This is a genomic window from Mesorhizobium sp. GW821-FHT07A06, from assembly GCF_059419085.1.
This window is the reverse complement of record NZ_JBWKRC010000019.1, coordinates 1-98,906: the sequence shown is the minus strand read 5'-3', so window position 1 is coordinate 98,906 and position 98,906 is coordinate 1. Positions and strand designations below refer to the sequence as shown.

Annotated in this window: 105 protein-coding genes and 2 pseudogenes; 59 read left to right on the top strand and 48 right to left on the bottom strand. The window is 61.5% G+C overall.

Annotated elements, in window-relative coordinates; all coding sequences use genetic code 11:
* Positions 1–138, top strand: a pseudogene (locus AC07SZ_RS34525) (IS630 family transposase); the annotation flags it as partial.
* Between the two features lie 6 nt (positions 139–144).
* Here the strand turns inward: AC07SZ_RS34525 and AC07SZ_RS34520 are convergent.
* From AC07SZ_RS34520 to AC07SZ_RS34510, 3 genes are all read right to left on the bottom strand, one after another.
* A complete protein-coding gene (locus tag AC07SZ_RS34520; RefSeq protein WP_065005360.1) occupies positions 145–1,107 on the bottom strand; it encodes a LysR family transcriptional regulator in 963 nt (320 codons plus the stop codon).
* A 77-nt stretch (positions 1,108–1,184) separates the two neighbouring features.
* Entirely contained in the window at positions 1,185–2,018 is an 834-nt protein-coding gene (locus AC07SZ_RS34515) for a class I fructose-bisphosphate aldolase (RefSeq protein ID WP_162258917.1), read from the bottom strand.
* Positions 2,019–2,051: 33 nt separating this feature from the next.
* The gene (locus tag AC07SZ_RS34510) at positions 2,052–2,837 is read right to left on the bottom strand and encodes a DeoR/GlpR family DNA-binding transcription regulator (RefSeq protein ID WP_056570769.1); all 786 of its coding nucleotides are present in this window, start codon (positions 2,835–2,837) and stop codon (positions 2,052–2,054) included.
* Positions 2,838–3,207: 370 nt separating this feature from the next.
* Here AC07SZ_RS34510 and AC07SZ_RS34505 point away from each other — a divergent pair, with 370 nt between their 5' ends.
* From AC07SZ_RS34505 to AC07SZ_RS34455, 11 genes are all read left to right on the top strand, one after another.
* Positions 3,208–4,617, top strand: coding sequence for an ABC transporter substrate-binding protein (locus AC07SZ_RS34505; protein ID WP_056570767.1), 1,410 nt, complete (start codon positions 3,208–3,210; stop codon positions 4,615–4,617).
* Positions 4,618–4,718: 101 nt separating this feature from the next.
* Positions 4,719–5,591, top strand: a complete 873-nt coding sequence (locus AC07SZ_RS34500) for a carbohydrate ABC transporter permease (RefSeq protein WP_081294842.1) — start codon at positions 4,719–4,721, stop codon at positions 5,589–5,591.
* Between the two features lie 3 nt (positions 5,592–5,594).
* Positions 5,595–6,545, top strand: a complete 951-nt coding sequence (locus AC07SZ_RS34495) for a carbohydrate ABC transporter permease (RefSeq protein ID WP_056570763.1) — start codon at positions 5,595–5,597, stop codon at positions 6,543–6,545.
* The gene (locus AC07SZ_RS34490; protein WP_140774302.1) at positions 6,545–7,633 is read left to right on the top strand and encodes an ABC transporter ATP-binding protein; all 1,089 of its coding nucleotides are present in this window, start codon (positions 6,545–6,547) and stop codon (positions 7,631–7,633) included. Before AC07SZ_RS34495 ends, AC07SZ_RS34490 begins: the two co-directional genes overlap by 1 nt.
* The gene (locus AC07SZ_RS34485) at positions 7,630–8,736 is read left to right on the top strand and encodes an ABC transporter ATP-binding protein (RefSeq protein WP_494917763.1); all 1,107 of its coding nucleotides are present in this window, start codon (positions 7,630–7,632) and stop codon (positions 8,734–8,736) included. Before AC07SZ_RS34490 ends, AC07SZ_RS34485 begins: the two co-directional genes overlap by 4 nt.
* Positions 8,736–8,939 (top strand): hypothetical protein, encoded by a 204-nt coding sequence (locus AC07SZ_RS34480; protein ID WP_056570758.1) that lies wholly within the window; start codon positions 8,736–8,738, stop codon positions 8,937–8,939. Before AC07SZ_RS34485 ends, AC07SZ_RS34480 begins: the two co-directional genes overlap by 1 nt.
* A gap of 43 nt (positions 8,940–8,982) precedes the next feature.
* On the top strand, positions 8,983–9,936 hold the full coding sequence (locus AC07SZ_RS34475) for a dihydroxyacetone kinase subunit DhaK (RefSeq protein WP_056570756.1): 954 nt from the start codon (positions 8,983–8,985) through the stop codon (positions 9,934–9,936).
* Between the two features lie 5 nt (positions 9,937–9,941).
* Positions 9,942–10,577: a dihydroxyacetone kinase subunit DhaL gene (gene dhaL / locus AC07SZ_RS34470; protein WP_056570754.1), complete on the top strand. Its 636-nt coding sequence runs from the start codon at positions 9,942–9,944 to the stop codon at positions 10,575–10,577.
* Positions 10,578–10,607: 30 nt separating this feature from the next.
* On the top strand, positions 10,608–11,495 hold the full coding sequence (gene lsrF, locus AC07SZ_RS34465) for a 3-hydroxy-5-phosphonooxypentane-2,4-dione thiolase (RefSeq protein ID WP_140774305.1): 888 nt from the start codon (positions 10,608–10,610) through the stop codon (positions 11,493–11,495).
* A gap of 2 nt (positions 11,496–11,497) precedes the next feature.
* Entirely contained in the window at positions 11,498–12,292 is a 795-nt protein-coding gene (locus AC07SZ_RS34460; protein WP_494917762.1) for an SDR family oxidoreductase, read from the top strand.
* A gap of 122 nt (positions 12,293–12,414) precedes the next feature.
* Positions 12,415–13,032 (top strand): hypothetical protein, encoded by a 618-nt coding sequence (locus AC07SZ_RS34455; RefSeq protein WP_494917761.1) that lies wholly within the window; start codon positions 12,415–12,417, stop codon positions 13,030–13,032.
* Positions 13,033–13,073: 41 nt separating this feature from the next.
* Here the strand turns inward: AC07SZ_RS34455 and AC07SZ_RS34450 are convergent, their stop codons facing one another.
* Positions 13,074–14,072: a D-cysteine desulfhydrase family protein gene (locus AC07SZ_RS34450; protein ID WP_494917760.1), complete on the bottom strand. Its 999-nt coding sequence runs from the start codon at positions 14,070–14,072 to the stop codon at positions 13,074–13,076.
* Between the two features lie 281 nt (positions 14,073–14,353).
* Here AC07SZ_RS34450 and AC07SZ_RS34445 point away from each other — a divergent pair, with 281 nt between their 5' ends.
* The 6 genes from AC07SZ_RS34445 to AC07SZ_RS34420 all read left to right on the top strand — a co-directional run bounded on the left by AC07SZ_RS34445 (position 14,354) and on the right by AC07SZ_RS34420 (position 20,614).
* Positions 14,354–15,022 carry a helix-turn-helix domain-containing protein gene (locus AC07SZ_RS34445; RefSeq protein ID WP_081294893.1) on the top strand — a complete coding sequence of 223 codons (669 nt, stop codon included), beginning with the start codon at positions 14,354–14,356 and terminating at the stop codon, positions 15,020–15,022.
* Between the two features lie 127 nt (positions 15,023–15,149).
* On the top strand, positions 15,150–16,697 hold the full coding sequence (locus AC07SZ_RS34440) for an ABC transporter substrate-binding protein (protein WP_056570742.1): 1,548 nt from the start codon (positions 15,150–15,152) through the stop codon (positions 16,695–16,697).
* A gap of 17 nt (positions 16,698–16,714) precedes the next feature.
* Positions 16,715–17,731: an ABC transporter permease gene (locus AC07SZ_RS34435; protein ID WP_494917759.1), complete on the top strand. Its 1,017-nt coding sequence runs from the start codon at positions 16,715–16,717 to the stop codon at positions 17,729–17,731.
* Entirely contained in the window at positions 17,731–18,615 is an 885-nt protein-coding gene (gene ddpC / locus AC07SZ_RS34430; protein ID WP_056570738.1) for a D,D-dipeptide ABC transporter permease, read from the top strand. The genes AC07SZ_RS34435 and ddpC overlap by 1 nt, the downstream gene beginning before the upstream one ends.
* Positions 18,612–19,607: an ABC transporter ATP-binding protein gene (locus tag AC07SZ_RS34425; protein WP_172372581.1), complete on the top strand. Its 996-nt coding sequence runs from the start codon at positions 18,612–18,614 to the stop codon at positions 19,605–19,607. The genes ddpC and AC07SZ_RS34425 overlap by 4 nt, the downstream gene beginning before the upstream one ends.
* Positions 19,604–20,614: an ABC transporter ATP-binding protein gene (locus tag AC07SZ_RS34420; protein ID WP_494917758.1), complete on the top strand. Its 1,011-nt coding sequence runs from the start codon at positions 19,604–19,606 to the stop codon at positions 20,612–20,614. The genes AC07SZ_RS34425 and AC07SZ_RS34420 overlap by 4 nt, the downstream gene beginning before the upstream one ends.
* Here the strand turns inward: AC07SZ_RS34420 and AC07SZ_RS34415 are convergent.
* On the bottom strand, positions 20,611–22,080 hold the full coding sequence (locus tag AC07SZ_RS34415; RefSeq protein WP_494917757.1) for a M81 family metallopeptidase: 1,470 nt from the start codon (positions 22,078–22,080) through the stop codon (positions 20,611–20,613). The two genes, AC07SZ_RS34420 and AC07SZ_RS34415, sit on opposite strands and share 4 nt — an antisense overlap.
* A gap of 151 nt (positions 22,081–22,231) precedes the next feature.
* On the opposite strand from AC07SZ_RS34415, the gene AC07SZ_RS34410 reads away from it, so the two are divergent.
* Positions 22,232–23,491, top strand: coding sequence for an amino acid deaminase (locus AC07SZ_RS34410; protein ID WP_494917756.1), 1,260 nt, complete (start codon positions 22,232–22,234; stop codon positions 23,489–23,491).
* A 239-nt stretch (positions 23,492–23,730) separates the two neighbouring features.
* Here AC07SZ_RS34410 and AC07SZ_RS34405 read toward each other — a convergent pair whose 3' ends face one another.
* The 5 genes from AC07SZ_RS34405 to AC07SZ_RS34385 all read right to left on the bottom strand — a co-directional run bounded on the left by AC07SZ_RS34405 (position 23,731) and on the right by AC07SZ_RS34385 (position 30,146).
* Positions 23,731–24,528 carry a M55 family metallopeptidase gene (locus AC07SZ_RS34405; RefSeq protein WP_494917755.1) on the bottom strand — a complete coding sequence of 266 codons (798 nt, stop codon included), beginning with the start codon at positions 24,526–24,528 and terminating at the stop codon, positions 23,731–23,733.
* A gap of 111 nt (positions 24,529–24,639) precedes the next feature.
* Entirely contained in the window at positions 24,640–26,310 is a 1,671-nt protein-coding gene (locus tag AC07SZ_RS34400) for a serine hydrolase domain-containing protein (protein ID WP_494917754.1), read from the bottom strand.
* A 19-nt stretch (positions 26,311–26,329) separates the two neighbouring features.
* Positions 26,330–27,202, bottom strand: a complete 873-nt coding sequence (locus AC07SZ_RS34395) for an ABC transporter permease (protein ID WP_494917753.1) — start codon at positions 27,200–27,202, stop codon at positions 26,330–26,332.
* Complete coding sequence (locus AC07SZ_RS34390) at positions 27,199–28,206, bottom strand: ABC transporter permease (protein ID WP_245303348.1); 1,008 nt, start codon at positions 28,204–28,206, stop codon at positions 27,199–27,201. The genes AC07SZ_RS34395 and AC07SZ_RS34390 overlap by 4 nt, the downstream gene beginning before the upstream one ends.
* Before the next feature lie 101 nt (positions 28,207–28,307).
* The gene (locus AC07SZ_RS34385; protein WP_494917752.1) at positions 28,308–30,146 is read right to left on the bottom strand and encodes an ABC transporter substrate-binding protein; all 1,839 of its coding nucleotides are present in this window, start codon (positions 30,144–30,146) and stop codon (positions 28,308–28,310) included.
* A gap of 207 nt (positions 30,147–30,353) precedes the next feature.
* On the opposite strand from AC07SZ_RS34385, the gene AC07SZ_RS34380 reads away from it, so the two are divergent.
* The 3 genes from AC07SZ_RS34380 (at position 30,354) to AC07SZ_RS34370 (ending at position 33,436) form a co-directional block, all read left to right on the top strand.
* On the top strand, positions 30,354–31,319 hold the full coding sequence (locus AC07SZ_RS34380; protein ID WP_244494055.1) for a LysR substrate-binding domain-containing protein: 966 nt from the start codon (positions 30,354–30,356) through the stop codon (positions 31,317–31,319).
* Between the two features lie 240 nt (positions 31,320–31,559).
* Positions 31,560–32,486: an ABC transporter ATP-binding protein gene (locus tag AC07SZ_RS34375; protein ID WP_494917751.1), complete on the top strand. Its 927-nt coding sequence runs from the start codon at positions 31,560–31,562 to the stop codon at positions 32,484–32,486.
* Positions 32,483–33,436 carry an ABC transporter ATP-binding protein gene (locus tag AC07SZ_RS34370; RefSeq protein ID WP_494917750.1) on the top strand — a complete coding sequence of 318 codons (954 nt, stop codon included), beginning with the start codon at positions 32,483–32,485 and terminating at the stop codon, positions 33,434–33,436. Before AC07SZ_RS34375 ends, AC07SZ_RS34370 begins: the two co-directional genes overlap by 4 nt.
* 324 nt (positions 33,437–33,760) lie before the next feature.
* Here the strand turns inward: AC07SZ_RS34370 and AC07SZ_RS34365 are convergent, their stop codons facing one another.
* The 5 genes from AC07SZ_RS34365 to AC07SZ_RS34345 form a co-directional block, all read right to left on the bottom strand.
* Entirely contained in the window at positions 33,761–34,006 is a 246-nt protein-coding gene (locus AC07SZ_RS34365; RefSeq protein WP_494917749.1) for a Rid family hydrolase, read from the bottom strand.
* A 56-nt stretch (positions 34,007–34,062) separates the two neighbouring features.
* Positions 34,063–35,700, bottom strand: coding sequence for an ABC transporter ATP-binding protein (locus tag AC07SZ_RS34360; protein WP_494917748.1), 1,638 nt, complete (start codon positions 35,698–35,700; stop codon positions 34,063–34,065).
* A gap of 7 nt (positions 35,701–35,707) precedes the next feature.
* On the bottom strand, positions 35,708–36,607 hold the full coding sequence (locus AC07SZ_RS34355; RefSeq protein ID WP_494917747.1) for an ABC transporter permease: 900 nt from the start codon (positions 36,605–36,607) through the stop codon (positions 35,708–35,710).
* Entirely contained in the window at positions 36,604–37,587 is a 984-nt protein-coding gene (locus AC07SZ_RS34350; protein ID WP_494917746.1) for an ABC transporter permease, read from the bottom strand. Before AC07SZ_RS34350 ends, AC07SZ_RS34355 begins: the two co-directional genes overlap by 4 nt.
* 75 nt (positions 37,588–37,662) lie before the next feature.
* Positions 37,663–39,243: an ABC transporter substrate-binding protein gene (locus AC07SZ_RS34345; protein WP_056570721.1), complete on the bottom strand. Its 1,581-nt coding sequence runs from the start codon at positions 39,241–39,243 to the stop codon at positions 37,663–37,665.
* Positions 39,244–39,433: 190 nt separating this feature from the next.
* Between AC07SZ_RS34345 and AC07SZ_RS34340 the strand changes: the two genes are divergently transcribed.
* The 5 genes from AC07SZ_RS34340 to AC07SZ_RS34320 are packed head-to-tail and all read left to right on the top strand — an operon-like array spanning position 39,434 to position 46,150.
* Positions 39,434–40,081, top strand: coding sequence for a TetR family transcriptional regulator C-terminal domain-containing protein (locus AC07SZ_RS34340; RefSeq protein ID WP_162258916.1), 648 nt, complete (start codon positions 39,434–39,436; stop codon positions 40,079–40,081).
* A gap of 54 nt (positions 40,082–40,135) precedes the next feature.
* A complete protein-coding gene (locus AC07SZ_RS34335) occupies positions 40,136–41,536 on the top strand; it encodes an aminotransferase (RefSeq protein ID WP_494917745.1) in 1,401 nt (466 codons plus the stop codon).
* Between the two features lie 56 nt (positions 41,537–41,592).
* On the top strand, positions 41,593–43,653 hold the full coding sequence (locus AC07SZ_RS34330; RefSeq protein WP_056572020.1) for an NADH:flavin oxidoreductase: 2,061 nt from the start codon (positions 41,593–41,595) through the stop codon (positions 43,651–43,653).
* Positions 43,650–45,194 (top strand): FAD-dependent oxidoreductase, encoded by a 1,545-nt coding sequence (locus tag AC07SZ_RS34325; protein ID WP_056570715.1) that lies wholly within the window; start codon positions 43,650–43,652, stop codon positions 45,192–45,194. The genes AC07SZ_RS34330 and AC07SZ_RS34325 overlap by 4 nt, the downstream gene beginning before the upstream one ends.
* Positions 45,185–46,150, top strand: coding sequence for an ornithine cyclodeaminase family protein (locus tag AC07SZ_RS34320; protein ID WP_056570713.1), 966 nt, complete (start codon positions 45,185–45,187; stop codon positions 46,148–46,150). Before AC07SZ_RS34325 ends, AC07SZ_RS34320 begins: the two co-directional genes overlap by 10 nt.
* A 56-nt stretch (positions 46,151–46,206) precedes the next feature.
* On the opposite strand, the gene AC07SZ_RS34315 is transcribed toward AC07SZ_RS34320, so the two are convergent.
* From AC07SZ_RS34315 to AC07SZ_RS34285, 7 genes are all read right to left on the bottom strand, one after another.
* A complete protein-coding gene (locus AC07SZ_RS34315; RefSeq protein WP_056570711.1) occupies positions 46,207–46,506 on the bottom strand; it encodes a DUF982 domain-containing protein in 300 nt (99 codons plus the stop codon).
* 143 nt (positions 46,507–46,649) lie between these two features.
* On the bottom strand, positions 46,650–47,159 hold the full coding sequence (locus tag AC07SZ_RS34310) for an Hsp20/alpha crystallin family protein (RefSeq protein WP_056570709.1): 510 nt from the start codon (positions 47,157–47,159) through the stop codon (positions 46,650–46,652).
* An 89-nt stretch (positions 47,160–47,248) separates the two neighbouring features.
* Positions 47,249–47,716, bottom strand: a complete 468-nt coding sequence (locus AC07SZ_RS34305) for an Hsp20 family protein (RefSeq protein WP_056570707.1) — start codon at positions 47,714–47,716, stop codon at positions 47,249–47,251.
* Positions 47,717–48,154: 438 nt separating this feature from the next.
* A complete protein-coding gene (locus AC07SZ_RS34300; protein WP_056570703.1) occupies positions 48,155–48,376 on the bottom strand; it encodes a hypothetical protein in 222 nt (73 codons plus the stop codon).
* A 139-nt stretch (positions 48,377–48,515) separates the two neighbouring features.
* Positions 48,516–48,830, bottom strand: coding sequence for a DUF982 domain-containing protein (locus AC07SZ_RS34295; protein WP_172372569.1), 315 nt, complete (start codon positions 48,828–48,830; stop codon positions 48,516–48,518).
* A gap of 278 nt (positions 48,831–49,108) precedes the next feature.
* On the bottom strand, positions 49,109–49,378 hold the full coding sequence (locus AC07SZ_RS34290; RefSeq protein WP_172372567.1) for an usg protein: 270 nt from the start codon (positions 49,376–49,378) through the stop codon (positions 49,109–49,111).
* Between the two features lie 34 nt (positions 49,379–49,412).
* Complete coding sequence (locus tag AC07SZ_RS34285) at positions 49,413–49,760, bottom strand: hypothetical protein (protein WP_172372565.1); 348 nt, start codon at positions 49,758–49,760, stop codon at positions 49,413–49,415.
* A 336-nt stretch (positions 49,761–50,096) separates the two neighbouring features.
* On the opposite strand from AC07SZ_RS34285, the gene AC07SZ_RS34280 reads away from it, so the two are divergent.
* From AC07SZ_RS34280 to AC07SZ_RS34260, 5 genes are all read left to right on the top strand, one after another.
* Positions 50,097–50,411 (top strand): co-chaperone GroES, encoded by a 315-nt coding sequence (locus tag AC07SZ_RS34280; protein WP_056572016.1) that lies wholly within the window; start codon positions 50,097–50,099, stop codon positions 50,409–50,411.
* A 57-nt stretch (positions 50,412–50,468) separates the two neighbouring features.
* The gene (gene groL / locus AC07SZ_RS34275; protein ID WP_172372563.1) at positions 50,469–52,097 is read left to right on the top strand and encodes a chaperonin GroEL; all 1,629 of its coding nucleotides are present in this window, start codon (positions 50,469–50,471) and stop codon (positions 52,095–52,097) included.
* 57 nt (positions 52,098–52,154) lie between these two features.
* The gene (locus AC07SZ_RS34270; protein WP_056572014.1) at positions 52,155–52,385 is read left to right on the top strand and encodes a hypothetical protein; all 231 of its coding nucleotides are present in this window, start codon (positions 52,155–52,157) and stop codon (positions 52,383–52,385) included.
* Positions 52,386–52,471: 86 nt separating this feature from the next.
* Positions 52,472–52,792: a DUF982 domain-containing protein gene (locus tag AC07SZ_RS34265; RefSeq protein ID WP_056572012.1), complete on the top strand. Its 321-nt coding sequence runs from the start codon at positions 52,472–52,474 to the stop codon at positions 52,790–52,792.
* Positions 52,793–52,817: 25 nt separating this feature from the next.
* Positions 52,818–53,066, top strand: coding sequence for a DUF982 domain-containing protein (locus AC07SZ_RS34260; protein ID WP_172372561.1), 249 nt, complete (start codon positions 52,818–52,820; stop codon positions 53,064–53,066).
* A 172-nt stretch (positions 53,067–53,238) separates the two neighbouring features.
* On the opposite strand, the gene AC07SZ_RS34255 is transcribed toward AC07SZ_RS34260, so the two are convergent.
* The 4 genes from AC07SZ_RS34255 to AC07SZ_RS34240 form a co-directional block, all read right to left on the bottom strand.
* Complete coding sequence (locus AC07SZ_RS34255) at positions 53,239–53,871, bottom strand: class I SAM-dependent methyltransferase (protein WP_172372559.1); 633 nt, start codon at positions 53,869–53,871, stop codon at positions 53,239–53,241.
* A 171-nt stretch (positions 53,872–54,042) separates the two neighbouring features.
* Positions 54,043–54,645: an NADPH-dependent F420 reductase gene (locus AC07SZ_RS34250; protein WP_494917766.1), complete on the bottom strand. Its 603-nt coding sequence runs from the start codon at positions 54,643–54,645 to the stop codon at positions 54,043–54,045.
* Between the two features lie 31 nt (positions 54,646–54,676).
* The gene (locus AC07SZ_RS34245; RefSeq protein WP_056570691.1) at positions 54,677–55,429 is read right to left on the bottom strand and encodes an SDR family NAD(P)-dependent oxidoreductase; all 753 of its coding nucleotides are present in this window, start codon (positions 55,427–55,429) and stop codon (positions 54,677–54,679) included.
* Positions 55,430–55,497: 68 nt separating this feature from the next.
* On the bottom strand, positions 55,498–56,232 hold the full coding sequence (locus tag AC07SZ_RS34240; RefSeq protein ID WP_056572010.1) for an SDR family NAD(P)-dependent oxidoreductase: 735 nt from the start codon (positions 56,230–56,232) through the stop codon (positions 55,498–55,500).
* Between the two features lie 226 nt (positions 56,233–56,458).
* On the opposite strand from AC07SZ_RS34240, the gene AC07SZ_RS34235 reads away from it, so the two are divergent.
* The gene (locus AC07SZ_RS34235; RefSeq protein WP_056570689.1) at positions 56,459–57,355 is read left to right on the top strand and encodes a LysR family transcriptional regulator; all 897 of its coding nucleotides are present in this window, start codon (positions 56,459–56,461) and stop codon (positions 57,353–57,355) included.
* Between the two features lie 450 nt (positions 57,356–57,805).
* Here AC07SZ_RS34235 and AC07SZ_RS34230 read toward each other — a convergent pair whose 3' ends face one another.
* From AC07SZ_RS34230 to AC07SZ_RS34210, 5 genes are all read right to left on the bottom strand, one after another.
* Positions 57,806–58,204 carry a hypothetical protein gene (locus AC07SZ_RS34230; RefSeq protein ID WP_155772523.1) on the bottom strand — a complete coding sequence of 133 codons (399 nt, stop codon included), beginning with the start codon at positions 58,202–58,204 and terminating at the stop codon, positions 57,806–57,808.
* 269 nt (positions 58,205–58,473) lie between these two features.
* Positions 58,474–58,836: a DUF302 domain-containing protein gene (locus tag AC07SZ_RS34225; protein WP_155772522.1), complete on the bottom strand. Its 363-nt coding sequence runs from the start codon at positions 58,834–58,836 to the stop codon at positions 58,474–58,476.
* A 150-nt stretch (positions 58,837–58,986) separates the two neighbouring features.
* Positions 58,987–60,057, bottom strand: coding sequence for an HD domain-containing phosphohydrolase (locus tag AC07SZ_RS34220; RefSeq protein ID WP_056570682.1), 1,071 nt, complete (start codon positions 60,055–60,057; stop codon positions 58,987–58,989).
* A 3-nt stretch (positions 60,058–60,060) separates the two neighbouring features.
* Positions 60,061–62,250: an ATP-binding protein gene (locus tag AC07SZ_RS34215; RefSeq protein ID WP_056570680.1), complete on the bottom strand. Its 2,190-nt coding sequence runs from the start codon at positions 62,248–62,250 to the stop codon at positions 60,061–60,063.
* Positions 62,247–62,750, bottom strand: a complete 504-nt coding sequence (locus tag AC07SZ_RS34210) for a putative pterin-binding protein (protein ID WP_056570677.1) — start codon at positions 62,748–62,750, stop codon at positions 62,247–62,249. The genes AC07SZ_RS34215 and AC07SZ_RS34210 overlap by 4 nt, the downstream gene beginning before the upstream one ends.
* 304 nt (positions 62,751–63,054) lie before the next feature.
* Here AC07SZ_RS34210 and AC07SZ_RS34205 point away from each other — a divergent pair, with 304 nt between their 5' ends.
* Positions 63,055–63,486 carry a potassium channel family protein gene (locus AC07SZ_RS34205; RefSeq protein WP_056570675.1) on the top strand — a complete coding sequence of 144 codons (432 nt, stop codon included), beginning with the start codon at positions 63,055–63,057 and terminating at the stop codon, positions 63,484–63,486.
* Between the two features lie 12 nt (positions 63,487–63,498).
* On the opposite strand, the gene hemN is transcribed toward AC07SZ_RS34205, so the two are convergent.
* Positions 63,499–64,848: an oxygen-independent coproporphyrinogen III oxidase gene (hemN, locus tag AC07SZ_RS34200; protein WP_494917744.1), complete on the bottom strand. Its 1,350-nt coding sequence runs from the start codon at positions 64,846–64,848 to the stop codon at positions 63,499–63,501.
* A gap of 169 nt (positions 64,849–65,017) precedes the next feature.
* Here hemN and AC07SZ_RS34195 point away from each other — a divergent pair, with 169 nt between their 5' ends.
* On the top strand, positions 65,018–65,746 hold the full coding sequence (locus tag AC07SZ_RS34195) for a Crp/Fnr family transcriptional regulator (RefSeq protein WP_056572008.1): 729 nt from the start codon (positions 65,018–65,020) through the stop codon (positions 65,744–65,746).
* 2 nt (positions 65,747–65,748) lie between these two features.
* Here the strand turns inward: AC07SZ_RS34195 and AC07SZ_RS34190 are convergent, their stop codons facing one another.
* Positions 65,749–66,159, bottom strand: a complete 411-nt coding sequence (locus AC07SZ_RS34190) for a hemerythrin domain-containing protein (RefSeq protein ID WP_056572006.1) — start codon at positions 66,157–66,159, stop codon at positions 65,749–65,751.
* 252 nt (positions 66,160–66,411) lie between these two features.
* On the opposite strand from AC07SZ_RS34190, the gene ccoN reads away from it, so the two are divergent.
* The 11 genes from ccoN (at position 66,412) to AC07SZ_RS34135 (ending at position 76,728) form a co-directional block, all read left to right on the top strand.
* The gene (gene ccoN, locus AC07SZ_RS34185) at positions 66,412–68,022 is read left to right on the top strand and encodes a cytochrome-c oxidase, cbb3-type subunit I (RefSeq protein ID WP_056570671.1); all 1,611 of its coding nucleotides are present in this window, start codon (positions 66,412–66,414) and stop codon (positions 68,020–68,022) included.
* Between the two features lie 11 nt (positions 68,023–68,033).
* Positions 68,034–68,765 carry a cytochrome-c oxidase, cbb3-type subunit II gene (ccoO, locus tag AC07SZ_RS34180; RefSeq protein WP_494917743.1) on the top strand — a complete coding sequence of 244 codons (732 nt, stop codon included), beginning with the start codon at positions 68,034–68,036 and terminating at the stop codon, positions 68,763–68,765.
* A gap of 12 nt (positions 68,766–68,777) precedes the next feature.
* Positions 68,778–68,927: a CcoQ/FixQ family Cbb3-type cytochrome c oxidase assembly chaperone gene (locus AC07SZ_RS34175; protein WP_056570667.1), complete on the top strand. Its 150-nt coding sequence runs from the start codon at positions 68,778–68,780 to the stop codon at positions 68,925–68,927.
* Positions 68,928–68,929: 2 nt separating this feature from the next.
* Entirely contained in the window at positions 68,930–69,793 is an 864-nt protein-coding gene (gene ccoP, locus AC07SZ_RS34170; RefSeq protein ID WP_172372549.1) for a cytochrome-c oxidase, cbb3-type subunit III, read from the top strand.
* A 215-nt stretch (positions 69,794–70,008) separates the two neighbouring features.
* Complete coding sequence (ccoG, locus tag AC07SZ_RS34165; protein WP_494917742.1) at positions 70,009–71,568, top strand: cytochrome c oxidase accessory protein CcoG; 1,560 nt, start codon at positions 70,009–70,011, stop codon at positions 71,566–71,568.
* Complete coding sequence (locus tag AC07SZ_RS34160) at positions 71,565–72,062, top strand: FixH family protein (RefSeq protein ID WP_494917741.1); 498 nt, start codon at positions 71,565–71,567, stop codon at positions 72,060–72,062. The genes ccoG and AC07SZ_RS34160 overlap by 4 nt, the downstream gene beginning before the upstream one ends.
* Positions 72,059–74,347, top strand: a complete 2,289-nt coding sequence (locus AC07SZ_RS34155) for a cation-translocating P-type ATPase (RefSeq protein WP_494917740.1) — start codon at positions 72,059–72,061, stop codon at positions 74,345–74,347. Before AC07SZ_RS34160 ends, AC07SZ_RS34155 begins: the two co-directional genes overlap by 4 nt.
* Positions 74,344–74,499: a cbb3-type cytochrome oxidase assembly protein CcoS gene (gene ccoS, locus AC07SZ_RS34150; RefSeq protein ID WP_056570657.1), complete on the top strand. Its 156-nt coding sequence runs from the start codon at positions 74,344–74,346 to the stop codon at positions 74,497–74,499. The genes AC07SZ_RS34155 and ccoS overlap by 4 nt, the downstream gene beginning before the upstream one ends.
* On the top strand, positions 74,489–74,656 hold the full coding sequence (locus AC07SZ_RS34145) for a hypothetical protein (RefSeq protein WP_494917739.1): 168 nt from the start codon (positions 74,489–74,491) through the stop codon (positions 74,654–74,656). The genes ccoS and AC07SZ_RS34145 overlap by 11 nt, the downstream gene beginning before the upstream one ends.
* A 42-nt stretch (positions 74,657–74,698) precedes the next feature.
* Positions 74,699–75,805: a copper-containing nitrite reductase gene (gene nirK / locus AC07SZ_RS34140; protein ID WP_494917738.1), complete on the top strand. Its 1,107-nt coding sequence runs from the start codon at positions 74,699–74,701 to the stop codon at positions 75,803–75,805.
* 53 nt (positions 75,806–75,858) lie between these two features.
* Entirely contained in the window at positions 75,859–76,728 is an 870-nt protein-coding gene (locus AC07SZ_RS34135) for an SUMF1/EgtB/PvdO family nonheme iron enzyme (RefSeq protein ID WP_494917737.1), read from the top strand.
* Between the two features lie 55 nt (positions 76,729–76,783).
* Here AC07SZ_RS34135 and AC07SZ_RS34130 read toward each other — a convergent pair whose 3' ends face one another.
* Positions 76,784–77,959: an NnrS family protein gene (locus AC07SZ_RS34130; RefSeq protein ID WP_494917736.1), complete on the bottom strand. Its 1,176-nt coding sequence runs from the start codon at positions 77,957–77,959 to the stop codon at positions 76,784–76,786.
* A gap of 97 nt (positions 77,960–78,056) precedes the next feature.
* Positions 78,057–78,494 carry a pseudoazurin gene (locus tag AC07SZ_RS34125; protein ID WP_056570649.1) on the bottom strand — a complete coding sequence of 146 codons (438 nt, stop codon included), beginning with the start codon at positions 78,492–78,494 and terminating at the stop codon, positions 78,057–78,059.
* Between the two features lie 146 nt (positions 78,495–78,640).
* On the opposite strand from AC07SZ_RS34125, the gene AC07SZ_RS34120 reads away from it, so the two are divergent.
* The gene (locus tag AC07SZ_RS34120; RefSeq protein ID WP_494917735.1) at positions 78,641–79,342 is read left to right on the top strand and encodes a Crp/Fnr family transcriptional regulator; all 702 of its coding nucleotides are present in this window, start codon (positions 78,641–78,643) and stop codon (positions 79,340–79,342) included.
* Positions 79,343–79,345: 3 nt separating this feature from the next.
* On the opposite strand, the gene AC07SZ_RS34115 is transcribed toward AC07SZ_RS34120, so the two are convergent.
* Together AC07SZ_RS34115 and AC07SZ_RS34110 are read right to left on the bottom strand one after the other, a co-directional pair.
* Positions 79,346–79,561, bottom strand: a complete 216-nt coding sequence (locus AC07SZ_RS34115) for a DUF1858 domain-containing protein (protein WP_056570645.1) — start codon at positions 79,559–79,561, stop codon at positions 79,346–79,348.
* 110 nt (positions 79,562–79,671) lie between these two features.
* Positions 79,672–80,062 (bottom strand): annotated as a pseudogene (locus tag AC07SZ_RS34110) (VIT1/CCC1 transporter family protein); the annotation flags it as partial.
* A 750-nt stretch (positions 80,063–80,812) separates the two neighbouring features.
* Here AC07SZ_RS34110 and AC07SZ_RS34105 point away from each other — a divergent pair.
* From AC07SZ_RS34105 to AC07SZ_RS34095, 3 genes are read left to right on the top strand one after another with little or no spacing between them, the layout of a single operon-like run.
* A complete protein-coding gene (locus AC07SZ_RS34105) occupies positions 80,813–81,115 on the top strand; it encodes an FMN-binding protein (RefSeq protein ID WP_244494052.1) in 303 nt (100 codons plus the stop codon).
* Positions 81,116–81,140: 25 nt separating this feature from the next.
* Positions 81,141–81,863 carry an FAD:protein FMN transferase gene (locus AC07SZ_RS34100; protein ID WP_494917734.1) on the top strand — a complete coding sequence of 241 codons (723 nt, stop codon included), beginning with the start codon at positions 81,141–81,143 and terminating at the stop codon, positions 81,861–81,863.
* Positions 81,860–83,371, top strand: a complete 1,512-nt coding sequence (locus AC07SZ_RS34095) for an RnfABCDGE type electron transport complex subunit D (protein WP_494917733.1) — start codon at positions 81,860–81,862, stop codon at positions 83,369–83,371. The genes AC07SZ_RS34100 and AC07SZ_RS34095 overlap by 4 nt, the downstream gene beginning before the upstream one ends.
* 7 nt (positions 83,372–83,378) lie before the next feature.
* Here the strand turns inward: AC07SZ_RS34095 and AC07SZ_RS34090 are convergent, their stop codons facing one another.
* The 3 genes from AC07SZ_RS34090 to AC07SZ_RS34080 are packed head-to-tail and all read right to left on the bottom strand — an operon-like array spanning position 83,379 to position 85,656.
* The gene (locus AC07SZ_RS34090) at positions 83,379–84,722 is read right to left on the bottom strand and encodes a sensor histidine kinase (protein ID WP_494917732.1); all 1,344 of its coding nucleotides are present in this window, start codon (positions 84,720–84,722) and stop codon (positions 83,379–83,381) included.
* Positions 84,722–85,387, bottom strand: a complete 666-nt coding sequence (locus tag AC07SZ_RS34085) for a response regulator transcription factor (RefSeq protein WP_494917731.1) — start codon at positions 85,385–85,387, stop codon at positions 84,722–84,724. Before AC07SZ_RS34085 ends, AC07SZ_RS34090 begins: the two co-directional genes overlap by 1 nt.
* Positions 85,387–85,656 (bottom strand): PepSY domain-containing protein, encoded by a 270-nt coding sequence (locus AC07SZ_RS34080; protein WP_494917730.1) that lies wholly within the window; start codon positions 85,654–85,656, stop codon positions 85,387–85,389. The genes AC07SZ_RS34085 and AC07SZ_RS34080 overlap by 1 nt, the downstream gene beginning before the upstream one ends.
* Before the next feature lie 184 nt (positions 85,657–85,840).
* Here AC07SZ_RS34080 and AC07SZ_RS34075 point away from each other — a divergent pair, with 184 nt between their 5' ends.
* From AC07SZ_RS34075 to AC07SZ_RS34065, 3 genes are all read left to right on the top strand, one after another.
* Positions 85,841–86,074 carry a hypothetical protein gene (locus AC07SZ_RS34075; protein ID WP_494917729.1) on the top strand — a complete coding sequence of 78 codons (234 nt, stop codon included), beginning with the start codon at positions 85,841–85,843 and terminating at the stop codon, positions 86,072–86,074.
* A gap of 120 nt (positions 86,075–86,194) precedes the next feature.
* Positions 86,195–86,662 carry a DUF2231 domain-containing protein gene (locus AC07SZ_RS34070; RefSeq protein ID WP_244494049.1) on the top strand — a complete coding sequence of 156 codons (468 nt, stop codon included), beginning with the start codon at positions 86,195–86,197 and terminating at the stop codon, positions 86,660–86,662.
* A 131-nt stretch (positions 86,663–86,793) separates the two neighbouring features.
* On the top strand, positions 86,794–87,492 hold the full coding sequence (locus tag AC07SZ_RS34065) for a CBS domain-containing protein (RefSeq protein ID WP_056570625.1): 699 nt from the start codon (positions 86,794–86,796) through the stop codon (positions 87,490–87,492).
* Between the two features lie 101 nt (positions 87,493–87,593).
* Here the strand turns inward: AC07SZ_RS34065 and AC07SZ_RS34060 are convergent, their stop codons facing one another.
* The 5 genes from AC07SZ_RS34060 to AC07SZ_RS34040 form a co-directional block, all read right to left on the bottom strand.
* A complete protein-coding gene (locus tag AC07SZ_RS34060) occupies positions 87,594–88,142 on the bottom strand; it encodes a hypothetical protein (protein ID WP_494917728.1) in 549 nt (182 codons plus the stop codon).
* A gap of 109 nt (positions 88,143–88,251) precedes the next feature.
* Positions 88,252–88,521 (bottom strand): DUF6455 family protein, encoded by a 270-nt coding sequence (locus AC07SZ_RS34055; protein WP_494917727.1) that lies wholly within the window; start codon positions 88,519–88,521, stop codon positions 88,252–88,254.
* An 87-nt stretch (positions 88,522–88,608) separates the two neighbouring features.
* Positions 88,609–89,064, bottom strand: coding sequence for an NUDIX hydrolase (locus AC07SZ_RS34050; RefSeq protein WP_494917765.1), 456 nt, complete (start codon positions 89,062–89,064; stop codon positions 88,609–88,611).
* A gap of 28 nt (positions 89,065–89,092) precedes the next feature.
* Positions 89,093–91,720 carry a magnesium-translocating P-type ATPase gene (mgtA, locus tag AC07SZ_RS34045; RefSeq protein WP_494917726.1) on the bottom strand — a complete coding sequence of 876 codons (2,628 nt, stop codon included), beginning with the start codon at positions 91,718–91,720 and terminating at the stop codon, positions 89,093–89,095.
* Positions 91,720–92,529, bottom strand: a complete 810-nt coding sequence (locus AC07SZ_RS34040) for a universal stress protein (protein ID WP_056572002.1) — start codon at positions 92,527–92,529, stop codon at positions 91,720–91,722. The genes mgtA and AC07SZ_RS34040 overlap by 1 nt, the downstream gene beginning before the upstream one ends.
* 200 nt (positions 92,530–92,729) lie before the next feature.
* Between AC07SZ_RS34040 and AC07SZ_RS34035 the strand changes: the two genes are divergently transcribed.
* Positions 92,730–94,286, top strand: coding sequence for a PAS domain S-box protein (locus AC07SZ_RS34035; RefSeq protein ID WP_056570618.1), 1,557 nt, complete (start codon positions 92,730–92,732; stop codon positions 94,284–94,286).
* Positions 94,273–94,887, top strand: coding sequence for a response regulator FixJ (gene fixJ / locus AC07SZ_RS34030; RefSeq protein WP_056570616.1), 615 nt, complete (start codon positions 94,273–94,275; stop codon positions 94,885–94,887). Before AC07SZ_RS34035 ends, fixJ begins: the two co-directional genes overlap by 14 nt.
* On the opposite strand, the gene AC07SZ_RS34025 is transcribed toward fixJ, so the two are convergent.
* Positions 94,884–95,156 (bottom strand): hypothetical protein, encoded by a 273-nt coding sequence (locus tag AC07SZ_RS34025; RefSeq protein WP_320412011.1) that lies wholly within the window; start codon positions 95,154–95,156, stop codon positions 94,884–94,886. The two genes, fixJ and AC07SZ_RS34025, sit on opposite strands and share 4 nt — an antisense overlap.
* 318 nt (positions 95,157–95,474) lie before the next feature.
* Here AC07SZ_RS34025 and AC07SZ_RS34020 point away from each other — a divergent pair, with 318 nt between their 5' ends.
* Both AC07SZ_RS34020 and AC07SZ_RS34015 read left to right on the top strand, forming a co-directional pair.
* Positions 95,475–95,768, top strand: coding sequence for a lipoyl domain-containing protein (locus AC07SZ_RS34020; RefSeq protein ID WP_494917725.1), 294 nt, complete (start codon positions 95,475–95,477; stop codon positions 95,766–95,768).
* Between the two features lie 60 nt (positions 95,769–95,828).
* Positions 95,829–96,215 (top strand): hypothetical protein, encoded by a 387-nt coding sequence (locus AC07SZ_RS34015; RefSeq protein ID WP_056570614.1) that lies wholly within the window; start codon positions 95,829–95,831, stop codon positions 96,213–96,215.
* Between the two features lie 106 nt (positions 96,216–96,321).
* Here the strand turns inward: AC07SZ_RS34015 and AC07SZ_RS34010 are convergent, their stop codons facing one another.
* Positions 96,322–96,612, bottom strand: coding sequence for a c-type cytochrome (locus AC07SZ_RS34010; protein WP_494917764.1), 291 nt, complete (start codon positions 96,610–96,612; stop codon positions 96,322–96,324).
* Positions 96,613–96,685: 73 nt separating this feature from the next.
* Positions 96,686–97,069 (bottom strand): phasin family protein, encoded by a 384-nt coding sequence (locus tag AC07SZ_RS34005; protein ID WP_494917724.1) that lies wholly within the window; start codon positions 97,067–97,069, stop codon positions 96,686–96,688.
* A 201-nt stretch (positions 97,070–97,270) separates the two neighbouring features.
* On the opposite strand from AC07SZ_RS34005, the gene AC07SZ_RS34000 reads away from it, so the two are divergent.
* Positions 97,271–98,095, top strand: coding sequence for a universal stress protein (locus AC07SZ_RS34000; protein WP_494917723.1), 825 nt, complete (start codon positions 97,271–97,273; stop codon positions 98,093–98,095).
* A 137-nt stretch (positions 98,096–98,232) separates the two neighbouring features.
* Positions 98,233–98,906, top strand: a 674-nt coding sequence (gene hemA / locus AC07SZ_RS33995; protein ID WP_494917722.1) for a 5-aminolevulinate synthase, incomplete at its 3' end; no start/stop codon positions are given.

Below are 98,906 nucleotides of genomic sequence, written 5' to 3'. Positions count from 1 at the left end.
AAACATTGGATGCGCCAAGCTCAGAAACGTACCGTCGAGGACACCTGGCGCCACATCGGCCACCTCGTCGAAACCATTGAGGCAGCCGAATGCAGGAACTACTTCGAAAACGCAGGCTACGCTTCCGTCAAAACGTGAAAGGCTCTAGCCAAAGAGGTTGGGGCGCTGATTTTCGTCGGACAGTTCGGCGCTCCAGATCTGGTCCTTGACCAGCTGGCGAAGGATTTCCCACGATAGCTGCCCGACGGCGCGGGGAGCGGTTTGCAAGGGGCGTTCCGTCGAGTAAGCCAGATACACTTTCCGGGTAATCGGAGGGTTCTTGAAACTCCATGCCCGGCATAGTCCGGCCTGGGCCTCCGCGTTGATCGCCATCCTCGGCAAGATCCCGTAACCGATTCCGCGCGTCACCAATCTCTTGATCTGGGTGTAGGAGTCGATTTCGATCGCCGGGTTGATGACGGCCTGGACCGACGTCGCCACGGCATCGATCAGTTCCCGCAGGCCGTGCCCGGGGCCTGGCACGACAAGCGGCAATCCGGCGACGTCGCGAAGCTCCACGGAGGAGCCCTCAAAAGCGTCCGACCCGGGCATCGACGGGCTGGCAAAGAGACAGATCTCCTCGGACAACCCATGGTGTACCGCGAGTCCCCGGGGATCCGACGTCGCGTAGATCATCGCAAGGTCGACTTCCCCGCGTTTCAACCATTCCAGAATGTAGCCGCTCATCGCCTCCACAACGCGGATGCGAACCTCGGGGAAGCGCTCGCGGGCGGCCTCGATCAGCGGCGCCGCGAGCAGTTCGCTGACTGTACCCGGCAATCCGAAGCGCACCTCGCCACGGGGGGCGATGGCGGCGCCCCTGACGCTGTCGGTGATTTCAGCAAATTCGGCAAGAATGCGCTTGGCGTGCACCATGAGCCGCGCGCCGGCCTCCGTCGCGCTGACCCCATGCGGCCCGCGATGCAGGAGAGAGAGGCCAAGCTCCTCTTCCATGTGCCGGACATGCTGGCTCAACGCCGGCTGCGCCACGTGCAGCTGCGTCGCGGCCTTGGAAAACGAGCCACTCTCCACGACCTGGGAAAAATATCTAAGCTGACGAAGGTCCAAACCGGCTCCCTGGGCTTGATGCAGGGCCACCGTATAACATTTTGTTATTGAGGCAACGGCGAAAACCGGCCTTCCGTCTATCCCGCCCCCAACGGCATCGCGCAAGGATCGCCCTGGAGTTCCGAGCGATCATGAACCACGTCCGCCAATCTCGCCAGAGTTGCCGCGACATCAGCCTGCTGGAACACGTTGCGTCCGAACATCAGGCCGGTCGCGCCGGCGCTGATCGTGTCCTTTGCGAACTGCAGCGTACCCGCCAGGGTGGCCAAGGCGGGGCCGCCCGCGACAGCGATGGGCGCCAGCGATTGCCTGGCAATGTCGGCGAAGCGCTCTGGTTCGCACCAGTCGGTCTTGATCATGTCGGCGCCGAGCTCGCCGGCCATGCGGCAGTTCATCGCCACCACGGCCGGGTCGTTGGCGCGCGCGAAGCCGCCCTTTGCCGCCATCGCCTCGATGACGTGCACGACACCCCATTTCCGGCATTCGGAAGCGACGATGCCCGCGGTTTCAAACGATTTCGTTTCCTCCTCCGGACGGTTGTTGCAGGTGAAGAGGTAGGTGATCACCGCTTCGGCGCCCATTTGCACGGCTTCCTCCACCGTCGCGACGAGACGACTGTGCGTGTCCGCATACCCTGTCGGCGTCCCGTGGCGCCACATGGTCGTCTGGTCGAGGCGCAGGATTACGGCGGGCCCGCCTGCCAGGCGGTGGCCGTGGCGCAAGAGCATGCCGGGATTGACGATGACCGCGTCGACCCCTGCCTCCACCACGATGTCGATCAAAGGCGCGGGATCCGCGATGCCGGCGATCGGTCCGACCTGCATGCCGTGGTCGAGCGGAACACAGAGCATTCGCCCCGAATTCTTGTTGAGCAACCGGGCAAGCCGGCGTGCCTTACCGATTTCAGACATTTCTTTCATTCCTTCGGGTGGGACGCGGCCCGGTCAGACAAGCTCCAGCCTGACGCCCGCTTCCTTCATGTTCTGCACGATGTCGCGGTCGACCGATTGCGAAACCAGGACCACATCGAATGCCGTGAGTTCGGCCACGTAATTGAGAGCCGAGAAGTGGAATTTGCTCTCGTCGACAAGAAGGATTTTCTTGCGCGCGATCTCCATCATGGCCTGCTTGGAGCGCACGACCTGTTCGTCCTGCGTATAGAGGGACATGCCCTGGATGGTGGTCGTCGACATCAACGCCACATCGACATGGTAGGAGCGGATCGCCCTTTCGCAGGCTATGCCGAAAAAGCCGTTGTAGACGCGGTGGTATTTGCCGCCCAGTCCGATCAGTTCGACGTCCTGCTTGTCGCGCAGCCGCTCCATCACGGGCAGCGCATTGGTGATGACGGTTATCGGCGTCACCTGCTCGATGAAGTCGCAGACATGGAAGGTCGTCGAACTGTCGTCCCAGACGATGGCGTTGCCGGGTTCGATATGGGCGGCCGCGGCGCGCGCCAGCCGGCGCTTCTCCTCCACGTGCTGACGCGCCCGGTAAAGGTAGCTGCTCTCGAACAGCATCGACTTCTCTACCGAGACGGCGCCACGAATACGCCGCACCAGCCCCTGGTCATGCAGATCGTTGAGATCGCGGTGGATGGTCATCAGCGATACGTCGAGCTGGACGGCCAGGTCCTTGATCTGCGCCGTTCCGCTTTCCATCAGAATGCGGATGATTTCCGAACGGCGATGGTCCGCCTTCGACAAATGTTGCGCCTCTTCGGATTCCAAGCTGCTTGTCCTTCCGGCGATTTGCCCCTCGCCTGTTTTAACATCATCGGCAAACCGCGCCAGAGAAAAATGTTAAGATATCAAAATTTCGATGCTGCACTGCGCCGCGAGAAAACATCCGGATTCCGCAGTCTCGGCGCGAAGCATCTCAAAATTATGAGTTTAATGGCTTTTTTGCAGTGCAGCACGGCACCAGAATGGGCGTGTTAGCAAATGTTTCGTGTAAGCCGCGCGAAGACACTTAACATCAAAAAGTGCTGTTTGTAACTTTTCTATTGATATTTATAACGCCGATGCATAGGCTTCGGATAGGGGTAGGAGAAGGTCGGGTCCGACCATTGCCCCCTTGAACTGACAAGTGGAGGAGAACATGAACATGGCCATGCGCACGCGTCTGTTGACGTCAGCCGCAGCGCTTGCAGCCGCGCTCGCTGCAACCGCGGGTTCTGCCCGCGCCACCGATCTGACTTTCGTCTGGCACGCAGGCACTTGCGCCGACGCGCTGACCACCATCGCCAAGGACTATCCGGACAAATCGGTAAGGATCGTGCCCGCGCTTGTCCCCTATGGCCCGCAGTGGCACGACAAGATCGCGTCCGAATTCGCCATCCAGGGCGACGCTTTCGACTTCGCAATGTGGGACAGCCAGTCCACCGCCGAGTTCGCCCAGCATGCCGTCAAGCTCAATGACATCTTCGAAAAGTCGACCTACCTGAAGGCCGACATCTTCCCGGCGGCTTCGCTCTCGCGTTATGGCGAGTATCCGGATGGCTCCGGGCAGTTCTTCGGCCTGCCGGCCAACCAGGATGCCTATGGCCTGACCTACCGCAAGGACCTGTTCGAGGATCCCAAGGAGAAGGAAGCCTTCAAGGCCAAGTACGGCAGGGACCTGGTGGTGCCGCAGACCTATCAGGACGCCAAGCAGGTGGCCGAGTTCTTCACGCGTCCCGACCAGGGGCTCTATGGCTGGGGCCAGATGGGCGGCCGCGACTATGACTTCGCGACCACGGCATCCAACTCCTTCCTCTGGTCGTTCGGCGGCGAGCTCTACAATCCGGAAACGATGGAAGTGAAGGGCTATCTCGACTCGCCGGCTTCGGTGGATGGGGTGCAGGCCTATGTCGATATGTTCAAATATGGTCCGCCCGGATCGACCAACTGGGGCTTCGACGAGGTCAACACCGCGATCCAGCAAGGCCAGGTCGCCATGGCGATGCAGTGGTTCTATTTCAACGGGTCCAATGTCGATCCCAAGGTCAGCAAATTCGCCGACAAGATCGCATTTGGGGTTCTGCCGGGCGCGGTCGGCCGCGACAAGAAGTTCCGTCGCCAGTTCTCGGTCGGCGGTCAGGGCATGGGTATCAACAAGTACTCCAAGAAACTGCCCGAGCTGACCAAGTTCATGGAATGGTATTTTCAGCCCGAGCAGCAGAAGCGCTATGCCGCCGTCTGCCAGACCGGCCTGAAGCAGGTGCTGGAAAGCCCGGATTGGCAGGGGTTGAATTCCTACAACCGCCAGTTCTCCACCGCGCTGCAATATCTGAACGACTATTGGCACCTGCCTGAATATCCGGTGCTGCTCGACGAGCTGCAGCAGGAGATCTCAAACGCCGCCACCGGCGCCAAGACGGTGCAGCAGGCGCTTTCGGACGCCGCGGAAAAGAACGAGCGCACGCTCCAACGCGCCGGATACGAAATCAAGCGTGGCGACAAGACCCCGGAAGTGCCGGACGAGGTCATATCGCCGGTTGGCGTCGACGCGGTCGTTCCCGTCGAATAACGCCTTGACCCGAAGGGCACGCGGAGCGTCTTCCGCGTGCCCTTTCTCATCCCGTCCCAGGCAACAGAGCCCGCACCGCGCCGGCTCGAAGACAGGTCGTCATGACGCACTCCAAGACATCGACGATGGACCTTGCCGGCAGATGGCTGGTGCTGGGATTGCTCGCCATCTACACGGTCTACAATGTCGGCCCGATCTTCTGGCTGCTTTTGTCCTCGTTCAAGAGCCGCATGGATTTCTTCACCATGCCGCCGAAACTCTTCTTCACGCCGGACTTCAGCGGCTACCAGGCGGTCTTCGGCATCGGTGCGGCCAAGGACAGCGCTTCGGCGGTCGGGGTCCTCGACTCGTTGATCAACAGCATCATCGTCTCTGTCGCCGGCACGTCGCTCGCCGTCTTCTTCGGGACGCTGGCCGGCTATGTCTGCTCGCGCTTCAATTTCATCGGCAAGGGCGACTTCATGTTCTTCGTCCTGTCGACCCGCATGCTGCCGCCTGTAGCCGTTCTCGTCTTCTATCATCTGATGTTCGCGCGGCTCGGGCTCGCCGACACGCGCATCGGCCTCGTCCTCGTCTCGATCTTCGCCAATGTCGGTCTGGCCACCTGGATCATGAAGGGTTTCTTCGACGGCGTGCCGAAGGAAGTCGAGCAGATCGCCATCGTCAACGGTTACACGCGCATGTACGCATTCCTCAAACTGGTGCTGCCAATGGTGAAGGGCGGCATCGCCGCCACCGCCGGCTTCTGCTTCATTTTCGCCTGGAACGAGTTCGCCTTCGCATCCATCCTGACGACCACCCAGGCCAAGACCCTGCCCGTCAAGATTTCGGCCGCTTCCGGCGCAACCGGCATCGAGTGGACGCAGATATGCGCGGCCGGCGTCGTCCTCATCATTCCCGTGCTGATCTTCTTCTATCTCATCCGCAAACATCTGCTGATGGGAATGACCTTCGGCGTGCTGGGAAGGAGGTAGACCATGACTGCCACCAACACGCCTCTTGCACCCGAAGCGCAGGCCGCCGCTCACGCGGCGCGGCAGACGCAACTGCGCAAGCGCTCCTCTGGCCGCATGATGATCTTCGGCTTCCTGTCGCCGACGCTGGCGATCCTGATATTCATGGTCGCCTATCCGATCTTCTCGCTGATCTATTATTCGTTCTTCAATTTCTCGGCCTTGCGCCAGGGCACGATGAAGCCGGTCGGCTTCAACAACTACAAGTTCCTGCTTTCGGATCCCGATCTCTGGGACCGCTTCATATTCACCGGCAAGTTCGTGTTCATCTGCGTCACGCTGCAGATGCTGATCGGCATTTTCGTCGGCTACCAGATGCAGAAGAATTTCCGTGGCCGCGACGTCATCTTCACCATGCTGATGATGCCGATGATGCTGTCCCCGGTCGTGGTTGGCTTCCTGTGGCGCTACATGCTGAATTCGGAGTGGGGCGTCATCAATTTCCTGGTGTCGTCGGTCGGCTTCAGCAAGGTCGACTGGCTCGGCCAGACCAGCCCGGCGCTCTGGGCGGCGGCGGCCGCCGACACCTGGATGTGGACGCCCTTCATCGTGCTTCTGGCGACCGCCGCCTTCCGCGGCATTCCCGAGACCATTTACGAGGCGGCCGAGGTGGACGGCGCCAGCCCCGCCTATCGTTTCTTCCGCATCACGCTGCCGATGTCGGCGCCTGTGCTGTTCATCGCGCTGATCCTGCGCCTGATCGACAGCTTCAAGCAGTACGACCTTTTCGTCGCGCTGACAGGCGGCGGTCCGGGGTCGAGCACGGAGACGGTATCCTTCTCGGTGGCCAAGACGGCATTCAGCTATTTCTACACCGGGGAAGCGTCGGCGCTCGCGGTCATTCTTCTGGTCATCATTATCGGTCTGTCGATGATCCTTGTCCGGCACCTGACCAAGATGGGCGAGAAATACTGATGGCCGAGATCACTCTCAGGAACCTGAGCATCCAGTTCGGCGCCTTCAAGGCGGTGGACGACGTCAGCCTGACCGTGAAGAACGGCGAGTTCGTCGTCTATCTCGGGCCCTCGGGCTGCGGCAAGACGACGACCCTGCGCTGCATCGCGGGCCTGGTGAAGGCAACCAGCGGCGACGTGCTGTTCGACGGTGCCGCCGTCAACGATCTGAGCGCCAGCGAGCGCAACATCGCCATGGTGTTCCAGTTCGTTTCGCTCTACCCGCATCTCAGTATCAAGGAAAACATCGTCTTTCCGCTGAAGGCGCGTGGCGTCGCTAGGGCCGAGATCGCGCGCAAGCTTGACTGGGTCACCGACATCTTCAAGCTCGGCGACGAGCTTGCCCGCTATCCCGGCGCGCTGCCACCCGGCGCAAGGCAGAAGGTGGCGCTGGCGCGTGCCGTCATCCGCGATCCGGCCGTCCTGCTGCTCGACGAGCCGCTATCGGCGATCGACGAGCAGTTTCGTGAGGAAATGCGCTGGGAGCTCGGGCACCTGCAGCGCCAGCTCGGCGTCACCACGATCTATGTCACGCACGACCAGCGCGAGGCCATGTCGCTCGCCGACCGCATCGTGCTCATGAACAACAGCCGCATCGTCCAGGTCTCGAATCCTGACCGCATGTTCTTCGAACCGGTCGACATCTTCGCCGGCCAGTTCATCGGCTCGCCGTCGATGAACCTCATCGACCTCGCGCCCGTCGAGGGCGGCCTGCGGCTGGGCGACAGCGACGTCACGCTGACTGCGGCGCGCGACCGGCTTCCCGACTGGGCCCTGTCGTCGAAGCGGCCGTTGAAGCTCGGCGTGCGCCCGCTAAACGTGCACCTGACCGACGATCCGGCCGCCGGCGTCGCGATCGCGGTGGACGATGTCTTTTCCATCGGCCGCGAACGCTTCTTCTCGTTCCGCATCGGCGACACGATACACCAGGGTGTCGACAAGCGCCGGTCGCCATCGGGCTCCGTGATGCGCGTGCATTTCGATCCGGATGGCCTGCTGTTTTTCGATGCCGCCACCGGCCGGCGTGTCGACGCGGAGGTCGCGGCGTGACCCCCAGGCCAATGCTCCAACTGAAGGGACTGAAGAAGTCCTATCGCGGAAAGACGGCGCTTCGCGGCCTTGACCTCACCGTCAATGACAACGAGATATTCGCGCTCCTCGGACCGACCGGCGCCGGCAAGAGCTCGACGCTGCTCGCCTCCGCCGGCCTGATCGATCTCGATGCCGGGCGCGTCGACCTTGCCGGGCGCGATGTGACCGAGTCCGACCCGGGCAGCCGCGACATCGCCATCGTGTTCGAGGGCTTCAACCTTCTGCCGGTGCTCGACGTCAAGGACAACATTGCCTTTGCGTTGCGCTCGCCGGCGTTTCGCGAATCCGAAGGCGAGATCAGCCTTCGCGTCGGCCGCACCGCGGAACTGCTGCGCATTTCTCATCTGCTCGATCGCGACGTGGACACGCTGTCGGGCGGCGAACGTCAACGTGTCGCCATCGCCCGCGCGCTGGTACGCCGCCCGGTGATGTTCCTGCTCGATGAGCCGCTGTCGGCGCTCGATCTAAAATTGCGCGAGGGCCTGCGCGCGGAACTGCGCCAGATCCACCGCCAGCATCGCTCGACGATGCTCTACGCCACGCACGACTATCATGGCGCCATCGCCATAGCCGACCGGATCGGCATCATCGACGGCGGTGTCATCCAGCAGGCGGGCACGATAGAGGACATATACCGGCTCCCGGCCAATGTCGTCGTCGGCCGATTGGTCGGCAGTCCTTCGATGGCCTTCTTCGAGGCCGGCATCGAGGACGGCCATGTCATCGTCAAGGGTGCGCGGCAGCGCATCCCGATCGGCGAGTTCGGCACGGTCGCCAGCGGCAGCGGCAAGGTACTGCTGGGTGTCTGGCCGGAGGACATCGAGGTCGGCTCCGCCGATGCCGCCGGCGCCAGCACGGGCACGATCTATGCCGTGGACAATCGCGGCTTCGAGCGCGCCATCCAGGTCGACACATCAGGAGGTTCGTTCCGCAAGGTCGTTCCGCTGTCGATGCGCTTCACGCAGGGCGATGTCTGTTCATTCCGCATTCCGGAAGGCCGCGGCTTCCTGTTCGACGCAGCCGGCGGACGCCGCATCTCGCAGGCGGAGGGTGCCCGCTGATGGGTCCGTTGTTCAGCAAGAAATGGTTTTATCGCCTGGCGAGCGTGCTGATCCTTGGCGGTTTCGCCATGCTCTGCCAGCCCTTCACGCACAGGCTTTTCGTCATCGGTTTCCCGGTGCTGCTTGCCGGGGTTGTGCTTTTCATGATCCTGGATCACGTGCCCGACGGGCGGCCGGAAACCGAGGAGGAAGACCGTGGCTAATCCGAAGAAAATCCTTAACGACGTCAAGCGCGTCGTACCAGAAATGATCGAGGGGCTGGCGCTTGCCAATGACGGCCGTGTCTACAAGCTCGACGGCAAGCCGGCGCTGATCCGCAAGGACATCCCGGACGGCAAGGTGGCGCTGCTAATCGGCGGAGGCTCGGGCCACGAGCCGCTTTTCCATGGCTTCGTCGGCAAGAACATGGGTGACGGCGCCGCCTGCGGCAACGTCTTTGCCGCGCCCTCGCCCGATGTGATCGCGGCCGCGGCCAAGGCGGTGCATCGCGGCAAGGGCGTCCTGTTTCTCTACGGCAACTATGCCGGCGACAACATGAATTTCGACATGGCCGTGGAACTGCTCGAGGACGACGGCATCGAGGTCCGCACCGTGCGGGTCTGCGACGATGTCGCTGCCGCGCCGCCCGAACGGATGCACGACCGCCGCGGCATCGCGGGCGACATCTACATGATCAAGGTCGCGGGCGGCGCAGCCAGCGAGCTTGACACGCTCGACGAGGTCGAACGCGTCGCGCGCAAGGCACAGGGTTGGGTGCGCAGCATGGGCGTGGCGGTCTCCGCGGGATCGATCCCGGAGACCGGCAAGCTGACCTTCGAACTCGGGGACGACGAGATCGAAGTCGGCATGGGAGCCCATGGCGAAGCCGGCATCGCGCGCCAGAAGCTGAAATCGGCCGATGCGATCGCCGACGAGCTCATGGACAAGATCCTCGCCGACCTGCCGTTCGCCAGGGGCGACGAGGTTGCCTTGATGATCAACAATCTCGGCGCCACCACCATGATGGAGATGCTGATCGTCAACCGGCGCATCCGTGCGATCCTGGAGCGCGAAGGCATCTCGGTCCACCGCACCGATGTCGGCACATGGCTGACCGTGCAGGAAATGGCCGGTTTCTCGGTGACGCTGATGAAGCTCGACGACGAGTTGAAACACTATCTCGACATGCCGGCGGAATCGCTCGGCTATTCAAGGATGTAACGGCGATGATCGAAACGCTCGATGCCAACGCTGCGCGCGAGATGATGCGCTCCGTCGCGCAATCCCTGATCGACCAGACCGACGTGCTGACCGAGGCCGATCTGACCATCGGCGATGGCGACCATGGCGTCGGCATGCGCCGCGGCTTCGAGGCCGCGCTCGAAGCGCTCGACGCCGGCGCCGCGGAAAGTGCCGAAGCCGCCTACAAGGCGGTCGGCACCGCCATCCTGTCCAATACCGGCGGTGCGGCGGGTGCTGTGTTCGGCACGCTGTTTCGCGCCGGCTCCAAGGCCTTCGCGGCATCCGAGGTCATCGACGACGCCTCGTTCGCGATGGCGCTGGAAGAGGGCCTTGCGGCGGTGCTGAAGCGTGGCGGCGTGACCGAGGGCCAGAAGACCATGGTCGACGCGCTCGCCCCGGCCGCGCGGGCCGCGCGCGCCGCCGTTGGCAAGGGCCTCGCCGCCGCGACGGCGGCCGCCACACAGGGCGCGCTGGATGGGGTCGAGGCCAGCAAGGCAATGATAGCGACGACGGGAAAGGCGCGCTCGGTTGGCGAGCGCAGCATTGGCTACCCGGATCCGGGCGCGATCTCGGTTTCGCTCATTCTGAAGGCAATGCAGGACTTCACGGCCAGGGCTTGACCCTGCCGGTTAGGCGAAAAGGACTTCGACATGGCTGATCTCGACGACATCAAGGACGGCAAGGACTGGGGCCGGGACCGTCCCGCCGACACCAGCCGCTTCTACCTCAAGGGAGCGGCGCATCACGACTGGGGCATGAAGGCGAGGCTGTCGCGCATCTTCAATCCCGACAGTGGCAGGACAGTCATGCTCGCCTTCGACCATGGCTATTTCCAGGGTCCGACGACGGGCCTTGAGCGGATGGACCTGACGATCGCGCCGCTTGCCCAACACGCCGATGTGCTGATGTGCACGCGCGGCGGCCTGCGCGCCACGATACAGCCGGAAGTCAACAAGCCCGTGGTGCTGCGTTGCTCGGGTGGCAACTCGATTCTGACGGAACTTTCCAACGAACTGGTGGCGGTCGACATCGACGATGCGATCCGCCTCGGCGCGGTGGCCATGGCCGCCCAGGTCTATGTTGGTGCTGAATACGAGCACAAATCCATTTCCAATGTCGTCAAACTCATCGACACCGGCACGCGCTATGGCATTCCCACGATGGCGGTTACCGGCGTCGGCAAGGACATGGTGCGCGATGCCCGCTATTTCGGCCTGGCAACGCGCATCGCGGCTGAGCTCGGAGCCCAGTTCGTGAAATCCTACTATGTCGACGAGGGCTTCGAGCGCATCGTGCTTGGCTGTCCGGTGCCGATCGTGATTGCCGGCGGCAAGAAGCTGCCGGAGCGCGAGGCGCTTCAGATGGCGTGGCTGGCGATCGACCAGGGCGCGGCCGGTGTGGACATGGGCCGCAACGTCTTCCAGTCGTCGAACCCCGTCGCCATGCTCAAGGCGCTCGCCGCCATCGTTCATCGCGGCGAGAAGGCGGACAAGGCCTATGCCATGTTCCGCGATCTGGAAACGGCAGAGGCAGCTTGACGATGACCCTCGACGAGGCATCACGCGACGTGGCCCTCAAGCCGATGCAGGGCAAGGTCGTGGCTGTAACCGGCGCGGCCAGCGGGATAGGGCGCGAGATTGCGCGCGTCTTTGCCCAGGCGGGTGCCGCTGTCGCGACGCTGGACATCAATGATGCCGCACTCGGGTCGCTCGCCGCCGAATATGGCTGCCGGCCATACCGGTGCGACGTGACGGATGCGGCGTCGGTGAAGCGCGTGCTCGAACTGGCGGCGGATGAGCTGGGCGGCCTTGATATCCTCGTCTCCAACGCCGGCTCGGCCCAGCAAGGCGCGATCGGCGACCTGCCGATGGAGGAGTTGCGGCGAAGCTTCGAATTGAACTTCTTCGGCCACCAGAACGCCTGCCAGGCGGCGATACGGATCTTTCGACGCCAAGGCAGGGGCGGCGCGATCCTGTTCAACATTTCCAACCAGTCCGTCAATCCGGGAAAGGATTTCGGTCCGTACGGCATACCCAAGGCCGCGACGCTGGCCTTGATGAAGCAATATGCGGTCGACCATGGCCGCGAGGGGATCCGCGCCAATGGCATCAATGCGGGGCGTATCCGCTCCGGCCTGATGACCGATCAGATGATCGTTGAGCGTGCCAGCGCGCGCGGGATGACCCCGCACGAATACATGGCCGGCAATCTGCTTGGAGTAGAGGTAACGGCAAGCGACATTGCCAACGCATTCCTGCATCTGGCTCAGATGGACAAGGTCAACGCGGCCGTCCTCACTGTCGACGGCGGCGTAATGGCGACATCGCTGCGATAGCTCAAAGCTTCGAACAGCGAGGCGCATTGCCAAGGTCGGAGGCTCGCGCCTTTCGCAACGCCACGTGCAACGCGGAGCTATCGCTCAATTGCTCGCCAGCCAGATCCAGTCGAACTACGACGATGAGCGACGATAGAGGGATTGGCACGACAAGGCGCGGAGGCGGCGCTGCTTTCCAACGGACCGATAGTCGGCGGCCTGCTGGCAGTTGCAGCGGTGTTGACGGGCTTGCTGGCGTGGCGGATCCCCATGATGTTTTCCTGTGTGAAAGGCTGAAGGGAGGGATTGCCGATTGCACGAACGCGTCCATAGTCGCGGGGATGGGGGCGCAGTACGTTGATCTCGTTTTGCTTGAGCAGTCGCTGGCCGATACCGGGGGGTTGAATCGCCCGTTCTCCGATCGTGTGGGCGACATTGCGCAGAAGACCGCCGGCTCCGTGTTGTTCGACGTTCGCGTCGACGGCGATCCTGGCATTCAACGGATCGCGGCAATCGGCTACGGGGCGGAGGGCGTCGTCGCGGTCGTCATGGATAGGGACGGAGGACTTGCTTCAGCGCCAGTCGACGGAGGCAGCTACGCTCTGATCGCGGAGCTGAGCGCCTGGTGCGCGTTGCCGATGGCCGAGCAGATAAGCGCCAGCTACCTCGAGGCGGCGACCAAGCTGCTTGCCGAGCTTGCCAAGGCTGGCCGCATCGACCGTGACGGGCCGGCCTCCGTCGGTGGCAGCGAGACGTCTTGAAATGCCGTCACCGCCGGGCGAGGCAACGAACTCCCGGCCGGTCATGGGCTCAGCACATCTTCGTAGGCAAACAGGCCGGGTACGCCACCCGTATGAACGAAGACCACGTTCTGACCGGCACGGAAGCGTCCCGTTCTAACGAGATCGATCAGGCCGGCCATGGCCTTGCCGGTGTAGACCGGATCGAGGAGCAACGCCTCCAGCCTTGCGCACAGGTCGATGGCTTCGCGCATGGCTTCGGTCGGCAGCCCATAGCCTGGTCCCACATACCCGTCGAGAACGTCCACCTGCTCTCGCTTTATCACGACGGAAGCTCCGAGCTTGGTGACCGTCTCGCCGCACAATTCGTGCACGCGCGCTTCGATCACATCGCTCGGTTCGGCCGAGCTGATGCCGACCACGGGCGTCTGATGCCCCAGGACGGCGAGGCCAACGAGAAGGCCGGCTTGCGTGGCACCGCTTCCGGTACAGTGGACGATCGCGTCGACCGTCAAGCTGCTGTCGCTGCCTTGTCGAACAAGCTCCTCGGCGCAGCCGACATAGCCAAGCGCTCCGGTCGCGGTCGAGCCGCCGATGGGCATGACATAAGGCCTTCCGCCGCGCTCACGGATGTCCTCGGCAAGACGTTCAAGTTCGATCGCGGGGATTGTATCACCGGAGACGAAGTGCAGTTCGGCCCCGAACATCCGGTCGAGCAGAACATTTCCGGTGCGGTCGTAGCCCGGCGTGTTGCGCGCGACGTTGCGCGACAAAACCAGTTCGCAGCGCAATCCGTGCCGCGCCGCCACCGCCGCTGTCTGACGGCAATGGTTTGACTGTACGCCGCCGGCCGTCACCAGTGTGTCGCCACCAGAAGCCATGGCCTCGGCAACGAGAAATTCGAGCTTGCGCGTCTTGTTGCCGCCGAGCGCCATACCCGTGCAGTCGTCGCGCTTGACGAAGAGGTTGGGTCCGCCAAGGTGGCGCGACAGCGCGGTCATCGGCTCAAGCGGCGTGGGCGTGTGACAGAAGCGTGATCGAGGGATCGTATCCGGCAACATGGGCGCCTCAACAGTCATTCAGGTTGGTCGTGGTGCATGAAGCGGGCCGGCGACAATGGGCTTCGGCTTCAAGCACGGTCACCTGTCGACCGGGCGCAAGAAAGAATGCCGCCGTCGATCATAAGAAAGTGCTGCATGGCCTCCCTCGCGCAAGTGCCGGCAGCCAAGCAGAATATTTCCGATCGGTCAAACATCTTTCCTATGATAAAGGCCGCGTCGCTTGCGAGTCGACTTTGTTCGGTCTCAACCCTAGACTGCGGCCAATGCAAAAAAGGTCAGCCATGAGCGATTCGAAGCCAAGTCTGGGAGAATGCCTCAAACTGCTGCGCCGGGAGCGGGGCTGGACACTGACGCAGGTCGCCCAGATGTCGGGGCTCGCCATCTCCACCCTGTCGAAGGTCGAGAACAACCAGATGTCGCTGACCTATGACAAGCTGCTGCAGCTTGCCCAAGGGCTCAAGGTCGACATAACCGAGCTTTTCGGCGTGAGAAAGGCCAGCGTCTCTCCCATCGCGCACGGCGCGCGTGCCGTCTCCCGGCTTGAGGACGGACGGATCGTCGAGACGCCCAACTACGTCTATCGCTTTCTATGCACGGAGCTGTCGCGCAAGGAAATGATTCCCATGCTGGGGGCAGTCACCCAGCAAAGCATAGAAACGTTCGGCGAGCTCATCCGTCATCCCGGCCAGGAGTTCACCTATGTTCTCGAGGGCGAAGTCGAGTTGCACACCGACGTCTACGAAACGCTGAGGCTGAAGACAGGAGAGTCGGTCTACTTCGAAAGCACAATGGGCCACGCCTATGTCAGCGTCGGCGACACGCCGGCCCGCATCCTGTGCGTGTGCACGTCGGCATCCGGCCAGTCGGAGCAGACCCTCATCAGCGGCGCCAGGGGCGTGCGCCCTCATGACGAGCGCGAGACTGTCGACGCGGAAATGACACTTGGCTAATTAGAAAAATCTCTTTCCTATCAGAAAAATCGGCTTGCCATCCGAAATGCGGGTGTTAGCGTGTGCGAAAGGCATCCCTCGGTGATCCCGTGAGAGATGCAAAACACAAGCTCGAGGGGAGCGCATCATGTTGTTACGTCGCCTGCCGACTTTTGCGGCATTTGCCGCTTTGACAGCCTTGACTTTCGCGGGACCGAGCTGGGCCACCGACAAGGATGTCCTGGTTATCGACAAGGCCGAGGATCCGCCCACGGCCGACCCCGGCGTCGAGGTCTCCAACAACGGCTATACGCTGATCTTTCCGGCCTACGAGCGTCTGGTGAAATATGACGGCGCCAAGACCGAGGTCATTCCGGAGCTTGCCGAGAGCTGGACCACGGCGCCCGACAACCTCAGCTGGACATTCAAGCTGGCGTCGGGACACATGTTCGACGATGGTTCGCCGGTCGATGCCGCCGCGGTCAAATATTCATTCGACCGCGTGAAGAAGCTGGCGGCTGGCCCTGGCGACATGTTCCCGACCGTCAAGGACGTCGTCATTGTCGACCCGCGGACCGTGAAGTTCGAATTATCGGCGCCATTCGCACCGTTCCTGTCGGCGCTCGCCACGTCGGCCGGGTCGATCATCAATCCGAAGGCGCAAGAGCACGCGGTCAACGGCGACGACGCGAAAGCCTGGCTCGCCGAGCACACCGCCGGCAGCGGCGCTTTCAAGATCTCGGCCTGGGAGCGCAACCAGCAGATCACGCTCGATCCCAATCCCCACTATGCCGGCAAGAAGCCGGCTTTCAAGCAGGTCATATTCAAGATCGTACGCGAGATGTCGTCGCGTCGCCTGCAACTGGAGAACGGAGACGCCGACCTGATCGACCAGGTTCCGGTCGACCAGGCCGAGGCCATGAAATCGAGCGCGGGGGTGGTCATCGAGAGCAATCCCAGCCTCTATGTCATCTATCTCTATCTGAACAACAAGAAGGCCCCCTTCGACAATCCGAAGGTCCGTCAGGCCATATCCTATGCGGCCGACTACAAGGGGCTGGTCGATGGCGTCATGCAGGGCCAGGCCGAACAGATGCGCGGGGCTGTCCCGGACGGCATGTGGGGCCATGACCCGCAGGGCATGCAGTACAGCTACGATCTGGAGAAGGCCAAGCAATTGCTTGCCGACGCCGGTGTTTCCAATCTGCACATCAGCTTCACCTATTCGCAGGCTGACTCCGCCTGGGAGCCGGTTGGACTTGCGCTGCAGGCTTCGCTCGCCGAAATCGGCGTCACGATGGACATGAAGAATGTCGCCGACACGACAAAGCGCGAGCTGGTCGCCAAGGGCGACTACGACATAGCGACCGGCGCCTGGACGCCCGATTTCGCCGATCCGTTCATGTTCATGAACATCTGGTTCGACCCGACCAAGATGGGCGCGCCGGGCAACCGGGCCTTCTATGAAAACCCGAAAGTGACCGATTTGATCACCCAGGCGCTCGCGACCGTCGACCAGAAGAAGCGTGAGCAGCTCTATATCGATGCGCAGAAAATCACCAACGAGGATGCGCCATACGTCCTTCTGTTCCAGAAGAACGACATCTTCGCCATGCGATCCTCGGTGAAAGGGTACGTTTACAATCCGATGCTGATCCAGGTCTACAACATCGCCGATATGTCCAAGTCCGAATAGAAATCGGCGCCGAAGGTATGTCGCTAATTTCAACGATCCTTCGGCGTCTCGTGCTGCTGGTGTTCGTCGTGGCTGGTGTCGCGATCATCACCTTCACGATTTCGCATTTGATCCCCGGCGATCCGGCGCAGCTGATCGCCGGGGACAAGGCTTCAGCCCAGACATTGGCGCATGTGCGCCAGGAGCTTGGCTTGGACAAACCCGTTACCCAGCAGTTTGTCATCTACGTCAAGCAACTCCTGTCGGGCGATCTCGGCCAGTCCTTGCGGACGCGGCGCCCGGTGGCCGGCGATATTGCCCTGTTCCTGCCCGCCACGCTTGAGCTCGGCATCGCCGCGCTGGTGATGGCGATCATGATTGGCGTGCCGCTCGGCGTGCTTTCGGCGATCTACAAGGACGGACCGGTCGACCAGGCAGCGCGTGTCGTGTCGGTCGCCGGCATTTCAATGCCGGTATTCTGGTTCGGGCTGGCGCTCATCCTCCTGTTCTATGTCAAGATACCGATCCTGCCGGGCAGCGGCCGCATCACGCTTGGCATCGCCGCGCCGCCGCGCATCACCGGCTTCTTCCTGGTCGACTCGCTTGTCGCCGGCGACCTGAAAGCCTTCTGGTCGTCGCTCTATCACCTCGTCCTGCCGGCCTTTGTCCTCGCCTTCGCCAATCTCGGCATCATCACGCGCCAGATCCGGGCCTCGATGCTGGACGTCCTGCAGGAGGATTATGTCCGCACCGCGCGCGCGAATGGTTTGTCGCGATCGGCGGTCATCCTGCGGCACGCCTTGCCCAATGCCCTGATCCCGTCGGTGACGCTGCTTGGCCTCGCCTTCGGCGACCTGCTCTACGGCGCGGTGCTGACCGAAACGATCTTCGCGTGGCCAGGCATGGGGAGTTATGTGGTGTCATCGATCCAGACCCTGGATTTTCCCGCGATCATGGGCTTCACCATTGTCGCTTCGCTGGGGTACGTGCTGATCAATCTCGCGGTCGATCTGACCTATATGGTGCTCGACCCACAGATCAGGGAACTCGGCTGATGGCGGCGGATGGCATCGCCACCTCGCCCCGGCCGGCATCGCGGCTTCGCATGGGACGGTTGTGGTATCGCGTGAAGGGAAGCCCCCTCACCCTGGTCGGCGCCGCGATCGCGCTGCTGGTCCTGTTTGTGATCATGGCCGCGCCCCTGCTGGCGCCCTACCCACCCGACAAGATCTCGCTTTCAGCAAGGCTTGCGGCGCCCAGCCTGCAGCACCTCTTCGGCACCGATGAGGTTGGGCGCGATCTGTTTTCGCGGGTGCTCTTCGGCGCGCGCGCGTCCTGCGGCATCGCCTTTGCCATCGTCATCATCTCGACCGTCATCGGCTCGATCATCGGCTGCCTGTCCGGCGTTGTCGGCGGCATCGTCGATACCGCGATCATGCGGCTGATGGATGTCTTCCTGGCGCTGCCGGCACTCATCCTCGCCATGGCGCTGGCCGCCGCGTTGGGACCGAGCCTGTTCAACGCCATGCTGGCCGTCGCCGTGGTGCGGGTGCCCGCCTATGTGCGGCTGGCGCGTGGGCAGACGCTGTCGCTGCGCAACCGCACCTATGTGAAGGCATCGCGCAGCTTCGGGGCTTCGCCTGCCTATATGCTGCGCTGGCACATACTGCCCAACGCCCTGTCACCCATCATCGTTCAGGCCACACTGGATCTCGGCGGCACCATCCTGACGGCGGCGGCCTTGAGCTTCATCGGCCTCGGCGCCCAGCCGCCGACCTCTGAATGGGGCTCCATGGTGTCGAGCGGGCGCAATTATTTCCTCGACCAGTGGTGGTATGTCACCTTTCCCGGCCTGGCCATTCTGATCAGCGCGATGGGTTTCAACCTGCTGGGTGACGGATTGCGCGACATGCTCGATCCGAGGCTGGGTGGCCGATGACCGAACCGTCCGGCGATGTCCTGCTCGAAATCACCGATCTTTCGCTCGAGTTCCGCACCTATCGCGGGCCGATCAAGGCGCTGAACGGGGTCAGCCTCAATGTCCGTGCCGGCGAGATCGTCGGCATCGTGGGGGAATCCGGGTGCGGCAAATCGGTGACCATGATGGCGGCTACGCGGCTTTTGCCCAAGGGGAGCGCGCACATTACCGGAGGCGGCATCCGTCTGTTCGGCAGCGATCCGATGAAGCTCAGCGAGCGCGAACTCCAGCATGTGCGCGGGCGGCAGGTGTCGACCATCTTCCAGGAACCGATGAACGCCCTCAACCCGACCCGACGGATCGGCGAGCAGATCGTCGAGGTCATCCGCCGCCACCAGCGTCTCGACAACGCCGCAGCGACGAGCAAGGCCTCGGGCCTGCTGCGCGACATGCTGATCAGCGAGCCGGAGCGGATCATGCAGGCCTATCCGTTCGAGCTTTCCGGAGGCATGCGGCAGCGCGTGCTGATTGCCATGGCCTTTTCCTGCGAACCCAGGCTCATCATCGCCGACGAGCCGACGACGGCACTCGATGTGACTGTGCAGGCGCTGATCCTGGGCCTCATCAAGCACAAGGCGATGAGCACGGGAACGGCCGTCGTTTTCATATCGCATGACATGGCCGTGGTGTCGCAGCTTTGCGACCGGCTCTACGTGCTTTATGCGGGACGGGTCGCGGAAGCCGGAACGACCGCGTCGGTGCTGGCGGCGCCAGCCCATCCCTACACGCGCGCCTTGATACGCTGTCTGCCGGGGCTGGCACCACCCAAGCAGCCGCTGGAACAGATCCCCGGTACCTTGCCCGACCTGCTTGACCCGCCTGCCGGCTGCCTCTTTCGGGCCCGCTGCCGCGAGGCGGATGATCGTTGCGGCTCGGTGCCGCCGCTGGCTGCCATGGAGCCTACCCGCCGTGCCGCCTGCTGGCGCCGTATCGAGGAGACGCAAGCCGCGTGACCGAGCTTCCCCTCCTTTCCGTCGAAGACCTGGAAGTCCGCTACCGCGTCACCTCGGGCTGGTTCGGTGGCGCCGACGTCCATGCCGTCAACGGCGTGTCGTTCAGCGTCGCCGAAGGCGAGACGATCGGCATTGTCGGGGAATCCGGCTGCGGAAAAACCACGCTTGGACAGGCGATCCTCGGCCTGACCGGCATTTCCGCCGGTGCGATCAAACTCAGGGGAACTGAACGGGACCGCGCACGGCGCACCCAGTTGCAGATCATCTTCCAGGACCCCCAATCGTCGCTCGATCCGCGGCTTCCGGTCTGGCGCCTGATCACCGAACCTCTGCACATTCGCGGCGGCTACACCCGCAAGCAACTGATCGAGCGCGCAACCGAACTGGCCGTCTCGGTCGGCTTGCGGCCGGAGCATGTCGATCGCTATCCGCACGAATTCTCGGGCGGCCAGCGCCAGCGCATCGCGATTGCCAGGGCGCTCGCCGTCGAACCGGCGCTGCTGGTCCTCGATGAGCCGACCTCGGCGCTGGACGTGTCGGTGCAGGCGCAGATCGTCAACCTGCTGCTGTCGCTGCAGGCGGAGCGCAAACTATCCTATGTGCTCATCTCGCATGACGTGTCGCTGGTGCGCCACGTGGCCGATCGTGTCGCCGTCATGTATCTCGGCCAGATCGTCGAAGAAGGCCCGACACTCGACGTGCTTGACGCTCCCAGGCATCCCTATACCAGGACGCTCCTCGATGCCGTTCCGAGTTTCGATCGTCCACTGAACTCGATCGCGCCGCGCGCCGGCGAATTGCCGAGCAACCGGACGCTGCCGACCGGCTGCTTCTTCCGGGAGCGCTGCCCTTCCGCGACGGCCGGCTGCGAACTGCCGCAGGTTCTGGTACCCGCCGACGGATCGCGCACAGTCCGCTGTCATCTGGTCACGCGCGCAAACGACACCGCGTTGCCACGCACGGCGCCGCGGCCGGTGTTTTCCTCCCCTAATGATGCGATTGCTTAAGCCGCGTCGGCCGCGAATGGGTTTTCCACTTTCGGCCAATAGGGCGTCTTGAGCTTTGTGTAGGGGATCGCGGCGAAGTTGGGCTGCGTCGCACCGGGCGGGGCGCAGAACAGGATGCGCTTGGCGATCGGCGCGAAACCGGCCTGGAAATGGTAATTGGATTTGACGATGACGATGCGTCGCTCGCTTGGATTAAGGCCGAGCGCGGTCATGCAGTCGGGATGGAAGACCTGCGTGCGTACCGTGTTGATGATCAGGTCGATGCCGCCGTCGGTGGTGACCCACGCCGCATCCCCGAGCGGCCACGGCATGGTGCCGAACAGCTGCGTCAGTTCGCGGCCGAGGCCTTTTACTGTAACGCGCAGGTCGACAGGCATACCCGAGAACACGCCGCACTTGCCGCCGACCCGCAGGTTTATGGTACCGCCGATCCCGGCCTCGACGCAGAAGCGATAGGCGATCGGGTCCCAGTACATGGCGCTGGCCACGTTCCCGATGCCGCGCTCGATCAGCCGGCGCAGGATGTAGGTGGAGTCCCCCGGTGCGCCGCCGCCGGCATTGTCCGAAACATCCGCTATGACGACCGGCCCATGCGGCTCGGCGAGCGCCATGTCGAGCGCCTCGTCGATGCCCAGGAATTTCGGGATCAGGTCGTTGCGCAATGCGAAAAGCTGCTTGCCGAACCTTTCGGCGGTCCGCTCGGCAAGCGGCTTGTCATCGTCGGTGACCACCAGCATGCGGGCTCCGACATCCTCGACGTCGCCATGCGGAAAGCCATGCCCAAGCGAGACTGACAATATGCCAGGCTCGGCTTCGGCGGCAGTCATGCCATCAACGAAGCCGCGCATCGGCTGCTCCTGCACGCGGAAGGTGCTGATCATGCGGCAGTCGTAAAGCGCCATCACCGGCCTGACCTTGCCCTCCACCGTGTCGACGATAATGCGGTAGAGCTCGCCGGCACGGTCCATGATGTCGGTGTGCGGATATTCCTTGTAGGCGACGATAGCGGTGGCGTTGTCGACCATCTTCTGGGTTGTGTGGCAGTGCAGATCGAGCTCCGCCCCGATCGGGATGTCGGGACCGACGACAGCTCTGACATGCGCGAGAAGATCACCCTCGGTATCGTCATAGCCTTCCGCGACGAAAGCGCCATGCAGCGCCAGAAGCACGCAGTCCACCGGCATGGCGGCCTTGAGCTCGTCGAGGATCTCGTCGCGGAACTGCTCGTAGACATTGCGGATGGTTATGCCTCCGGGCTCGGCGCAAACGCACAGGCTTTCCACGATCTCGTGGCCGTCGGCTTCGCCGCGCTGACGCCACACGAACAGCTGGCAGGACGGCTCGTTCAATGCCTTCGAGGTGGCGTCGCCCCGCGCGATGCCCATTTCCTCGAAACTGTGGTAGCCGGTCGGGATAGGCGCGAACGTGTTGGTCTCGGTGTCCATGCCCGCTATGAAAATGCGCATTCTTTCGCCCTCAACTCGTCTTTCGTTTAAGAAAAATCTTTTCTCATCATCAAACTATTATATAATTTCCGCAAGCACCTGGACCATGTAAGAGCTGCGCCAAGCCGCATTCACGCGGCCTCTGGCGGGTGGCACAGAATCGGAAATTCACATGCATCTTCACCCGCTCGACGACCTGGTGCTGGACGAAACCACCAAGGCCATTCCGCCTGGCGTCGCGGTCCGTCTTCATGATGTCGGCTCGATGGGCTGGAACCTCCTGCGCGGCGATGTTCCGCTGCCGGCGGCGGTCATCAGGGAGTCCGCGCTCGACCACAATTCGCGTTGGATGCAGCGTTTCCTCGCGAAGCGCAACGCGGTCATCGCGCCACATGTCAAGACGACGATGTGCCCTCAGATCATGCAGAGGCAATTGCGCGACGGCGCCTGGGGCGTGACCGTCGCCACATTGCACCAGATGAAAGTTTGCCGTCGGTTCGGCATCGATCGCATCGTGCTCGCCAACCAGCTTGTCGGACGGCTGGAACTGGACGCTCTGGTCGCCGAATTGAACGCTTCGGCCGGCCTCGACTTCTACATGCTGATCGACAGCCTTGATGCCGTGCGCCTGGCGAGCGAGGCGGTCGGACGCGCCGGACCGGGCTCGCGGCCGATCCAGGTTTTGGTCGAGCGCGGCTATCCGGGCGGCCGGGCCGGTTGCCGCAACAACGACACGGCGCTCGAGGTCGCGCGTGCCGCGCATGCGGCGCCGCAACTGCGGCTCTGCGGCGTCGAGGCTTTCGAGGGACTGATCAAGCCGAAGGACGGTGGTCCGGCACGGGCAGTTGCGGATTTCGTCGACGAGATCGGCGCGCTCTACGAAGCATGCGCCGGCGAAAACCTGTTCGAGCGCGCGCCACCGATCGTGACGGCCGGCGGTTCGTCGTTCTACGACATCGTGCTCGATCGCCTGTCCGGCAGCGGCGCGCAGGTGATGACGCGCAGCGGCTGCTATGTCAGCCATGACAGCGGCATCTACCAGGCCGAGCAGAAGCGCATCCTCGCCGCGACCGGCGAGAATGAAGGCCTGGTCAACGCGCTGGAAGTATGGACCCATGTCCAGTCCTGTCCTGAACCGGGGCTGGCCATCCTGACCGCCGGCAAGCGGGATTTCGGAACCGACTCCGGACTGCCGGTGCCGCTGCTCATTTCGCGCGATGGCGGTTCGCCCGAAACGCTGGCGGGCTGCGAGATCTTCGCCAGCAACGACCAGCACGCCTACATGCGCGTTGCGGCGACGGTTTCGGTAAAAGTCGGCGATCGCATCGGACTGGGCGTGTCGCATCCCTGCACAACCTTCGACAAATGGCAGATACTCTTCCTGGTCGACGACGCCTATGAGATCGTCGGCGCGCTCAAGACCTATTTCTGACCGGAAGCCAGCGTTGGCACCGCGATCATCGCGCCGTCGAAACGACTTCACCCTACTCCGACGACATGTCGCGACAGCCCGTCGACCATCGAACGGGCCGCGCCGGAAACAAGTCGATCACACACTGGCGGGCTAGGGCGCTTCGCCGTTTCACAGAAACGGCGAAACACTCTAGCTCTTTGTTTTTGAGGCAATTCCGGACGGAAAACCGCTCATACTTTTCCTGGAATTGCTCTAACTCATACGACAAACCGTATCGCGCGCTGGATGTCGAAGAAATTGTCTGCCTCGAAGCGAAGCGTGCGCGCGGCGGGATGTTCGATGCCCGGATACCAGCTTCCCCTGTAGGCCTCGATAGGCGTGGTGTATTCGACGATGAGCTCGAACCGGTCGGCCAGCTTCGGCAGGCATTTCGACAGATCGCGCGAAAGCGAGGCCTCCACGGTCTCGCGTATGGCCTTGACCGAGCCTTGAGGCGAGAGGGAAGACGTCGCCGGCCCGAAACCTTCGCTGGTTGCAACGGTTGCGATCTCTGGCACCAGTGCCTTCGCCTCGCCGCACATGCCGGCATCGCCAGACAGAAAGACCGAAGGCACGCCGTAACGGGCGGCGCAGTGTGCGTTCAGCGTGTATTCGGATGCCACCTCCCCGTTGATCAGCATCCTGGACACGGTGCCGGTCAACGTATGTGCCAGCGGATTCGTGTCAGTGCCGGCCTTGTTGTGGTAGCCGGTATAGAGAGCGGCATCGAAGGTGTCATCGATGCCGAACATCATCGCATCCGGATGGCCGCTCCAGCCGCGCACGATGCGGACATAGGCTGGAAGCTTGGACAGGATGAGGTTGCGCGCCGTCGAATGGGCGTCCTTGACGACGACTTCGGTCGCGCCCGCGGCCTTGGCGCCTTCGCAGGCTGCGACCAGTTCGTCGGTCATGTATTCCCGGAATTCGGCATAGTCGGGATTGCCCTTGCGCGCCTCGTCCCAGTTGGTGATGCCCGCCGTGCCTTCGATGTCGGCGCTGATAAAGACTTTCATGTGCTTGCCTTTCGATTTCAGAGAAGGTCACCGCGCACGCGCCTTCAATGGCGTCCGGGCTCGTGCGGTGGAGGTGGCCCGCGCGGCGATGGCTGCCCGGACCGGGCGTCTTCAGGCTGCCATTTCGGCCCGCCGTCGCTCCAGGAACATGGGGCCGACGCGAATGCCGCAGCGTCCATTGTCGTCGACGGCGTCCAGCTCGAGAATCTCCTCCTCGTAGAGCAGACCGTGCATGCGGAACCGGCCGGCATCCACCGGCTCGCAGGTATGGGTGCAGAAATACTCGATCAGGCATTTCAGCTGGCCGTGGCTGTAGGTCAGATAGGTGATGTTGAAATCCGGCCCGTACTCGCCCAGGTGCGGCGCGATCTCCGGCGGCACCTTCTCGACAGGCAGACTGTCGACACGCGACCAGTTCGCCCCTTTCCAGGTCAGCTGGTTGGCCTTGGAGAAGGAGAGGTTCATATGCGCGTAGTCGGCGCCGCGACCGTAGATGCGTCCGTCGATGACGAAGTCGTTGCCCGAGACCGGGCGGATCTGCAGCGGCACGCCCTCCCCCATCAGATAGAGCTTGCCATCCTTGTTCTTCACCTCGACGACCTCGCCGCCCACCTCATGACGATAGAGCCCGGGCAGGCTTGCGAACTGGTCTTCGGTGATGGGCGGCGGGGTCTGGCCGCGAAGCGGCATGCGTCCCATGCCGCTGTCGGCAAGGGCGATGCGCAGGCCATCGCCCGCGAGCCGTGAGGCAATCTGGTTGGCGAAATCAAGCGTGGCGAAGATCAGGACGCCGAAGCCGGCCCTCGGCAGCAGCATCATCTGCGACGCATAGCCATAGACCGCGCCGCCATGGCCGACGGAGGTCCACCCGTCCATGTCGCCGACGCCGAAGCACAGCCCATACCCGTTGAGGTCCTTGTTGTGACCTTCGGGGCGTTTGCCGATCGGGGTCCACATCTTGCGCAGCGACGCCGGGCTGACGATGGAATCGCCGTTGGGCGCGAAGCCGCCCCGCAGCAGGCACCGCGTATAGTTGGCCATGTCGGAAGTGGTGGAGAAGATGTTGCCGGCGGGCGATCCGCCCAGATTGAACACCGGCGCGGGGCTGTCCCCGTCCAGCGTCCACATGTCGGCCGGCGCCAGCCTTTCACGGATGCCGGGAGCCATGCCCGACGACGTGTCGTTCATGCCCAGCGGCTTCAGGATGTTCTCGGTGATGTAGTCGGAGTAGCTCTTTCGCGTCACCCGCTCGATCACCATGCCGACCACGGCAATGCCGGCATTGGAATAATGCATGATGCCGGCGCTGGGATCCTGCTTCAACGTGGATGTGGCGAGTTCGGCGACAGTGTCGGCCAGCGGCGGCTTGTGTGAATCCAGATAGTGTCCGCTCTTGGGTTCGCGCACGATCCCGGCGGTGTGGCTCATGAGCTTGCCCAGGCTGACATGCGAGCCGTGAGGTCCGCTTTCACGTCCGGCGAACGGATTGACCGGGTGAAAACCGGGCAGATACTCCGAGACATCGACATCGAGGTCGACCAGTCCCTTCTCCACGAGTTGCATGATGGCAACCGATGTGAAGGTCTTCGTGATCGAGCCGATGCGGAAACAGGTGTCATCCTTCATGTCGAAGTGGCGATCGTGCCGCTGTATGTGGCCGTGCGTCATGAGACCGTCCCGGTCGACCAGGGCATAGGAGATCGACGGGATGGCCTTGTCCTCCACCTCGTGGCGGATAAGGTCTTCAAGAAGCTCGATGGCGTGGGGGGATAGCGAAGACACGGGCGGATACTCCCTGATTTCAGTTTGTATGGCGGGGATCGAGAATGTCGCGCAGGGCGTCGCCGACGAGGTTCCATGCCAGCACGAACAGGAAGATCGCGGCTCCGGGGAAGGCGAGCGTGTACCAGTACTGGAACGGATTGCCGGGCTGGCCGACGATCCAGTTGCGCGCATAGGCGATGAACTGCCCCCAGTCGGCGTAGCCTTCCTCCGTGCCCACTCCGAGGAAGCTCAGGGCGGACGCGGTCAGCACCATCGAACCCGTGGCCATGGTAGCCAGAACCAGCACGGGGAAGAACGCGTTGGGCAGGATGTGGAACACGATCAGCCTGAAGTCGCCGGCGCCGTAGCTTCTCGCCGCATTCACGAAATCCATCTCGCGGATCCGCAGGATTTCACTGCGCACCACGCGCGCATAACCCATCCATCCGAAAGTCGTCAGCGCGACGGTTATCGGCCCGAGCCCCTTGCCGAGCAGGGCGGTCAGCACCATGGCGGCGATGAGGAAGGGAACCGCCATGAAGACGTCGACGATACGCATCAGCACTTCGTCCACGATGCCGCCGTAAAAGGCCGCGAGCGATCCGATGATCGTGCCGATCAGCACCGAGATGGCGACGACGCCGAGGCCGATCTTGAATGCCGTGCGTGTGCCCCAGATCACGGCGTAGTAGATGTCGTACTGGCCTTCGGTCGTTCCGAAGATCGCCTCGGGCGACGGTGGTTGCGGCGTTGCCAGGAAGCCCGCTCTCGGCGTGTCGTATACCGACATCTGGAATTCCTGCGGCGGTGCGAGCACCGGCGCGAAAATCGCTATCAGCACGAATGCCAGCAACAGCAGTACCCCGATCAACGAGATCGGATTACGCTTCAGATAGCCAAACGCTCTCATCGCGTCTTTACCCTCGGATCGAGCAGCGGATAGATCATGTCGACGGCCAGGTTCAGCACCACGAGGACGACCGCGAAGTAGAGCCCGAAGCCCAGCACGGCCGGAAAATCCAGGTTGGCGGCCGTCTTGGCCGCGAACTGGCCGAGGCCCGCATAGTCGAAGATGGTTTCGGTGATGACGACGCCACCCATCATGGCGGCGAGTTCCATTCCGGCGATCGTCGTGACCGGGAGCAGCGCGTTGCGCCTGGCATGGTGCAGCTCCACCACGCGCCGGGGCATGCCCTTTGCGCGTGCCGTGCGGACATAGTCCTGGCGCAGCGTTTCCAGCATCGACGTGCGCATGACACGCGTCATGTTGGCAAGATTGACGTAGGTCAGCGTGATGACGGGGGCAGCGAGATGCCTGAGCGAATCCCAGAAAATTGGCAGATTGCCGTTGAGCAGCGCGTCGATCGTGTTCGCGCCGGTGTAGCGGGTGAAGCCGGGCGCGGTGACGGCAGCCTGGGCCCACTGGCTGAGACGCCCGGGCGGGAACCAGTCGAGCGCGGAGTAGAAGATCAGCAGCATCAGCAGTCCGAAGACATAGACCGGGAATGACCAGCCCAGGATGGTGAAGATGCGGATCACATGGTCCGGCCAACGGTTGAGATGGATGCCGGCCCGCGAGCCCAGGTAGATGGCGAGCAGAAAGCCGGGAATGAACGCCAGCAGGACCAGTTCCAGCGTCGCCGGCAGCAGGGAAGCCAGCGCGTGGGCAACAGGCTGGCGCGCGGTCTCGGACCAGCCCAGATTGCCGGTCAGGATGTTGCCGATCCAGCGCCCGTATTGAATGTAGAAAGGATCGTTCAGCCCATACTGCTCGATCATCCTGCGAATGCTGTCCTGGCCGCCCTTGAGGAAGTCCGGGGACGGCGCGTACGCCGCCAGGCGCTGTGTCGGCGACAGCGACATCTGCAGCGCGAAAAGCATCAGCGACAGGGCGAAGAGAACGACGGGCAACATCAGGAGCCGCCGCAAAGCGTAGTTCAGCACATCAGCATCCGCACCATGAGGAATAGCCGTTTCGCCGGGCGACGATGGCGCCCGGCGAAACCCGAAGCTCTCTAGTCGGCCTTCTTGGTGACGGGATAAAAATCCCAGGCGCCGTAGAGGATCATGTTGTGCACATAGCCGTCGATGTTGCTGCGGGTGACGATGTACCCGAAGTCCTCCCAGAGGAACTGCGTGGTGGCATAGTCGTAGGACATTTCCTGCAGCTTGGCATAGATCGGCTCACGCACGGCGGGATCGCTCGAGGCCCAGGCCTGGTCGAGAAGCGGCTTGAACTTCTCCGTCATCAGGTCACGGTAGCCCTGGCCGAGCATGCCGCCGACAAGACCGGTCGGGGACAGATAGTAGGTCGCCGCACCCAGCGGACCACCCGGGTCGGAATAGTCCGGTCCCCAGCCCATGTAGGTGAGCGGCGAGGCGGGTTTTTCACGATTGTTGAGCTTGTCCGAAATGGAGGCCCAGGGCAGCGACTGGATCTTCATCTTGAACTTCGGGTTGATCCGCTGCAGTCCCTGCTGGAGCGCGGAAAGCGCGGCCGTGCCTTGCGGCGTTCCTTCCTGCACATAGGCGGTGAAGGTGAAGCCGGTGTCCCACAGCTTGCCGCCGAAGGCCTTCTTGAAGTGCTCCGCGGCCTTTTTCGGATCGTAGCTGTAGATTGGCGAGTCCGCGCGGTAGCCCATGATGCCGCGAACGGTCGGACCGCGCGCCTGCACGGTCTTGCCGAGCAGCGCCTGCTTTATCAGCGCATCGTAATTTTGGGCGTAGTTGAAGCCCTGACGAACATCGATGTCGGAGAAGAAGTCCGGCGGGATGCCGTTGCCGTCCAGCTTGCCGCTGCCGATGGCGGGGTTGTCGGTATCATCCAGCGGCCATGCGAAATAGAGGCCGCGGCTGAACACCTTGGGCAGGCCGTCGACGACCTTGACACCGTCCGTCTTGCTGAGCTCGTCCAGGAACTCGACTGGCGTCGTCACGAAGTCGGCATCGCCGGAGAGCAGCTGCAGGCGACGCGTGGTCCATTCCGGAACCGTGCGCATGACCACCCGCTCGAGCGAGGCCTTGCCCATGAAGTAATTGTCGAAACGCTTCAGCGTGATGCGGCGATCGGTGCGATCCCATTCGTCGAGCATGAACGGGCCGGTCCCGTTTTCCTGGGCGAACAGCGGATCGTCACCGAGTTCGGGACGGTAGTACTTCTTCCAGGTATTCCCGTCGCCATCCCATCCCCCGACGGAGGCGACCCATTCCTTGTCGACGATCGAGGCACCGAACGGCAGCGCCAGGACGCCAAGCGTGGCGGGGAAGGACTTCGGCAGCTTCAGCGTGACATTGTCGCCCTCGACGGTGATCTGCGACGCGAGTTCGTCATATACCTTGCGTAGCGCTTCGGGGCTGGCATCCTTGATGTCCGACACCTTGCCTTCGGCTTCGACCCATTTGGCGACGTCGGTGTACTTGCTCGCCGTCACCACCTCGGTGATGGCGTTGGACATCCAAGACTGGCCCATCAGGATGGCGCGCAGCAGCGAGTAACGCACGTCCTCGGCCGTGATCTCGCCATAGCCGGGCTCGATCTTGGCCTTCTGCTCGTCGCTCAGCCCGTCATAGTACTGCCAGGTGATCTTGCCGTCGTCGCCCTTGATGCCGACCTTGTGGGCGTGGACGCCCTTCCGGATCGGGAAGGTGTAGCTGACCGAACCGTCCGCGTTCTGCTTGATCAGGCCGTTTTCGAGGCTCGGCACTTCCGAGGACAATGAGGGCACGAATTCGGAAATCTGGGAGCCGTTGTAATTCAACAGGCGGCTGTAGACGTTGAGCACGCCGTAGGAGCTCGGCGTGTTTGCAATGTAGGCCGGATCAAAGGACTGAACATCGTCGGTCCAAAGAAACACAAACGTTCCGGGATTCTTGGTTTCTGCCACGGCGGGCGACGCAAAAGCGCCTATGCCCATGCAGAACGCTAATGCCAAGGCATGTTTCATTTTCATGAGTATGTTCCCACAATTGACTCGAGGTCTTTTTATCGTTGCGTGCGAAAGCTAGGAGGAGGCTTGCGCCACTGTCCAATGCGTAGATAGGATCAGTTATGCGAATAATGCATGAGGTCGACCGTGGAGCTGGCTTGGTTTGAAGACTTCCTCGAGATCGCCGCGACGCGGAATTTCTCGACCGCCGCGGCGTCCCGGAATATCTCGCAGCCGGCCTTCAGCCGTCGCATCAAGGCCCTGGAGGCTTGGGTCGGCGCCGAACTTATCGACCGCAGTACATATCCGGTGCACCTCACCAGCGCGGGCAACATTTTCGTTCCGCGCTGCCAGGAAATGCTTCGCGACATGTACCGCCTGCGGACCGACTGCCGCAACGCCGCCGGCGCCAGCTCACGGCTTCTCACTTTCGCCGCGCTTCATACGCTGGCCATCTATTTCTTTCCCAGGTGGATCAGCCAGCCCGAACTGCCGAATGCGCCGGTCCGCAGCAGCATGCACACTGGCGACTTCCTGGAATGCGTCGAGCACCTGTCGTCCGGCAAATGCGATTTCGCCATCACCTACGATCACCCCGACGGACCGCCGGTCCTTGAGGGCGGACCGTTCGAATCGCTGCAAATCGGCAGGGATCGCCTCGTTCTGGTGTCTGGAGTCGACCAGACGGGAGCGCCGCTCTTCGATGTCGATGTGCCGGAGGGCACCAGGATTCCCTACCTCGCCTATTCCTGGAGCGACGGCTATCTCGGCAAGCTGATCTCGCTCATCCAGTCGCGCTGGCGGCGTCCTCTCAATCTCAGCATCGTCTACCAGTCCTCGCTTGCCGAAGGCCTGAAGCAGATGGCGATCGCCGGGCAAGGCGTGGCCTGGCTGCCGCAGATCTGTGTTCAGAAATCGATAGCCCAAGGTGAGCTCATCCAGATTGGCGGACAACAGTTGTCCCTGGAGATCGAAATCAGGATTTTCCGCCGCGTGGGCGCGCGCAGCCGGGACGGCGAAGCGCTGTGGAAATATCTCTCGCGAACCGCGGAGCAGGCGCACGGACGCAACCTGGTTGATCCGACACTGACCATGCGCTGAGCGGACCGAAGGCCCATTCGCGCGCTTCATGCGAAATCCGACAGGGCGATGCAGAGATTGCATAACTTCGGTGGAGCGACCGGGAAGCCCGACAATCGTGGGGCGGATGCCGCCTGGCGAGGCATTCCGGGGCATTCCACGGCACGGCCTGCGGGCGATCTGGCGATGGGGCCTATTGACAGCTCACATGCTCACTGCGTTCGATGCCTGTTGTCGCGACCATTGCGCCTGGAGTGCCTTTTGACCGTCAAGTCCGCCGCCACCGCGAGCCTTCCCGACGACGTGATCCTGTCGGTCGAGAACCTTGAAGTCTGCTTCGGGTCGACGGCGACAAAAGCGGTGCGGGCTGTTCAGGGCGTATCGTTCCAGATCAAGCGCGGCGAGACAGTGGCATTGGTGGGCGAGTCGGGTTCTGGCAAATCGGTCACGGCCATGACCGTAATGCGCCTGACGGAATATGACGGCGCCAGGATCACGGGCGGCCGCATCCTGATGAGGCTCAAGGACGGCGGCGTGGCCGACCTGGCAAAGCTTTCCGAAAAGCGCATGGAGGGGCTGCGCGGCTTTGAGTTCTCGATCGTGTTCCAGGACCCGATGTCGAGCCTCAATCCGGTGTTCACCGTCGGCGACCAGATTGCGGAGGTGGTCACCAGACACCAGGGCAAGTCGCCGCGCGAGGCGCGCGACATCGCCCTGAATGTGCTCAAGCTCGTGCGCGTGCCCGACGCCGCCCTCAGGCTCGACCAATACCCGCATCAACTGTCCGGCGGCATGCGCCAGCGCGTCATGATCGCCATTGCCTTGGCCTGCCGCCCCTCCTTGATGATCCTCGATGAGCCGACCACCGCGCTCGACGTCACCATCCAGGCGCAGATTCTGGATCTTGTCCGGGCACTGCAGCGCGATATCGGCATGTCCGTTCTTTTCATCACCCATGACATGGGCGTGGTCGCGGAGATCGCCGATCGCGTCTGTGTCATGCTGAAGGGCGAGATCGTGGAGTCAGGCTCGGTGCACCAGATTCTGGTGGACCCCCGACACCGCTATACACGCGCGCTGATCTCGGCGGTGCCGAGGCTGGGCAGCATGGCCGACAAGGATGGGCCCGAGAAATTCCCGCTCGTCATATACAATGCCGAAGTCTCGCGGCCGGAGGTCTCGGCATGAGCGTCGCACCGCTCGCAACGGACAGAAAGCCCCTGGTCGAAGTCCGCGAGCTTGTTACGCGTTTCGACCTGAGGGGCGGTATCTTCGGCGGCGTCGCCGGCCGGGTTCATGCGGTGGAGGGCGTTTCCTTCGATATTTTCCCAGGTGAGACCCTGGCGTTGGTGGGGGAGTCGGGCTGCGGCAAGTCGACCGTGGCGCGCAGCATCATGCAATTGGACAAGCCCTTGTCCGGCGCCATTCGCTATGACGGCAAGGAGATGATCGGCGCAGGACGGGCAACCCTCGCGGGCTTCCGGCGCGAGGTGCAGATGGTTTTCCAGGATCCGTTCTCCTCGCTCAATCCGCGGATGACGGTCGGGCAGGCCCTGACCGACCCGATGCGCGTCCACCGCGTCGCGCGCGGCAGTGCGCTGCGGAAACGGGCGGCGGACCTGCTGGCAAAAGTGCATCTGCCGCCGGAATATCTCGAACGCTACCCTCACGCCTTCTCGGGCGGTCAGCGGCAGCGCATCTGCATCGCCAGGGCTCTGGCGCTCGATCCCCGCCTCCTCATCGCGGATGAAGCGGTCGCCTCGCTCGACGTCACGATCCAAGCCCAGGTCATCAACCTGTTGATGGACCTGCAGCGCGACATGGGCATCGCCATTCTGTTCATCAGCCATGACATGGCCGTGGTCGAGCGCATCGCGCATCGCGTTGCCGTCATGTACCTGGGCGAGATCGTGGAGATCGGCGACCGCCGATCGGTCTTCGGCAATCCTCAACACCCTTATACGCGCAAGCTGCTTTCGGCGGTTCCCGTAGCGGATCCGGCGCGACGAACGGTTGGGCGCGAACCGATGTCGGATGAGATCCCCAGCGCGGTACGCGGCGTTGATTTTGTTCCGGTCCGCCTGCCGATGAATGCCGTTTCGCCTACCCATTTCGTGCGCGAGACATCACCGGCCTGATCGGACCATCATCCGGTCGAATGCACCGGGGAAATGTGCTTGCATCTCATTGTCCCATTCGACGCCACCGGCGGCGTTTGAATCCCGCGCGGATCGGGTGATGATAGAGATCCAGGTCGACGATCTCCTGGTAGGTCAAACCTGCGGCAAGGTGGAGCGCGCGCGGCGACAGCTCTAGAAACCGGAGCTGATCCCTGACTTGACCGAAGAGCGCCCTTGTCGGCTCGCCGCGGTAAACTGTATCTCAACGCGGATATCGGGCAGCGCGAAGCTTGCTCCGACGGAGGCCCGCGCCGGCGGTTCGGCGCCGTCGAGCCAGTCGACTCAGGCCTTGTTCATCGCGTCGAAGTCGCCGGCGTCCTTCAGCCATATCTGCGCGAACAGCAGTTGCGATCGATCGGAACCGACCCTGCCCAGAAGGGCGTCGGCCTTCTTCAGTATCTGTCGCGTTTGGCCGGCTGTATCGGCTTGCCTGTCATCGGCGGTGAGGCCCGAGAGATGGATCGTCCCATTGTGAACGACGATCAGGCTGAGCCGCTCGTTCTTCTCGTGTCTTTCAATTTTCGTCATCGTGCGCCGGCGTCACGCTGGCGATAAGTAGGATGCGTCGCAGCATTGCATCGAAATCAGTTGGTGATGCGGTCCCGAGCCCGACCACTGCGATCAGCGGCCAGGATATTGTCCAGCCAGCGCGGATCCATCTGCGGGACGGCGGACAACAGCGCTTTCGTGTAGGGATGATCCGTCGCCTCCATGACGCCTCTCCTGGGTCCCTGTTGCACGATCTTCCCCCGCTGCATCACCACAACCTCATCGGCTATCGCGTTCACCGTGGCGATGTCGTGCGTGATGAAGATATAGGACTTGCCGAGCTCCTTCTGCAGCCGAAGCAACAGTTTGAGGATCTGCTCCTGGACGAGCTGGTCGAGCGCTGATGTGATCTCGTCGCAGATGAACACATCCGGATCGGCCGCGATCGCCCGGGCGATGGAGACGCGCTGCTTCTGCCCGCCCGACAGCTCCGAAGGGAAACTGGTGAGGCATCTTTGCGGCAACTCGACCGTTTCCAGCAACTGGGTCACCCGGCGCGCGCATTGCTGCCCCTTCTGGCCGGTATGCAGTGTGACCAGGCGGCCGACGATGTCCATGACGGTTTGGCGCGGATTGAGGGCGTTGTCGGCCGATTGGTAGATCATCTGGATGCGCCGCAGCTGGTCGACGTCGCGATTGCGGAAGGAGAGAGCGAGCTTCTGGCCGTTCAGCTCGACCGACCCGCCCGCAGCCGGCAGCAGCCCTGCTATGACACGGGCAAGAGTCGACTTTCCCGATCCGGATTCGCCAACGATGGCCAGCGTACGGCCTTTGGGCAAAACCAGGCTGACGTCGTCAAGGACCTTGGCCTGCCCGTAGCGGGCCACGATATGCTCGACCCGGAGGATCGCGGATGTCGGTGGGACCGCTTCCTTTTCCAGAGAGCGCACGGCCCACAAGGAACGAGTGTATTCCTGCTGGGGCCTTTCCAGCATCAGTCCGGTTTGCTGCTCCTCGACCAGTTCACCATAGCGCAGGACCATGATGCGCTGCGCCATTTGCGCGACAACGGCCAGGTCGTGGGTAATGTAAAGCGCGGCCGTGTTGTGATCGCTGACAATTCGGCGAATGGAAGCCAGCACCTCGACCTGCGTGGTCACGTCGAGCGCTGTCGTCGGCTCGTCGAACACGATCAGATCGGGCTTGCACATCATTGCCATTGCGGTCATCGCGCGCTGCAATTGTCCGCCGGACAGCTGATGCGGGAAGCGATCACCAATCGTATTCGGATCAGGCAGTTGCATCTCGGCAAAGAGTGAGCAAGCCCGAGCCTCCGCCTCCTTGCGTGAGGTCACGCCGTCGCGCATTGCGCTTTCAACGGCTTGATCCATCAATGTGTGCGCGGGATTGAAGGAAGCCGAGGCGCTTTGCGCGACATAGGAGATCCGCGTGCCGCGCAGCTTGCGCCGATCATCCTCGCCCAAAGCCAGCATGTCACGTCCGCCGAAGAGAACCTCTCCCGAGGCTATGCGACATCCGGAGCGGGTGAAGCCGAGCGCGGCCAGCCCGAGCGTGGATTTGCCCGCCCCCGACTCCCCGATGATGCCGAGAACCTCCCCACGCCGCAGGGAGAGGCTGATGCCTTTGACGATCGGTTGCCAGACGCCGTCGGTGTCGGCCTCAACCCAAAGGTCCCGGATGTCCAGGATCGTATCGGAAGACCCTTGCGGCAATGACGGTTCAACTATCATTGCGCAGTCCGCTCGTGACATCCAGAAACCAGTCTATGACGAAATTGATGCTCACGGTCAGGATCGCGATCGACGCGGCCGGGAGCAGAGGGGTGACGTTGCCGTAGCTTATGAAGGTCGCGCTTTCGCGCACCATCGTTCCCCAATCCGCGGAAGGCGGCTGAATGCCAAGACCAAGGAAGGAAAGAGCCGAGATGGTCAGAAACACGAAGCAGAAGCGCAATCCGAATTCTGCCAGGAGCGTGGGAAGCACGTTGGGAAGGATTTCCTTGGTGACGATCCACCACGTGCTTTCCGCGCGCAGATAGGCCGCCTCGATATATTCCATCACCACGACGTTGCGGGCGAGCAAGCGGGACAAGCGGAAAATCTGAGTGGCGTTGAGCATGGCTATGATCAACACGATGCTGGTGATGGACGATCCGAACAAAGCCAGCAATATGAGCGCGAAGATCAGTTGCGGGATCGCCATCAGCGTATCGGCAACGACCGACAGGATGCTGTCGCACCACGGCGACGAGATGGCTGAGAAAATGCCAAGCCCAGCCCCCACGACAAAAGCGAGCGACGTCGTGATGAAGGCGATGCCGACGGAATTTCGCGCTCCGTAGATCAGCCGGCTCAGCACATCCCGGCCCATCTGATCGGTACCGAGCAGATGGATGATGCTCCATGGAGCGAAAGGTTCACTGGAAACCACGTCGGCCTCGCCGAAAGGCGCCAGCAGGGGCGCGAACACCGCCATTGCGATATAGATCGCAATCACGACCAGTCCGATACGGGCCGAAAGAGGCGCCGTCCGGAAGCCGTTGCGGAACGATAGGCGGGACCGGCGATACCGGATCGGCGACGAGTCGGCACCGCTCTGCCGGTTGGCTTGGAAGGTCATCGTGGATGGGCCAGTCTGGGGTTCGTGGCGATCGCGACTATGTCGGCCAGCAGATTCAAAAGGACATAGGCCGTGGCGAAGATCAGGGCACAGGCCTGCACGACCGGAATATCGCGCGAGCGCACGGCGTCCACCATCGCCTGGCCGATGCCCGGATAAACGAACACGACTTCCACCACGACCACGCCGACAATCAGATATGCCAGGTTGAACGCCACGACAGCCGCGATGGGCGCCCATGCATTGGGCAGCGCATGACGAAGAACGATGTCACGGGTAGCGACGCCCTTCAACTTCGCCATTTCCACATACGGTGCGGAAAGAAGGTTTATGATCGCGGCCCGGGTCATCCGCATCATGTGGGCGATAATTCCCAGACTGAGAGTGGCGATTGGCAAGGCCAGACGTAGCGCAATCTCGTATGCCGTCATGTTCGGCGTTATGCGCGCCAGCGAATAGAAGATCGGCAGCTTCACCGCGAAGAGAAGCATGAGCACATAGGCGACGAAAAACTCGGGAAACGATATTCCGATCAGCGTGATCGTGTTGAGCAGGTGATCCAGCCAGCTGTTGCGGCGGATCGCGGCGATCATGCCGAGCGCCAAGGCGATCGGGACACAGGCGATCGCGGTTATGGCCGCCAGGAAAAGCGTATTCTTCAGACGCGGTCCGACAATGCTGACGACCGTGCGCGGCGTTCCGGCGCCCGAGGAGAACGACATCCCCAGATCTCCGGTGAGGGCCTTCCCGATCCAGCTCACATAGCGTTCCGGCAGTGGGCGATCCAAGCCGAGCGATTTCTGGAAATTGGCCACCGTCTCCGGCGTCGCCGAGCGGCCCAAGGCGACCTTGGCAAAGTCACCGGGCAGAACCGCGATCGCCGCGAAAATAATCAGGGAGACGAGAAACAGAGTGAAGAACCCCGATCCGATCCTGATAAACGCCGTTCTTGCCAAAGGTGGTAGGTTCAGCCGTTGCAACAATCGAATCTTTCGAAAAGCGGCTGGCGACCAGGCGCCAGCCATCCGGTCAGGTGAGAAGCGTCGGCCTCCCGGTCACGCCAGCCACCAACGCTCCGCCATCCGGAAATTGTCGCATTGGAGCATATTGCCGATCTTGCCGTGGGTGATCTTCTTGGACAGCGCGTCCATGAAAAGCGCATATGCGATGACAAGAGCCCCACCGTCGTCGTGCAGGATCTGTTGCATCTCGCTATACATCGCCTGGCGCTTGGTCTTGTCCGACTCCGCCCTCGCCTGAACGAGGAGTTCGTCGAAGCGTCCGTTGCTCCAGGCTGTATCGTTCCAGGGCGCGCCGGTCGCGTAGGTTGTCGTGAACAGGGAATCCAGCGTCGGCTTGCCCAGCCAGTCGACACCCACGAAGGGCTTGTGCTGCCAGACATTATCCCAATAGCCATCGTCAGGCTCGCGGATGACATTGATATCGATCCCGGCCTTGGCGGCATGCTCCTTGAACAGCAGCGCGGCATCGATCGCGTTCGGGAAAGCGGTTTCGGCGACGGAAAGGTCCACCGACAATGTGGTCAGCCCCGCCTTCGCCAGATATTCCTTGGCCTTGGCGACATCGTATTCATGGATCGGCTCCGGATTGACCGCGAACACGATCTGAGGAGCGGCCGGATTGTCGTTCGCGACCTTGGCATTGCCAAGGAAGGCCTTGTTGATGACGTCGTTGCGATCAATGGCGTGCTTCAACGCCTGACGCACGTCCGGATTGTCGAATGGCGCGGTCTTGGTGTTCATGCTGAAGCTGAAGTGCCGAAGGCCGCTCACCTTTGTGATCTCGATATCCGTATTCTGCTCGAGCATCTTGAGCGTCTTTATGTCGACATCGACCATGTAGTCGATCTCGCCGGTCAGCAAGGCATTGGTGCGAGCCGCCACGTCGATGATGTTGACGAATTCGATCGCGTCAAAGTAAGGCTGACCGGGCTTGTGATAGGCAGGATTACGCTTCATGCGGACCGAAATGCCCGGCTGGTTGTCGTCGATCATGTACGGGCCGGTCGCGACGCCCTTCTCCCACGCGACTCCGCCTTCGGGCTTTGCGGGCAAGATCACCAGATGGACGTCGGCCGTTAGGTAGGGAAAGTCCGCGTTTCCGCCGCTCAACGTGAACACGACCTTCCGGTCGCCATCGGCCTTGATGTCCACGATTGAATCGACAAGCGCCTTCACCGCCGACGACGAAGACGGCCCCATGTGATGGCGGTAGGACTGGATGACATCATTGGGGGTGACCGGCGTGCCGTCGTGGAATTTCAGGCCAGGCCTGAGCGTGTAGGTCCAGACCTTGAGATTGTCCGAAGGGGCAAAGCTCTCCGCGAGGTCAGGTACGGCGGCGCCCTCCACATCCAGTTCCGTCAACGCATTGCAAAGCGTGCCGCCGAAAATCACTTGCGTATAGGAGTTCTGCCACGTCGCCGGATCGTAGGAATCGGTCTGCGTTCCGTCGTTGATGGCGAACTTCACCGAGCCGCCCTGCTTCGGCTCGGCGCGAGCCATGGAAGTCTGACCCACGAGCGACGCGCTCAAGGCCAGCATGCCAACGGCGCCCATGAACTGGCGACGGGTCGCCATGATTCCGGCGAGGCTCGGATCCTGCTTGTCCTGCATGTTCTTTCCCCTTTGTTTTTAGTTCTTTCAACGCCGCGCCTGCTCGATCGAGAACAGGCCGCGCCTCCTTCATTAGGCCGGCAATATCGATTCCGAAATCTGATTGGTCAATAAAAATATGATCGATCAATCAAAAAATTGTCCCGAAAATGCCATTGACGACAATCACATAAAGTTCATAGCATTGCTGATGAGCCTAAAAAAAACCGAGATATCGAACCATAGCGCCCAGCGCCGCAAGCAGCTGCTGGAGGCGGCGTGCGCGGTGATAGCCAGGCGCGGCCTGTCCGGGATCACGGTGAACGACATCGCCAGCGAAGCCGGATGCAGCTATGGCGTCATCGCCTTTCACTTCAAGACGAAGGAGCGCCTGCTGCTTGCGGCCCTCAACCTCGTGGCCAGCAATTATGAGGCGGTCTGGTCCGAGGCGATGGCGGCCGCCCCAAGCTCTCCCGCCGAGCGACTGCGCATTCTACTTGAGGTCGATTTCGATCCGAGGATAGCCAGGGCAGCCGACCTCGCGGTCTGGATGGCCTTCTGGGACGAAGCCCCGCGCGTCACGGCCTACAAGAGGCGTTGCAGCGAACTGAAACGCCGGTCCCTGCAGTCGATAACCGATCTGGTCCGCGAGCTTGCCACGCTTCGGTCGCTCGACATCGATGTCGATGCGGTATCCCAGGGTCTCTATGCCATCACTGACGGCTGCTGGATATTCGGGCACGTCACCGGCCAGAATGGCCCGCAAGACCGCAAACGCTACAGGCAGATCTGCCTGACCTTCCTGTCGGCATTCTTCCCAGACGATTTCAGCCCGGCACCATCCGTTTCGCCCCGCTGACACGACGGCATGCCCGCGGACACCAAGACAACAAGCCAAGACAAGAGACAACACATGTATTCAGAGACCGGATCCCAGTGGAACGTCGCGGAACTCGAAGATGCGGCCCACCGCCATCTCATCAGCCCGGCCGAGGAGCTGGCCAAGCTCGGCACCTCCGGCGGCCGCACCCTGTTCACGTCGGCAGATGGCATCTACATCACCGACAGTCGCGGCCGCAGGATGATCGACGGCCCCGCCGGGATGTGGTGCACGCAGGTCGGCTACAACTGCAAGCCCATCGCCGATGCGATCGCCGCGCAGGCGCTGCGCATCTGCTACAACTCGCCCTGGTATTCGCTGAACGGCCCATCGGCGGGGCTGGCAAGGCGTATCGCCGAATTCGCCCCGGGCGATCTCAACCATGTGTTCTTTACCACCGGCGGCTCATCGGCGGTGGATTCGGCGCTTCGCTTCATGCAGTTCTTCAACAACGTGCTGGGGCGTCCCAGCAAGAAGACGATCATCTGCCGCATCGACGGCTACCACGGAAGCACGCATCTTACCGCGGCCTGTTCGGGGCGGGCTGGCAACCGTCCCAATTTCGACCTGGAGATGGATAACGTCACCTTCATCTCGGCGCCAAACCGCTATCGTCATCCGCAGGGCGGCGACGAAGCCGCTTTCCTCGAATTCCTCGTGGCCGAGTTCGAAGAGCGGATCGAGAGCCTGGGGCCGCAGAATATCGGCGCCTTCCTGGCGGAGCCGGTTCTGGCCTCGGGCGGCGTCATCGTGCCGCCCAAGGGATATCATCGCCGCTTCCTCGAGATCTGCCGCAAGCACGACATCCTCTACATCTCCGACGAGGTCGTCACCGGCTTCGGCCGCTGCGGCGAATGGTTCGCGTCCGAACCCGCCTTCGATATCGTCCCCGACATCATTACCTTCGCCAAGGGGGTAACCTCCGGCTACGTGCCGCTTGGCGGCTTCGTCATCTCGGACGCGGTCCTGGGACGTATATCCGGCGAGAACGCGAAGGGGAGCGCTTACACCAACGGTTACACCTATAGCGGCCATCCAGTGAGTTGCGCGGCGGCGCTTGCCAACATCGAGGTGATCGAGCAAGGCGGGCTACTCGCGCATGTCCGCGAAGTCGCGCCCTATTTCCAGGAGCAGTTGCGCAAGCTCGGCGAGATTCCTCTTGTCGGCGACGTACGCGGCATCGGTCTGCTGGGTTGCGTGGAATGCGCCACCGATCCGCATTCGCAGGCGGCGACCGACTTCGACAAGGCCGTGGCGGCACGCATCGACCGCCTATGCTACGAGAACGGTCTGATCGTTCGGCCTATCGGCAGCATGTGCGTGCTTTCGCCGGCGCTGATCATCAAGAAGGAAGAGATCGACACCATGATCTCGATCCTGCGCGACAGCATCGAAAAAGTGCAGGCGGAGATCCGCGCGGAAGGCAGGTTCTGAACCACGCCTTTTTCCACTCTTCCGCTCCAGCGCAAGTGCAAGCCATGGACCCGGCAATGCCCCAACCAGATTCGTCGTCCGCCTCGACGGCACGCAGCAAGGATCCCCTGCTGCAGCCGCTGACCATCAAAAAGCTGGTGCTGCGCAATCGCGTCATGAGCACCAGTCACGCCTCTTTCATGGAGGAAGGCGGATTCCCGCTGGAGCGCTACCAGCGCTATCACGAGGAAAAGGCCAGGGGTGGGCTGGCCCTGACGATGTTCGGCGGTTCCTCGATGGTGGATGTGGATTCGAACTGGGGCGGCGGCCAGATCAACATCGCCACCGACGAGATCATCCCGCACCTGCAGCAGTTCTCGCGGCGCATCCATGCACAGGGGGCGGCCCTGATGTGCCAGATATCGCATCTGGGTCGCCGCGCCGACGCCACGACCAGCAATTGGCTGCCAGCGATCGCCCCTTCCCGATCGAGGGAGACACAGCATCGCGCGTTTTCCCGAGAGATGGACGAACATGACATAGCGCGCGTGGTCAAGGCCTATGGCGATGCGGCCGCGCGCTGCGTCGAAGGCGGTCTGGACGGTGTCGAGACACTGACCGGTGGCCACCTGATCGGCCAGTTCTTTTCTCCACGTACCAATTTCCGCACCGATCGCTTTGGCGGCTCGGTGGAGAACCGCGTTCGCTTCGGCCTGATGGTGCACGAAGAAATCCGCAAGCGAGTCCGGGACGAAACCGTCGTCAGCATGCGCTTCGTCATCGACGAGGCGAGCGAGGATGGCTTGAATTTCGAGGACTGCCTTGAAATCGCGCGGATTTTCGAGCGCGAAGGGCTTATCGACGTATTCAACTGCATATTCGGCAGGATGGATACCGTCATCGCGCTGGCCGAGCAGAACATGCCGGGCATGTCGCAGCCTCTGTCACCCTTCCTCTCACGGGTCGGGATGTTCCGGCAGCATACCAAGCTTCCGGTCTTCCATGCCGCCCGCATTACAGATCTCGCCACGGCGCGCCACGCCATACGCGACGGGCTTCTCGACATGGTCGCCATGACACGCGCCCACATGGCCGATCCGCAGATCGTCAACAAGCTGATGCGCGGCGAGGAGGAACGCATTCGCCCGTGCGTCGGCGCGTCCTACTGCATGCACAAGAAGGTGAATTGCATCCACAATCCGGCTTCTGGTCGCGAGACGATCCTGCCGCAGATTATCGAGCCAGCCAGCCACATCCGCAAGGTGGTGGTCATCGGCGGCGGTCCCGCCGGCCTCGAGGCCGCACGTGTGTGCGCCGAGCGCGGCCATCGCGTGGTGCTCTTCGAGGCATCGAGCAGGCCCGGCGGGCAGGTTCTCCTCGCCTGCCGCGCGACCTGGCGCAAGGATCTGATCGGCATCATCGACTGGCGGGTGTCCGAACTGGAGCGTCTCGGCGTGGACGTTCGCTGCGACGTCTACGCCGGTGACGCCGATGTGCTGGCCGAGGAGCCGGACAGCGTCATCGTTGCCACCGGCGGCTTGCCGGACCTCGACTGGCTGCCGGGCGCGCAACATTGCGAGACCATCTGGGATGTCCTGAGCGCCAGCACGCAGCAAGGCGGCGACGTGCTGCTCTATGACGGGACAGGCAGGCATGAAGGCATATCGACCGCGCTGCACCTGGCCGAGCAGGGAGCATCCGTCCATCTCGTCACCATAGACGACAGCCTCGGGCAGGAGATCGAATATTCCTCTCGCGCTGTCTACCGCAAGCAATTCCGCCAGCGCGGCATAAAGGTGACCGTTGACCACCATCTGGTCAGGGTCGAACGCAACGGCTCCAACCAGCTGAACGCCGTGTTCAGGCATGAACTGACCGGACAGGAACTCGAAATTTCGGCTCCCCGCATCATTGTCGAGCGTGGCACCATGCCTCTCGACGAGGTCTTCAATTCGCTGCGCGATCTTTCCCGCAACAAGGGGGTGACGTCGCTGGCGGCGCTCCTTGACCCGACGGCTGTGCCACAGGAAGCCCGTGCCAGCGGAGGATTTGAGCTGCACCGCATTGGCGATGCCGTTGCCAGCAGGAACATCCACGCCTCCATATACGAGGCCTTCCGCCTTTCTCTCGCCCTATGAACCAGAGGGCCTCATTTCAGGTCGCCGTCATCGGCGGCGGCATCACCGGCGCCAGCGCCGCCAACCATCTGGCCGCCGCTGGTTTTAGCACCGTGCTGCTCGAACGCGGCGACTTTGCCTCCGGCACGTCGAGCCGCTCCAGCCGCCTGCAGCATTGCGGCTTGACCTATTTCTCTCCCGGCCGGTCGATCTGGAACTTCCTGCTCAAGCCCCGCATGGCCATCGAACATCTGGAACTGGCAAGGCGCGCCATGCGCGACCGATCGCGTTTCGTCCGGGCGACGCCGGAACGGGTGCGCCCCGTCCGCTTCTACACGCCGCTCTATCGCAACGACGGCATCCCAGCGTGGAAGGCCCGGCTGGGTTTCCGACTGTTGGAGCTGCTCGATCCCGGCGGCGTGCCGCTCGATTTCGAGGTGCTCGGTTCCGAGGAGGCGGCGTCCGAGCCTGCGCTTCGCCACCTGCGTGGCAGGCAGGATCTGGTCGGCGCGGTCAAGTTCACCGAATACCAGTTCGACTGGCCCGAGCGCATTTGCGTCGATACAGTCATGAATGCCCGCGATTGCGGCGCGCAGGTGCGCAACTATGCCGAAGTGACCGGCATCAGGCAGGCCACGGATGGCAGATGGCATCTTGCTGTTGCCGACAGGCGCGGCCGGGCCGAGGATGGCAATGTCTTGTCGACGATAGCCGCCGACTGCATCGTCAACGCGACCGGCGCCTGGGTGGATGAAACGGCTTCCCGGTGCGGCCTTTCGGTCCCTCACGTCAATCAGGGACTGAAGGGAACAAACATCGTCACGCGGCTGCCGGACGAATTCCGCGGTCTGGCGCTTGAGACGGTCCTGCCAGACGGCAATCCGTTCTATGTCATCCCATGGGGCGATCTGCATTATTTCGGACCGCGCGACGAGCCGTGCGACCCCACGCCCGATGGCTTTCGCGCGGACGAGTCGACCATACTTGCCCTGCTGCAGGATTTCAGGTCGATCTTTCCTTCCATCCCCATCGCGCGCGAAGATGTGCTCTATAGCTGGGCCGGGGTACGGCCGAGGACGGCGCGTCCGGGCCATCCGGATGGTTGCGAGGCGGTTCTGCTCCACGATCTGTCAAGGCCCGGCGGATCCGCCTACTATACTTATACTGGCGGCTTGCTGATGACACACAGGAATGCCGGCGCCAGCATCGCCGAAGCGGTGTCGAAACGAATCCGGCCTGAGTATCCCAGCCGTCCCGTTTCCTACGCTGCCCGGATCGCCAAGCCTTCCTCAACCGGTCATTCCACATCGAGCCACGCAGCAATTGACATCGAGCAGTTGCGGCTCGCTGCCCGCGAGGAACTGGTTTTCCATCTCGACGACCTGCTGTTTCGTCGTCTTGGCCTTGGATGGTCAGAGCGGCTCGGCCTGGATATCGCTCGGCAGGCGGCCGAGGCGATCGCCGATATCATGGGCTGGTCGCCCGCCGAGGTCGCGCAGGAAGTCGAGCGATACAACAATCTCGTTGCGCGGGAATTCGGGATGGCGAAGCCATGCATCTGATCGACGGCCCGACCGTGCATGAACTGCTCGATTACCGCGGCCTGGTCGACGCGTTGCGCCTCGCGCACCAGGCTCCGATGCCAGAGGTTCAAGAGGTCGTGCTCAGCGAGCCCGGAGGCGACAATGCGCGCAATCTGATCGTGTTGCCGGCCTGGCAGCGAGACAGGCTCCTGGGGGCAAAACTGGTCACGGTCTTTCCCGAGAACCCGTCGCGCATCGAACCGTTGCCGGCCAATCAGGGAATTTACGCAGCCTTCGATGCACAAACCGGAACACCGGTAATGGTGGCGGACGGCACCGCCCTGACGTTGAGGAAGACGGCCGCCGATTCCGCCCTTGGCGCGGATCTTCTGGCGAGGGCGGATGCTCGCAATTTACTGATGATCGGCGCTGGTGCCCTAGCGCCTCACGTCATCAGTGCGATGCTCGCTGTCCGCCCATCCATCAGCATCGTCCGCATCTGGAACAGGACGCCAGCGCGGGCGATAGAGATCGCCGATGCAATGGCCCGGGAAGGACTTCCCGTGGAAGTGGCGGAGCGGCTTGACGACGCTCTTTGCGAGGCCGACATCGTTTCAAGCGCGACGATGGCGCAGTCCCCGTTGATCCACGGGCATCTGCTTCGCCCCGGTTGCCATGTCAGCCTGATTGGCGGCTGGAACCCCCAGATGCGGGAAGCAGATGATCGGACGATCGAGCGTGCGAGGCTGTTCACCGACAGCCGTTCTCAATGCAGCTCGTGCGGCGACTTCCTGCAGCCGGTGGAGAGCGGTGTCATGCTATGGGACGATATCGAAGCCGACCTTTTTGAATTGTGTGGTGGCTCCGACCCGCGCCGTATTCTGCCGGAAGACATAACGCTCTACAAGAACTGCGGCGGTGGCCACCTTGACCTGTTTGTCGCTCAGGAATTGATGCGGAAAATTCAGCAACGCACAAGCCAGTCTAACCGCTAACCGTGTGGATCGAGGGCGGCGCTGATCGAGCCTCGTGGAGAGTCCTGAACTGAAAGTCAGGGACTGCGTCCAGAAACGGAGAGCTTTTGATCAGCCCCGGCCAATGGCGGAAAATCGGATTTGGCCAGCACCCCAGCTGTCTCGGCAAAGCTGACAAATGCCTGTCGCGCCTGTTCGGTTGGCATCTGCCCGGCGATCGCGGCGTTGCAGCCTCTCACCGCGCAGCTGTATATCGGTCCCCGACGGGCCTTCGGCCATTGATTCAGGAATACGAGCGCCTCCCGCACCGTGTTGATGTCGTGTACCACATTACTGGTCTTAACCTGCACGGGAGCAAGGAAAGCCAGACTGGTCATTTGTTACCTCCTGTGAATTGCAAAGGGTTGATTCCAGCATCCCATGATGCGGCTCTTTCGTCTGTGACTGCCGGACGTCATTTGACGTTCCTCGCCATCCGCGAGGACCGGGGCCCATCGAGCCCCGGCCTCCTTCGCGACCGTCATTTGTTGCCGTTGATTGCAATGCGCCTGGCGTTTGCCTGCGCCTTTTTGGTCTTCGGCAGTGTCACGGTGAGCACACCGTTCTTGAACGTCGCCGCCACCTTGTCCTCTTCAACCTCACGGCCGAGACTGAAGCGCCGCTCAAAACGCCCGTAGTGGCGTTCGCTGAACTGGCGGTCCTTGTCCTCGCTCTCCGCCTTCTTCTCGCCGCGAAGCGTCAGAACACCGTCATCCAGCATGACCTCGACGTCGTTTTCATCGAGGCCGGGGATTTCGGCCGTCACCCGGATTTCCTGGTCGGTTTCCGAGAACTCCACGCTTGGCCAGGTGCCGTTGAGAGGGGCCACGCGGCCCAGCAACGAAGGCGTGTCAAAACCGCGGAACACCTCGTCGAACAGACGGTTGACATTGCGATGCAACGACAGGAACGGATCCATGTCGTCACCGCGATAGATGCTCGGTGCCTGGCTGCCGCCACGGCTCCAGGGAATCAAGTCACGTACGCTCATTTTTCCTTCTCCTTTTCGTGTTTTTGGGCCGCGCCCAGAACCCCACCCACGACAGGACGGGGTGTCTGCCGCGGGCCGACCGCCGAAGATCAGGCCGCCGCGCTTTCAATGCGCTTGGTCGCCGCCTTCTTGTCGGTCTCGACGTTGATCGCGATGCGGCGCGGCTTCATTTCCTCGGGAATTTCTTTCTTGAGGTCGACAATCAGCAGACCGTTTTCGAGCTTTGCCCCGACAATGGTCACATGATCGGCCAGCTCGAAGCGGCGCGCGAACGGCCTCAACGCCAGGCCATGATGGAGGTATTGAACCTCGTCGTTCTCTGTCTTGACGCCCTCGATAACCAGCATATTTGGCTGATGCGTGATCGTAAGCTGGTCTTCACCGAAACCGGCGACCGCGAGGACTATGCGATAGGTGTCTTCGCCGAGCTTGGCGATATCGTAAGGCGGCCAGTTGTCCGCGTTCTGTGACGGGCTGGCGTTTTCGAGCAGGTTGAAGACGCGGTCAAAGCCGATGCTCGACCGATAGAAGGGGGAAAAGTCCAGGTTCGTTCTCATAACTACATCCTCCTTGGAGCAACATAGATACGAGGGAACGCCAAGAAGCGTGGCGCTCCCTGACACATCGGCCCCTTTCGCGGCGACCGACAGTGATGAGTTGGGAATCGATTTCGGCTGCGTCAAGTGCGCCAAGGCATTTTCGCGACCGCCTTCGAATGGCTGGTGGCAAGCGCTCCATTGAGAGAGGCTTGGGCTTGGGCCGTTGCTGATGAGGCGCTGATGAGCCAGGGATGGCCATTGCCGGGAACACGGATAGCAGCGCTAATCGACCTGATCGAGCCCGACGAAGACGACCTGACAGATCACGCCCAGGCGCATTCAGGCGCGGACAATTGATCCGGGATGCCCTCATTCCTGCAAGACTGCGAGGACGACGACTGGCCGATAGTGTGGCCGCCCAGGAGTAACCAGGGCGGCCTGCACGAGCCTGTCAGTTCATTTGCAAGCGGCCAGTTCCTTCAATGCCTTTTCGGCATTGGCCTTGCTCGCATAGGTCTTGTTGCCAGCATCGGTCAGTTTCGTACCGTCCGGTTTTTTGGTCACCACCTCACACTTCTTGGTCGTGGCATCCTTGGCCACCCAGTACTCCGTGGCCGCAAATGCAGGGATGCTGAAAATGGCGACAAGTGCACTGGCGATTGCGATTTTGCGGATCATGCTAACCTCCATACAATGTCAGCCCCGAAAAGGGGCGCATTGCCTTTGATCGCCAACGATTTTGGCGCCATTTTGACATCAGGCCCCCTGTGACGCGTCGATCGATGCGGCGGCGGTACGATTGCCGCCGCAAGCGAAATCAACCGTCAATTTCTGCAGAATGGTCCGGACCGCTGATCTTGGGTCCTGTCATCCACGGCGGCGCCACGGGAACATCCTCGATGACACCGACCCTGCGTGCCCAGGTCGTAAATGTCTTGTGCGCCGCATCGACCGACTTTCGACCATCATATGCGGAGTAGCAAGCGTCACTCGCCGCTGCGTGAAGCAGCCCGCGCCTTTCGATCGGCCATTCCTCAAGAAACTCTATCGCATCCATGACACAATCGATCCTTCGGAGAGCGAAGCCATCATCTCGTACGAAGATCGCCTGCTTGAACATTCCATCTTCCATGGTGACCTCCTTGAACCCGTGTGGCACCTGATCCTGCCTCACCCCTGTGTGGCGAGGATGTCAGTTCCGGCAAATCGACGAGCTTGAGTGAATGCCATGGCAAACGGGACGGATTCCGACTCGACATCCACCAAGCCGCGCTCGACACAGAAAAAGATTGGAGAAGCCTCTCTTCGGTTCAAGGGGTGTTGGCAACCGGCCAGCAAGAACCTTCTTCAATCGGGTGCCATGGCGACTAAAGGGCCGTCCCGCTTAGCCAAGTCGCATCGGTTTCAGTACTATTGAAAGGTCAAAATGCCGTCCAGGGCCTGCCATTCGGAAGGCCGGATCAGGCGGTGATGGGCGACGCGCACGGAATGGAGCGCGCCTTCCAGTTCCCGCTCCCAGTAATCCAGAAACCCTTTGAGGGTCGGGAATTCCGGTGCGAGATCGTATTCCTGCCAAACATAGAGCTGCAACAGGCTTGGATGATCGGGGAGATGGTAGTGGATCTCCGCGGTTGTGAGACCGTAGCCCTCCATCTGCAGCCGGAATTCCCTGCTGACCATGTTTCTCTCCTTCTTAGCTGCTTCTTAGCTGCGTTCAGCCATCAAGGCTTTGCGGGCGTCCTTGATCCCGCCATTCCTTGAAGTCACTGGCAACTTCAGCGCGAATGTCGTCCAGTCGGCGAAGTGCATCCATGACGGCGTCGAACGTCACCGGTCTCGAAGCACCCGGTGGTTTTCGCAGCGCAGGCACGGAGTCGACTGCGCAGGCATCCGACGCCCATGAGGCAAGAATGGCGCGCTTTTCCTGAGTGTCGAGCGTGCGGTCGCCCACCACCTCATCGGGATGACTGAAGTGGCGCGCCGGAAACAGCAGGCGGTCAAGCGAAGGATCAGAAGTTTCAGGGGCGATCGAGGGGATATTTTTCGACAAGGTTTGTTCCATCGACAGTCTCCGCTTCCTAACATCTCCTTGGCATCGTTGTGGGCCGTACCCCCTTCGGGACTCCAGCCGCCAAAAAATTTCGTGGAGTTCGGGGCGAATTTCAAGACCTGAAAATCTCGCGCCTTGGCGAAAATAGCTGCATGAATTCATGTCCCTAGCACTCGTGAATGCAGAGTGCCAAAATTTTTCCAGCGACCTCTTGAAACTCGAAAATACCAAAACTAGCTCGATATGCGCGCGATGCCTGAGAAAGGGTCGCGGCGCCCCGCACCGGCCGATATTGCCGGTCCGGTGTGGAGGAACCTCAAAAATCTGTTTGTCCCGAAGGAGAACGATATGACGTTCCGTCCATTGCATGACCGTATCCTGGTCCGCCGCATCGAAGCCGATGAGAAGACGGCCGGCGGCATCATCATCCCCGACACCGCCAAGGAGAAGCCGCAGGAGGGCGAGGTGATTGCCGTCGGCCCAGGCGCCCGCGACGACAGCGGCAAGCTCACGCCTCTCGGCGTCGCCATCGGCGACCGCATCCTGTTCGGCAAATGGTCCGGCACGGAGATCAAGCTCAATGGCGAGGATCTGCTCATCATGAAGGAAAGCGACGTGATGGGCGTGATCGAGCAAAGCGCCCAAGTGAGGAAGGCCGCGTGACGGCTTCCCCAAAATCCAAACAGTCAACGAATGCTGCCCAGACAAAGGAGTGATCCAATGGCTGCCAAGGAAGTGAAATTCCATGCCGACGCCCGCGAGCGCATGCTGCGCGGCGTCAACATCCTCGCCGACGCGGTGAAGGTGACCCTCGGCCCCAAGGGCCGCAACGTCGTCATCGACAAGTCGTTCGGCGCCCCGCGCATCACCAAGGACGGCGTCACCGTCGCCAAGGAAATCGAGCTTGAGGACAAGTTCGAGAACATGGGCGCGCAGATGGTCCGTGAGGTCGCCTCGAAGACCAACGACATCGCCGGCGACGGCACCACGACCGCAACGGTGCTGGCCCAGGCCATCGTCAAGGAAGGTGCGAAGGCCGTCGCCTCGGGGATGAACCCGATGGACCTGAAGCGCGGTATCGACAAGGCGGTCGACGCCGTCGTCGGCGAGCTCAAGGCCAATGCCCGTAAGGTGACGAAGAACGACGAGATCGCCCAGGTCGGCACCATATCGGCCAATGGCGACGCCGAGATCGGCCGCTTCCTCGCCGAAGCGATGGAGAAGGTCGGCAATGAGGGCGTCATCACGGTTGAGGAAGCCAAGACCGCCGAGACCGAACTCGAAGTTGTCGAAGGCATGCAGTTCGATCGCGGCTATCTCTCGCCTTACTTCATCACCAATCAGGACAAGATGCGCGTCGAGCTTGAAGATCCCTATGTGCTGATCCACGAAAAGAAGCTGTCAAATCTGCAGGCGCTGCTTCCGGTGCTGGAGGCCGTCGTTCAGTCGTCCAAGCCGCTGCTGATCATCGCCGAGGATGTCGAGGGCGAGGCTCTGGCCACGCTCGTCGTCAACAAGCTGCGCGGTGGCCTTAAGGTCGCCGCCGTCAAGGCGCCGGGTTTCGGCGACCGCCGCAAGGCCATGCTGGAGGATATTGCCATCCTCACCGGCGGCACCGCGATCTCGGAAGATCTCGGCATCAAGCTTGAGAATGTCACGCTCAACATGCTGGGCCGTGCCAAGAAGGTGGTGATCGAGAAGGAGAACACCACCATCGTCGACGGCGCCGGTTCGAAAAGCGAGATCCAGGGCCGCGTCAGCCAGATCAAGGCACAAATCGAGGAGACTACCTCCGACTACGACAAGGAAAAGCTGCAGGAGCGGCTGGCCAAGCTCGCCGGCGGTGTCGCCGTCATTCGTGTCGGGGGCTCGACCGAGGTCGAGGTCAAGGAGCGCAAGGACCGCGTCGACGATGCCATGCATGCGACGCGCGCCGCGGTCGAGGAAGGCGTATTGCCAGGCGGTGGCGTGGCGCTTCTGCGGGCGGCCAGGGCACTGGACAGCGTGCAGCCCGAGAATGAGGACCAGAAGCACGGTATCGAGATCGTGCGCCGCGCGATCGAGGCGCCCGTGCGCCAGATCGCCGAGAACGCCGGCGCGGAAGGCTCGATCATCGTCGGCAAGCTGCGCGAGAAGCCGGAATTCGGCTGGGGCTGGAACGCACAGACCAACGCGTTCGGCGACCTCTACAACGAGGGGGTCATCGATCCGGTGAAGGTAGTGCGGACCGCGCTCCAGGACGCGGCATCGGTTGCCGGCCTGCTGGTGACAACGGAAGCGATGGTTGCCGAGAAACCAAGGAAGGAACCCGCCGTTCCGGCAATGCCGGCTGGTGGCATGGATTTCTGACGCTAACGGCAGTGTCCGCGCCCGGTGGGCGCGGACACCCTGACAAAAGGTAGAGCCATGAACGTGATGAACTTTAACGTAATCCCCCCGCCGTCGCGTGCGGCCACCGATCTGAACTACGAAGCAGACCTCAAGGTTGCGCTTGACCCGATACTGGTCGAGTTGCTCGACAGAGCGGAGGCCGCGGGTTGGGATCGGCGCAAGGCAGCATACACGGTGATGTTTCTGGCCGCGCGGAATCTTACCGACAGCAAGGGCCCGCCTGGAAACGGGAGTTCGGCAAGCTGAGGCGCGGCGCACGCGATCCATCGCGCACGCGCCGAGGGAAAGGGCTTCCGATCGATTGAGCTAACCACGTGAAAACGGAGGAAAACATGGAACATGATCGATTTCAGCATCCCGTAAGGGTGCTCGTGGGTCTTGGGTTTCCGACCGACATTCAAAGCGTAAAAGACGCCTTCGTCCTGCTGGATGAATGGCCGCCCTCGAAGCGAGGCCCTGCTCATGGCGTCGCGCTCAATGCCTGTCGGGCAGCCCTCGCCGGTGAGGTGGATGCCGAGACCGCTCGCGGCACTTTTGTCGCCTTCGCCCGCCGCATGGATTTGCTTGTACAGGCCGAAGGCGACATCGTCGCGGCCAAGGCAGTTGGCGCTTTCGGGGCTGCTTCGAAAGGCCCCTACAACAAGTCGATGTAATCGGTCCGCGGGGGCGGAGAAAGCCATGAGGGATATTCGATTTCCCGAACCAGTGAGACTGCGCGTGAGACCCTCGAGGGAACGGGTGGTTGCCAGCAGTTGGGAGGCACTTGAGTGCCTCCATGACCAGTGGCCAGAATGGGCGAGAGGACCAAGCTATCGAGCTGCCTGCCGCACTTGCCGCGACTCCTTGGACGGATGGCGGGCTCCGCAACAAGCAAGAAGGGCATTTTTGAAAGCGGCCCGTCGTGCAGGTCTGGTCCGGGCCCCATAGCGAGCTCTGTGCCGAGGCAAGTCTTTACCTTGCAGACGACGCGATCTGAACGATCGCATGCCTCCGTCGGACCGGCAAAGGAGCGTCTAGATCGGGGGCCGACAGCGGTCGATCCTGTTGCAACCAGCTGCTGCGGTAAGAGCCGACCTCATCATTGGCGAGTGGGCCAGTATCAGATCTTCAAGAATCGATAGGCGAAGCGATCGGTCTGGCCTTTGATGGAGGGATCGAACACCTTGGTCGAGTGCGGATCGTCCTTGTTCGCGAGCATGGTGCTTTGCGCGTCCAGCACGAAGCCGGCCGCCTCCACCTCCTCGAGGACGGACGCAGGGTCGATCCGATGCAGCGCCTGAGTGTCGCTCGTGCCCGCCCCTGCGGTGGCGGCGTGGTCTACGATGACGTAGGACCCACCGGGCTTCAGCCGCTCGTGGACGGCTCGATTGAAGTCGGCCGCGGTCGCGCCCCTGGCCTGGATCAGCGCGGTGTAGAGATCGTGGTAGAACAGGTGCAGCCACAGGACATCCGCTGGCTGCGTGACCTCCGGCATCGCCACGAGGTCAGCCGAGACGGCTTCGACGTTCTCTCGGCCCGGCTCCTTCGCAAGCGTCCGCATGCGGCCGACCGGATCGTTCTTGAAGTGAGCGACCTCAGCCGGGACGAAGCTGTAGACTCGCCCCTTGGGTCCGACGATGTCGGAGAAGAGGCGCGTCCAGTCTCCGTCGCCTGGGTACACGTCAATCACGGTGGAGCCCGCATCGATGCGTGCGAAGCGGATCAATTCGGATAGCTTGGACTGGTCGTACATAGGAATCTCCCTTACGGCTTGGCATTCGACGAGCGGGCGGCGTGCGAGGCGACAATCCAAGAGAGCCCAGTCTCCTTGCGGTCTGGGTGGTCTTCTCGATGCTCATGGGAATTTCTCCATCGCGCTCGATTCGATCCGTGTATCCCGACGCTGCCGGTTGGCATGTCGTGTTCATCCGTCGAACTTGACCAAGTCCTTGAAGATCAGATGCCCCCAGCTATTTCCGCGCGCCTGGACCAGCAGCCCACCTTCCGACAGCCCGCCAAGTTTGATTGGCGAGAAAGCGAGCTTTTCCGCGAGCACACCAATCTCCGCTGCGGCAGCGTCATCGTCGCTCGCCAGGAACACGACTCTTTTGCCACCATGCGCGGCCGGATCCTGGTCAAGGACGGCAGCGACCAGATGGTTGAAGCCCTTGACCAGTTTTGCGCCTGAGAATGCCTGTGCAACGAACTTGGAAGAAGGCTGTCCCCCCAGTTTTTCAGGAGGCACGCCGTAGGCATTGGTCACATCGACGATGGTCTTTCCCTGCCAGGTGGCGAGCGCCTTGGCGACATCCGGGTGCGCTTCGAAACGGACCGCCAAAAAGATGATGTCCGCCTTGACCGCTTCCGCCAGTGTTTTGGGAATGATCGTGGGTCCGATCGCGGCCGCATCGGCTGCAAAGCTTTTCGGGTCGCGCGTGGTTGCCACGAACACTTCGATGCCTTTGCGGGCAAACGCCTTGGCCAGGGCCTTGCCGATATTGCCGAAGCCGATAATTGCGTAGCTCATAATGCTTCTCCGATCCTGTGTTAACGCCGGGTCAGACCTGTGCCCAGCCACCATCGACGGCGAGATCTATACCGGTGATGTAGGAGCTTTGATCGGAGGCGAGGAACGTGAGCGCAGCCGCGATTTCCTCTGGCTTGCCCCTGCGACCCATTGGGATTTGTGCAGCAAACTGGGCGACCGCCTCCTCGGCTTGCTCAGCGGTAAGGCCGGTCGTTGTCGCCAAGGCGGGAGTCTCGATCGCGCCAGGGCTCATAGTATTGACGCGGATGTTTCGGTCCTTCAACTCCATGGTCCAGGACCGCGAGAAGCTGCGAACAGCCGCCTTGCTTGCTGCGTAGGCGCTGAACGCTGGTAGCCCCATCACATTCGAGACCGAAGAGTTCAGAATGATCGATCCGCCGTCTTTGAAGAGGGGAAGGGCCTTCTGCACCGTAAAGAACAACCCCTTCACGTTCACATCGAAGGTCTGGTCAAAATGAGCCTCAGTGGCTGCCGCGAGCGGCGCGATTGTCCCTGCGCCCGCGTTCGCGAAGAGAATGTCGATGTGACCATGTTTCTCTTTCACAGTGGCGTAGAGCCGGTCCAGATCTTCCAAGCGCGAAACATCGCCCACGACCGTGGTCACGTTTCTCCCGATAAGGGCTGCGGCCTCTTGTAAGACTTTCTCGCGTCGCCCAAAGATCACGATCTGGGCACCTTCTTCCACGAAACGCTTGGCCGTCGCCAAGCCAATCCCGCTGCTTCCGCCTGTGATGACAGCAACCTTGCCTTCGAGTTTTTTCATGATCTTTCACCTTTGGTTGTATGTTTTTGGGTTTCGTAAAGTTTGAGAAGCGTGGCCCCGCATGGGGGTCAGAGTTGCGCCAGACCGCCGTCGACGGCGACCTCGCTGGCGGTCATGAAGCTGCTGTCCGACGATGCGAGAAAGGCGGCCACGGCCCCGATCTCCGCCGGATCGGCCATGCGCTGGAGCGGAGTCATCGCGCCATAGGCCTTCTGGCCTTCCTCGCCCAACGCCTCCTTCGCGAGTTCGGTCGCCGTCGCTCCGGGCGACAGCACGTTTACCCGGATGCCGGTGCCCTTCAGGTCTTCCGCCCAGGTCCGTGCGAGGTTGCGCACTGCCGCCTTGCTCGCGCTGTAGGCGGTGAATCCCGGAGCGCCCGTTGTGCCGGCGCTCGATCCGGTCAGGATGATTGAGCCGCCTTGCCCCATCAGCGGCAACGCCTTCTGGACCGTGAAGATCGTGCCCTTCACATTGGTGTCGAAGGTTTCATCAATGTGCTGGGCGGTAATCTTGCCGAGGGGAAACGGGCTTCCCGCCCCGGCATTGGCGAAGACGATGTCAAGCGTTCCGCGCTCGGCCTTCACCGCCGCGTAGAGCCGGTCAAGGTCGGCCTCATTCGAGACCGAGCCTTTCACTGGGCGGGCATTGTGTCCGAGCTCCGCCACGGCGGCGTCGAGCGCTTCCTGCCGGCGGCCGAAGATGAAGACGAAGGCGCCCTCCTCGATGAAGCGCTTTGCCGCGGCGCGGCCGATGCCGGTCGCGCCGCCGGTGATGACGGCGGTCTTGCCATTCAGTCTGTTCATGTCATGCATCCTTCGTTTCGCCGTCTCGTGTCTTGGCTGTACGGAAAGTCCCGCGAGAGCCCCAAGATGGGTTCGCCGAAGTCGGGCGGTGAGTGCGCAATCGCGCACATCGGTGGTGCGAAAACGATCCGGCTAAATGATTGAACGCCGCGACGACCGCGCGAACTATGGCTGATCGTGTTAGAATGGCCTTTGCAAACCGCACTGCCTGGCGCAGGAATGCACCATGATCGACTGGGATGATGTTCGCTACTTTCTTGCCGCCGCGCGTGGAGGCTCGGTGCGGGCTGCCGCCGCGCACCTCGGTGTCAACCATGCGACGGTTCTGCGACGCATCGCCCAGTTCGAGGAACGCCTCGGGGCGCGGATGTTCGAAAAGCTGCCTTCGGGCTACCGCCTGACGGCTGCGGGCGAGGAGGTCCTCGAGCTTGCGAACCAGATGGAAGCGTCGTCGCACCAACTGGAGACGCGGGTCTTCGGGCGCGACCAGAGCGTGCGCGGGCTTCTGCGGGTGACGCTGGCACCGACCCTCGCGACACACCTGCTCATGCCGGACCTCGCCGATTTCGCGCGTCTGCATCCGGACATAGAGATGGAAATCCTGTCTTCCGGCGAGCTGGCAAATCTGACCAATCGAGAGGCCGACGTGGCGATCCGCGTCGTCTACGACCGCAAAACCCTGCCGCTCAATCTTCACGGCCTGAAGGGACCGGAGCTGTTCGGCGGCGTCTACATGTCCCGGGATCTACTGGCCGCGTGGCGTGCGGGCGCGCCTGATCCCATCCGGTGGATCGTCATAAGCATTCATGGAATCCCGGATTGGGCCAGCGAGGGTGAGGTTCGCACCACGGGGGCTCCATTCAGGACCACGGACGGCGAGGCGCAGATCGTCGCTGTACGGCAGGGGCTTGGGATCACGACACTGCCGTGCTTCGTCGGAGATGCCAACCCTCTGCTGGTGAGAGTGCCAGGCACCGACCTGCACATGTACGGAACGCTCTGGCTTCTCACACAGGGGGAGACGCGCAAGACGAAGCGCGTGCGGCTCTTCACGGAGTTCGTATCCCGCAGGCTCGCCGCATACGCGCCGCTTCTCGCGGGGCTATCCATATCGCGTGACTGATGCCCGGCAGGTCGCCGACGACGCATCCCGCGGATAAGAATGACTGCCCACGGTAACGTTATGAACCTGTCAATGAGGACGTGGTGTCGGTGGTGCGGCCTCAATCAACGCTCAACGCGATGTCCCACGCACCATGTCTCCATGAACAGGTCGTTGTCCCACCGGTAGAAGCCAACGCGGAAATCACAGTCGCATGTGAATGCCTTGCATCGGGTCGAAGGCGGGCTCGAGGCGCCAAGAAATGACCGAATGGCGGCTTTCAGGAAACTAAGCGCGGGAACATAGCGTATCTGAATTGGGCCACTTCAAAGCGAGGATAGCCATAACCAATTGATATTGAACAGTTATGGTGGGCCCGGAGGATGTAGCAAAATTGTTGATTTCATTGGATTTTTCGTAGGCCAGAATCGGAATTCTTCCCATATCCGCATGGTCCCGCGTCAATGGGTGTCAGTCGCCACCGAGAATTGACCCGGCACGAGCCCTCTGCGCCATACCGACAAGGGTTTGCGAGTGAGCGTGGAGGTCGCGGGCAGCCTGAGGGTATGCAATTTCGTCACCGCTAAAAACGACCATGAACTGCGCAGCGAACTCGGGGATGGTTTTGGCCGGAGTTGCGAGCATGGTTTCCACGATGTCGGCCATGTCGGCGTAAAGCCGATCCAGATCGTTGTCGCAAATGTCAAAGCAGATCGATTCCCTTAGCGCCTCCCAACGACGAAAGCCCGCCAGGATCGGGCTTTCGTTCAAGTTTGCAGCAGAAGGCCATTCCACCGCGGGCGCGCCAATGGTTGGAATGGAGACGACGGTACCGAGCACAGCGCGTCTGGTTGTTGGGTGGAAAGTCATATCGAAGTCTCCACGGTCGAACTGGTTCCTACGGCCGGCAAGCCGAAGCTGCATTGCTCTAGATCAAAATCATTGGCAAACGGGCCGAAACCGAAGGTAAGTTCATCCGCGTCCTCAAGGGAACGACACCAACTTATGGAACGCAAACGGCCCGTCGCCCGATTTGATTGGGATCGGAGAGCGACGGGCCGGATTGCCTGAGAATGCACCCGGGAACTGGCGGGACGAGGCGCTTATCGGCAGTTAGGTACGCCGATCGCAAATGCAGCTCAAAGACTGTGGATCGCCCTCGAAAGCGCAACACGGACATTCATCGCTGAAGGATCCGAAGCTGCCACTGAGGGCAACGGATCTACCGCAAGGACCTTGACCGCGTTGTCACCATTTTCTGTCAGCAGCACGTTGCACCAGACAGCGGTAGCTACTCCATTTCTAGCCTTGAATATGACATCGGGATTGGACACACCAAGCACCCGAAAGCCGCCCGTTCTGGAGCCGTCCCGGGCACGTTTCTGACTCCTCATTCCAACGGACTGAACCACTTTGAAACCGTGACTGGCCAATTTTTCGCTGACATAAGGGACGGCTTTGGCAAGCGACATGCGTATCATCTTGCTGATGCCGTTGGACATAAGTTGGTGCGCTCCCGTGCCCGTTTGGCCGATTTCGCACGCAAGCGACTGGTTCAGCATTGATCTGGCGCAATCGTCAGACCTCTCCTGCCGGAGTGAGACGCAAGGAGACTAAGCGTTGACAAGCGCCTGAGCGTATAAGCTTTGGGCTCAAGCCACGTAACGCCTCTCGGCCGGATCGTCAGGATATGCCGCCTTCACGTCAAGGAACTCCTCGGATGCGGCCTGCAGCGCCCGGACGCATTCCGGGTCGAACTGAGTTCCGGATTGCTCCTTGATATAGGCAAACGCACGATCGATAGGCCAAGCCTCCTTGTAGGTCCGGTCAGAGGTAAGGGCATCGAAAACATCGGCCACGGCGGCAATGCGTCCGACCAGCGGAATGGACTCGCCACTCAATCCGTTTGGATATCCTGTGCCGTCCCAACGCTCGTGATGGGTTTCAGCAATTTTCGCGGCGAGTTGAAGCAGTGCGCATGTCGATCCTGCAAGGATAGCGCCACCGATCCGCGCGTGCTCGTTCATTCGCAGTTTTTCAGCGGCACTGAGCTGTTCCTGCTTGAGCAGGATGGAATCGGAAATGCCGACCTTGCCGATGTCGTGCATCGGCGCCGCAAGCAGGATGTCGCGGCATTGGTCGGCGGAGAAGCCGAGATGCCGGGCCAGGACCGAACTGTAGTGCGCCATCCTGATCGTATGCATTGCGGTTTCCCGGTCTTTGTAACCGGCGGCGAGCGTCAGGCGCCGGATGATCTCTTCCTCGCGCTCGCGCAACTCCTGCGTGGCCTTGTCCACTTCAACCTTCAGCCACTCCGCTCGATGAACGAGGTCTCTTTGCGCTTCACACAACCGGGCCAGGTTTCTCATACGAGCCTTGAACTCCACCGGCTCGACGGGCTTGTGTAGAAATTCGATGGCGCCGGCATGAATGGCGTCGATGCGCGTGCCGGCATCACCATCGGCCGTCACCATGACGAATGGCGTATCGGCAAACCGCCGGTCGCGCCGAATGCACTTGATGAGTTCGATGCCATTCATACCTGGCATCTGGAAGTCGACGATGCCGAGATCGAAGGTAATCGCGGGTAGGTCGCGCAACGCGTCAGCCGGCGTCGGATAGCTAATGGCCACACAATTTGGGATTTGCCCGACCAGCATCTGCATCAGCATCCGGTTTGTCCGGTTGTCCTCGACAATCAATATCTTGGTGGCTTCGTCCATGGCTTACGCCGCCCTTCTCTCGCTGTCCGCGATACGCACCATTTCTCGCTCGATATCATTGGTCAATTCGAGGTCGAGTGGGTATTGGCGTCCCGCCTCAGCCATCGCCGCAAGGGACGTCAGGCCGATGTTGGCGGCGGCGCCCTTCAGCGAATGGAGAGTCCGGTCGGCGAGCGTCCGGTCGCTGGTCGACATTGCGCGATGCAGATCGGACAGCAGGGCGGCGGAGTCCTCCAAGAACGAATCCAGCAGGCGATGGAACGCGTCCTTTCCAAGGAGTTCGATCAGTTCCTTGGCTCGCAGATCTGCGGGAATGGCGCCGTCCTGGGGGTCTCCACCGCGTGGACGGATCGAGAGGGATTCCGTTTTGTCGGCGGATTCAGCAAGTCCGTCCAGCAAATGCTCGAGCCTTGCCATCGTGACCGGCTTGGCCTCAAACCCGTTCATGCCGGCATCGATGCAACGCCGGCGGTCTACATCGGACGCATTCGCGGTCATGGCTATGATAGGGACGCGGTTGCCCGCCGCCCTGATGGCCCGGGTGGCTTCGATGCCATCCATGATGGGCATCTGCATGTCCATCAGGATCAGGCTGAAGCTGCCTTCGGATGCAAGCCGCACCCCGTCACGGCCATCCGCGGCGAAGGTGACACGTTGCCCCAACAGTTCGAGGAATTGCTGTGCCACCTCGCGGTTTATCGGATTGTCCTCAACCACCAGGATGTCAAACGATGGCAGCACAACAGCCTGTGTTTTCGGGACAACCGGTGGATCGCTGCGCTGAGCCGGCACCTCGAACCAGAAGCAGGATCCGACCCCCGCGGCGCTGTCGACACCGATCGTGCCGCCGAGCCCCTCGACCACCTTCTTGCAGATGGCGAGGCCGAGGCCGGTGCCGCCGAAGCGCCGGCTGATCGTGCCATCGACCTGGCTGAAGGGCATGAACAGGCGATGGCGTGATTCCAGCGGAATGCCAATGCCCGTATCCGACACCTGGAAGCGCAACCATGTCCCGTCTCCGCTCTCGGCCACGCTGAGCCGTATCAGCCCATTCTCGGTGAATTTGACGGCGTTGCTCAACAGGTTGAGCAGCACGCGCCGCAGGCGCGTCGGGTCACCGACATACCATCCTGACTGGGCCATGCAGTCATTCGATATCTCTATACGGTCGCGCTGCTCCGCCGCCCTGCCCTCCATGACGTTGGCTACGTCCCGCAGCATTGCAGGGACATCGAAGGGAACCGTCTCGGCAGCGAGGTCGCCGTGCTCGATCTTGGCGAAGTCGAGTATCTCGTTGATGACTTCCAGCAACGCCTCGCCCGAAGTGTTGATGATGCGGACGCTCTCGCGGTCTCGAGCGGCAAGTTGAGAACGGGACAGCAGTTCAGACATGCCAAGGATGGCGTTCAGCGGCGTGCGAATTTCATGCCCGATAGTGGCCATGAATTCTGATTTGGCGCGGTTGCCGATCTCTGCCGCGCGATAGGCAGTCGACAGTTCGTGGGCCGTGGTCTCGAGTTGTCGGCTTGTCAACTGGACGATACGCAGTTGCCGCATGAGGTTGAGGATCAAGAGGGCAATCGAGCAGCCAAGCGCCATGACGACGGTCGCGGAAAGCTGCTGCAGCCGCATGACCTCGTCGCGTGCGTCGGCGCGTGCGGCCGAAACCGAGGCGTTGGTGTAGCTGAGCAGCGACTCGGTGATTTTCAGCAGACCGCCAAGCGTTTCCGAGGCGCTGACCAGAGTGGTAGGATCAACCATCTCGTCAGCGGCGATGCGGTCGAAGACCGGCTCAAGGCCAACGACGATGTCGCGCACTTGGCTGCGCACGCCGCGAAAGGTCTCACTGGCTTCAAAGAACGAAGCATATTTGGCGTTGTCCAGGATCGAGAGCCGCGAATAGAGGATGTCATAGCGCAGGGTGAGCGCCCGGACCTCATCGGCGCCGACGCTGCTCTTGCCAGCCAGCTTCTCCGTCGCCTGCGCGAGTGTTCGGCTTTCACGGTCGAGCTGGTAGACGGCCCATAAGGCGTCTTCACGAATGCCATCCTGCAATGTGTTCTGCCTGGCCGCCAGGTGAGCGAAGGCACCCGCCAGCGCAACCATGAGCCCGACCGAGACCACGATCAGATAGCGGGTCGCCTTGCCCGCCGTGCGAACCGCCTCGCGGCTCTCGATCAGTTCGGGCTTCAATCGACGACCTCGATTTCCTTGATCTGCCAAACCGAGCGCGAGAAGTATTTCTCGTTGTAAAGTTCGTGGTTCTTGTCGAATGGATAGATCATGAAGAGTGGTCCCTTGTCGCGAACCGACATCGACTTGCCGTTCATCTTCAGGGCAAGAATGGTCTCGTAGTCGGTGGCATCCGCCATCGGCACGTCGGCCGAATAGTCGTTGAGGGCCTTGATCCTCAGTATTTTGCCGTGAGCACCAACGGCTTGGAGAACCGATTGCAGGTAGGGCCCGTCGAACTCGGTGGCGCCGTCCGTCCAGGGGGTGTCCATGATCGCCTGCCGGCCGGCGAGCGCCTGTAGCATCGCCAGGTCGAAGGTCGCCGTATTTGCTGCGTTGGTGTTTTGTATATCGCCGGTAATCGTAAGAATGACCGCGCCCTTCGGCGCCTCCAGGGACGCACACATCGCACTGGACACCGACAGGGCGCCAAGCAGCGCAGCCGCAATCAGGAATTTCATCGAATGGTCTTTCTGTAGCCGGCGCTGGTCGCGGCGGCAGGCACGGGGATGCGACTGTGGCGTCGCTATTGTGCAAGGAAATCGCAACCGCCGGCCTCAAACCGGCACGGACGGGCGGCATCATGCCTTCGCCTTGTGGCGATCGTCCGAGGTAACTGCTTGGTCTTACCGATGACAGATTTCAATTTGGTAAAAGCTATTTGAGGGATTGTGCATATTGTCAAATTGTTGCCACCAGCCGTGCAAACCTGTCTGGATTGATTTCGCGCAACGCAAGCCGCGGTCGCGACGCTAAGCTTCGGGCATGCTCGCGAACCTTCTTGTCGGCACAATCGCCATTAGTCTGACGGTCCTTGTTCACACCTTTGGTCTCATCGCAGTCACCCATGCGATGACCCATATGGTTGCGCATTTCCGGATGCATGGCCGCCGTAGCCGCATTGTCGCAATGATCAGCGTGGTAATGGGCCTCTTCGCCGTCATGACCGCCGAGGTCTGGCTCTGGGCAGGCCTATACAGGTTGCTGGAGATTTTCGACGACTTCGAAACCGCGCTCTACTTCTCGACCATTACGTTTTCGACGGTCGGCTATGGGGATGTCGTGCCCGCCCATGCATGGCGCGTCCTGGCAGCGCTCGAAGGCGTGAACGGATTCCTGCTCATCGGATGGTCGACTGCTTACCTGATCGCGGCCGGCACCCGTATCGGCCCATTCAAGGCCGGGGAACATTTCTGACCATCTAGACACTCAGACCGCCACAGAATGCCTGGCCTTGCCGGTCTCGAGATATTTGTCGAATTTCGCCGCGACGCTTCTCACAAAGGGGCGGTTTTCCGCCGGCACGACGAAGCTGTCACTATCAAGTTCCAGCAAGCCCTCGGGGTCACGAAGCGCGGTGGAGCTCGCCGTGAGCAGAAGTCTTTGGCCTGCTTCGCCAAAGCGCTCCACCAATTCGATCGCCGAGAAGGCGAAGTCGCACATCAACTTCTCGATGATCCAGCCGCGAACGCGGTCGTCTTCGGTAAGCGCGATACCCCGGACAGCCGCCAGCCCACCGTCCGAGACCATGCGTCCATATTCCGCGGTCGACGGCATGTTTTGGGTATGGCCTTGGCGAAATTGACTGATGGACGATGGGCCGAGACCGACCAGTGTTTCACAGCGATCCTCGGTGTAGCCTTGGAAATTGCGGCGCAAGCAGCCGGTTCGGGCCGCCACGGCCAATGAATCGTTGGGCTTGGCGAAATGGTCGAAGCCTACGGCTTCATATCCGGCGTTCAGCATAAGACAAGCGGCCAGTTGCGACTGGGCAAACCGCTCTGCCGAGCCCGGCAACCATGCCTCGTCGATCATCGTCTGATGTTTCTTGAACCACGGCACATGCGCGTATCCAAACAATGCCATCCGATCCGGTTCCAGGGTCAACGCCTGCGCGACCGTAGAGGAGACGCTCTCCCTGGTTTGATGTGGCAAGCCATAGAGCAGGTCCAGATTGACGGATCTGACGCCCCGCGCGCGAACCCCGTCCACAACCGCCTTGGTCTGTAGAAAGCTCTGCTCGCGGTTGATCGCCTTTTGCACCTTCGGGTCAAAATCCTGCACGCCGAGACTCGCCCGGGTCATGCCGATCTCGGCAAGAGCGTCGAGGCGCGCATCATCCATATCGTTGGGATCGATCTCGACGCTGATCCTGGCATCCGGGAGAAATTCGAAGTTCTTGCGCAAAACCGCTCCCAGCGCGACCAGATCCTCCGGCTTGAGCATGGTTGGCGAGCCGCCGCCAAAATGCACGGCGCGGACATGACCCCTGCCGCCGACGAGACCGGCGACCGTTGCGATCTCGGCATGCAGCGAACGAAGATAGATGGCCACCGGTTGGTAATGGCGTGTCTGCTTGGTATGGCAGGCGCAGAACCAGCAGAGCCTGTCGCAATAGGGGATATGCAGATAGAGCGAAATCTCGTCACCGCTTCCAATCGCTTCCAGCCAGCCCCGCTGGATGGCGGCATCCACGCCCGGGTGAAAATGCGGAGCGGTCGGGTAACTTGTGTAGCGCGGGACGTTCTCACCCAATCTGGCGGCCAGTTCCGATTTCATTTTACCTTCCATCATCCCGGCAAGCTTGAATCTTGCAGGAATGAGTTCTGGCTAATGGCCCTTGCGGCCGCCTTGATTTCGGTCAATGCCGCTGTGCGTAAACTGGGGCAGGGATTTCTGGTCGCCGATACGATCTTGCCCGCAGTCAAGGATTCCTTGGACAATCATGATGACAATGCGCCAGGACATCCACAGCTCCGGCATCCCCGTGCTTTGCCAATCCTGCGAAGCGCGGCATCGCGGCGTCTGCGGTGCGCTCGACGCGGAGCAGCTCGCTGGGCTTGCCAAGACGTCGTCCAGGCACAACGTCGAGCCAGGCGTGGAACTGATAGGCGACGCCGAAACTGTCGACAACTATTCGAATTTGCTTTCCGGCGTGGTGAAACTCACCAAGAGCCTTTCAGACGGGCGCCAGCAGATTGTCGGCCTCCAGTTCGCCCCTGATTTTCTGGGGCGGCCTTTCAAGGCGGAAAGCGCAATCAACGCCGAAGCCGCCACTGCCGTTTCCGTGTGTTCGTTTCCCAAGGCCGCCATCGAACGGATAATGAAGGAATCACCGGAACTGGAGCATCGTCTGCTCAAGCAGACCCTGAACGAACTCGACGAAGCTCGCGACTGGATGGTGACTCTCGGGCGCAAGAGTGCTTCGGAAAAGGTGGCGAGCTTTCTCCTGATGATCGCCAGGAACATCGACCCTGCGCTTGACCCGTCCGCCCAGTCCACAAGTTTCGACCTGCCGCTGATCCGCGCCGACATCGCTGATTTCCTTGGTCTGACGATCGAGACTGTGAGCCGCCAGCTGACCAGGCTGCGATCGGATGGCGTGATTCGGATCGAGAACAACAGGGAAGTCACCGTCGACAACTTGACCCGGTTGCAGCGACGCTCCGGCGTCTAGGATCAATCGACTATCCCGATCATCGGCAAGACGTGCTCACGTTCAAAGGCGATATGCCGCCGCATACTTTCAAAGAAGCCGCGCAACATGAAGCCGATTGCCTCGGCATTCTCGACCGTTTCGCCATGGCCGATCGCCAGCAGGATTTCGGTCACCTCGCCGGCAAAGCATTCGTCCTCGACATGTTCGGCGCGCAATCGCCGGATTGAAGCAAGGCTGGCGTCGCTATCAGCCGCGGCAGCCTCGTAGACCGGAAAGATGATTGCCTCCTCGTATCGATGCGTGTTCCGCAACAGCGGAACGATCGCATTTGCGGTAGCCAGACATGCGAGGCAATCGACCCTGGGCAGGGTGTCTGCGATCCTCTCAAGGGCTTCGCAGAGCCGCAGCTTTTCCAGATGCGCACGTTTCATCACCGCCGCCGGAACTGCCTCCCTGCCGGATCGAGCTGCCCGTATCGAATTTTCGCGGCTCGTTTCGAACAGCAACGATTCCAGCTCCTTCTCCCAGTTCAACGGCAGCCTCCAGATCGTTTGCGCGACCGAAGCTGCCCAATCCAAAAGCAAGTGGCTTTGACATGGATCAAGGCGGCGAAGGGGCGCCTGCTGAATTGCTGTTGCTGCGGATTGACGTCCGCGCATCGGAGTCGACGTCGGGGACATGTCATGAAGTTCGGCACGCACATCTTTGTTTTGGGCCTGTTCGCCTTTGCGGCTTTTGTGGCTGCCGGCTTCGGGGTGGACGAGCCCTTTCGCCAGCATATGTGGGTGCTGCTCATCGTGCTGCTGGGTTTCACCGCCATTCTTCTACGCAACACGAGTTTCGCGCCGGCAGTCGCGGTCGATCCGTCAGCCTACATGGATGGTCCCATCCGCTACGGGGCCATCGCCACCATATTCTGGGGTGTCGTCGGCATGCTGGTCGGCGTCGTCATCGCGCTACAGCTTGCATATCCCGATCTCAACATACAGCCTTGGTTCAACTTCGGCCGCTTGCGGCCGGTGCATACGTCGGGCGTCGTCTTTGCCTTCGGCGGCAACGCGCTGCTGTGCACATCATTGTATGTCGTGCAACGCACCTGCCGCGCCCGCCTCTTCGGTGGCGATCTCGCCTGGTTCGTGTTCTGGGGTTACCAGCTCTTTATCGTGATGGCGGCGACTGGCTATCTGCTCGGCATCACCGAGAGCCGCGAATACGCCGAACCTGAATGGTATGTCGACATCTGGCTGACCATCGTCTGGGTCGCCTATCTCATCCTGTTCCTCGGCACGATCCTGAAACGCAAGGAACCGCACATCTACGTCGCCAACTGGTTCTATTTGTCCTTCATCATCACTGTCGCGATGCTGCATGTGGTCAACAACCTGTCGATGCCGGCCTCATTCCTCGGCTCGAAGAGCTATTCTGCCTTCTCCGGCGTCCAGGACGCCCTGATACAATGGTGGTACGGCCACAACGCGGTCGGCTTCTTCCTCACCGCCGGCTTCCTCGGCATGATGTATTACTTCGTACCCAAGCAGGCGAACCGGCCGGTCTACTCCTACCGCCTCTCCATCATTCACTTCTGGGCGCTGATCTTCCTCTACATCTGGGCAGGCCCGCATCACCTCCACTACACCGCCCTGCCAGACTGGGCGCAAACGCTTGGCATGGTGTTCTCGATCATGCTGTGGATGCCATCATGGGGCGGCATGATCAATGGCTTGATGACGCTGTCCGGTGCCTGGGACAAGCTGCGCACCGATCCGATCATCCGCATGATGGTGATGGCCATCGCCTTCTACGGCATGTCGACCTTCGAAGGGCCGATGATGTCGATCAAGACGGTGAATTCGCTGTCGCACTATACCGACTGGACCATTGGCCACGTGCACTCCGGTGCGCTCGGCTGGGTCGGCATGATCTCGTTCGGCGCAATTTACTTCATGGTGCCGAAGCTGTGGAACCGTGAACGGCTCTATTCACTAAGGCTCGTCACCTGGCACTTCTGGCTCGCGACGCTCGGCATCGTCGTCTACGCCGCCGTCATGTGGGTGTCGGGCATCATGCAGGGCCTGATGTGGCGCGAGTACGACGAGCAGGGCTTCCTGGTCTACTCCTTCGCCGAAACCGTCGCCGCCATGCACCCCTATTATGTGATGCGCGCTATCGGCGGGGCGATGTACCTCTCGGGTACCCTGATCATGGCCTGGAACATCGCCATGACGATCCTCGGCCACCAGCGCGAGGAGCAACCGATGCCGGGCTCCGTTCCCGCCCCTCAGCCTGCCGAATAAGGAGCCAGAAAATGGGCTTGATGGACAGACACGCGATCGTCGAGAAGAACGCCACGCTTCTTCTCGTTGGTTCCCTTCTGGTGGTGACGGTCGGCGGCATCGTCGAGATCGCACCACTCTTCTATCTCGACAACACGATCGAGAAGGTCGAAGGCATGCGGCCTTACTCGCCGCTCGAACTCGCCGGCCGCAACATCTATGTGCGCGAGGGCTGCTACCTCTGCCATAGCCAGATGATCAGGCCGTTCCGCGACGAGGTCGAGCGCTACGGCCACTACAGCCTGGCTGCTGAGTCGATGTATGATCATCCCTTCCAGTGGGGATCGAAGCGTACCGGACCCGATCTCGCCCGGGTCGGTGACCGCTATTCGAATGCATGGCACGTCGCGCATCTTTCCGATCCACGTTCCGTGGTGCCGGAATCGATCATGCCGAGCTATGCGTTCCTGAAGGACGTGCCCATCGAAGTGAAGGATTTCTCAACGCATCTGGTCGCCAACCGGCGTGTCGGTGTCCCCTACGACGACGACATGATCGCGCACGCCAACGCCGATCTGATGGCGCAGGCCGATCCGAACGCCGATACCTCCGGCCTTGAGAAACGCTATCCAAAAGCCAAGATCGGCGACTTCGACGGCAACCCGCAGCAGGTCACCGAAATGGATGCCCTTGTCGCCTACCTGCAGATGCTGGGCACTCTGGTCGATTTCAAGAACTACGACGAAGCCGCCGGCTACCGCTGAGGAGTTTTATCCATGGATTACAATTTAATGCGGGAGTTTGCTGACAGCTGGGGCCTGGTCGCGATGGCGCTTTTCTTTGTTGGGGCAATTGTCTTCGCCCTGCGCCCCGGTAGCCGCAAGCTGGCAGAAGAAGCTGCCCGGATTCCCCTTGAGGACGAGTGATCATGAGCGACGAGCACATCGATGAAATCTCCGGCGTCTCGACCACCGGCCACGAATGGGACGGCATCCGGGAACTGAACAACCCGCTACCTCGCTGGTGGGTGATCACATTTTACGTCACCATTGTCTGGGCCATCGGTTACACCATCGCCTATCCGGCATGGCCGCTGCTGCACTCGGCGACAACGGGGGTGCTCGGCTATTCTAGCCGCAATGAAGTCAAGAACGAACTGGCCGCGGCAGAAGTCGCGAAAGGCAAATATCTCTCGGCGGTAGAGTCCAAGAGCGTCTCGGAGATTGCGGCAGACGATGCGCTGCGCGAATTCGCCGTCGCCGCCGGCGGCGCCGCCTTCAAGGTCAACTGCACACAGTGCCACGGCTCTGGTGCTCAGGGCTCCAAGGGCTTTCCCAACCTCAACGATGATGATTGGCTGTGGGGCGGCAAGGCGGAGCAGATCCAGCAGACGATCACGCACGGCATCCGCTTCGTATCCGACCCGGACACGCGGCTGTCTGAAATGCCGGCCTTCGGCGACATCATAACCGCCGACCAGATCGCACAGGTCAGCGCCTATGTCGCCAGCCTGTCCGGAAAGGTCGTGGATGCAAGCCTCGTCGCGCCGGGCTCCAAGGTCTTTGCCGAGAATTGCGTGGCCTGTCACGGAGACAACGCAAAAGGCAACAAGGAACTCGGCGCCCCTGATCTGACCGACGCGATCTGGCTTTACGGCTCCGGAGAGACGGCAATCGCCGACCAGGTTCGCGCACCGAAGCAGGGCGTGATGCCGGCCTGGGGCGCGCGCCTGGGCGAAACCAAGGTCAAGGAACTGGCGGTTTACGTGCATTCGCTTGGCGGTGGAGAATAGCAACGGGGGTCTATTCTCTGGCCCTCTCCGTGCAAGCGACGAGGCCCGGCCATGCCGGGCCTCGATCTGTTAGCGGCATGCGGCGATTGACCTGCATCAACGCGGCTCAACCCTATCGGTGGCAAAGTCCGGCAAACGCTGCATTTCGCGCGCTTGTCTGAAACCGATCAGGCCAACTGCCTGCGAAATCACAAGCTGCGCGACGGGAGACAACAGTGCTGGACAATACGCAGGTAGAACGGCTCGAAGCCGAGGCCGTCAACTCCGCCAAAGTGCGCCAGCCAATGTATGCCGCGCGCAAGAAAATCTTCCCGAAGCGGGCATCGGGCAGCTTTCGCCAGTTCAAATGGATCGTGATGGCGGTAACGCTCGGCATTTATTATCTGACGCCGTGGTTGCGATGGGATCGAGGCCCATTTGCCCCTGATCAGGCGGTGCTGCTCGATGTCGCCAACCGGCGCTTCTACTTCTTCTTCATCGAGATCTGGCCGCAGGAATTCTATTATGTGGCCGGCCTCCTGGTCATGGCCGGCGTCGGTCTTTTCCTGATCACGTCGACTGTCGGACGCGCCTGGTGCGGCTATAGCTGCCCGCAGACCGTATGGGTCGATCTGTTTCTGGTCGTCGAGCGGGCCATCGAGGGTGACCGCAACGCGCGTATGAAACTCGACGCCGGACCCTGGAGCCCCCGCAAGCTCGTGCTGCGTGTATCAAAGCACGCCATCTGGCTGGTCATAGGCGCGGCGACCGGTGGCGCATGGATCTTCTATTTCGCCGATGCGCCGACGTTGGTCGGCGAACTCTTCACCGGCACCGCGGCGCCAATCGCCTACATCACCATCGCCGTGCTGACGGCGACGACCTATACGTTCGGCGGGCTGATGCGCGAGCAGGTCTGCACCTATATGTGCCCATGGCCGCGTATCCAGGCAGCCATGCTCGATGAAAATTCTCTCACCGTCACCTACAATGACTGGCGCGGCGAACCGCGTTCGCGTCACGCCAAGAAGGTTCTGGCAGCAGGGGAATCCGTCGGCGATTGCGTCGACTGCAATGCCTGCGTGGCGGTCTGCCCGATGGGGATCGACATCCGCGACGGACAACAGCTTGAATGCATCACCTGCGGGCTTTGCATCGACGCCTGCGACGGCGTCATGGAAAAGCTGGGCAGGGAGCATGGACTGATCTCCTACGCGACGCTCTCCGACTACAACGCCAACATGATGCTGGCGACCGCCGGCGGCTCCAGTTCAGTCCAACCGTCGCTGGTCAGGACCGCTGATGGCCTGTTCTCCGACAAGGTGGCTCACTTCCATGTCCGCAAGATCTTTCGGCCCCGCACCTATGTCTACATGGGTATGTGGTCGCTGATCGGCCTGGGCGTGGTCTATTCGCTGCTGACGCGTGACCGGCTCGAGGTGAACGTGCTGCATGACCGAAATCCGCAATTCGTCACGCTGTCCGACGGTTCGATCCGCAACGGCTACACCGTCAAGCTGCTCAACATGATCCCTGAGCCACGAACGATCGTCGTCACGATGCAAGGCTTGCAAGGGGCCGAAATGAGCGTGGTCGGCGACGACCTAAAGGCAAGCCGCTCCTTCGCCATTCCGGTCGAGCCCGATCGCCTGAAAATGCTGAAGGTCTTCGTGCGGCAGCCAGCGGACCAGATCCAGGGCACAGCGCAGACCTTCACGTTCCGGGTCGAGGACAAGGCGAGCTTCGAATCGGACGAATACACGGCCACCTTCAACGCACCGGAGATCGCCAGATGACTGCCAAGGCGCAAAGGCCCCGCGAATTCACCGGCAGGCACATGCTGGCCATCATCCTTGCCTTTTTCGGTGTGGTCATCGCGGTCAACCTGACCATGGCGACACTCGCCAACACAAGCTGGACCGGCCTTGTCGTTGAGAACACCTACGTGGCCAGCCAGCAATTCAACAAAAAGGCCGAGGAAGGGCGCGCGCAGGCAGCCCTTGGCTGGAGCGGGAACCTGACCATCGCATGGGGTGAGGTTCGCTATAGCCTGACCGATGCGGCCGGCAAGCCGGTTACCCTGCGTGGCGTCAAGGTGTTGTTTCGTCATCCGGCCTACGAGAAAGAGGACAAGGCTATCACGCTCGCCCCCGCCACGGGCCAGGAATTCGCCGCCCAGCATACGCCGAAGGACGGCGTCTGGATCGTCGAGGTGGACGCCGATGCAGGTCTCGCGACGCCCTATCGCGAGGTCCGCAGGATCATGATTTCCCATGGAGCGCTGAAATGAGCTGTTGTGCGCCGGGCGCCGAAATGGCGCTGGACCTGGGCAGCTCCACATCGGTTCTGCCATCCGGCCAGGAGATCAGGCTGGCGAGCCGGCCGCTTGGCGACAACCTTCGCCAGACCGATCTTTCGGTGCCGAGTGTTCATTGCGGGGCCTGCATCCAGACGATCGAGACGGTGCTGGGAAAACTGGACAATGTCGAAGGCGCGCGCGTCAACCTGTCGACAAAGCGCGTCGCGATCCGGTGGCGTGGGGATCAAGTGCCACTCTTCGTCGACGCGCTTGGCAGGCTGGGCTACGAGGCGCATTTGTTCGCCCCTGAGGTGGATGAGAAGGATAAGACGCTTGCGGAGCTGATCCGCGCCGTCGCTGTTGCCGGCTTTGCGGCTGGCAACATCATGCTGCTTTCTGTCTCGGTCTGGTCCGGCGCGGATGGCGCGACGCGCGACCTGTTTCACTGGGTCTCGGCGCTGATCGCCATTCCCGCACTGGCCTTCGCCGGCGGCATCTTCTTCCGCTCAGCCTGGAACGCATTGCGCCATGGCCGCATGAACATGGACGTGCCGATCGCGGTCGGGGTGTCGCTTGCTTATGCCATGAGCCTCTATGAAACGATCAATCATGGCGAACAAGCCTATTTCGACGCATCGGTGTCGTTGCTGTTCTTCCTGTTGATCGGCCGCACGCTGGATCACGTGATGCGGGAGCGTGCCCGCACCGCGGTGAAAAGCCTGTCGCAGCTGGCCGCGCGTGGCGCCATGGTGCTGCGCGCAGACGGCGCACGGGACTATTTGCCGGTTGGCGAGATCGAACCAGGGATGCAGCTGCTGATAGCAGCCGGTGAAAGAATCCCGGTTGACGGCAAGATCATCCAGGGAGCGTCGGATCTCGACTGTTCGCTGGCCTCAGGCGAGAGCACGCCGAAAAACGTGGCGTCAGGCGAAGCCGTGCAGGCTGGCGTGCTCAACCTTACCGGCCCGCTGACGATCGAGGCGACAGCCTCCGCAAAGGATTCGTTCCTGGCCGAAATGGTTCGGCTGATGGAGGCTGCCGAGGGCGGTCGTGCGCATTATCGCCGCATCGCCGATCGCGTCTCGGCGCTCTACGCGCCTGTGGTTCATCTCACCGCCTTGGTGACGTTCCTGGGCTGGATCGCGACGACCGGCGACTGGCACCGCGCGATGACGATCGCCATCGCTGTTCTCATCATCACATGCCCCTGCGCGCTCGGTCTTGCGGTGCCGATCGTCCAGGTGGTCGCCGCGCGGCGCCTGTTCGAGAACGGCATCATGGTCAAGGACGGCTCGGCGATGGAACGCCTGGCAACGATCGACACGGCGGTGTTCGACAAGACCGGAACGCTCACGCTCGGCCAGCCCCGGCTCGTCAACGCGTTGTCGATCGATCCCGCAATGTTGGCAATCGCGGCAGACATGGCCGCGCATTCGCGCCATCCATTTTCAAAGGCCGTGGCCGGATTTGCCGCTCCTGGCGGGCACCATAAATTCGATGCGGTCACCGAGCACCCGGGATTTGGCATCGAAGCCACTGACACCGGAAGCACCTGGCGGCTGGGTCGACGCGGATGGGCTGGGTGGAAGGCTCGAACCGGTGGTGAAGGCAAACATGGCTACGGCGGAACGGTCCTGACGAAAAACGGGATGATTGTCGCATCCTTCGTTTTCGAGGATGCATTGCGTGCCGACGCTTGTGCGGCCATCGATCAATTGAAGCATGCTGGGATGTCGGTGGAAATGCTGTCGGGCGATACCGCGGCAGCCTGCGCCGAGGTTGCGAAAGGGCTGGGTGTCGATGACTTCGTTCCCTGCCTGCTGCCATCCGGCAAGGTCGAGCGCATCGAGACCCTGGAGAAGGACGGGCGCAAGGTTCTGATGGTTGGCGACGGCCTCAACGACACGCCGGCGCTGCGCGCAGCGCATGTCTCGATCGCGCCGGCCACCGCCGCCGACATTGGCCGCAACGCAGCCGACTTTGTCTTCCTGCGCGAAAGTCTTCTGGCCGTGCCTCTCGCGTTGGACGTCTCGCGCAAGGCGGGCGGCCTGATCCGCCAGAACATCGCGATTGCGATCATCTACAACGCTGTCGCCGTGCCGATCGCCATCCTGGGACACGTCACACCTCTTATCGCGGCGATCGCCATGTCCGCTTCTTCGCTGCTTGTGATCGGAAATGCGCTGCGACTGCAAGGTTCAATGCCAAATTCGCTGGCGAAGAGTGTTCGGCGCGACGGACGTTCCGAAATAAATGAATTGGCCCCATCCGCATGACCACCCTCACCTACCTCATACCCGCTGCTCTCTTTCTTGGTGCGCTTGGCCTGGGGGGCTTCCTGTGGGCTTTGAAAAGCGGCCAATATGAAGATCTCGACGGGGCCGCCGAGCGGATTCTGATCGATCCAGAAGATAAAATTGGCCGCTGATCTTCAGAACTCCGCCAGTGACAGCACACATTTGCAGAAAACTGCAACACCAAACTTTTACATGTCAAATCTTGCTCGTATGCCGAAGCAGTTCTTTCTGCGATTAACCTCCACCAATTTGCGCCAGCGCAAAGAAACGCTGCGTCAGGTCAGCTAGGTTCTGCTTATCCGCAACGGTTGAGAGACAGGAGACTCTGACATGATCACGCGACGCGAAGCTCTGCTCGGTGCAGCGATTGGCGCTGCCACCGTGGCAGCACTGCCGGCATTTTCGGCAACTGTGACAAAGGCAGACATTCAGGGTCTCGCCCGAGAGAAGATCAAGCTTGTGGCGCCGCCTTTCGTGCATCCGCACGAGCAGGTCGCCAAGGGCGGACCGAAAATCGTCGAGTTCACCATGACGATCGAGGAAAAGCCTGTCGTCATCGATGCCGACGGCACAAAGCTCAATGCGATGACCTACGATGGGTCGATCCCCGGGCCGCTGATGGTGGTGCATCAGGACGATTATCTCGAGCTGACGCTGATCAATCCGGACACCAACTCACTTGCCCACAACATCGACTTCCATGCCGCCACCGGCGCACTGGGCGGCGGCGCGCTGACCTTGATCAATCCGGGCGAACAGGTGACCTTGCGCTTCAAGGCGACGCGAACCGGAACATTTGTCTATCACTGCGCGCCAGGTGGCCCGATGATCCCATGGCATGTCGTCTCCGGCATGAATGGCGCAATCATGGTGCTGCCGCGCCACGGCTTGAGGAACGACAAGGGCGAGCCGGTAAAATACGACAAGATCTTCTATATCGGCGAGAGCGACTTCTATATCCCGCGCGATGAGAAGGGCAACTTCAAGAGCTACGAATCGGCCGGTGACGGCTACGATGACATCGTCAAGGTGATGCGCGGACTGATCCCGACGCATGTCGTGTTCAACGGCAAGGTCGGCTCCTTGACCGGCGACAACGCCATGACGGCGAAAGTCGGAGAAACCGTCTTGATCGTCCACTCACAGGCCAACCGCGATACCCGGCCGCACCTGATCGGCGGCCACGGCGATTATGTCTGGGAACAGGGCAAATTCGCCAATCCGCCGGCCAAGGATCTGGAGACATGGTTCATCCGTGGCGGTTCTGCGGGTTCGGCGCTCTACACCTTCCTGCAGCCAGGGGTTTACGCATACGTCAACCACAATCTGATCGAGGCCGTGGAACTCGGGGCGACCGCTCACTTCAAGGTCGAGGGCGAATGGAATGACGACCTGATGACGCAGGTCGAGGCGCCCAAACCCATCGCCACCAACTGAACGTCACTCCTATTTGCCCGGACAGTGACGCTGTCCGGGCTTGGAGAAAAGACATGTCCCCTCTCATGCTCAAGCTCGTACCGATCGCCATGGTGACCGCGGCTGTGACGGCGGGGCTCTCGATGCAGGCGGCCCGTGGTCATCGACAGTCCCACGCCGTTGCGATGACGGTTATCCTGCCTGGCGGCTCGATCACGTACCCAATGCCGGGCGAGTTCCTGAAGGACGGACACCCGCAAGCCAATCCCAAGGTTGATCGGCAAATCAGCGCCCCACTCGACATCATGGCCAACCAAGTCAGCGCCGCTGACTACACGGATTGTGTGTCGGCGGGTGCCTGTCGGCCGGCGCAGGAGACCCGGTCAATCCCGCGTGACGCACCTGCGACAGGGGTGAGTTATCTCGACGCCGTCGCCTACGCCCAATGGTATTCCGATGTGACCGGCAGCCAATGGCGGCTGCCTTCCGACGAAGAGTGGGCCTTTGCCGCGGCGGAGCGGTTTGCAGGAGAATTCGAGGGCGTCGAAAACGACGCCAACAATCCCGCTAGGCGGTGGCTCACCGGCTACCAGGCCGAGGTCGACCTCAATCGCAAACCGGATCCGTTACCCAGGAGCCGCGGCTCTTTTGGCTTCAATTCCCTGGGCCTCGCCGACTTTTCGGGCAACGTCTGGGAATGGACTTCGACCTGCTATGTCCGCACGACGCTGGCCGACCAAGGAGGCGGTGTTGCGAGTTCGGTCGACAATTGCGGCGTCCACGTTCTTGAAGGCCTCCACAGAGCTTATATGTCGAACTTCGTCAGCGACGGCAAAAGCGGCGGCTGTGCCGTTGGCACGCCTCCTGACAATCTGGGTTTCAGGCTGGTGCGGGACCATACGGAATGGGTGAACCGTATCCTCGGCTACTTCGGCATTGCCTGACAGATCGGAAGCGGCTCCTGCGGTCGCGTCTTCGACGGCCGCCCGCTCTCCCGCCTCACCGCGCCTTTGGCGTCATCAACGCGAGTCCGTGGACGAGGACGAAGCCGGCGAATGCCGCCACCCATGCCGTGCCAGCCATGTCGATCGCCACGTCAGAAGGGACGAAGGCGGCCAGGATTCTCAATGATCCCGCGAGCAGGACGGTCACGAAGATGAACGAGGCACCTTTCCCAGCCTTGAGCTCTCGCCCGGTATGCCCGAGCGTCGCGCGGGTCATCACGGCAAGCGTCATCGAGCCCACCGCACCTGTTCCGAGCGCATGCAGTCCCGCCGCCGCCGGCACGGCATCGGGAAACAAGATCGATGCCGAGATCAGGGCAAGCCCAACCGGCACGAAGGCATAGGCAAGATGCAGAACAAGCACCAGCGGATCCCGCAATGTACGCTCGCCAGCCCAGCGTGATAGCCGCCACGCCTGGCAAATGGCGGCGACGGCGATAAGCAGTGCTGAGGAGGTCTTGTCTGGGACCAATGTCCATGTTCCTAGCGCAACGGCTGAAACGGCTATGGATGCGATGTCAAAACGGTCGAACGGTGCCGGCAGCCTGCCAGGATTTTCGCGCACGAGCCAGTTGCGTGTGAAGCTCGGAATGATGCGCCCGCCGATCAGCGAGATGAGCATGATTGCAGCAGCCATGCCGAGCCGGCGGCTGATGTCGGATGCGCCTTCAAGGTGCGCTTCGATGTGGAACGCACCGTTGGCACAAGCCAGGACCGCAAGCGGCAGCAGCACCTTGAGGTTGCGCCAGTTGCGCCCCGCGACGATTTCGCGTGTCGCCGCCGCAGCGACCGCCAGCAGAAAAGAGCCATCGACCACGGCGGCTGTTTGCCAACCGATATCCGCCGAGAAGAAGACGGCGGCGCGGCCGGCAAGCCACAGGACAACCAGCGCCAGCAGCGGCAGGCCTTGCACGGGCAGCCGGCCGGTCCAGTTGGGAATGGCGGTCAGCAGGAACCCGGTAATGATCGCCGGCAGATAGCCGAACAACATTTCGTGGATGTGCCAGTCGACCGGGACAAACGCACTGTGGCCATCGAGCGCGCCGGCATACATCGGTAGCCAGAGCAGAATGGAGAGCGCGGCATACAGCGAACCGAGGAAGAAGAAAGGCCTGAACCCGTAGGATAGAACCGCGGGTCCGGTGTAGGCCCGCAGGCGTGGAGTCCCCATGATCTGTATCTCCAATGAACAGGGCCGGATGAACCGCCGCCCTCGGTCCGTCCGGCCCTTTCCCGCCTCACTTATGGCAGGCAGGCTGTACGATGCTTCAGTTGGCCGGAACCTGGGTGAACAGGTCGGCGAACACCGTCTTTGCCTTGCCAGGATGCTTGACCGCCTTGGCCGTATCGAGATTGACCGGCTTGCCGACAACGATCAGCGCGACCATGCCCATGCCGTAGTGGGGCGCGCATTTCACACCGTAGACGCCCTCCTTCGTCAGCGTGACGGTGATTTCCTCACTGGGCTTTCCCTTGAAAGGCTCAGCGCCGTCCGGAATCATGTCCTTGATCGACTCGGCATTATGCGTCTTGTCGGTCGGCACGAACTTCACGGTGTCGCCAGGAGCGGCCTTGACGAAGGCCGGCTGGAAAACCATTGCACCTTTTTCGCCCTTGTTGAGCATTTGCACCACATGCTCTTCGGCGCTTGCGCCGCCGGCGAGCGCCAGGATGGAGACTGCGGCGGCGAGGATGGAGAGTTTCATCGGTTTATCCTTGTTTCGTCTTCGCGGCATTGCGCCGTTCCATGCCATTTAGCCTGATGCGACTGGGAACAATTTGCGCTGGCGCAAACTCGGGATAAGAAAGGGCTGCCGCACGATTGATGCGGAAGGGGCCGTGAGGGATCCGCTTGGCTGCGCTGGACCGATCGCTGATTTCTCGACTGCCGCTCTTCCAGGGGCTGACACCCGACGAGCAGAGCGAGATCCTGCGAAACGCACGGTCGTCCCGCTATGCCAAGGACTCTGCGATCTTCGAGCAGGAGGCCGAGGCCCATTCCTTCTTCGTTCTGATCGCCGGGCACATACGGGTGATCCGCACCACGCCGGACGGACAGCAGGTCATCGCCAGATACATCAGCGAAGGCGAGATCTTTGGCGTCGCCGCGGCGCTGGGGCGGACGACCTACCCCGCCAGCGCCATCGCGGCGGTGGATTGCGTGGTGCTGGCTTGGCCCAATGCTCATTGGCCGGAGTTGGCGCGACGATTCCCGGCCTTTGGGGCAAGCACCTACAGGACGGTGGGAACCAGGCTGCAGGAGGCCCAGACGCGCGTGGTGGAGATGTCCACGGAACAGGTGGAGCAGCGGGTCGCGCATGCCTTGTTGCGATTGGCAAACCAGACCGGCCGAAAGACCGACAGCGGCCTCGAGATCGATTTCCCGATATCGAGGCAGGACATTGCCGAAATGACGGGGACGACGCTGCACACCGTCAGCCGGCTGCTCAGCAAGTGGGAGGAGAACGGAATAGTCATCAGCGGGCGCCAGAAAGTCACCGTCAAGGATGCGCATCGCCTCGTGGTTCTGGCCGAGAACCGGGACAAGGACTGACCGTCATCGTTCTCCTCGAATGGTCAATTCGAGTTCGATCAGAAAGTCGCCCTCATCGACCCGATGTTCCCTGCACGCCTCGGTAACTGTATGGAAAGTGCCGATCGGACAGCCGACGCAGAGCATCTTGTGTCTCAGCACCACAGCCACCGTTGCCGGCCATTTTCTCATGATTTCGTCGACGACCATGTCCGGGTTGATTGAACTGCGCTGCTTCACGATGACGTCTCCGCGATTTGCGAAGCCCCTTCATAAATCTCCTTAGGACCGCCCTCGTTGCGCTTTCGCAACTTCATAGGAATTGGTTCTGAACCATCTCGGGACCGCCAGATGGCGGTGCCAACGACGGCACCGATACCGGCGGCCAGCGCCATTGCCAGCGCGCACCAGAAGGCGACGCGAACAGTTGCCCTCAGCACATTGGGGCCGCCGGCTTTGGCCCCAATGGCGCCAGCACGGCCAGGAACAGGAGCGAGGCGACAGACACCGTTGCGGCGAGCATGCGGCCGGTGAAACAAGCACCATCGCCAATGGCATGGCCGCTCCAACCGAAAATGCAGCCGCCGAGGCCAGAGCCGCCTGGATCGGCCGCGCCGTCGTCATCTCCGACATGCCGAGTTCGTCGCGCGCGTGGGCGATGCCGTCATTGGCGCCGAGTACGGCGGCGCGCAGCCAGCCAATGCGGGATATGAGATGGTTTTCCGTATGCAGGCGGCTCACGCGAACGCCCAATGCTTCAGGATGCGGGTGCTGGAATGGCCGGCATGCTCGTTGGCAACGGTCATAGACAGCTACCTCGCTAGGAGCACCTCCCTACCTCGCGGCTTATGCGAGATTCCTGATTTAGGACAAATCAATTTGCTGCCTACCCTGAAGCTTCACGGCTTCTCGCAGCTTGAGCTCGGCTGACAGCCAGTTGTCAGCTTGGTCGTGGGATATTGCCTCCGAGGCGGACCAGATGGACCGCCTTGCGAGATTTCAACGTGGAAATACAATTCGATGAAACAGATTGCGCTATCGCTTTTCGTGATCGCTGCCTCCGGCGCCTATGTCTGGGATCAGGCCGGCAGGAATCCGGCAAACGATATGCTTGGGGAAGCGCTGCCGGCCGATGCAGCCGAAGCGCCTTCCGTGCAACCGAAAGAGCCCGCATCCGCTGCGGCTTTGCCGGTGCTCCGCACCTCGCCGGCGCCCCTCGATCCCCGGCTCAGAACAAGGTTCCCGATTGCCCGCGAAACGACGGCTGGCATAGCCGTGCCCGCCAAACGGCCAAATGATCCAGTCAAACAGACAGTGGTTCCAGTGGCACCACAGCCGTCGCCAGCGCCGCCGGCGCAGCCAGTGGCGCCGGCTGTCACCGATCCTGCGTCGTCAACGCCTTCATTCGCCGTAACGCCCGCCATCTACATACCAGTCCCGCAGCCGAGGCCGGCATATCCGAATGCACCAGCGCGTGTCGTCCGGGTGGGCATGAAGCTCGCCGCACATGGCTATGCCGATGGCGTCTACACCGGCCCCACGGCAGATGCCTACTACGGCATCATCCAGATCCAGGCCCTCGTACAGGGCGGACAGCTTACGGCGCTGAAAGTGCTGAAATACCCTTCCGATCGCCGCACCTCGGTCAACATCAACAGGCAGGCGCTGCCCATGCTGCGCGACGAAGCGATCAGCGCCCAGAGTGCCGATGTCGACATTATCTCGGGCGCGACGCTGACCAGCAGGGCCTTCATCCAGTCGCTGCGCGGCGCGCTGAAGAAAGCGTCGTCCTAGGTCCATGCGTGAAACGCGTATTTTGATGGGAATGCCCGTTACGGTCGACATCGGCGACGCGTCGAGCGGTGAGCTGATCGAGACGGTCTTCGGCTATTTCGAGCATATCGACCGGCGCTTCAGCACATACCGGACCGACAGCGAAATCACGGCCATCAACCGCGGCGACGTTCCGGTCGTCGACTGGAGCGGCGAGATGACCGAAGTGTTTGCTCTCGCGCGGCAGACGAAAGACGAGACGGACGGATACTTCGACATTCGCAAGCCCGACGGGTCGCTCGATCCTTCCGGTATCGTCAAGGGCTGGGCCATCCGCAACGCGGCAGCCATCATTCAGCGGGCCGGCATCAGCGATTTCTTCATTGAGGCGGGAGGCGACGTCCAGTCCTGCGGCAAGAATGCTTCGGGTCATGACTGGAGTGTCGGCATCCGCAACCCCTTCAACGCGGACGAGATCGTAAAGATCGTCTATCCCCGCGGTCGCGGCGTCGCAACCTCCGGCACCTATGTCCGCGGTCAACACATCTACAATCCGCACGGAATTGGCATTCCGATCCAGGACATCGTCAGCCTGACCGTGATCGGCGCCGATGTGCTCGAAGCCGATCGTTTCGCCACAGCGGCCTTCGCCATGGGGCGGGACGGCATTCTCTTCATCGAGCAGACGCCCGGCCTGGAGGGCTATCTCGTCGCCGCCAATGGCCGCGCCACGCCGACAACCGGGTTCGGAGCCTTTTGCTTGCCATGATCAAGACCATCGACCGATTTCTCGATCACCTGACCATGTACAGGCTGGTCCTCTACTATCTGATGACACTGGTCGGCGCGGCGTTCGTGCTCGGCTTCGTCAAGCTGGTGCCACATGATCCGATTGCGCTTGCCTTCACCACGGCGCTTGCGCTGGCCGCCTGCTGGATCACCAACAAGGTCTTTACGCATGTGTTCAAAGTCCCGGCCAACAACGAGTCCGTCTACATCACCGCACTCATCCTGGCGCTTATCCTCGATCCGGTTGCGGTCACGGACATCAAGGGGATCGCGGCGGTGGCGTTCGCGTCTGTCTGGGCGATTTCATCCAAATTCATTCTCGCCGTCGGACGGAAGCACCTTTTCAACCCGGCTGCTTTGGGTGTGGCGCTGTCCGCGCTGCTGCTCGACCAACCAGCCACCTGGTGGATCGGCGGCAATCTGCCGTTGCTTCCGCTCGTCCTCATCGGTGGCATGCTCATTGTTCGCAAACTGCGCCGGCTTGATCTTGTCTCGACCTTCGTTGTCGTGGCACTGGCAACCATTCTGGCAACCAGCGACCCGTCGCAATACTGGACCGCGCTTACGGAGACACTGGGTTCGTCGCCTGTATTGTTCTTTGCCTTCGTGATGCTGACAGAGCCGCTTACCGCGCCGACGATGCGTTGGCCGCGTATCGCCTTTGCCGCCATCGTCGGCTTTCTGTTTGCGCCCAACATCCATGTCGGCTCGTTCTATTTCACCCCGGAACTGGCGCTGCTCGCCGGCAACCTGTTCGCCTATGCGGCGGGTCCCAAGGGGCGCTTCGTGCTGACCTTGGAACGCATCGAGCAATCGGCCCACGACAGCTTTGACTTCGTCTTCCGCTCGCCCCGCAAGCTCGCCTTCGAGGCCGGCCAGTATCTCGAATGGACGCTTGGCCTCGATCGTGCAGACAATCGCGGCAACCGCCGCTATTTCACTGTCGCCTCGGCGCCGACGGAGGAAACAGTCCGCCTCGGCGTCAAGTTCTATCCGCGATCAAGTGCCTTCAAGCGCGAATTGCTGACCATGAAGCCAGGCAGCACGATCCATGCCGCGCAACTGGCCGGCAATTTCACGCTGCCCGCCCGGCGCGAAACCAAGATCGCGTTCCTGGCCGGAGGCATCGGCATCACGCCGTTCCGCTCGATGCTGCAATATCTGCTCGACCGCAAGGAGCGGCGACCGATCGTCATTCTCTATGGAACCGAAGGCCAGCAGGATATCGCTTATCGCGACGTGCTTGGCGCGGCCAGGCAGGAACTTGGCATCAAGACGATCCACGCTGTGGCGCGCGGCGGCGAGCGCGGGCAATATCCCGGATACATAGACGAGCGCCTGATACGTCTGGCCATACCCGACTACCTCGAGCGCACCTTCTACATTTCCGGCCCGCAGGCGATGGTCAAGGCGCTGCGCCAGAAGCTGCTGGCCATGGGCGTTCGCCGCTCGAAGATAAAGGTCGACTATTTTCCAGGTTTTGCCTGAAGCACGCTCAACCGTGTCGCGGCAAGGCAATGGTCACGACCAGGCCCGGATCGGCGTTGGCCATGGCAAGGCGTCCGCCGTAAGCTTCGACGATGTCGGAAACGATTGCCAGGCCAAGGCCGCTGCTGCCGCCCTTGCTGTCGAGTTGGACGCCGCGCGACAAGGCGGATTCGCGATCGGCATCTGGTATACCTGGGCCATCGTCGGCGACGGTAACGATCACCTCGGCAGTCGTGGCGGATGCATCGACACGGACTAACGACTTTGCGTAGCGCGCAGCGTTTTCGATTAGATTGCCGAGGATCTCTGACAAGTCACCCTCGTCAATTGGCGCCGCCAGTTCTGCCGCGACGTCCATATTGAATGAAAGCTGCTTGCCGCTTGGCGTCCGTTTGACGACGGCAATGATACCAGTCGCAACGTCCGAGACCCGGCAGGATGCCTTGCCAGAGACGCCTGGCGCGAGTCGGGCGCGCGCGAGCTCCCGCTCGACATGGCGCCGGATCGCCCCAGCGCTCTTCTCAATCTCGTTGGCCAGTTCCGTCTCGCCTTTCTTTCGCAAAGCGCGGATGTCCGCCGACAGCACTTGCAGAGGCGTCTTGAGACCGTGCGCCAGATCGGTGGCGCGCGACCGGGCGCGCGCCAGTGCCCTCTCCTGGGCGTCGAGAAGACGATTGATTTCGTCCGCGAGCGGCTGCACCTCGCTTGGTGCGGTCACCTCGAGGCGTGCAGTTCGCTGAGCAATCACGCTTCCGACGGCGGCCCGCAAGGTCTCCAGAGGCGCTAGACCAACGGTGATCTGAATGAAGAAGGCAGCCATGAGCGCAATGGCGAGCAAGATCAGGGCAGGCGCCAGGTCGCGGACATACCCGTCGACGGATTCTTTCACGGTTTGGTGGTCTTCGGCCACGATGGCCCGAAACGAGCGGCCGCTGGCGTCGATGATGGTGCGCTCGACGGCGATGGTGAGTTCCCCTTGCGGCCCTTTGAATTCCTTGATCTCTCTGAGCACGCCAGCAGTTGCGCGCTCAGGCAGGACAAGTGTCGCATCCCACAACGAACGCGACCGGACCAGGCTGCCCGAGCCGGTATCCAGTACTTGCCAGTAGTGACCGGAAAAGGGGATGGCGAAACGCGGGTCAGCCAAGCCCGCCTGGACCGAAAGCCGGCCATCGGCGGTGAAACTGGTCGCTCCGATAAGGTCGTTCAGGTCGACGGTCAGCTCACTGACGACGCGCCGCTCGACATTCAGTTCGAATAGATAGCGCAGTCCGATACCGGCGATGGCAAGAGCAACCAGGATCGAGATCGTTGCCGCCAACCAGAGCCTGAAGCGGATCGAGTTGCCCATCAGCGGGAATCGTCAGGTATCAAATACCCGAATCCGCGGCGCGTTTCGATGATGTCGCCTCCGAGCTTCCGTCGCAACCGCGCGACTATGACCTCGATCGTGTTCGGATCGCGGTCGTTGCCTGAATCGTACAAGTGCTCGGCAAGCTCGGTAGGCGCCACGACCCTTCCGGCGTGGTGCATCAGAAACGCCAGCAGCCGGTATTCCAGAGGCGAAAGAGAAATAGGAATGCCACGGAGCGAGATGCGCATCTGGCGCGTGTCCAGGAGCAAAGGACCAGACTTCAGCACGGGTGCTGCCTGTCCCGCCGAGCGACGCAGGATTGCCCGTAACCGGGCGAGCAGTTCTTCCATTTCAAAAGGCTTGGGAAGATAGTCGTCGGCACCGGAATTGATGCCGTCGACGCGTTCGGTCCACATGCCTCTTGCGGTCAGGATGAGAACCGGAAACCTGCGCTCATTGGCCCGCCAACGCTTCAAGACCGTCAGACCATCGAGCTTGGGCAATCCGAGATCCAGAATCGCGGCGTCATAATTCTCGACATCGCCTGCGAACCAGGCAGCTTCACCATCCTTCACGATATCGACCGCCATTCCGGACGCCTTGAGGGCGGTCGCGATATCGGCGGCGATACGGGGCTCGTCTTCGGCCAAGAGGATCTTCATCAGTCGCCCTCCCCGTCGCGCATGATCACACCGGCGCCGGCGTCGACGTCGACGGTCTTTCGCCGGCCATCGGCACCGACGACCTGAAACCGGTAGACCCATCTGTCGGCCTTGCGGATGAGATCGACCGCAACAACATCGCCGGGAGCTTTGGCGCGGACAACGTCCAGTATATTGGCAAGGCCCTTGATTTCGCCGCGCTCGTACAAATCCCGCGCCCGGTCATGGTCGCCGTCATCGTCCTCGTCGGCACGGACAGCGAGAGGCATTGCCAGGACAAGTCCCGCGAGACCCAGCACCGCCAAACGCTTCCATTGTCTTTTCATCGGCAGGCATGTCGCACGTTGCAGCTTTCAATTTGCTGTCAGTTATCCTCAGCCTACAGCAAGCAAAGGGTTCATATCAGGGCATTATCGCGTCCAATCATGGCCGCGCTGAGAAGGATACGAGACCATGCGCAATTCCATGCTTATCCTTGCGGCACTTGCAAGCCTCACGATCTTTGTCCTGCCGGCGGCCGCTGAATCGGACGAAGGATTTTGTGGGGCGCCATCGTCTGTTGCCCCGTCAGGCCCGATCGACCTGCAGGCCATCCCCATGCTGGACGCCTCCACCCCGAAAGCCATCAAGGGTGGCGGCGATGCATGCGACGACCAACAGGGCGATGAAGCCGACGACAACGACTAGGTCTTCCCTTCGCTGTGCATGGCCCACCACGGCACATGACGCTTGCCAATGTCGTGGGCCACGGCTCGCTGCAAAGCCGGCAAATTATCTAAAGTCCCCTGCCAATTTCTGGAGAGTTTCGTGATCCCCATTCAACATATCCACCCCATGCTTGTTCATTTTCCCATTGTTCTGATCTACCTGCTCGTGGCTATCGACCTTGTGGCGCTCGTTGGCGGCAGCGCCGTCACCAGGAGATCGGGAGCCGGCACGATCTCTACTTTTGTGGCCCTGGCTGCCGGAATGTTCGCTATGGGGACCTGGTTCTTCGGAGGTCTTGCGCTGGATCATGCCGAAGCGGCCGGATTCAGCAGCGATGTCGCGGAGATCCATGAAAGCCTGGGAGGGATCACAGCCTTTGCTTTTCTGATCTGGGGAATCGTGCGGCTCGCGCTTTGGCTGCGGAACCGTGACATGCGGGTTGTAACGATCGCCATTCCTCTGATCGAAGTTTGCGGAGCATTTCTGGTCACTGCGACGGCCTACTATGGTGGACTGCTTGTCTACGAACTTGGCGTGAACGTCGCCAAGGCCGCGATCACTGGTTGACCGGTTCGCGCCCCGTAATTCACGGCTCCAGCTTTGGACCATTTGCCTCGACGGAAAAATGATTCAGATCAAGGCGCTTCGTGCGGGTGAAATCTAAGAAGCCGGAGGTTGGAAAACTCGGGAGAGCGAACATGCAAGCCGAAGCCATCATGAGCAAGCCAGTCGTCGGCATAGACCCGTCCGCATCGATCGCCGAGGCTGCCGGGTTGATGCTTTCCAAAAAGGTCAGCGGCCTCCCCGTCATTCGCAACGACGGCAGGCTGGTGGGGATCGTCAGCGAGGGCGATTTCCTGCGCCGGGGAGAACTGGGCACGGAGCGCAAGCGCTCGCGGTGGCTGGAGTTTCTCGTCAGCCCTGGGAAGGCCGCCGACGAATATGTCCGCGCCAATGGCCGACGGGTTGAGGAGGTGATGTCGCAAGATGTCGTCACGGCATCCCCTGCGGCATCGCTCGCGAAAATCGTCGAGCTCATGACGCGTCACCATGTTAAACGCATTCCGGTCATCGACGGCGGGAAAGTCGTGGGCATCGTCACCCGCTCTGATCTTCTGCGGGCATTGCTCGGCGTCCTTCCGGATGGCGCCGCTACGGTCATCGATGACGAACAGATCCGCCACAACATCGCCGCCGAGCTTGCGAGGCGGAAATGGGCCGGCAACGATTTGATCAACGTAATGGTGGACGAGGGCGTGGTGACGCTGAGCGGCGCCATTTTCGACGAACGCGAGCGCCAGGCAGCGATAGTCGCCGCCGAAAACGTCGCCGGTGTCAATGTTGTCAAGGATAATCTCTTCTGCGCCGATCCTGTGTCGGTCGTCCTTGTTTCGTAGCTAGGGCAATCCTAGCCAGATTGCCGGTACACGACATTGATCGAAGCCAGGTGCCTTTGGCTGAGTGAGTTGCCAGTCCTCGCCCAAGGCTTCGCCGCGCTTTAGGTCGCGACCAGGGGTATCAACGGTCGAAGCAGTAACAGGGCAAAGGCAATAAGCGCCGCGCCCACAACTCTTTCTACCGTTGTTTTGCCTCCGCTGAGGCGCCGACCCAGCAAAAGCCACACCGATCCGGTGGCGGCTGTCATCACCAGGAGCGCAATCCAGAACATCCCCAGCGCGCGCGGTTCGGTGTTCATCGGCACGATAGCCAGGCAATAAATGAAGGCCTTCGGATTGAGAGCACTGGTCGCCGCAACAGAAATGGCGTCGCCATTTTTGGAAACGTTGATCCGTGCGCTGATTATCAGACTCAGGCCAAGAACCACTAGCCATCCGGCTGCTGCCAGCCTGAGTATTTGAATGGCGTCGGGCGACGCGAAGGGACGCAGCGAAAACCAGCATGCGGATGCGATCCCGTATCCGCATGCCTGAGCGGCCAAGAGCTTGACCGCTTTCTCTCGCTTGACCGACCCCGCCATCAAAAGAGCGTTGGTTGGTCCTGGCGCGACAAAGAGCAGGAATGCTTCCAGAAAAAATAGCGTGTCCAAACTGCCCGGTCCCGTGGAATGCAAACCTATCAACTGCAAAACTTGGTTTGCGTTGACTCTCGTCAAATCACGGACAGCACGACATCGTCCAGGCTGAGTACTCGAATGGCTACCGTTGGCCGGCCGCGTGCTGCAGTCGAGCGATCAGGTCGCCATTGCGGCAATAGTCTGGCGGGTTATCCGCTTGCTGGTGTTCATCGAGCCAGACCGAGCATTCGCCCTGATGCCCGCAGGAACGGCAGCGATCCACGGCCCGGCTGGTGACGGCAGCATGGTCGGCTACGACTTTCAATTGTCTATCGACGCCGAGCTTCCGCATCATGCGGTCCATCAAGGTGGTTCTGGCGTCGACTGAAATCAGGTAATCGAGAAAGGTCATGGTGGTCACTCCTGCCTACTGGCCATCATTGGCATGTTGGCGGCAGGCGGCGTTGATCTCGATCAACAGGCGATCAGCTGACACGCACTAAACCGAAGCGGCGAGGCGGTCGAGAAAAGGCCGTTGACCGACAACCAGCTTGTCTCTGGCCAGTGCCAAATCGAGCCATTCACCACGGTCGACCTCGGCAAACGATTGTACCCGGCCGCTTCGTGGCGGCCATTCCATCTCAAACAGGTTGCTGCGCAACGTCGCCGTATCGAAGTCGCCTTCGAACGCGAATGCCGTGATGAGTTTGCCTCCTCGCTGGCGCAACTCACCCAGAGTGAGCAGGGCTCCGTTGGGCTCCCAGCCTGTCTCTTCCGTGAATTCGCGCCGTGCCGCTGCCTCGGGCAGCTCGCTTTCGTCATGCTCGCCTTTGGCAATCGACCAGGCGCCAAGATCGCGTCTTTGCCAGAACGGGCCGCCTGGATGGACAAGCAGCACCTGCAGGTCGTTATTCGATCTGCGGTAGGGCAGGATGCCCGCACTCCTTTTGATCATCGCCGTAAACCACCCTCGGGCAGCATATTCATTGCGCCAGGGCTGAACGCGACATGGCCTTCCCGTCGATGCCCTGCCCTGCCCCGTGCCGGCGCGAGAAGCGGCTGCCATGCGAGAAGAACCAGCGTTTGGTTGCTTCTGAAACGACAATGTAAAGCCCGGTGATCGCGACGAGTCCGGCAAGTGCCCGAAATGGCAGCGGCACAAAACCGAACCATCCCGCAAAGGGGACATAGGGCAAGACAATCGCGACAATCGCCACAGCAAGTGTAAGCCAGACAAGCAACGGGCTTGGACGGCTCGCCCAGAACGCTTTGTGCGTGCGCACGATGAGCACAATCGCCAGCTGGGTCATCAGAGACTCGACGAACCAGCCGGTCTGGAAGGCTGCAGGTCCCGCGTGCGCAACAAGTAACAGGAAGGCAAAGGTCGCGAAATCGAACAGTGAACTGACCAATCCAAAACTGACCATGAATCGCCGCACGAACCCGATATCCCAGCGGCCGGGTCGCCGCATCTGCTCGGCATCGACATTGTCCGTAGCAATCGCAAGTGAGGGTATGCTGGAAAGCAAGTTGTTGAGCAGGATCTGCGTTGCCAGCAGCGGCAGGAAAGGCAGAAAAAGCGAGGCGACGGCCATGCTGATCATGTTGCCAAAGTTGGCGCTGGTGGTGATGGAAATGTACTTCATCGTGTTGGCGAAGGTCTTGCGGCCATCGTCGACGCCGCGCACCAGCACGCCCAGATCCTGTTTGAGTAGGATGATATCAGCCGCCTCGCGCGCCACATCGACAGCGCTGTCGACAGAGATGCCGATGTCGGCCTCATGGAGGGCTGGGGCGTCATTGATACCATCGCCGAGATAGCCAACGACATGGCCCCTGCTCCGCAAGGCCTGAACGATGCGCTCCTTCTGGTTGGGGTCGATCTCGACGAAGAGATCGGTGTGCTGCACGCCCGCGAAGAGCGCACTCTTCGTCAATTTCGACAGATCCTCGCCGGTCATGATCCTGTCAGCGCACAAGCCGATCGCCTGCGCGAGATGCGCGGCAACGTAGCGGTTGTCACCCGAAATGACCTTTACCGCGATGCCGCGGTGGGCGAGCTCGGCAAGCGTCTCCTTGACGCCCTCCTTTGGCGGGTCGAGGAAAAGCAGGAAGCCCGCGAAGGCGAGATCGATCTCGTCTTTCCTGCTGAACGTTTTCTGGCTCTCAAACCGACGGATTGCCAGGCCCAGAACGCGGTAGCCGTCCGCGCTCCAGCGTCGGAATTTTTCGTCGATTGCCGCACGGTACATTTCATTGAGGGGTTCCAGCCCCTTGGCCGTTCGGACGAAGCTGCAGGTTTCGAGGACATTTTGTACGGCGCCTTTGGTAATCAGAAGGTCCTGGGCGTCCTTGGTCCGCACGACAACGGATAGTCGCTTGCGAATGAAATCATAGGGGATTTCGTCGACTTTCGTGAAGGCCGCCAATGATGCGCCCTCGCCCGGCGCGCCGGCGATTGCTTCGTCCAGCGGGTTCTTCAGTCCTGTCTGCAGGGTCGCGTTGAGACGTGCCCAGAGCAGAATGTCGGTTGACGGACTGCCATCAACATCGAGCCATCCATCCAGGTGGATAACGCCTTCCGTCAGCGTCCCCGTCTTGTCGGTGCACAGCAGATCCATGCTGCCCAGATTCTCGATGGCATCGAGACGGCGCACGATGACCCCATTGGCGGCCATGGCGCGGGCGCCCCTGGCTAGCGTCACGCTGATGATGGCCGGAAGGAGTTCGGGCGTAAGGCCTACGGCGAGTGCCAGCGAGAACAGCAACGATTCAATCAGAGGTCGATGGAGCATCAGATTGGCGAAGAACACCATGATGACAATCGCCAGCATGATTTCGGTCATCAGATAGCCGAACTGTCTTATGCCCCGGGCAAATCCCGTTTCCGGGATCTTCCGCTCCAGTGCCGCGGCGATCGATGCGAATTCCGTGCGGGCGCCGGTCGCCGCCGCAAGCATGGTTGCGGTACCGCTGCGAACCGAAGTGCCCGTGAAAACGGCATTGCTGCGCTGTGCTACGGAAGCCTCGGGCACCGACCGCCCCGGGGCCTTCACGGCGGGAAAGGTTTCACCGGTCAGCACGGCCTCGCTGACATTGAAATCGCGCGCATCCAGAATGATACCGTCGGCAGGGATGAGATTTCCGGCCGAAAGCCGGATCACGTCGCCCGGCACAATATCCTCGGCGGCGACCGAGCACTCGGCGCCGTCACGCAACACTATTGCCTTGCGCGAAATACGCTCTTTCAGTGCTTCGGTCGCCCGCGACGCGCCATACTCCTGGGTGAAGCTAAGGATGCAGCTTGCCAGCACGATCGCGCCGATGATCGCAGCTTCCTGGCCCTCTCCCACGAAGGCCGATACGCTGGCCGCGAAAATAAGGATCAGCACCAGCGGGCTGCGGAACTGGCGGGCAAAAACTGCCAGGGTCGACGCGCTTGACGTCGACGCCAGTGAGTTTCGACCGAATTTTGCGAGCCTCGATGCCGCCTCGGAAGCAGCCAGGCCCGAGGCAGACGTCTCAAGGCGTCGCAGGAGGTCATTGGTCTCGATCGACCAATAGGCACCGTCCTCCGGTGAGACGGATCGCTGGCCGGCGTCGCCTATCATCAGTACGACATGAAGCGATTGATGCCGCTCTCTTCGATCAGCGTGCGGGTAACGCCGCCGAACGCCCATTCCCGCAAGCGGCTATGGCCATAAGCGCCAGAGACGATCATGTCGGCATGGATCGAGCGTGCGAATGTCGGCAACCGGTCGCCGTCGGCCTCGCCGGCGAGCAGTTCGGTTCGCGCCTTGATGCCATGGTGTTCGAGAAAGACCGCGACATCGGCGAGGCTGTCACGAATGCCGTCGTCGCGGTCGGTGTCAATCGTGACAATCACGACTTCGCTGGCTTTTGCCAGGAAAGGCAAAGCGTCAGCCATCGCCCGCCGTGCCTCCCTGGTGTCCTTCCACGCCACCAGAACAGTTCTTGCAAGGACGTGCTCGACGTTGGTTGCGGCGACCAGAACCGGACGCCCGGCACCCAGTGTCAGGCTGCCGACATCCACGGCGCGAAACACATTGTCACCTGCCTGGCCGGTAACGATCAGATCGGCCGTTCTGGCCGAAACGCTGAGGAACCGGGTCGGGCTGCAAACAGCTTGGCCCCATTCGCTAGAGATCGACGCGGGAACCAGCCTCTCGAACTCGGCACGCAGTTCGGCAAGCCGCTTTTCTATCTCCGTCCGCTGGATCTGCATGATCTCGCCTTCGTAGACCATGCCTTCGCCGGTCGCGACCAGGGGCGGAACATCCGCGGCCGCCAGGCCGACAAGACGGGCTCCGAACCGCTCCGCGAGCTCAACCCCCGCCTTTACAATAGGTGCGGGAGGCGCATCGATGGCGAGGTTGACGATGATTGACTTGTAAGACATTGCGGACGCCTTTCGCTGAATGCTGGAATGCGTGATGAATTGCATTCGTCCGCGTCTAATGCCTTGATGCGCGTCAAAGACCGCCAATTGCATCCGCCAACTGCATCTGGGCTCGAAGTCGGCGGCTCGATCCGTTTTGCGCGTGCGGCGAGAAGTGATAGTTAGCCTTGGCAGCACCGTCTCGAACCCAGGAACCTCAGGTGATCAAAGACGAAGCGCTCAGTCTGTCGCCCGGGGGAACGACACTGAAATCACTGTTGTCGCAGATGTTCGATCAGGCCCCGGGCTTTATAGCACTCCTGCGCGAGCCGGGTCACATTTTCGAGCTGACCAATGCCGCCTACCAAAGGCTGATCGGCCACAGGCAAGTGGTTGGAAAGTCGGTGCGCGACGCCTTTCCCGAGCTTGAAGGCAATGAGTTTTTCGAACATCTCGACCATGTGCACACGACCGGCGAGCCCTATGTCGGCCACGGGGTGAAGGTTGGGCTTCGCAACACAGCCGGCGGGCCGGTCGAGGAGCGCATCCTTGATTTCGTCTATCAGCCGGTCAAGGCCGACGACGGCCGTATCACCGCGATCTTCATTCAAGGCACGGATGTCAGCGACCTGTCCTTTGCAAACGCAGCACTTCGGCTGCGTGAGGACCATTTGCGATCGATCCTGGCAACAGTGCCGGACGCGATGGTCGTCATCGACGAACAGGGTGGGATTCAATCCTTCAGCACCGCTGCCGAAACGCTGTTCGGCTACCAGTCAAGCGAAGTCATTGGTCAAAACGTGAAAATGCTGATGCCCTCGCCCTACCGCGACGAGCATGATGCCTATCTGCTTCGCTACCTGACGACGGGAGAGCGCCGGATCATCGGGCTCGGCCGCACTGTTACCGGGGCCCGCAAGGATGGATCGACTTTTCCGATGGAGCTTTCCGTCGGCGAGATGCATCCGGGTACCGGGCGTTTCTTTACCGGCTTCTGCCGCGACCTGACCGAGCGCCACCGGGCGGAGGCAAGAATCCAGGAGCAGCAGCAGGAGCTCCTCCACATGGCGCGCTTTACAGCACTTGGCGAAATGGCCTCGACGCTTGCCCATGAGATCAACCAGCCGCTGACGGCGATCACGAACTACCTCAAAGGCAGTCGTCGACTGCTTGAGAAAAGCCAGGACGAGAATGCGCCCATGCTTCGAGATGCCGTCGAAAAGGCAGCCGAGCAGGCATTGCGGGCAGGCGACGTTATCCGTCACCTGAGGGATTTTGTCGCCAGGGGCGAAAGCGAGCGCCAGGTCGAACGGCTGCCGACGCTGATCGAGGAAGCCGCATCGCTGGCCTTGGTTGGCGCGAGAGAGATGAATCTTCTCGTCAGCTACAAACTTGACCCTGCCGCCGAACTGGTCTTGACCGACCGCATCCAGATTCAGCAGGTTCTGCTCAACCTGATGCGCAACGCGGTGGAGGCCATGCACGAAGCGCCGCGCCGCGAATTGAAAGTCACAACCATTGCCCGGGATGATGGGATGGCCGAGGTAAGCGTGATCGATACAGGCACGGGTCTTGCGCCGGAGGTTTCGGCCCAGCTCTTCCAGCCGTTTGTAACGACCAAGAAGCAAGGCATGGGTGTGGGCCTTTCCATTTGCCGCACCATCGTTGAATCGCACGGTGGCCATATATGGGCCGAGGTGATGCCAGCCGGCGGAACCGCGTTCCGCTTCACCTTGCGCATCGTAGAGAAGGAAGAGATCACAAATGGCCGACAGTGATCTGGTGCATGTGGTCGACGACGATGTCGACGTCCGCAAATCGCTCGGTTTTCTTCTGGCCACAGCAGACTTCGCTGTGCGCCTGCACGAATCGGCCACAGCTTTTCTGTCTACGGCGACCGGCAACATCGACGGCTGCATTGTCACCGACGTGCGCATGCCGGGCATAGACGGCATCGAGCTCCTGCGTCAGCTTAGGGCGAGCGGGCACAGGATTCCGGTTATTGTCATGACTGGTCATGCCGATGTGGCGCTCGCCGTGCAGGCAATGAAGGAAGGGGCCTCCGATTTCATCGAGAAGCCGTTCGACGACGAAATGCTGATCGAAGCGATCCGCTCCGCGCTGGCCAACCGCAACCAGGTCAATGCAGCGCATCCCCAGTCCGCGGAGATCCGCGGGCGTCTGTCGAACTTGTCGGAGCGCGAGCGGCAGGTGCTGGATGGACTTGTTTCGGGGCTGCCCAACAAGACGATCGCCTATGATCTGGGGATCAGCCCGCGCACGGTCGAAATCCACCGGGCCAATGTCATGAGCAAGATGGGCGCAAGCAGTCTGTCACATCTCGTGCGCATGGCGCTGATCGTGGAATCCCGCCCCTAGGGAGAACCTTCGAAAGGGTTGCCTGCTCTGGCCTGAACCTTCTCATCTTCCCACTCGCGCCAGTGGGTCGGATGGATGTCGACACGGACGCCGGTGGCGGCATTTTTCCAACCTTCGCGGCTCTTTATGCAGGGAAATACCAGCGCATGCGCCCCCTCCTCGTCGAAGACGGCGAGTTCAAGGCCGCGACCATACGGTGCGCTTAGGATAGGATTCCACATCGCATCAAAATCTTCGTAAACGGTGCGTTGCGCATTGATCTGCATCATTTTCTGGAATCGCCGGACAGGCATGCGCGTTGCCGCGGGTCGGACTGATGTGGCTAACAGTTCTTGCGGCGGACGCCATATCGTCATCGGTGCCGATCACCTGCACGGCGCGTACATCCCGTTCGATCGCGAACGCAGCGCTGATACCTGATCGGGCGCTCATCGCGACGGCTGCCTCTTCCTGAAATGCTTCATGACCTCACTCCGTCGACGGCCGGAGACCTTAAGGCCGGATGCCGTATCAGAATTTGATCGCCGTCAAACGCCGCGCGATTGCAGCACTTTGCGTCGGGCGCCGATTGATCGGGATCAAGGACCATGCTGCGCAAGCGCATATCATTCGGCGGCATAGGGAGAATCGCGATGCACTATATCAAGGTCGATGAAGCCCTGTGGGCGTCCAGCATGTTGCCGGAGGGTATCCTGGAGCGCTGGTTCATTACGAGCGGCGACACAATCAAGGCCGGAGAGCGCATAGCCGAAGTTCGCGTTGAAGACGCGCTGCACGAGATTGTCGCGCCTGCAAGTGGCCGCGCGACGATTGTCGCCACTGCGAACACCGTCATCGAACCCGGCTCGGTCCTGGCAACGCTGGAGTCCCAGCCCGCGTGAGGACGTCTCACCGGGTTGATCGCGCTCATTCCTCAACCATAGCCTCAAGGATGTATCAATATGCAGACCCAACATGCCGTTGCCTGGCTGGACCATCGCGAAGCCAAGGTGTTTTTCTTCAATCGTGAAGCGGCCGAGAGCCTTAGGCTTGCCACCACGCTTGCGCATCATCAGACCCACAACAAGGCAGGCACCGTCGACGGCAAGCGTGCACCGGAAAACCAGTCCTTCTACCAGGACATCGTCGCGGCGCTGCAGCCGGCGAAGGAATGGCTGATCGTTGGTCCAGGATCGGCAAAAGACGAGTTGGCAAGGCATATACGCGACCACCATTCCCACTTGAAGGATCGCATCATCGGCGTCGAGCCTGCCGATCATCCCACGGAGGCCCAGATCGTGGCGCATGCCCGGTCGTACTTCCGTGCAGCTGACAGGATGTTGCCATAGCTTGGTACGCGCCGGTTTGCTGGCGCGTTAACAGCCACCAGATCGACTGCCTCCATTGTGCAATGGAGGCATCAGGTTCGGTGGGCTGCCGCGCCCACGGCCCCGATCACGGTTGCTGCAAGGTGCTGATGTAAGCGATAATTGCGTCGATCTGGTCGGGGCTGGCGATCCACTCGGGCATGTCCGGGTGGCCAGTCGAAATCCCCTCAGCGAGGGCCTCCTCGAGATCGGTGATCGGATAGCGCTTTGACAAGGTCCGAAACGCCGGGGCGTCAAGATGACTGCTCTTGTCGGTTTTCCCAATGGCGTGGCAGCGGGCGCAATTGACTTCCACCAACGCCTTTCCATGATCCGTCAGGCTATCGGCCAGGGCTGGATGCACATGTCCGAGCAGCATCAGTGCAAGGACAGAAGCCGGCAGACGACGACCCCCGTAAAAGATGGTCATGTTTGACCTCCGCATTGCCGATCTACGCGACTGTCTTCGCCGCGGCGTCCTCGATCGCGGTTCTGGCTTCCTCACGGAGCCGCTTGGCAGTTTCCGAAGTGAGCCTGGAGGTCAGTGTGGCGACCTTACCGGCTTCGCTGACATATTGCGATGTCGCATTCTGCAGGAAAGCAGCAAAGATGTCGAAAGCGTCATTGAACTCCGGACCGGTGATGAGATCGTCGGCCAGCTTGACGTCCTGTTCGCAACGATGCTTCAGAAATGCCATCGTTTCGACGCTATAGCGCATCATCGCCTTGAAGGCGTGTACTTGAAGAGACGCGACAGCAAGGAAGAACTTCTGGCCATTTTCCGCAATCGGCACCAATTGTGTGCCGAATGCGGAGGGTTCGGGCTGGGTGTGCATTATCGACTACTCCGTTCTGAATCTCCACAGCGCGACGTTGACGCCATTCGTCGTCGTGTCCTTGATCAGGATCAACCCTATGGCCTTGCGGACTGTAGGAGCGTGCCGGTACCAACCGGTTTCGTTGCGCGTTTGACCCGCATCAAGGTGCCTCCCTCCATTTGATGGCCAACTCGCGTCAACCCCAGATGGAACGACGCGATGGCTTTCAAGACGATTATGGTTCAACTGGACGTGGACGCGATCGCGGCGCCGCGCATCGCGATGGCATGGAATCTTGCTCAACGGCAAGATGCTGATTTGATCGGCTTTTGTGCCGCCGAGCCGCATTTCGCCCTGCCAGCCGGCACTGATGACCAGGCCGCGACCAAGGCGTTGTGGTGCCAGGTGGAGGAGATAGAAGGTCGCCTCGACTGCCTGAGAGAGGAATTCCTGAGCATAGTCAACGGCAGCAATCGTGCCTCGTGGCGCGGAGAAATAGGCAATCCCACACGCCAACTTGCGCTCAATGCGCGGGCGGCCGACTTGATCCTCACTGGCTCGCCGACGGCCGATCTGGTGGCCGACCGTCATCGTGTGGTGGATCCGGCAAGCCTCATCCTTGCGGCTGGCCGTCCGATACTCGTGGCATCGGACCCATTGGCGTCGATCAAGGCCGAAAGCATCCTGATCGCGTGGAATGACACGCGGGAAGCGCGACGTGCCGTCGTCGACGCCATGCCTTTCCTGATCACCGCCAGGGAGGTCGTGATCGCCACCGTGGACAATGGGGATACGAGGCCTAGGGAAAATGCAGCGGATGTCGAACGCTTTTTGACGCGCCACGGGGTGAAAGCGCGATCGGAAATCTTGGATGCGCGCCGCTCCGAACCGGCGGAAATCCTGCTCCAGATCGGAAAGGATATTGCGGCCGATCTCATCGTTCTCGGTGGCTACGGTCATAGCCGGCTACTGGAGATGACCTTTGGCGGCGTGACGCGTTCCGTACTGCGCGGCGGATCATTGCATCGGTTCATATCGAACTGAGTAAGGTGGAGCCTCGGAGTCGTGATTTTGACATGAATCAAGGTCGTCCCTTCCCACAAAGGGTTACGTCCAACCATTGCCAAGTTCGGTGTCGCTGATGCCCGCAGCGCAACCGCGAGCAACAAGGAAATTCGGACATGAACTACCAGCGGTTCTTCGAAGAAGCGATCGACCAGCTCCATGCGGAGCGTCGCTATCGCGTCTTCGCCGATCTCGAGCGTATCGCGGGCAAGTTTCCGCGCGCCATCTGGCGCTCCAACGGCCGCGCCGAGGAAATCACCGTCTGGTGCTCCAACGACTATCTCGGCATGGGCCAGCACGCGGATGTCATCGCCGCCTTCCAGAACGCGGCCGGCAAGATGGGTTCGGGAGCCGGCGGCACCCGCAACATCTCCGGTACCTCCAACCCGCTGGTCGAGCTCGAGCAGGAACTCGCCGACCTGCACGGCAAGGAGGCCGCGCTGGTCTTTACCTCCGGCTTCGTCTCCAACGAAGCTTCGATCTCGACCATTGCCCGGCTTTTGCCCAACTGCCTGATCATCTCGGACGAGTTGAACCACGCCTCGATGATCGAGGGCGTGCGGCGCTCGGGCGCGGAAAAGAAGATCTTCCGCCACAATGACGTCGCGCATCTGGAAAGCCTGCTGCAGGCCGCGGGGCGCGAGCGGGCCAAGCTGATCGTCTTCGAAAGCGTCTATTCGATGGACGGCGACATCGCGCCGATCCGGGAGATCGTCGACCTCGCCGAGCGCTACAACGCCATGACCTATATCGACGAGGTCCATGCCGTGGGCATGTACGGACCCCGCGG

Bases quoted from the DNA above. Each gene is read 5' to 3' on its own strand.
- AC07SZ_RS34515 (WP_162258917.1), bottom strand. From the start codon at position 2,018: ATGTCTGAAATCGGTAAGGCACGCCGGCTTGCCCGGTTGCTCAACAAG.
- AC07SZ_RS34505 (WP_056570767.1), top strand. From the start codon at position 3,208: ATGAACATGGCCATGCGCACGCGTCTGTTGACGTCAGCCGCAGCGCTT.
- AC07SZ_RS34500 (WP_081294842.1), top strand. From the start codon at position 4,719: ATGACGCACTCCAAGACATCGACGATGGACCTTGCCGGCAGATGGCTG.
- AC07SZ_RS34495 (WP_056570763.1), top strand. From the start codon at position 5,595: ATGACTGCCACCAACACGCCTCTTGCACCCGAAGCGCAGGCCGCCGCT.
- AC07SZ_RS34490 (WP_140774302.1), top strand. From the start codon at position 6,545: ATGGCCGAGATCACTCTCAGGAACCTGAGCATCCAGTTCGGCGCCTTC.
- AC07SZ_RS34480 (WP_056570758.1), top strand. From the start codon at position 8,736: ATGGGTCCGTTGTTCAGCAAGAAATGGTTTTATCGCCTGGCGAGCGTG.
- AC07SZ_RS34475 (WP_056570756.1), top strand. From the start codon at position 8,983: ATGATCGAGGGGCTGGCGCTTGCCAATGACGGCCGTGTCTACAAGCTC.
- dhaL (WP_056570754.1), top strand. From the start codon at position 9,942: ATGATCGAAACGCTCGATGCCAACGCTGCGCGCGAGATGATGCGCTCC.
- lsrF (WP_140774305.1), top strand. From the start codon at position 10,608: ATGGCTGATCTCGACGACATCAAGGACGGCAAGGACTGGGGCCGGGAC.
- AC07SZ_RS34460 (WP_494917762.1), top strand. From the start codon at position 11,498: ATGACCCTCGACGAGGCATCACGCGACGTGGCCCTCAAGCCGATGCAG.
- AC07SZ_RS34455 (WP_494917761.1), top strand. From the start codon at position 12,415: ATGAGCGACGATAGAGGGATTGGCACGACAAGGCGCGGAGGCGGCGCT.
- AC07SZ_RS34450 (WP_494917760.1), bottom strand. From the start codon at position 14,072: ATGTTGCCGGATACGATCCCTCGATCACGCTTCTGTCACACGCCCACG.
- AC07SZ_RS34445 (WP_081294893.1), top strand. From the start codon at position 14,354: ATGAGCGATTCGAAGCCAAGTCTGGGAGAATGCCTCAAACTGCTGCGC.
- AC07SZ_RS34440 (WP_056570742.1), top strand. From the start codon at position 15,150: ATGTTGTTACGTCGCCTGCCGACTTTTGCGGCATTTGCCGCTTTGACA.
- AC07SZ_RS34435 (WP_494917759.1), top strand. From the start codon at position 16,715: ATGTCGCTAATTTCAACGATCCTTCGGCGTCTCGTGCTGCTGGTGTTC.
- ddpC (WP_056570738.1), top strand. From the start codon at position 17,731: ATGGCGGCGGATGGCATCGCCACCTCGCCCCGGCCGGCATCGCGGCTT.
- AC07SZ_RS34425 (WP_172372581.1), top strand. From the start codon at position 18,612: ATGACCGAACCGTCCGGCGATGTCCTGCTCGAAATCACCGATCTTTCG.
- AC07SZ_RS34415 (WP_494917757.1), bottom strand. From the start codon at position 22,080: ATGCGCATTTTCATAGCGGGCATGGACACCGAGACCAACACGTTCGCG.
- AC07SZ_RS34410 (WP_494917756.1), top strand. From the start codon at position 22,232: ATGCATCTTCACCCGCTCGACGACCTGGTGCTGGACGAAACCACCAAG.
- AC07SZ_RS34405 (WP_494917755.1), bottom strand. From the start codon at position 24,528: ATGAAAGTCTTTATCAGCGCCGACATCGAAGGCACGGCGGGCATCACC.
- AC07SZ_RS34395 (WP_494917753.1), bottom strand. From the start codon at position 27,202: ATGAGAGCGTTTGGCTATCTGAAGCGTAATCCGATCTCGTTGATCGGG.
- AC07SZ_RS34390 (WP_245303348.1), bottom strand. From the start codon at position 28,206: ATGTTGCCCGTCGTTCTCTTCGCCCTGTCGCTGATGCTTTTCGCGCTG.
- AC07SZ_RS34380 (WP_244494055.1), top strand. From the start codon at position 30,354: ATGAGGTCGACCGTGGAGCTGGCTTGGTTTGAAGACTTCCTCGAGATC.
- AC07SZ_RS34370 (WP_494917750.1), top strand. From the start codon at position 32,483: ATGAGCGTCGCACCGCTCGCAACGGACAGAAAGCCCCTGGTCGAAGTC.
- AC07SZ_RS34365 (WP_494917749.1), bottom strand. From the start codon at position 34,006: ATGACGAAAATTGAAAGACACGAGAAGAACGAGCGGCTCAGCCTGATC.
- AC07SZ_RS34355 (WP_494917747.1), bottom strand. From the start codon at position 36,607: ATGACCTTCCAAGCCAACCGGCAGAGCGGTGCCGACTCGTCGCCGATC.
- AC07SZ_RS34345 (WP_056570721.1), bottom strand. From the start codon at position 39,243: ATGCAGGACAAGCAGGATCCGAGCCTCGCCGGAATCATGGCGACCCGT.
- AC07SZ_RS34340 (WP_162258916.1), top strand. From the start codon at position 39,434: ATGAGCCTAAAAAAAACCGAGATATCGAACCATAGCGCCCAGCGCCGC.
- AC07SZ_RS34335 (WP_494917745.1), top strand. From the start codon at position 40,136: ATGTATTCAGAGACCGGATCCCAGTGGAACGTCGCGGAACTCGAAGAT.
- AC07SZ_RS34330 (WP_056572020.1), top strand. From the start codon at position 41,593: ATGCCCCAACCAGATTCGTCGTCCGCCTCGACGGCACGCAGCAAGGAT.
- AC07SZ_RS34325 (WP_056570715.1), top strand. From the start codon at position 43,650: ATGAACCAGAGGGCCTCATTTCAGGTCGCCGTCATCGGCGGCGGCATC.
- AC07SZ_RS34320 (WP_056570713.1), top strand. From the start codon at position 45,185: ATGCATCTGATCGACGGCCCGACCGTGCATGAACTGCTCGATTACCGC.
- AC07SZ_RS34315 (WP_056570711.1), bottom strand. From the start codon at position 46,506: ATGACCAGTCTGGCTTTCCTTGCTCCCGTGCAGGTTAAGACCAGTAAT.
- AC07SZ_RS34310 (WP_056570709.1), bottom strand. From the start codon at position 47,159: ATGAGCGTACGTGACTTGATTCCCTGGAGCCGTGGCGGCAGCCAGGCA.
- AC07SZ_RS34305 (WP_056570707.1), bottom strand. From the start codon at position 47,716: ATGAGAACGAACCTGGACTTTTCCCCCTTCTATCGGTCGAGCATCGGC.
- AC07SZ_RS34300 (WP_056570703.1), bottom strand. From the start codon at position 48,376: ATGATCCGCAAAATCGCAATCGCCAGTGCACTTGTCGCCATTTTCAGC.
- AC07SZ_RS34295 (WP_172372569.1), bottom strand. From the start codon at position 48,830: ATGGAAGATGGAATGTTCAAGCAGGCGATCTTCGTACGAGATGATGGC.
- AC07SZ_RS34290 (WP_172372567.1), bottom strand. From the start codon at position 49,378: ATGGTCAGCAGGGAATTCCGGCTGCAGATGGAGGGCTACGGTCTCACA.
- AC07SZ_RS34285 (WP_172372565.1), bottom strand. From the start codon at position 49,760: ATGGAACAAACCTTGTCGAAAAATATCCCCTCGATCGCCCCTGAAACT.
- AC07SZ_RS34280 (WP_056572016.1), top strand. From the start codon at position 50,097: ATGACGTTCCGTCCATTGCATGACCGTATCCTGGTCCGCCGCATCGAA.
- groL (WP_172372563.1), top strand. From the start codon at position 50,469: ATGGCTGCCAAGGAAGTGAAATTCCATGCCGACGCCCGCGAGCGCATG.
- AC07SZ_RS34270 (WP_056572014.1), top strand. From the start codon at position 52,155: ATGAACGTGATGAACTTTAACGTAATCCCCCCGCCGTCGCGTGCGGCC.
- AC07SZ_RS34265 (WP_056572012.1), top strand. From the start codon at position 52,472: ATGGAACATGATCGATTTCAGCATCCCGTAAGGGTGCTCGTGGGTCTT.
- AC07SZ_RS34260 (WP_172372561.1), top strand. From the start codon at position 52,818: ATGAGGGATATTCGATTTCCCGAACCAGTGAGACTGCGCGTGAGACCC.
- AC07SZ_RS34255 (WP_172372559.1), bottom strand. From the start codon at position 53,871: ATGTACGACCAGTCCAAGCTATCCGAATTGATCCGCTTCGCACGCATC.
- AC07SZ_RS34250 (WP_494917766.1), bottom strand. From the start codon at position 54,645: ATGAGCTACGCAATTATCGGCTTCGGCAATATCGGCAAGGCCCTGGCC.
- AC07SZ_RS34245 (WP_056570691.1), bottom strand. From the start codon at position 55,429: ATGAAAAAACTCGAAGGCAAGGTTGCTGTCATCACAGGCGGAAGCAGC.
- AC07SZ_RS34240 (WP_056572010.1), bottom strand. From the start codon at position 56,232: ATGAACAGACTGAATGGCAAGACCGCCGTCATCACCGGCGGCGCGACC.
- AC07SZ_RS34235 (WP_056570689.1), top strand. From the start codon at position 56,459: ATGATCGACTGGGATGATGTTCGCTACTTTCTTGCCGCCGCGCGTGGA.
- AC07SZ_RS34230 (WP_155772523.1), bottom strand. From the start codon at position 58,204: ATGACTTTCCACCCAACAACCAGACGCGCTGTGCTCGGTACCGTCGTC.
- AC07SZ_RS34225 (WP_155772522.1), bottom strand. From the start codon at position 58,836: ATGTCCAACGGCATCAGCAAGATGATACGCATGTCGCTTGCCAAAGCC.
- AC07SZ_RS34220 (WP_056570682.1), bottom strand. From the start codon at position 60,057: ATGGACGAAGCCACCAAGATATTGATTGTCGAGGACAACCGGACAAAC.
- AC07SZ_RS34210 (WP_056570677.1), bottom strand. From the start codon at position 62,750: ATGAAATTCCTGATTGCGGCTGCGCTGCTTGGCGCCCTGTCGGTGTCC.
- AC07SZ_RS34205 (WP_056570675.1), top strand. From the start codon at position 63,055: ATGCTCGCGAACCTTCTTGTCGGCACAATCGCCATTAGTCTGACGGTC.
- hemN (WP_494917744.1), bottom strand. From the start codon at position 64,848: ATGAAATCGGAACTGGCCGCCAGATTGGGTGAGAACGTCCCGCGCTAC.
- AC07SZ_RS34195 (WP_056572008.1), top strand. From the start codon at position 65,018: ATGACAATGCGCCAGGACATCCACAGCTCCGGCATCCCCGTGCTTTGC.
- AC07SZ_RS34190 (WP_056572006.1), bottom strand. From the start codon at position 66,159: ATGAAACGTGCGCATCTGGAAAAGCTGCGGCTCTGCGAAGCCCTTGAG.
- ccoN (WP_056570671.1), top strand. From the start codon at position 66,412: ATGAAGTTCGGCACGCACATCTTTGTTTTGGGCCTGTTCGCCTTTGCG.
- ccoO (WP_494917743.1), top strand. From the start codon at position 68,034: ATGGGCTTGATGGACAGACACGCGATCGTCGAGAAGAACGCCACGCTT.
- AC07SZ_RS34175 (WP_056570667.1), top strand. From the start codon at position 68,778: ATGGATTACAATTTAATGCGGGAGTTTGCTGACAGCTGGGGCCTGGTC.
- ccoP (WP_172372549.1), top strand. From the start codon at position 68,930: ATGAGCGACGAGCACATCGATGAAATCTCCGGCGTCTCGACCACCGGC.
- AC07SZ_RS34160 (WP_494917741.1), top strand. From the start codon at position 71,565: ATGACTGCCAAGGCGCAAAGGCCCCGCGAATTCACCGGCAGGCACATG.
- AC07SZ_RS34155 (WP_494917740.1), top strand. From the start codon at position 72,059: ATGAGCTGTTGTGCGCCGGGCGCCGAAATGGCGCTGGACCTGGGCAGC.
- ccoS (WP_056570657.1), top strand. From the start codon at position 74,344: ATGACCACCCTCACCTACCTCATACCCGCTGCTCTCTTTCTTGGTGCG.
- nirK (WP_494917738.1), top strand. From the start codon at position 74,699: ATGATCACGCGACGCGAAGCTCTGCTCGGTGCAGCGATTGGCGCTGCC.
- AC07SZ_RS34135 (WP_494917737.1), top strand. From the start codon at position 75,859: ATGTCCCCTCTCATGCTCAAGCTCGTACCGATCGCCATGGTGACCGCG.
- AC07SZ_RS34130 (WP_494917736.1), bottom strand. From the start codon at position 77,959: ATGGGGACTCCACGCCTGCGGGCCTACACCGGACCCGCGGTTCTATCC.
- AC07SZ_RS34125 (WP_056570649.1), bottom strand. From the start codon at position 78,494: ATGAAACTCTCCATCCTCGCCGCCGCAGTCTCCATCCTGGCGCTCGCC.
- AC07SZ_RS34105 (WP_244494052.1), top strand. From the start codon at position 80,813: ATGAAGCTCGCCGCACATGGCTATGCCGATGGCGTCTACACCGGCCCC.
- AC07SZ_RS34100 (WP_494917734.1), top strand. From the start codon at position 81,141: ATGGGAATGCCCGTTACGGTCGACATCGGCGACGCGTCGAGCGGTGAG.
- AC07SZ_RS34095 (WP_494917733.1), top strand. From the start codon at position 81,860: ATGATCAAGACCATCGACCGATTTCTCGATCACCTGACCATGTACAGG.
- AC07SZ_RS34090 (WP_494917732.1), bottom strand. From the start codon at position 84,722: ATGGGCAACTCGATCCGCTTCAGGCTCTGGTTGGCGGCAACGATCTCG.
- AC07SZ_RS34085 (WP_494917731.1), bottom strand. From the start codon at position 85,387: ATGAAGATCCTCTTGGCCGAAGACGAGCCCCGTATCGCCGCCGATATC.
- AC07SZ_RS34080 (WP_494917730.1), bottom strand. From the start codon at position 85,656: ATGCCTCTCGCTGTCCGTGCCGACGAGGACGATGACGGCGACCATGAC.
- AC07SZ_RS34075 (WP_494917729.1), top strand. From the start codon at position 85,841: ATGCGCAATTCCATGCTTATCCTTGCGGCACTTGCAAGCCTCACGATC.
- AC07SZ_RS34065 (WP_056570625.1), top strand. From the start codon at position 86,794: ATGCAAGCCGAAGCCATCATGAGCAAGCCAGTCGTCGGCATAGACCCG.
- AC07SZ_RS34055 (WP_494917727.1), bottom strand. From the start codon at position 88,521: ATGACCTTTCTCGATTACCTGATTTCAGTCGACGCCAGAACCACCTTG.
- AC07SZ_RS34050 (WP_494917765.1), bottom strand. From the start codon at position 89,064: ATGATCAAAAGGAGTGCGGGCATCCTGCCCTACCGCAGATCGAATAAC.
- mgtA (WP_494917726.1), bottom strand. From the start codon at position 91,720: ATGATAGGCGACGCCGGCCAGCGATCCGTCTCACCGGAGGACGGTGCC.
- AC07SZ_RS34040 (WP_056572002.1), bottom strand. From the start codon at position 92,529: ATGTCTTACAAGTCAATCATCGTCAACCTCGCCATCGATGCGCCTCCC.
- fixJ (WP_056570616.1), top strand. From the start codon at position 94,273: ATGGCCGACAGTGATCTGGTGCATGTGGTCGACGACGATGTCGACGTC.
- AC07SZ_RS34025 (WP_320412011.1), bottom strand. From the start codon at position 95,156: ATGATGCAGATCAATGCGCAACGCACCGTTTACGAAGATTTTGATGCG.
- AC07SZ_RS34020 (WP_494917725.1), top strand. From the start codon at position 95,475: ATGCTGCGCAAGCGCATATCATTCGGCGGCATAGGGAGAATCGCGATG.
- AC07SZ_RS34015 (WP_056570614.1), top strand. From the start codon at position 95,829: ATGCAGACCCAACATGCCGTTGCCTGGCTGGACCATCGCGAAGCCAAG.
- AC07SZ_RS34010 (WP_494917764.1), bottom strand. From the start codon at position 96,612: ATGCTGCTCGGACATGTGCATCCAGCCCTGGCCGATAGCCTGACGGAT.
- AC07SZ_RS34005 (WP_494917724.1), bottom strand. From the start codon at position 97,069: ATGCACACCCAGCCCGAACCCTCCGCATTCGGCACACAATTGGTGCCG.
- AC07SZ_RS34000 (WP_494917723.1), top strand. From the start codon at position 97,271: ATGGCTTTCAAGACGATTATGGTTCAACTGGACGTGGACGCGATCGCG.